The sequence below is a fragment of the Arsenicibacter rosenii genome, assembly GCF_001870735.1.
Taxonomy (GTDB): domain Bacteria; phylum Bacteroidota; class Bacteroidia; order Cytophagales; family Spirosomataceae; genus Arsenicibacter; species Arsenicibacter rosenii.
On record NZ_MORL01000012.1, the window covers coordinates 57,672 to 157,907 of the forward strand.

Annotated in this window: 76 protein-coding genes and 1 tRNA gene (1 of these 77 cut by a window edge); 42 read left to right on the forward strand and 35 right to left on the reverse strand. The window is 52.5% G+C overall.

Translation table 11 applies throughout. The features are described from left to right. Positions 1 to 1,350 carry the 3' portion of a sodium:solute symporter family protein gene (locus BLX24_RS19635; RefSeq protein ID WP_071504899.1) on the forward strand. It extends 333 nt beyond the left edge of the window, so only the last 1,350 of its 1,683 coding nucleotides appear in the window; its start codon lies beyond the left edge, outside the window; it ends in the stop codon at positions 1,348 to 1,350. Between the two features lie 52 nt (positions 1,351 to 1,402). Here the strand turns inward: BLX24_RS19635 and BLX24_RS19640 are convergent, their stop codons facing one another. Continuing rightward, positions 1,403 to 2,296 (reverse strand): DUF2911 domain-containing protein, encoded by an 894-nt coding sequence (locus BLX24_RS19640; RefSeq protein WP_071504900.1) that lies wholly within the window; start codon positions 2,294 to 2,296, stop codon positions 1,403 to 1,405. A 143-nt stretch (positions 2,297 to 2,439) separates the two neighbouring features. Here BLX24_RS19640 and BLX24_RS19645 point away from each other — a divergent pair, with 143 nt between their 5' ends. Together BLX24_RS19645 and BLX24_RS19650 are read left to right on the forward strand one after the other, a co-directional pair. Next, complete coding sequence (locus BLX24_RS19645; protein ID WP_071504901.1) at positions 2,440 to 2,976, forward strand: NUDIX hydrolase; 537 nt, start codon at positions 2,440 to 2,442, stop codon at positions 2,974 to 2,976. 82 nt (positions 2,977 to 3,058) lie between these two features. Continuing rightward, entirely contained in the window at positions 3,059 to 3,478 is a 420-nt protein-coding gene (locus BLX24_RS19650; protein WP_071504902.1) for a hypothetical protein, read from the forward strand. On the opposite strand, the gene BLX24_RS19655 is transcribed toward BLX24_RS19650, so the two are convergent. Continuing rightward, the gene (locus BLX24_RS19655; RefSeq protein ID WP_071504903.1) at positions 3,475 to 4,005 is read right to left on the reverse strand and encodes an O-acetyl-ADP-ribose deacetylase; all 531 of its coding nucleotides are present in this window, start codon (positions 4,003 to 4,005) and stop codon (positions 3,475 to 3,477) included. The two genes, BLX24_RS19650 and BLX24_RS19655, sit on opposite strands and share 4 nt — an antisense overlap. A 114-nt stretch (positions 4,006 to 4,119) precedes the next feature. On the opposite strand from BLX24_RS19655, the gene BLX24_RS19660 reads away from it, so the two are divergent. The 4 genes from BLX24_RS19660 to BLX24_RS19675 are packed head-to-tail and all read left to right on the forward strand — an operon-like array spanning position 4,120 to position 6,577. Then, a complete protein-coding gene (locus BLX24_RS19660) occupies positions 4,120 to 4,533 on the forward strand; it encodes a hypothetical protein (RefSeq protein ID WP_071504904.1) in 414 nt (137 codons plus the stop codon). Beyond that, complete coding sequence (locus BLX24_RS19665; RefSeq protein WP_071504905.1) at positions 4,530 to 4,955, forward strand: hypothetical protein; 426 nt, start codon at positions 4,530 to 4,532, stop codon at positions 4,953 to 4,955. Before BLX24_RS19660 ends, BLX24_RS19665 begins: the two co-directional genes overlap by 4 nt. Positions 4,956 to 5,015: 60 nt before the next feature. Then, entirely contained in the window at positions 5,016 to 5,993 is a 978-nt protein-coding gene (locus BLX24_RS19670; protein WP_071504906.1) for a winged helix-turn-helix domain-containing protein, read from the forward strand. A 17-nt stretch (positions 5,994 to 6,010) separates the two neighbouring features. Beyond that, positions 6,011 to 6,577, forward strand: coding sequence for a pentapeptide repeat-containing protein (locus tag BLX24_RS19675; protein WP_071504907.1), 567 nt, complete (start codon positions 6,011 to 6,013; stop codon positions 6,575 to 6,577). Between the two features lie 3 nt (positions 6,578 to 6,580). Here BLX24_RS19675 and BLX24_RS19680 read toward each other — a convergent pair whose 3' ends face one another. Together BLX24_RS19680 and BLX24_RS19685 are read right to left on the reverse strand one after the other, a co-directional pair. Then, positions 6,581 to 8,239, reverse strand: a complete 1,659-nt coding sequence (locus BLX24_RS19680) for a S8 family peptidase (RefSeq protein ID WP_071504908.1) — start codon at positions 8,237 to 8,239, stop codon at positions 6,581 to 6,583. Further along, positions 8,226 to 8,921 carry a hypothetical protein gene (locus tag BLX24_RS19685; RefSeq protein ID WP_071504909.1) on the reverse strand — a complete coding sequence of 232 codons (696 nt, stop codon included), beginning with the start codon at positions 8,919 to 8,921 and terminating at the stop codon, positions 8,226 to 8,228. The genes BLX24_RS19680 and BLX24_RS19685 overlap by 14 nt, the downstream gene beginning before the upstream one ends. 187 nt (positions 8,922 to 9,108) lie before the next feature. On the opposite strand from BLX24_RS19685, the gene BLX24_RS19690 reads away from it, so the two are divergent. Together BLX24_RS19690 and BLX24_RS19695 are read left to right on the forward strand one after the other, a co-directional pair. Then, entirely contained in the window at positions 9,109 to 9,897 is a 789-nt protein-coding gene (locus BLX24_RS19690) for a DUF3050 domain-containing protein (protein WP_071504910.1), read from the forward strand. A 112-nt stretch (positions 9,898 to 10,009) separates the two neighbouring features. After that, positions 10,010 to 10,456, forward strand: a complete 447-nt coding sequence (locus BLX24_RS19695; RefSeq protein ID WP_071504911.1) for a (4Fe-4S)-binding protein — start codon at positions 10,010 to 10,012, stop codon at positions 10,454 to 10,456. On the opposite strand, the gene BLX24_RS19700 is transcribed toward BLX24_RS19695, so the two are convergent. Beyond that, the gene (locus tag BLX24_RS19700; RefSeq protein ID WP_071504912.1) at positions 10,453 to 10,953 is read right to left on the reverse strand and encodes a peptide deformylase; all 501 of its coding nucleotides are present in this window, start codon (positions 10,951 to 10,953) and stop codon (positions 10,453 to 10,455) included. The two genes, BLX24_RS19695 and BLX24_RS19700, sit on opposite strands and share 4 nt — an antisense overlap. Before the next feature lie 137 nt (positions 10,954 to 11,090). Here BLX24_RS19700 and BLX24_RS19705 point away from each other — a divergent pair, with 137 nt between their 5' ends. Together BLX24_RS19705 and polA are read left to right on the forward strand one after the other, a co-directional pair. Then, positions 11,091 to 12,053 (forward strand): fasciclin domain-containing protein, encoded by a 963-nt coding sequence (locus BLX24_RS19705; RefSeq protein WP_071504913.1) that lies wholly within the window; start codon positions 11,091 to 11,093, stop codon positions 12,051 to 12,053. Positions 12,054 to 12,281: 228 nt separating this feature from the next. Next, positions 12,282 to 15,266: a DNA polymerase I gene (polA, locus tag BLX24_RS19710; RefSeq protein WP_071504914.1), complete on the forward strand. Its 2,985-nt coding sequence runs from the start codon at positions 12,282 to 12,284 to the stop codon at positions 15,264 to 15,266. Between the two features lie 231 nt (positions 15,267 to 15,497). Here polA and BLX24_RS19715 read toward each other — a convergent pair whose 3' ends face one another. Next, entirely contained in the window at positions 15,498 to 16,790 is a 1,293-nt protein-coding gene (locus BLX24_RS19715; RefSeq protein ID WP_071504915.1) for a DUF5690 family protein, read from the reverse strand. Positions 16,791 to 17,052: 262 nt separating this feature from the next. Between BLX24_RS19715 and BLX24_RS19720 the strand changes: the two genes are divergently transcribed. From BLX24_RS19720 to BLX24_RS19740, 5 genes are all read left to right on the forward strand, one after another. Then, a complete protein-coding gene (locus BLX24_RS19720) occupies positions 17,053 to 18,282 on the forward strand; it encodes a sulfite oxidase (protein ID WP_071504916.1) in 1,230 nt (409 codons plus the stop codon). A 5-nt stretch (positions 18,283 to 18,287) separates the two neighbouring features. Further along, positions 18,288 to 18,707 (forward strand): hypothetical protein, encoded by a 420-nt coding sequence (locus BLX24_RS19725; RefSeq protein ID WP_071504917.1) that lies wholly within the window; start codon positions 18,288 to 18,290, stop codon positions 18,705 to 18,707. A gap of 137 nt (positions 18,708 to 18,844) precedes the next feature. After that, complete coding sequence (locus BLX24_RS19730; RefSeq protein ID WP_071504918.1) at positions 18,845 to 19,582, forward strand: hypothetical protein; 738 nt, start codon at positions 18,845 to 18,847, stop codon at positions 19,580 to 19,582. A 193-nt stretch (positions 19,583 to 19,775) separates the two neighbouring features. Next, entirely contained in the window at positions 19,776 to 20,846 is a 1,071-nt protein-coding gene (locus tag BLX24_RS19735; protein ID WP_229201854.1) for a hypothetical protein, read from the forward strand. A gap of 33 nt (positions 20,847 to 20,879) precedes the next feature. Continuing rightward, positions 20,880 to 22,259 (forward strand): hypothetical protein, encoded by a 1,380-nt coding sequence (locus BLX24_RS19740; RefSeq protein ID WP_071504920.1) that lies wholly within the window; start codon positions 20,880 to 20,882, stop codon positions 22,257 to 22,259. A 93-nt stretch (positions 22,260 to 22,352) separates the two neighbouring features. Here the strand turns inward: BLX24_RS19740 and BLX24_RS19745 are convergent, their stop codons facing one another. Both BLX24_RS19745 and BLX24_RS19750 read right to left on the reverse strand, forming a co-directional pair. Continuing rightward, complete coding sequence (locus BLX24_RS19745) at positions 22,353 to 23,888, reverse strand: hypothetical protein (RefSeq protein ID WP_071504921.1); 1,536 nt, start codon at positions 23,886 to 23,888, stop codon at positions 22,353 to 22,355. Between the two features lie 133 nt (positions 23,889 to 24,021). Then, positions 24,022 to 28,275, reverse strand: coding sequence for a hybrid sensor histidine kinase/response regulator transcription factor (locus BLX24_RS19750; protein WP_071504922.1), 4,254 nt, complete (start codon positions 28,273 to 28,275; stop codon positions 24,022 to 24,024). 207 nt (positions 28,276 to 28,482) lie between these two features. Between BLX24_RS19750 and BLX24_RS19755 the strand changes: the two genes are divergently transcribed. From BLX24_RS19755 to BLX24_RS19790, 8 genes are all read left to right on the forward strand, one after another. After that, positions 28,483 to 29,115, forward strand: a complete 633-nt coding sequence (locus BLX24_RS19755) for a hypothetical protein (protein ID WP_071504923.1) — start codon at positions 28,483 to 28,485, stop codon at positions 29,113 to 29,115. Between the two features lie 267 nt (positions 29,116 to 29,382). Next, positions 29,383 to 30,642 carry an efflux RND transporter periplasmic adaptor subunit gene (locus BLX24_RS19760; RefSeq protein ID WP_071504924.1) on the forward strand — a complete coding sequence of 420 codons (1,260 nt, stop codon included), beginning with the start codon at positions 29,383 to 29,385 and terminating at the stop codon, positions 30,640 to 30,642. Further along, positions 30,639 to 32,111 carry a TolC family protein gene (locus BLX24_RS19765; RefSeq protein WP_071504925.1) on the forward strand — a complete coding sequence of 491 codons (1,473 nt, stop codon included), beginning with the start codon at positions 30,639 to 30,641 and terminating at the stop codon, positions 32,109 to 32,111. Before BLX24_RS19760 ends, BLX24_RS19765 begins: the two co-directional genes overlap by 4 nt. Before the next feature lie 2 nt (positions 32,112 to 32,113). Continuing rightward, complete coding sequence (locus BLX24_RS19770; protein WP_071504926.1) at positions 32,114 to 32,800, forward strand: ABC transporter ATP-binding protein; 687 nt, start codon at positions 32,114 to 32,116, stop codon at positions 32,798 to 32,800. After that, positions 32,794 to 34,041, forward strand: coding sequence for an ABC transporter permease (locus BLX24_RS19775; protein WP_071504927.1), 1,248 nt, complete (start codon positions 32,794 to 32,796; stop codon positions 34,039 to 34,041). Before BLX24_RS19770 ends, BLX24_RS19775 begins: the two co-directional genes overlap by 7 nt. An 88-nt stretch (positions 34,042 to 34,129) precedes the next feature. Continuing rightward, positions 34,130 to 35,281: an ABC transporter permease gene (locus BLX24_RS19780; RefSeq protein WP_071504928.1), complete on the forward strand. Its 1,152-nt coding sequence runs from the start codon at positions 34,130 to 34,132 to the stop codon at positions 35,279 to 35,281. 12 nt (positions 35,282 to 35,293) lie between these two features. After that, complete coding sequence (locus tag BLX24_RS19785) at positions 35,294 to 36,682, forward strand: sigma-54-dependent transcriptional regulator (protein ID WP_071504929.1); 1,389 nt, start codon at positions 35,294 to 35,296, stop codon at positions 36,680 to 36,682. Positions 36,683 to 36,742: 60 nt separating this feature from the next. Next, the gene (locus BLX24_RS19790; protein ID WP_071504930.1) at positions 36,743 to 38,044 is read left to right on the forward strand and encodes a sensor histidine kinase; all 1,302 of its coding nucleotides are present in this window, start codon (positions 36,743 to 36,745) and stop codon (positions 38,042 to 38,044) included. Positions 38,045 to 38,049: 5 nt separating this feature from the next. Here BLX24_RS19790 and BLX24_RS19795 read toward each other — a convergent pair whose 3' ends face one another. The 11 genes from BLX24_RS19795 to BLX24_RS19845 all read right to left on the reverse strand — a co-directional run bounded on the left by BLX24_RS19795 (position 38,050) and on the right by BLX24_RS19845 (position 54,528). Beyond that, on the reverse strand, positions 38,050 to 38,736 hold the full coding sequence (locus tag BLX24_RS19795) for a response regulator transcription factor (protein WP_310590794.1): 687 nt from the start codon (positions 38,734 to 38,736) through the stop codon (positions 38,050 to 38,052). 240 nt (positions 38,737 to 38,976) lie between these two features. Continuing rightward, the gene (locus BLX24_RS19800) at positions 38,977 to 40,458 is read right to left on the reverse strand and encodes an MFS transporter (protein ID WP_071504931.1); all 1,482 of its coding nucleotides are present in this window, start codon (positions 40,456 to 40,458) and stop codon (positions 38,977 to 38,979) included. 192 nt (positions 40,459 to 40,650) lie between these two features. After that, on the reverse strand, positions 40,651 to 42,123 hold the full coding sequence (locus tag BLX24_RS19805) for an efflux transporter outer membrane subunit (protein WP_071504932.1): 1,473 nt from the start codon (positions 42,121 to 42,123) through the stop codon (positions 40,651 to 40,653). Continuing rightward, positions 42,104 to 45,286 carry an efflux RND transporter permease subunit gene (locus tag BLX24_RS19810; protein ID WP_071504933.1) on the reverse strand — a complete coding sequence of 1,061 codons (3,183 nt, stop codon included), beginning with the start codon at positions 45,284 to 45,286 and terminating at the stop codon, positions 42,104 to 42,106. The genes BLX24_RS19805 and BLX24_RS19810 overlap by 20 nt, the downstream gene beginning before the upstream one ends. A 124-nt stretch (positions 45,287 to 45,410) precedes the next feature. After that, positions 45,411 to 46,592: an efflux RND transporter periplasmic adaptor subunit gene (locus tag BLX24_RS19815; protein ID WP_071504934.1), complete on the reverse strand. Its 1,182-nt coding sequence runs from the start codon at positions 46,590 to 46,592 to the stop codon at positions 45,411 to 45,413. Positions 46,593 to 46,863: 271 nt separating this feature from the next. After that, entirely contained in the window at positions 46,864 to 47,277 is a 414-nt protein-coding gene (locus BLX24_RS19820; RefSeq protein ID WP_143092726.1) for a hypothetical protein, read from the reverse strand. A 296-nt stretch (positions 47,278 to 47,573) separates the two neighbouring features. Further along, a complete protein-coding gene (locus BLX24_RS19825; RefSeq protein WP_071504936.1) occupies positions 47,574 to 48,065 on the reverse strand; it encodes a GtrA family protein in 492 nt (163 codons plus the stop codon). 112 nt (positions 48,066 to 48,177) lie between these two features. Next, positions 48,178 to 49,482, reverse strand: coding sequence for a sterol desaturase family protein (locus tag BLX24_RS19830; RefSeq protein WP_071504937.1), 1,305 nt, complete (start codon positions 49,480 to 49,482; stop codon positions 48,178 to 48,180). A 47-nt stretch (positions 49,483 to 49,529) separates the two neighbouring features. After that, positions 49,530 to 50,456 (reverse strand): sugar phosphate isomerase/epimerase family protein, encoded by a 927-nt coding sequence (locus BLX24_RS19835; protein ID WP_071504938.1) that lies wholly within the window; start codon positions 50,454 to 50,456, stop codon positions 49,530 to 49,532. Between the two features lie 25 nt (positions 50,457 to 50,481). Continuing rightward, positions 50,482 to 52,209: a GMC oxidoreductase gene (locus BLX24_RS19840; protein ID WP_071504939.1), complete on the reverse strand. Its 1,728-nt coding sequence runs from the start codon at positions 52,207 to 52,209 to the stop codon at positions 50,482 to 50,484. A gap of 51 nt (positions 52,210 to 52,260) precedes the next feature. Further along, entirely contained in the window at positions 52,261 to 54,528 is a 2,268-nt protein-coding gene (locus BLX24_RS19845) for a S41 family peptidase (protein WP_071504940.1), read from the reverse strand. Positions 54,529 to 54,740: 212 nt separating this feature from the next. On the opposite strand from BLX24_RS19845, the gene BLX24_RS19850 reads away from it, so the two are divergent. After that, the gene (locus BLX24_RS19850; RefSeq protein ID WP_071504941.1) at positions 54,741 to 55,427 is read left to right on the forward strand and encodes a DUF4440 domain-containing protein; all 687 of its coding nucleotides are present in this window, start codon (positions 54,741 to 54,743) and stop codon (positions 55,425 to 55,427) included. Positions 55,428 to 55,479: 52 nt separating this feature from the next. On the opposite strand, the gene BLX24_RS19855 is transcribed toward BLX24_RS19850, so the two are convergent. After that, on the reverse strand, positions 55,480 to 56,307 hold the full coding sequence (locus BLX24_RS19855; protein WP_071504942.1) for a 5'-methylthioadenosine/adenosylhomocysteine nucleosidase: 828 nt from the start codon (positions 56,305 to 56,307) through the stop codon (positions 55,480 to 55,482). A 143-nt stretch (positions 56,308 to 56,450) separates the two neighbouring features. Between BLX24_RS19855 and BLX24_RS19860 the strand changes: the two genes are divergently transcribed. Further along, positions 56,451 to 56,918: a hypothetical protein gene (locus BLX24_RS19860; RefSeq protein ID WP_071504943.1), complete on the forward strand. Its 468-nt coding sequence runs from the start codon at positions 56,451 to 56,453 to the stop codon at positions 56,916 to 56,918. Here BLX24_RS19860 and BLX24_RS19865 read toward each other — a convergent pair. From BLX24_RS19865 to BLX24_RS19875, 3 genes are all read right to left on the reverse strand, one after another. Next, positions 56,915 to 58,675 (reverse strand): ABC transporter ATP-binding protein, encoded by a 1,761-nt coding sequence (locus BLX24_RS19865; RefSeq protein ID WP_071504976.1) that lies wholly within the window; start codon positions 58,673 to 58,675, stop codon positions 56,915 to 56,917. The two genes, BLX24_RS19860 and BLX24_RS19865, sit on opposite strands and share 4 nt — an antisense overlap. Before the next feature lie 108 nt (positions 58,676 to 58,783). Continuing rightward, positions 58,784 to 59,944, reverse strand: a complete 1,161-nt coding sequence (locus BLX24_RS19870) for a flavin-containing monooxygenase (RefSeq protein WP_262482996.1) — start codon at positions 59,942 to 59,944, stop codon at positions 58,784 to 58,786. An 8-nt stretch (positions 59,945 to 59,952) separates the two neighbouring features. After that, a complete protein-coding gene (locus tag BLX24_RS19875) occupies positions 59,953 to 60,402 on the reverse strand; it encodes a DUF2147 domain-containing protein (RefSeq protein WP_071504944.1) in 450 nt (149 codons plus the stop codon). Positions 60,403 to 60,516: 114 nt separating this feature from the next. Here BLX24_RS19875 and BLX24_RS19880 point away from each other — a divergent pair, with 114 nt between their 5' ends. Then, entirely contained in the window at positions 60,517 to 61,032 is a 516-nt protein-coding gene (locus tag BLX24_RS19880) for an acyl-CoA thioesterase (protein ID WP_071504945.1), read from the forward strand. Between the two features lie 265 nt (positions 61,033 to 61,297). Here BLX24_RS19880 and BLX24_RS19885 read toward each other — a convergent pair whose 3' ends face one another. Next, positions 61,298 to 63,058, reverse strand: a complete 1,761-nt coding sequence (locus BLX24_RS19885) for an IlvD/Edd family dehydratase (protein WP_071504946.1) — start codon at positions 63,056 to 63,058, stop codon at positions 61,298 to 61,300. Positions 63,059 to 63,311: 253 nt separating this feature from the next. Further along, the gene (locus tag BLX24_RS19890; RefSeq protein ID WP_071504947.1) at positions 63,312 to 64,823 is read right to left on the reverse strand and encodes a DEAD/DEAH box helicase; all 1,512 of its coding nucleotides are present in this window, start codon (positions 64,821 to 64,823) and stop codon (positions 63,312 to 63,314) included. A 159-nt stretch (positions 64,824 to 64,982) separates the two neighbouring features. On the opposite strand from BLX24_RS19890, the gene BLX24_RS19895 reads away from it, so the two are divergent. From BLX24_RS19895 to BLX24_RS19905, 3 genes are read left to right on the forward strand one after another with little or no spacing between them, the layout of a single operon-like run. Continuing rightward, positions 64,983 to 65,798, forward strand: a complete 816-nt coding sequence (locus BLX24_RS19895) for an MlaE family ABC transporter permease (RefSeq protein ID WP_071504948.1) — start codon at positions 64,983 to 64,985, stop codon at positions 65,796 to 65,798. A gap of 5 nt (positions 65,799 to 65,803) precedes the next feature. Continuing rightward, positions 65,804 to 66,577, forward strand: a complete 774-nt coding sequence (locus BLX24_RS19900; protein WP_071504949.1) for an ABC transporter ATP-binding protein — start codon at positions 65,804 to 65,806, stop codon at positions 66,575 to 66,577. A 39-nt stretch (positions 66,578 to 66,616) separates the two neighbouring features. Continuing rightward, on the forward strand, positions 66,617 to 67,621 hold the full coding sequence (locus BLX24_RS19905) for an MlaD family protein (RefSeq protein ID WP_071504950.1): 1,005 nt from the start codon (positions 66,617 to 66,619) through the stop codon (positions 67,619 to 67,621). 117 nt (positions 67,622 to 67,738) lie between these two features. Here the strand turns inward: BLX24_RS19905 and BLX24_RS19910 are convergent, their stop codons facing one another. Beyond that, positions 67,739 to 68,512, reverse strand: coding sequence for an SDR family NAD(P)-dependent oxidoreductase (locus BLX24_RS19910; RefSeq protein WP_071504951.1), 774 nt, complete (start codon positions 68,510 to 68,512; stop codon positions 67,739 to 67,741). Positions 68,513 to 68,614: 102 nt separating this feature from the next. Continuing rightward, complete coding sequence (locus BLX24_RS19915; protein WP_071504952.1) at positions 68,615 to 70,279, reverse strand: UxaA family hydrolase; 1,665 nt, start codon at positions 70,277 to 70,279, stop codon at positions 68,615 to 68,617. 187 nt (positions 70,280 to 70,466) lie between these two features. Here BLX24_RS19915 and BLX24_RS19920 point away from each other — a divergent pair, with 187 nt between their 5' ends. The 3 genes from BLX24_RS19920 to BLX24_RS19930 all read left to right on the forward strand — a co-directional run bounded on the left by BLX24_RS19920 (position 70,467) and on the right by BLX24_RS19930 (position 74,043). Continuing rightward, positions 70,467 to 71,660 carry an acyltransferase family protein gene (locus tag BLX24_RS19920; protein ID WP_374755010.1) on the forward strand — a complete coding sequence of 398 codons (1,194 nt, stop codon included), beginning with the start codon at positions 70,467 to 70,469 and terminating at the stop codon, positions 71,658 to 71,660. A 2-nt stretch (positions 71,661 to 71,662) separates the two neighbouring features. Further along, complete coding sequence (ade, locus tag BLX24_RS19925) at positions 71,663 to 73,291, forward strand: adenine deaminase (RefSeq protein ID WP_071504953.1); 1,629 nt, start codon at positions 71,663 to 71,665, stop codon at positions 73,289 to 73,291. A gap of 167 nt (positions 73,292 to 73,458) precedes the next feature. Then, positions 73,459 to 74,043: an RNA polymerase sigma factor gene (locus BLX24_RS19930; protein WP_071504954.1), complete on the forward strand. Its 585-nt coding sequence runs from the start codon at positions 73,459 to 73,461 to the stop codon at positions 74,041 to 74,043. Between the two features lie 321 nt (positions 74,044 to 74,364). Here the strand turns inward: BLX24_RS19930 and BLX24_RS19935 are convergent, their stop codons facing one another. Continuing rightward, a complete protein-coding gene (locus BLX24_RS19935) occupies positions 74,365 to 75,627 on the reverse strand; it encodes an asparagine synthetase B (RefSeq protein WP_071504955.1) in 1,263 nt (420 codons plus the stop codon). Between the two features lie 174 nt (positions 75,628 to 75,801). On the opposite strand from BLX24_RS19935, the gene BLX24_RS19940 reads away from it, so the two are divergent. Next, complete coding sequence (locus BLX24_RS19940; RefSeq protein WP_071504956.1) at positions 75,802 to 77,040, forward strand: ABC transporter permease; 1,239 nt, start codon at positions 75,802 to 75,804, stop codon at positions 77,038 to 77,040. A 113-nt stretch (positions 77,041 to 77,153) separates the two neighbouring features. Next, positions 77,154 to 77,237, forward strand: a tRNA-Leu gene (locus BLX24_RS19945). Between the two features lie 209 nt (positions 77,238 to 77,446). On the opposite strand, the gene BLX24_RS19950 is transcribed toward BLX24_RS19945, so the two are convergent. The 6 genes from BLX24_RS19950 to BLX24_RS19975 all read right to left on the reverse strand — a co-directional run bounded on the left by BLX24_RS19950 (position 77,447) and on the right by BLX24_RS19975 (position 80,585). After that, positions 77,447 to 77,806, reverse strand: coding sequence for a DM13 domain-containing protein (locus tag BLX24_RS19950; RefSeq protein WP_177225878.1), 360 nt, complete (start codon positions 77,804 to 77,806; stop codon positions 77,447 to 77,449). Between the two features lie 125 nt (positions 77,807 to 77,931). After that, positions 77,932 to 78,396, reverse strand: coding sequence for a YHS domain-containing (seleno)protein (locus BLX24_RS19955; protein WP_071504958.1), 465 nt, complete (start codon positions 78,394 to 78,396; stop codon positions 77,932 to 77,934). 123 nt (positions 78,397 to 78,519) lie between these two features. Beyond that, the gene (locus tag BLX24_RS19960; RefSeq protein WP_071504959.1) at positions 78,520 to 79,155 is read right to left on the reverse strand and encodes a LysE family translocator; all 636 of its coding nucleotides are present in this window, start codon (positions 79,153 to 79,155) and stop codon (positions 78,520 to 78,522) included. 2 nt (positions 79,156 to 79,157) lie between these two features. After that, positions 79,158 to 79,661 carry a DinB family protein gene (locus tag BLX24_RS19965; RefSeq protein ID WP_071504960.1) on the reverse strand — a complete coding sequence of 168 codons (504 nt, stop codon included), beginning with the start codon at positions 79,659 to 79,661 and terminating at the stop codon, positions 79,158 to 79,160. A gap of 29 nt (positions 79,662 to 79,690) precedes the next feature. Beyond that, positions 79,691 to 80,101 carry a DoxX family protein gene (locus tag BLX24_RS19970; protein ID WP_071504961.1) on the reverse strand — a complete coding sequence of 137 codons (411 nt, stop codon included), beginning with the start codon at positions 80,099 to 80,101 and terminating at the stop codon, positions 79,691 to 79,693. 13 nt (positions 80,102 to 80,114) lie between these two features. After that, the gene (locus tag BLX24_RS19975) at positions 80,115 to 80,585 is read right to left on the reverse strand and encodes a YHS domain-containing (seleno)protein (protein WP_071504962.1); all 471 of its coding nucleotides are present in this window, start codon (positions 80,583 to 80,585) and stop codon (positions 80,115 to 80,117) included. Positions 80,586 to 80,868: 283 nt separating this feature from the next. Between BLX24_RS19975 and BLX24_RS19980 the strand changes: the two genes are divergently transcribed. From BLX24_RS19980 to BLX24_RS19990, 3 genes are all read left to right on the forward strand, one after another. Further along, positions 80,869 to 82,368, forward strand: a complete 1,500-nt coding sequence (locus BLX24_RS19980; RefSeq protein WP_071504963.1) for a sigma-54-dependent transcriptional regulator — start codon at positions 80,869 to 80,871, stop codon at positions 82,366 to 82,368. A gap of 157 nt (positions 82,369 to 82,525) precedes the next feature. Further along, complete coding sequence (locus BLX24_RS19985) at positions 82,526 to 83,251, forward strand: NRDE family protein (protein WP_071504964.1); 726 nt, start codon at positions 82,526 to 82,528, stop codon at positions 83,249 to 83,251. Beyond that, positions 83,238 to 84,380 carry an ATP-grasp domain-containing protein gene (locus BLX24_RS19990; RefSeq protein ID WP_083422078.1) on the forward strand — a complete coding sequence of 381 codons (1,143 nt, stop codon included), beginning with the start codon at positions 83,238 to 83,240 and terminating at the stop codon, positions 84,378 to 84,380. Before BLX24_RS19985 ends, BLX24_RS19990 begins: the two co-directional genes overlap by 14 nt. Before the next feature lie 124 nt (positions 84,381 to 84,504). Here the strand turns inward: BLX24_RS19990 and BLX24_RS19995 are convergent, their stop codons facing one another. After that, complete coding sequence (locus BLX24_RS19995; protein WP_143092727.1) at positions 84,505 to 85,251, reverse strand: hypothetical protein; 747 nt, start codon at positions 85,249 to 85,251, stop codon at positions 84,505 to 84,507. A 162-nt stretch (positions 85,252 to 85,413) separates the two neighbouring features. Here BLX24_RS19995 and BLX24_RS20000 point away from each other — a divergent pair, with 162 nt between their 5' ends. The 4 genes from BLX24_RS20000 to BLX24_RS20015 form a co-directional block, all read left to right on the forward strand. Continuing rightward, positions 85,414 to 89,436 carry a hybrid sensor histidine kinase/response regulator gene (locus tag BLX24_RS20000; protein WP_071504966.1) on the forward strand — a complete coding sequence of 1,341 codons (4,023 nt, stop codon included), beginning with the start codon at positions 85,414 to 85,416 and terminating at the stop codon, positions 89,434 to 89,436. 153 nt (positions 89,437 to 89,589) lie between these two features. Continuing rightward, positions 89,590 to 90,135: a YceI family protein gene (locus BLX24_RS20005; protein ID WP_071504967.1), complete on the forward strand. Its 546-nt coding sequence runs from the start codon at positions 89,590 to 89,592 to the stop codon at positions 90,133 to 90,135. 643 nt (positions 90,136 to 90,778) lie between these two features. Beyond that, positions 90,779 to 92,338: a CRTAC1 family protein gene (locus BLX24_RS20010; protein WP_083422079.1), complete on the forward strand. Its 1,560-nt coding sequence runs from the start codon at positions 90,779 to 90,781 to the stop codon at positions 92,336 to 92,338. A 267-nt stretch (positions 92,339 to 92,605) separates the two neighbouring features. Beyond that, positions 92,606 to 100,236, forward strand: a 7,631-nt coding sequence (locus BLX24_RS20015; RefSeq protein WP_071504969.1) for an SdrD B-like domain-containing protein, incomplete at its 3' end; no start/stop codon positions are given.

The window sequence follows — 100,236 nt, forward strand, 5'->3', positions numbered from 1 at the left end:
GACGGCCGCGTCCGGATCCTGACATCGCTGCTTTTTCTGCTTCAGCGCGGCTTGTCTACCGGACTCTCTATCTATGCGCCGGCCATTATTCTGTCAACTATCTTAGGGTGGAACATCTATTGGACGAACCTGATTATGGGGGGGCTGGTACTGATCTACACGGTGACGGGTGGCACCAAAGCCATTTCCTACACCCACATCCAGCAGATGCTGATCGTAACGCTGGCCATGGGGCTGGCGGGCTATATGACCGTACATCTGCTTCCGGAGCGTGTCGGGTTCACCGATGCCCTGAAAGTGGCAGGCAAAGCGGGACGGATGAACCTGATCGACCTTAAATTTGACCCCAACAGCCGGTACAATCTCTGGTCCGGGCTGATCGGAGGCTTTTTTCTGCAGCTGTCTTATTTCGGAACGGATCAGTCGCAGGTAGGACGTTATCTGACGGGCCATTCGGTGGGGCAAAGCCGGTTAGGCCTGTTGATGAATGGCCTGCTCAAAGTACCGATGCAGTTTCTGATTCTGATGGTCGGGGTATTGGTTTTCAGTTTTTACCAGTTCCACGAATCGCCCATTTTCTTTAACAAGCAGGAGACGGAAAAGCTGAAAAACAGCCAGTATGCTACCCGGTACCAGCTACTTGAGATCCGCCACCAGTTGCTGGCCAAAGAACGGCAGAAAAACGTGGTGATGCTGGAAACCGCGATGGACGGGGATAATGAAGAAGCCGTGGCTGAGGCCACAAAAGGTCTGAAAGAGACGGATGAGGCCATTAAAGCCGTGAAAACCAGCGTCGTTGATCTGATTAAGGAGAACAATCCGGCCGCCGATACCAGCGATGTCAACTATGTTTTCCTGCGGTTTGTGCTCGACTATCTGCCGCATGGCCTGATTGGGCTGCTGATTGCGGTCATTTTCAGTGCCTCGATGGGGTCTATTGCCGCCGCCTATAACTCGCTGGCTTCTACGTCGATTGTCGATATTTATAAGCGTCGTATGCATACCGGCGGTGATGACCGGCATTATCTCAACGCGTCTAAATGGGCCACCGTTGGCTGGGGAATTTTCTGTATCATCGTGGCCCAGTTTGCCAATCGCTTCGGCAGCATGATTGAAGCGGTGAATATTCTCGGGTCCCTGTTTTATGGGGTCATTCTGGGCATCTTTGTGGTTGCCTTCTACATGAAAAGCATCGGCGGTAAGGCAACGTTCTGGGCGGCTATTATCGGTGAAATCCTGGTTGTCTACTGCTACCTGATCGATCTGACGGCCTTTCTCTGGCTCAATGCCATTGGCTGCCTGCTGGTTATGGGCTTTGCCTGGATCCTTCAGCGGGTGTTCCGCTCCTGAATAAAAAACGCCCCGACCATTGGCCGGGGCGTTTTCGCATTATACCTATCAATTATTTTTTCTTTGTCTTGCCTTTGAGTGCCGTTGGGACAGGAATTTTAGACTGGTAGTCAGTCACGGCCTTGGCAATGGCGTCTTTAAAGAACGGGAACGCACCGTCGTTGGTGCTTTCGCCGATGCTCAGGGCTTTCTGCGCCAGTGGCAGGGCCTCCGTGAATTTTCCCATTTTCGCCAGAATCTGCGACTTGATCCACAGGTTGCGGTAGGTTTCTTTCAGCCCGATTGATTTGTCAGCCCATGCCAGTGCCTGGTCAAGGCGGGTGCCTTTCGACAGGTTATAGTTGGCTGCTGCCTGTAATACGGCCGCGTCTTCCGGTTTGTCGGCAACGGCTTTCAGTACATTCGCCGCCGCATTGGCATTCACATCCACGTACATTTTCGCGGTTGCCTTGGCCGGACCAAACATGATATTCATGTTAGCCGTGCTGTCGGTCAGATCGCTGAAACTGATGGTAAAGGTCTCGTGATTGCTGCCGGTTGTTGGCTTCACGTTGACCCGCAGTACATCTTCTTCCTGTTTGTAGCTGTCTTCTGTAACGCTCAGGTTTTTGTTGAAGATGATGGTCCATTCGCTGGCATTCGGAATCGACATGATAGAATAAGTACCGGCAGCCAGTTTCTGACCTTCAACCACGACATCCGTTGTTGTCTGGAAAGTTGTGGCGCCGTTGGCACCTGTGCGCCATACTTTACCGGCCGGAACAAATGTTCCGGTAAACGGGGTGCGGCCTTTCAGGCTCGGACGGGAATATTTTACCGTAAAATCAGTAGTACCTACGGTCTGGATGATGGTTGCGCCGGGGCTCGGTTGAGGGAGACGGATCTGAGCAGTAGCCAATTGTGCAACAAGACACAGGGCAACCGCATTCAGGATGACTTTACGCATTGGAGTTGGTTGTTTAGGGATTGTTAAATGTGAAGGCGAAATTGCGGCTTTTTAGGCAAAAAAAATATAGCCGATAGACTTTTGACCATTTCGTTTTTGTTAACGCCTTGTTAACGGAGTCTCCGGTTTCTGATTAAATACCTATGCATCGCGAACCATTACTGACGCTGCTGCGTCATTATGAGCCGTTTGACGAAAATGAACGGGCTATGTGGCAGGAGACCCTGTCATTTGTTGAACAACATCCTGATTGCTTCGAACGGTCGCTGCTGACCGGACATGTGACGGGTTCGGCCTGGATTGTGTCGCCGGACCGGAGCCAGGCGGTGTTGATCCATCACCGGAAACTGGACCGCTGGTTTCAGCCGGGCGGACACTGCGACGGTGACCCGGACGTGGCGGCCGTGGCGATGAAAGAAGCCGGCGAAGAAACCGGGCTGCGGTCAATCCGGCTGGTGTCACCGGCCATTTTCGATATTGATGTGCACCCGATTCCGGCCAAAGGGGCAGTGCCGGCACACCTGCATTATGATATCCGTTTCCTGCTCGAAGCCGATCCTGACGAAGCCTTTCAGGACTCCGACGAAACCAATGATGTTAAATGGGTTAAATTCGGGGAAATGGCTGATTTCACTGATTCAGAATCCATTTTACGCATGATTCGTAAGAAAAATAGCTAAAACTATAAACATAGTAGGTGTTTTTATGGTTAATATTGTGTAAAAGTGCTTTTGCACGCTGTACAACAAAACCATAGAAAAAATGAATCATGTTATCAACAACGCGTCGTCTGCCCGGCGGCGGGGGCTGTTGTGCGCATTGATTTTGGGACTGATCGTAGCAGGGCCGGCCTTATCTCAGGACGCAAAACTGAAGCGGGACGTTACTTACTCGACGCACAATTATAAGCACCCCAACAAGGCGCAGGTAGCCCGCAAATGGGAGCAAAGCCCGACTGTCCGGACGTCGGATTTCGACGAACGGCAGGTCGTGAACGGCGATTATAAAAAGCCGGCTACCGTTATCACCCAACAGCCAACGCCTCAGATTGCCTTTGAGGTGAAGCCAGACCGTGAGATCAACCGGAATTATAAAGCAAGCATGGCCACACAGTTTGCCGGCCGCAAAAAAAAGCGGGAAAATACGGAGAATGAGCCTGTACCGGCCGACGGCGGAAACTAAACAATGGTTTCCGGATTGATCCGGTCATTATAAAGCCGGAACGATTCTTCATCAAAACACACAAAAATTACCTCCTTCAGCGGAGTGTCATTCTGCAGAAAGCCTGTGACTGTCGAAATCGCGACATCGCAGGCTTTCTCTTTTGGGTAACCGTAGATGCCCGTACTGATACCGGGAAAAGCAATCGTCTCCAGCGCTTTTTCCGACGCAACGGCCAGGGATCGGGTATAGCAACTACCCAGTAACTTCGGCTCGTCGTGATGACCACCCCGCCACACCGGACCGACCGTATGGATAACGTATGACGCCGGTAGCCGGTACCCTTTGGTCAGTTTGGCCTCTCCGGTTTTGCAGCCATGCAGCAACCGGCATTCGTGCAGTAGTTCCGGTCCTGCCGCCCGATGAATCGCCCCGTCTACACCGCCCCCGCCGAGCAGGCTTGAATTAGCCGCATTAACGATGGCATCTGTCTGCATTTTAGTGATGTCTCCGATAATGGCGGTTAATTTTGTTTTGTTAATGAGCATATAATGAGGTGATTAGAAAGTTTTACGCGTCTGTTTACAAACTTTTACAATTGTTTTCCGCCACTCAACAGGCAGTAAGATACATTTGCTTCAGAACAAAACGTACACAATAACATGAACACAGCAACGTACTTTTTATCCCTGGTACTTTATTATCTGGCCAGTTTAACCGGTAATCCGGGCACAAGCCGGTTTCAGCATTGCGCGGCTGCCTTTCTGGGGTCGGGTATGATCGTGAATGAATACACGCCATCCGGCAAATGCTCCGTTACCATGAAGGCGACCGGTGATTTATCCGTGCAGACCGTGGACCTGGGCCGCGCTGGTGCCAAAGCTGTCGAACCGATTGCCTTCCGGATTGCGATCCGCGATAAGGATACGAAAACGCTGCTGAGCTTTTCGGGCGAGGCGATGAAAAAAATTGCGATTGAAAAAGTACTGGCCCGCTGCAAAAAAGGAGATGCCATTATCCTGCTCACAACCGACGAAACCTACGCTTTACCCCATAACGAAATCCAGGTACAATGAAAACGACTGTCTTTACCCTCGCACTTTGTCTGGCTGTATCTACCGCCACGCTGGCACAGTCTGCCAGCTTTTTCAATAACCCGATTCAACTGAACGGCTACCCGCTGGACTACAGTAATTTTACGCTGCTGTCGCGTGGCGTCATGACGCTTGTTGACCCGGGAGGAAGCTCCGAAAAGGGCAAACAGGTACCGTTCCGTGTTTATCTGCGCCGGAAAGGTGTCGTAATTACCGAAGGTGGCATGAGCGACAAAACCGAATACCGGAACGTCCCGATTCATCAGATTTTGTCGAAGGCGCTCCCGGGCGATGAGCTGGTCATCGATCCGTTGTATCGTAACGACCGCATCAACCGGCAGGTCATTACCCTGCGTATGTTTTCCTGGTTGCTGTTCCGTGGCGTACGCGGCGATGGCTGTTAAAGTCATCAATTCTTCGTACCTTCCCGAACCGGAATTCCGGTTCGGGAAGGTTTTGTTCGTATGAGTATATCCATATTCAGCACATACAGGAATACGCTGCTAATCATCGTAATCTTCATCATCGGCGGGCTGTTTGTCCAGTTTTCCGGTTCCGGGATCAGCATGCCGGTAACGGAGCAACAGGCTTTTGCCCAACAGGTGAATCTGGCTATGCGCCGGACAGCCCACCAACTGCTGACAATGGCCGGCGATAAGACCACCCGCATTGAAGCGGTAAAGCAGCTGGATAAGGAAACGTTTCAGCTGCGGATGATCCGCAATTTTAACTACGATAAGCTACCCGCCATCCTGTCTGAATCCCTGAAACAGCATAACATTACGTCAGATTACGACGTGGCCGTATTCGACTGCAAGCTGGGTGAATTACAGCTGGGCTATTCGATCCGCGATCTGGACCCGGATGCAGCGGTTCCGTGCGGAGGCCGTTCGCAGGAGGCAGGATGCTATGTTGTTCAGGTACGGTTCAGGCCTGTTGACGCTCCCGATACCCCCTCAAATAATGGGGTTCTGGTTGGATTAGCCGGTGTAGTGGTGGCATTGGTTCTGGTGGTCTATGCCCGTAAGAAGCCGGTAGAGCCCCTGACTAACACATTGCCGGAAACGGAGCCCAAAAAGAGTGCCGCGCCGGAAGAACCGCAATGGCAGTTATTCGGCGAATCGCGTTTGCACGTGCAGAATCCGATTCTGGTGGCTGGCGATAACCAATATGAGCTGACCTACCGCGAGGCCAAACTGCTGCGGCTGTTTGTTGCTCATCCGCAGCAGGTTCTCGACCGTGAACTGATTCTGAAAGCGGTCTGGCAGGATGAAGGAGTCGTTGTTGGCCGGAGCATTGATGTCTTTGTTTCACGGCTGCGTAAGCTGTTGCAGGGCGACCCGACGCTTCGGATTGCGGCGGTGCATGGCATTGGTTACCGGTTAGAAATCCGGAAACCGGAAGACTACCCTGACGGGGATTTATCTAACTTCACGGCCTGAACATCTCTTCCGGCCTTATGGAATATTACCAGCAGTTTTTTGAAAATACAGATGACCTGCCTGTCTTTCTGGCGGGGCATGACTTTGAGCAGTGCACGTTCCGCAAACTTGATCTGACCGGATGTAATCTCTCCGGGGCCAATTTCGTCAATTGCCGTTTTGACGCATGCAACCTGAATAAGGTGGAGATGAAGCAGACCAAACTGCTGGATGTGGTCTTTGTTGCATCTACCCTGAACCATGTCGATTTCGGGAAATGCAACGCATTTGGCTTTCATGTCAGCTTTGCGGAATGTCAGCTTGACTACACGGTCTTTCTGGGCCGGAACATGAAAAAAGCCCGTTTTGACGAATGCTCCCTCAAAGAGGCGCATTTCCTGCAATGCGATCTGACCGGTGCTGTTTTTAAAACCTGCAACCTCGAACTGGCAAAATTCGCGGAAAATAACCTGACGCAGGCTGACTTCTCTACATCCTATAACCTGCGTCTGGATCCCGATGATAACAAACTGAAAAAAGCCCGCTTCTCGCTTTACAATCTGCCCGGCCTGCTGGTTAAATACGATCTGGTAATCAAAGAGTAACGCTTAGGGTTTCAGCAGCCGCAACGTTTGCTTCTGATCACCGTCGAGCAGCGACAGGTAGTAGATACCGGTTGGCAGGCCCATCACCTGCTGGGGCAGGGTAAGGGTCATACGGCTGTCGGGTTTGGCCTGTGAACGCCAGACAGCGCGGCCGGCCGCATCGGTTAAGGTCAGGTCAATGGTAGCGTTTTTGGCGGGGTTGGGCCATAAAATGGTGATCGTTCCATCACTGCCTACCGGATTCGGAGCAATCGTAAACCGGTCGACCGGCAAGGCCAGCAAAGTGGCCCGGCTGAAGTTCGGGATGCCGTAGCCGAGCGAGGCATCGGGGGTGGTATACCGGGAGCCTGACTCGCGGATAAGCCGTACGACATCGGTAGCTTTGAGCGTTGGGTTGGCCTGCCAGAAACCGGCTACGAGTCCGGCAACCAGCGGGCCGGAATAGGAGGTACCTGAGCCGGCCCCGATAACGCCCGTGGGCAGGCCGATAATGGTGCCGAGCCCGAATGCAGCCACATCAGGCTTTACCCGTCCGTCAGCAGACGGGCCAAAGGAACTGAAGGCCGCCCGCACGCCATAGGCATCTACTGCCCCAATCGCCAGCACACCGGCGGCATCCGAGGGGGCGCTGATATACCGCCAGGGATCGTTCCCCTCATTACCGGCAGATACCACAATGACCATTCCGGTTTCCGACGCAATCTGTGCCGCGCGGGTCGACAGGGCTGTTTTACCGTTCAGCTGCGCATAGGTGTAGCTGGTGGAGTAATCATCAAACTGTGTATAGCCCAGCGAAGAACTCAGGACATCCGCACCGGTACTGTCGGCAAATTCGGCACCAAGCAGCCAGTTCGCTTCTTCAATTTGTGTTTCATACCGTACGTCCTCCGTTTCGATCAGGACATACGAGGCGTTGAATGCGGCTCCATACAGCAGACTGTCTGAGGTCGCGGCTAAAATAGAGAGCACGTTCAGGCCGTGGGCATCATCATCATAGACATTCAGCTCATTTTCGACAAAATCCTTCGTCGCCACCACGCGGTTATCGCTGAAGAGTTTCGTCAGAAACGGTACGCGGTTGGCATTCCGGAAACCGGCATCGAGCAGGGCAATCAGCATGCCTTCGCCCCGGTAACCCTGCGCATGCATTTTATCGATACCGATCTGAGTCAGCTGGGTTCGCGACAGGCCATAGGCCAGGGCATTACCGGCTGTGCCCATTTTCCGCTGCTGGACCGTACTCGTTACCGCCATCCGCGCATTTGGGTCGGCTGTGAGCGGTTGGGCCCCGGCCAGCGACCGGTTAAATTCAAGCCCTTTAACAAACGACAGGGAAAGCACCCTGGTCAGTACGGCATCGGTTGCCTCAACCAGGGCGGCATTCATCCAGCGGGATGTGTACCGGACTGTAGCACCTGCCTGTTTAAGCTGGGCTACATACGACGGGTTGACGGGCAGATCCCGTTCGACGACAGCGATGCCTTGCCGGGTCCGGCGATCAATGGCCCGCTGCGACAAAAATTCCTGCGGACGGCTGACGGCGTACGGACTGTTCGCTTTATCTTTTAAAAGAACGAGGTACTTACGGGAAACGGTGGTCTGGGCTGAAGCCGCCACACTGAACAGACACAAACAAAAAAGCAGTAATTTATTCTTTCCCATAATTGATAAGCTGAAAGGTTTGTCGGATACCATAATCGATTTGGTGTTGGCCTGCGCAGTCCGGTGTTTCGGCGCAAAACGACAGGTGTGTGCTTTGCCGGTAAATAAGCCCGATTCCGGGCGCGTAAACGGCCAGTTGCCGGTGCTGCCCGACCAGTGTCGAATCATCGGCTTCTACCACGGTTATCGTTTGCGGGTATGTTTTCCCTAATACGCTGAATGGCTCACGAATGTTGCGCAAAAAAGCGGTATTGTACTCAGGATACGTAACGATTGCCGGCCACCGTTGCCCCTCAAAGATAGGAAATGACAGCACACATTTGGTTACACTGCTTTCAATTCTGTACGCTTTTACCGGCGTCCGGTAAGCCGCCCGGAGTGAGTCGGGTTGCCAGACGGCCGGTGGGCTTGTCCGCCGGTAACGATGCAGCCGGTAAGCGACGTCGCCGGTTGCATTCAGAAAAGGCTGACCGGTGAGTTCCCTGAGCTGATACGTGATGCTTTGTGGGGGCTGACTGAGCGAGTACCGTTCTTCGGTAACAAGGTAATCGGTAAAGCGGCCGGTTTCCAGCGGGAAGTAGGCGGCATCGGCCGGATCGTCAGCCATTGTCTCCGGTTGACAGGCATTGAACGTCCAGACAGAAAGTAGCAGCAGGCCGGCAGCGGCCAACGGGTGGCGCATGGGTTTTATCGTCTCTGAGGTCATATTCCCGTAGAGACGACAGGTTTGATAACAAGTCATGATTTAGCCTGGTAATCGTCTTCAGGCTACGTGCAGGATGGCGAAAGAACAGAATTACTTTCCCGGGTTTAAAACTTTTTTCCTGCACAAACCGTAGATCAAGGGTGAGTAAAACCCACGTTTTTGTATGAATAATTTGAAGAAGCTAGTTGATTCGCTGGCTCCCGTACGGGAGAAACTGATACATCACCCTGTTTATTCGGCCGTACACGATCTGGACGGATTACGGGAGTTTGCCAGATACCATGCCTTTGCGGTCTGGGATTTTATGTCGCTGCTCAAGGCATTACAGGCAAAACTGACGTGCGTGTCTGTTCCATGGGTACCGGTCGGGTCGGGACAGGTACGGTATCTGATTAATGAAATTGTGGCGGGCGAGGAGAGTGATGAAGCGCCGGCATTAGCGGGCGGGGAGCCACGGCGGATGAGCCACTACGAACTATATCTGGAGGCCATGCAGCAGATGGATGCTGACACCGGGCCGATCCGGCAACTGCTGGCGGATATTCAGTCCGGCAAAACAGTGCAGGAGGCGTTGGCCTTGCAGCACTTACCGGAAGGCGTCCGCGACTTTGTGCTGTTTACCTTTGAGATCATTGCGACCGGCAAACCGCATGTTATTGCCGCCGCCTTTACGTTTGGCCGTGAAGACCTGATTCCGGCGATGTTTATTGAAATCGTGCGGCAGCTCGACGAGACGCATCAGGCTATGCTTGGTACGTTCCGTTTTTACCTCGAACGTCATATCGAACTCGACGGTGACCATCACAGCCATCTGGCCATGCAGATGGTGGAGGAACTCTGCGGCCATGACGAGATAAAATGGCAGGAAGCCGCCGAATGGACGATTAAGGCCCTGGAAAAACGGGTAACGTTGTGGGACGCCGTCGTAGAACGTGTCAGTGTGGATGCCTGAATTGCACGTTACGAAAGATTCTCTTAAGTTTACCCCACTGGCCACCAGTGGGGTATTTTTTTACAGTTTACCCGCCTGAGCCGGTGTTTACAAAGCTAACAGACGGGACGTTATGAACGAGCAGCAACCTGAGATCGTAAAGGAGTATACTAACGGGGAGATTACAGTGGTCTGGAAACCGGCAACCTGCATTCACTCAAAACACTGCTGGACGGAGCTCCGGACCGTATTTAACCCGAAAGACCGGCCGTGGGTGCACATGGATGGCAGTACCACCAACCGGATCATTGAGCAGGTAGACCGTTGTCCGTCGAAAGCCCTGACCTATTACCGCAACGAAACCGGTCAGCCCGAAGCGGCTGAACCGGAAGTCACGGTAGAAAACATCATTGAACCACTGGCCAACGGGCCGTTGCTGGTGTATGGCAATGTGCTGGTTAAAAATACCGATGGCACCGAAACCCGTTGTACGGAAGTCACGGCGTTCTGCCGGTGTGGGGGCAGCGCCAACAAGCCTTACTGCGACGGTACCCACGTAAAAATCGGCTTCAGTGCCTAAACCGGTGCGGGGGTTGGCCGCCACATAAAGGATTTTTCATCGATAGCCCGCATGGTACACAGAATACCGTCGAGGTGATCGACTTCATGTTGCAGCAGCTCCGAGAGGTCGTCGGTGAGCGTCCACGACTGCGGTTGCCAGTGTTCATCCATGTAGTTAATCGTAACGCTCCGGTGCCGCCGCACCCTGACCAGCAGGTTGGGAAAACTCATGCAGTCGTCCCAAAGCTCGAAGACGTCTGCGCTTTCGTCCGAAAAGACAGGGTTGATGAACACGACGGGTTTGTCGATGTGCATGTAAACAACCCGCTTCATGTACCCCAGCTGCGGAGCCGCAATGGCCCGTCCGGCCTTATACACGTCCCGGAACTCCATAAGTACCTGATGCAGGTCGGCCACCATTTGGGCGACTGCCGGTAATTCAGCTTCGGTAACCGGAGCGCAGACTTCATATAAGCGGGGATCACCCAATAAAACCAGATCAGATAAGTGCTTCATTCACAAAGGGTAATAAAATTTTTATAGGTATTAATGAAAAAAGTGTAAACAAAAAAAATGAACACTCCGTTGAAACGAACATTCCGGCAAGTATCCGGAGAGTGAATAAATTGTTCAACGTTTTACGGATTAATTTAATGAAAACTACAAAAAGCCTGTATCGATTCCGTGCCTTTGCATGGGCCCTACTGAGTGCTATTGCTTTTGCGACAGTAAGTTGTTCGAAAGATGACGAGCCAGCCATGACGTCGCAGTCCATCACCGACATTGTCAACACCAATTCAGATTTTACCATTCTGCGGGCCGCCGTTCAGCGCGCCGGACTGGGCACGGCGCTTCAATCGGGTAGCCTGACCGTGTTTGCGCCAACCGATGCGGCGTTTCAGGCGGCGGGTTTTGCGGATGCAGCGGCGATCAATGCCGTGGCCGATACCACGCTCCGGAATATCCTGCAATATCACGTTGTGGGATCAAAGGTAGAATCGTCGGCGATTAATTTTGGTAATAATGCAGCAGTCAACTCATTACTTACTAATAATGGTACGTTGTATGTAACAAAAGACAACTCCGGTGTGTCCGTCAACGGTGCCCGCGTAACGCAGGCCGATGTAATGGCCTCTAACGGTGTCGTTCATGTGATTGATAAAGTATTGATGCCGCCAACCGGCAATCTGGTACAGGTGATTACGAGTCAGCCGCAAAACTTCAGTCTGCTGGCGGCGGCGGCCACACGGGCCGGTACCGCTTTATTAACCGCCCTGAGCAGCTCAACCGCAGCGGTAACGGTATTCGCCCCAACCAATGCAGCTTTTCTGGCGGCGGGTCTGGATGCTGCTGCCATTCAGCAGGCAACGCCGGCCCAACTGACAACGATTCTGACCTATCATGCCGTGCCGGGCCGTGTATTCGCAACAAACCTGGCGAGTGGCACCGTTACGACCCTGCAATCAGGTACGGTAACGGTTAATGTCGGGGCCAATACCGTATCCATTCTTGGCGCAGGCAACAACGGGACAGCGGCTAATGTAACACGGGCCAACGTCATGGCAACCAACGGTGTCATTCACGTGATTGACCGGGTATTGCTACCGGCGCAGTAATTTTGCTGAGTAATAACGTTTTCTTGCGGTTGTTAGGCTATGGACCTGGCAACCGCTTGTTTTTTGCCCGGTTTTCGGTTGTTTTGCCGCTGGAATCAGGATTTTTTTAGTGTAGACAGGAGTATGGGATGAACAGGATGGAATGCAATCAGGAATCGATAAATCCTGTAATCCTGCCCAAAAAGATACCCTGCTTCTGCCAATAAAGCTGCTGCCTGTCAGATATTTATGAACCGGAAATTATTTCTCCTCGATGCGATGGCCCTCATATACCGGGCACATTTTGCATTCAATAAAAGCCCGCGTATTACCACCCGTGGCCTGAATACCAGCTGTATCTTTGGTTTTATGAACTCCCTGCTGGAAGTACTGACCAAAGAGAAGCCTACCCATATCGGCGTGGCCTTCGATACGTCGAAAAAAACGTTCCGGCATGAACAGTTTGAGCAGTACAAAGCCAACCGGCAGTCACAGCCGGAAGACATTACCGTCGCGATTCCGTATATCAAGCAGATCGTCGAAGCGATGAACATCCCGCTGTTGTGGCTGGATGGATATGAGGCCGACGATATCATCGGGACGCTCTCACAAAAAGCTTGTGCGACCGGTGAGTTTGAAACCTATATGATGACGCCCGACAAAGACTATGGGCAGCTGGTCAACGACTGTGTGTTTATCTACAAACCGGCGTTTATGGGTAAACCGGCCGAAAAGCTGGGCGTGACCGAAATTCTGGACCGCTGGCAGATCGAACGGGTCGATCAGGTGATTGATATTCTGGGGTTGATGGGCGATGCGGTCGACAACATTCCGGGAATTCCGGGCATAGGCGAAAAAACGGCGCAGAAACTGATAGCCGAGTTCGGAACGATTGAAAACCTGATTGCCGGTGCTGATAAGCTGAAAGGAAAGCAAAAGGAGAATGTCGTCAATTTTGCGCAGCAGGGCTTGCTGTCGAAACAACTGGCAACGATTCACCTCGACGTGCCGATTCCGTTTGATCCGGAAGCGCTTCAACTCAAAGAATATGACAAGCCACGTTTGTCGGCGTTAATGGACGAACTGGAGTTCCGGCAGTTAAAGGGCCGGTTGCTGGGTGCCGACTATGAGGCGGCTCCGGCGGCCAAAGCGGCAACACCGGCGAAACCGTCTGCGAAAGCGGCTCCGGCGGGGCAGATGGACCTCTTTGCACAGGTGGCCCCTACACCGTCCGGTACGCAGGACCTGCCGTTCGACTTCGGTGACAGCGATACAACTGATCAGCCGGTGCGGGTGCCGGTCGCATCGGGTGCGTCGGCTACGCCGGATCAGGTAGTAACCGAGGTGGCCAATGAGGGAGAACAGCCTGCTTTTCTGGATGTACCTTACGAAACGGAGACGCCTGAATTGTCAGACAGCCGGCAAACCATCCATACCGTCCGCCATGATTACCGGCTGGTCGATACGCCTGAACTCCGGCAGGATCTGGCCTATTACCTGAGCCTTCAGGAATCGTTCTGCTTTGATTCGGAAACCACGTCGGTCGACCCGGTCGAGGCCGATCTGGTGGGCTTGTCGTTTGCATACCGGAAGGGCGAGGCCTTCTACGTTCCGGTACCGGCCGACAAAGACGAAGCACAGGCGATTGTCGATGTATTCAAAGGTGTGTTCGAAAATCCGGCTATCCGGAAAATCGGGCAGAACCTCAAATACGACATACTGATGCTGAAAAAATACGGTGTTGAAGTACAGGGCAAACTCTTCGATACCATGCTCGCGCACTACCTGATTGAGCCGGAGCAACGCCACAACATGGACATCATGGCCATGACGTACCTGAACTACCAGCCGGTGTCGATTGAGGAACTGATTGGTAAAAAAGGACCGAAGCAGCTGACCATGCGCGATGTGGAGATGCAGAAGGTGGTGGAATACGCGGCCGAAGATGCCGATATTACGCTGCAGCTTAAGGAGACCTTTGCGCCGCTGCTCGAAAAAGACAGCCTGAACAAACTATTTGAGCAGGTCGAAATGCCGCTGGTAAATGTGCTGGCCGACATCGAGCTGGAAGGTGTCCGCGTCGATCAGAAGGCGCTGGCCGATCTGTCGGCGACACTGGATGTTGATATCCGGCAGGTGCAGCAGGAGATTTATACGATTGCAGGCAGTGAGTTCAACATCGGGTCACCGAAGCAGTTGGGCGAAATCCTGTTTGAGCGCCTGAAGCTCGACAAAAACGCCAAAAAAACGCGGACAGGCCAGTATGCGACCGGTGAAGAGATCCTCTCCAAACTGGAAGAAGAACACGAAATTGCCCGCAAGATTCTGGATTACCGCGAGCTGGTGAAACTGAAAAATACATATGTGGATGCCTTGCCGTTGCTGATCAGTAAGCGGGATGGCCGGATTCATACGTCGTTTAATCAGGCGGTGGCAGCAACGGGACGCTTAAGCTCGACCAACCCGAATTTGCAGAACATTCCGATCCGGACGCCGCGGGGTAAGGAGATCCGCAAGGCATTTGTGCCGCGTTCGGACGAATTTGTGATCATGTCGGCCGATTACTCGCAGATTGAGTTGCGGATTATGGCTGCCTTCAGTGGTGACCCGACCATGCTCGACGCGTTTAATAACGGCATTGACATTCATACGAGTACGGCCAGTAAGGTGTTTGGCGTACCGATTGCCGAGGTAACGGGCGACATGCGCCGGAAAGCCAAAACCATCAACTTCGGGATTATTTACGGCATTTCGGCCTTCGGCTTGTCGCAGCGTCTGAAAATTCCGCGGAAAGAAGCCGCCCGGATTATCGACGATTACTTCGCGCAGTTTGCCGCTGTAAAAGGGTACATGGACGAAACCATCGAAAAGGCGCGGAACTGTGGCTATGCGGAAACGATTCTGGGTCGCCGCCGGTACCTGCGCGACATCAACTCCCGCAATCAGACCGACCGGCAGTTTGCGGAGCGCAACGCCATCAACGCCCCGATTCAGGGAAGTGCGGCCGATATGCTGAAGATTGCCATGATTCAGATCCACGACTTCATGCAGGCCAACCACCTGAAATCAAAGATGATCCTGACGGTGCACGATGAATTGGTCTTTGACGCTCACCGTTCTGAACTGGATATGCTGCGCGAAAACGTCGACCATATCATGCGCAACGCTATCCCTATGGCCGTCAAAATGGAAACCGGCATCGGTACCGGCGACAACTGGCTGGAAGCGCATTAATAAACATTGATTCGAATTATGTACGGGCGACCCCGTGTGGTCGCCCTTTTTAATCAATGCAATTTATGTGCGGGCGACCCCGTGTGGTCGCCCATTTTAATCAATGCAATTTATGTGCGGTTGCCCCCGTGTGGTCGCCCATTTCCGGCAATGCAATGGGCCATTGATGCATAGTGGTGGCACGACTCAGAGTCGTGCCACCACTTTTTTAGATCGGGAGCGCGGAGCCGATCAGGCTTTTTGAAACGCCTCGTATTTGCCCCGGAAATACACATACGATCCCACCACCATAAGGGTATAAAACGCGGCCAGGACGTAGGCACCGTACAGGAAAAAGTCGTGGAAGCTGATGTTGGCCTGCCCGAAATTTTTGTACAACGATACCCCGACACTGCCTAGGTAGCCGTACCAGTCGGCCAGCGTAACCAGAAAACCCACCGTGCTGACGTAGCGGAACGTTGCCACCATCCGCTCAAAGTATAAGCCGTTGCAGGGCACATAGGCCATATATAGCCCAAGGCCCGTCAGCAGAAACCAGTTCCCCGCCGACAGATAGCCGCTCTGGTAAATCCAGGTACTGATGCCTACCAGCAGCCCACCCGCCAGGATCATGCCGTTGACCAGCGTAAATGCCTGGAAATTGTCTTTTACCCGTTGCAGACCCGCCATCAGAATCAGCACACCGACGGCGACCATCGTTTCGGTTTTGGCGAAAATCGCCGGGCTTAGCGGGCCGCCGTCACTCGTTGCGCCGGCCAGAATCTCCGGCCCGAAATTATCGCGGAAATCGCGGAAGGCGGTCAGAAAGACGTACGAAATAATGAGCATCACCAGTCCCGGCCGGAAGGTCCGGATAAAGGTCCGCCGTTCGTCACTTGTCATCGGGCGTCGTTCGGTGCGGAGGGCCTTATCTTCGTCGGTAGGTGGTGGCAACAAGGTAAGCGCATATACCGAAATCAGCATCGGCAGTACAAACAGCGAACCTGTCACGAACGGGAGCCAGAACTCGGTAACGCCCCAGCTGGTTTTGATGGTCAGCGCGACGGTTTTCACAAAGCCGGAGGCAAAGATGAACGACGCCGTCAGGCCCGCCACCAGCGCATCGGTCTGCTTGCGGCCTTCCAGAAAGCCTAATACGACACCGTAAACCATGCCGAGAGGCAGGCCGTTGAGGTACAGAAACGGAATATTGTAGGGAGCAGGCACCAGCGCAAACCCAAGCAGCGCCAGCAGGGCGATACCGACAAACAGCAACAGGTTCATGGCCCGTTTGGCCGGCGACATCTCCGATACAATTTTGATTCCCAGACCTTTTGACGAAGCATAACCGAGGATCTGGGCCGTAATCAGCCAGATTTTATAACTAACGCCTGCAAATGCCATGCCTTCGAACGTAACGGCGGTGATGCCTTTGCGGAACGCATACATGCAGGCGTAGGTGCAAAACGCTGCCACAGTGCCAAAGAGCATAAAGGCCGTCGGATTCCTCAGAAAAGCAGGAGATTGAACAGGTTGGGTTACCATGAACAGGGTTGTTTGTCGGATGAGCGGCCGTACGGCCCGTTTTCAGCCCACAATATATGGATTGGATCGCAACCCGCATGCGTTATCTTTCTGTTAACGGCGTTATCTTTGGGAATTAAAGAGCGGAAGAGAGAAAGAGCGGCCGTCGCGCGGTGAAAGAGCGGCCCGCCGCTGCGGTGAAAGAGTGAATTGTGCAAGTGGCATGCCACCACTACTAACTCAGAACCCAACAGTAACCCAATAAATAACCCTGAATAAAAAAATGAACCATCTTTTCGACCGCCGGGGCTTTTTGCAACGTTCAGCCCTGGCCACCATGACGACCCTGCTCGGTACGGACATTGTGTTTGCCGACCGGATGCCTGCCAATTACCTGCCTGTGGTGTTTGGTACGGAACCAGACCCGATGCCTGCCAAGCATAAGGACATGCTGGTGCTCAACAATAAGCCGTGGAACGTGGAGGCTGTGCCGCATTTGCTGGACGATGCCGTGACGCCGGCCGACAAAATGTTTATCCGTAACAACGGGCTGATGCCGGAAAGCGTCGATGCCGCCAACTGGACACTGACCATCAACGGCGAGTCGGTGAAGGCGCCGAAGACCTATAGTCTGGCCGATCTGAAGAAGAAATTTAAACCCTATACCTACCAGCTGGTACTCGAATGTGCCGGTAACGGACGGGCGAATTATTACCCGAAAACGGCCGGTAACCAGTGGGCCGACGGAGCAGTGAGCTGCGCTGAGTGGACGGGTGTCCGCCTAAAAGATATACTGGCGGATGTGGGCCTGAAAGACGACGCTGTTTATATCGGCTATTATGGCCGCGATCTGCACCTGAGCCTTGATCCGAAACAATCGCCGATTTCGCGCGGAGTTCCTATGCGGAAGGCCCTGGAAGACGAAACCCTGATTGCCTGGGCCATGAACGGGCAGGATATCCCGATGGCGCATGGCTATCCGCTGCGGCTCGTTATCGGCGGTTGGCCGGCCTCAGTGTCGGGCAAGTGGCTGCACACAATCTCGGTCCGGAATAAGGTGCACGATGGAACGAAAATGACGGGCAAGAGTTATAAGGTACCCATCAATCCCGTTGAGCCGGGCTACGATCCGCCGGAAAGCGAGTTCAAAATCATTGAGTCGATGCCGGTGAAGTCGCTGATTACGTTTCCGAAAACCGGGGCAACGGTGCCGGTCGGTCAGGCAATTAGTTTGCGCGGACATGCGTGGGCCGGTGACCGGGCTGTACGTGAAGTCCAGGTCTCGGTTGATTTCGGGGCAACGTGGCAGAAAACAAGCCTGAAAGCGCCGAAAAACCGGCTGGCGTGGCAACAGTGGTCGACCGAAATCCGGTTGCCGCAGAAAGGCTATTACGAAATATGGGCGCGGGCCGTTGACGATGCCGGAGTCGCTCAGCCTATGGTCATGCCGCAGTGGAACCCCGAAGGCTACTGTAACAATGCCTGTCACCGGATTGCCGTTAAACTCGTATAAATGTTATGAGAAAACTGCATGCACTTCTACTAACCCTCGGAGCTGCCATTGGGCTTGCTGCCTTTGTGCAACCGGCTGAAAAAAAACGCGTTGATACAATGGTCGTCCCGGAGATGGCCGTGGCCGATTCCGTGAAAAAAGATCCGGAAACCGGGCTGGCCATAGACGGGCAGCTGATGCTGGTAAAAGCACACTGTACGTCCTGTCATTCACCGAAACTAATTATCCAGAACCGCTTTACGCGGGATGGCTGGAAAGAAAAAATACGCTGGATGCAGCGCACCCAGAAACTCTGGGACTTAGGTGAATCCGAGCCTAAAGTGCTTGATTATCTGGTCAAATATTATGGACCGGAGCAAAAAACATTCGACGGGCGACGGATGCCGTTGAAAGACGTGAAGTGGTACGAATTGAAAAGTAAGTGATTCGTGATCGAGAGCCAATCATACCTCGTAAATCAATTAAGTAAGCAGAATTTGATTAGATTTAGCCAGAGGGCAAAAAGCTGTATTTCAATGGCTTATTTACTCAATCGCACATTCACTAATTCGCTCAGTAACTTATGTCAGTAAAGCATTTTTATCAGACACTCTATCAGGGCGATCAGCTGTTCCGGCTGGATGAGCGCATGTTTTCGGGCATAAATCCGGAATACAAAGGCGCGATTCCGGCGGCGACCGAACCGGTGGCCGGCATGGTACAACCTGAGCTGTCTGAGCCGGTAACGGTCGTTGAACCGGTGACCATTGCGGCTCCGGTTGTGATGGACGTGATTACACCTGAGCCGGTTTCTGTCCGGCCGGTTACCGTCCCTGACGCAGCACCTGAACCGGTACCGATGCCAACACCGGTTGTACGGGTGCAGCCAACGCCGGTTATTGTCAAAGCGCCGGATGCCGCGCCGGTACCCCAACCGCCGGTGGCACAACCTGCCCCCGCTGTCATCAATCAGAAAGTATTGATTCTGGCCGATGAAGAGCTGACAGCCAGCGACCTGTTGTTTCTGGAGAAAATTCTGAAAGCGGTAAACCTCAATCTGGATGGGGTAGAACTCATGAATCTGCACCGGATCGGGCATATTGATTTTGCCGATGTATTGCGGGGGAAATACATTCATCACTTCATTACGTTCGGGGTACCGTTCCGCCGGATCGGGCTTGACATTATGATGGATCGCTATCAGCCGGTTCGCTTTGAGGGTATTTCGTTTTTAATGGCCGACTCATTGCCGACGGTAGAGGCCGACCAGAACCTGAAACGGGCACTCTGGCATTCGCTGAAACGTGTTTTTAGCCTGTAGAGCGCGTTTTTTGGCCCGATATTGGCAGGATTTTTTCATATTTAAGACCAAAAAAGCAGCGCCCGCCATACTGAAAAGCCGCTTACGGGCTGGCTGTCAGGTAATTTAGCCTGCTTTTTGGCGTTATACATAAAGAGCAAATCGGATAGGTAGCCGATACGATACGATGACATTGACTGAACGATTCAGGAATTTGTTTCGACCAAAAGGTAAACAACAAACAGACATACCGGTAGCTGTTGTGGCAGAACCCGCCCCGATGGCTAACACCGTCAGGCCCGTGCCGTTGCCATTTTCAGACAATCGGGAGCCGGCGATGCTGTCTGCCGGTCTGCCGGTCGTAGCCGATACGGTGCCGGCCTGGCTTGAAGATGAGGACCTGCTGCGCGACGAGGCCGTACTATTCGGGTTATCGGAAGCCCGTGCCGACGAAAAGGTAGCGTTAATCAAGCATTATTTTGCCCACCGCACCGCTGATCTGGAACGTACGGTGGAGCGCTATAACGAGCAGATCGGGGAACTCAACCTGTTTATTGAGCAAAAAGAAAACCTGATCGGCGAACTGGAACACAAGCATGCGGGACTCGAAAACCGGCAACCTGCCGAGCATCATCTACCCCGGACGCTGGCCGGCCTCGCCCTTTCGGTGGTAATGTGTGTGGGCAACTACTTTCTGATTGCCGATACCCTGCTGCCTGCCTTTCCGCGTAACAGCGCGCTGATTTCCATCGGTGTGTTTCTGGCGGGTATGTTTAACCTGTTCAGCCGGACTTCGTTTTTACACGAGACCTCCGCACCCGTAACGCCCCGTCGTCTGCTGGAAGAGGTGGGTTTGCCGTTAGCCGCTTCGTTTTTTGTGCTCGTACAAGCCCTGCAAACCCAGCCGGTGCTGAATGCCGTGGCGTTATTCGTCTTTATTTTCTTCCTGTTTTTACTGGCCGGAAAACTACTCTTAGGCACACTGACCGTTCTGCATCGTGACCTGCGTACCTACGCGGCTAACCAGACACTGGTAAAAGACAAACTGGCAAAACTCGGGGCCTGGGAGGCAGACATCCAGCTGTTGAAACGGGAGATCGACTATATCCGGGCGCAGAAGTGGCAGATCCTGCCTGACCTGAACCGGGCCGAAGCCAGTCTCGACCGGTTGAACGCAAGGCGGGATATGCTTGTTAGTCTGTTTATCAGTGAGTTTAATCTGGCGCGGCAGTTAAGATCCCGCCTGACCGAGAAGCAGCAAAAAGAAATTCTCGACGGGCAATAGGGGCGGAGGTGCCGGGCATAATCGCATTATCAGATGGAACCAACACAAAATCAGGACTTTCAACATGGCTATACCAGTGGTGTTGAAGGGGTCGACCGGAGCAATTTTGAAGGCTATCTGTCGAGTCAGGTCAATTACGAATGGCTGACTGAGCAGACCCGCTATACCCGTGACGAACTACAGAAAGTAGAACAAACGCTGGCCGAAGCGACGGAAAACCATAAAACAACCTATAGTCAGTTGCAGGACCATCTCCTGAAACTCAGCGTGCAGTCGGCCCGCACGGAACGGCTGAACAACGACCGGAAGGCGATTGACGATGAGCGTGAACGCCTGCAGGCGCGCCGCGATAAAGCATCGCCCGACTACTCCTTACTGGGCGGATTATTGTTCCTGGTTGCCGGTATTGCCTTTGTGGCGGGTGACCTGATCATTTCGCACGAAATTGTGGCGTATGCCCTTAACATTCGTGATACCAATGAAGCCTGGGCATTTGCGGTAGGTCTGGCCATGGTGTCGATCCTGCTCAAACCGGCCTATGACCGGCTCATTGAAAAACCGTATCAGGAGGAGCCTGAAAAAAATCGCTCGAAATACGAAAAATTCAAGCTGGCGCTGGCCGTTTTCTCGATCCTGACCCTGGCCGTGCTGGGTTGGTTCCGGTACGAAGCTTACCGGACCGATCAGCTAAAGGCGGCGATTAATAAATCGGTACGGCAGCTACAGATTACGGGGGCACCGGTAGATGCCACGGGTGCCGTGCAGGAGTTGAGCCCGGCCGTGATGAGCAAAATAGAAAAGCAATTACAGGAGTCGGAAGCGCTTAATATGGTGCTGGTCAACAGCCCGTGGGCGTTGTTGTCATTTGTGCTGAGCGGGATCTTGTTCGCGCTGGCGGGGGCCGTCTGTCTGGGCATTGCCTTACCGGTCTTGTCGGCCTACTGGTTCCGCTGGTTACAGGCAGATTTGCGGTTCTGGAAGCTACGCCGGCGGATGAAGCGGCTGAACAGGGAACTGATTCCGGCTGAGCAGGAACTAGCCGCTCAGCTAACCCGCAAATCGGTGCTGGAGCATGAACTTGTACTGTTGCCATCGCTCGATGAGTTGAAAGCCAAACAGCACAGGTTACAGGCCGAACTGCGCGACCTGGTAGCCGAAACCCGCATCAGTCAGACCGATAGCCGGATTAATAGCTTCAACGACGGCTATGTGAAAGGAGAGGCCGCCCGGGGAGCTATGTCCGACGAAGAATGGCAACAGGTAAAGGCCAGCTATTTTTCGACGGCGAACCTGGCGAGCCGCGCTAAATCCGCCTCGCCTGAACGGGCTTTTACGGTGAACGGCAACGGTACCAAAAACGGCCTTCGCCCGCATCAGGCCCTGCGCAAATTTATTTCAGAAGACCTCTCGTAGAGACGCAACATCTTGCGTCTCATTTTCGACAGGCAACATCTTGCGTCTCATTCGCTCCCCGAAAGGTTAAAACGCTCGGGGAGTTTTTATGATCTACAGCCTTTTCAACAAACTAACCGCCTCGTGATGAATACGGGGAGCGGTCTCCGGCCCGACTGAGTTAACCTCTCCATAAGGCGACTTCTGAAGCCCGTACGTAAACGGTGATTCGGTATCCCACTGACTTTTCGGGACAATATAACCCAGCTCATCATTGGCCAGCCCCAGAACAAATTTATAGCGACCCTGCATCAGGTTTCGCAGCGGAGGCGTTTCTACTGGCGCGATGCCGAAATCACCTCCTTCGGGCTGTTGCACGCCGCCGTTGGCAATTTCCGGATAAAGCTCACCCGGAATGGTCAGGAAACTGGCCAGTGGCCCGGCCGCCGAATTGATCGTGAAACCAGCCATTTCTGTCCGTAGATTACCCCAACTGCTGTACCCGAATTTCAGCAGGCCGAGGGCAACGCCAAGTTTAAACATGTTGTTGTCGAGCGGCAGTTCAAACGTGTGGGCCAGTAACCGGATATTGATGGTTGAAACAGCTTTGGTGGTATCGGTTTTCAGCGCGTTCAGGGCTAGATTGGCCAACTGCCTGCCTTCTGCATCGGCTTTTTCAAAGGAAGGTTCCAGAATCTGCTTACCAGTCCGCGGGTCCTGTACGGGCTGACTGGGATGGGTCGTCATGAGCCCGCCGACACAGCCGGACGCATAGACGACGGTGCCGCCAAGGTCTTTTTCCAGGTAAGTCCGGACATAGTGCGGGAAGTCGGAGGTGATGTCGAGGTTTTTGCTCCAGAGGGTTTCGGGATGGTTGCCCCAGACAACCAGCGAGCCCAGTGTACTGTCTTTATCGGCCGCCAGCGCCTGCATCATATACAGCCCGGCATCCTTAACCACCGGCTTACGGGTATCTTTGATCAGCGTGTCGGCGCCGGTCAGGTCCTGTACAAAACGCAGCCGGGCCGGTTGCAGGCCATTGGCGGCCTCCGTAACCGCCTTCACCACCTGCTGCTCAATAAAGGCCTGATAGTCGGCATTGACCCCGGTTTTGAACATACTTTCGCCCCACATACCGAGCATGTCCGGCGCTTCGTGGTTATGCGTACTGCAAACGATGCTGTAGGTAATGCCTGCCTCTGCCGGCAGTGCTTTCCGGATGTCGACAACGTTGTTGTGGGAGAGCCCCAGTACATCCACTGCAGCAATGGCCAGCCGTGTTTGCCCGTCATCGATCACGACTGCCCGTACCCAGAGATCGTCGTGGATACCGTTGGCGGGTCGTTGGCTATGAAAACCGGCCAGCCAGAACGCGTCAAATTTACCGTTGTTGTTCCGGTCCTGATAGGTGTCGCCGTCTTCCTCCGAATATTTGGCATCATTGTTTTTATCGGTCCAGGTATCGGGCAGTACGGGTGTTATTTTCAGGGCGGCAAACCCAACTTTTACGTTTTTGGGGGCCGCCGGTTTTATATCAAGGTTAAGGCTGTAGCCCGGCTGCCGGTCACGGCTACGGTATAAAAACGTGCCACCGCAGACAAGCAGCAGCAAGACGATAATCAGCAGAAAAATCCGGAAAAAGGCGCGCATCGGAGCGAAGAGTCAAGGAGTTAGAATAGAGGTAATACGCCGGAACAGGGGTTGCAGACTATTGCGCAAAACGTATTTATCGCAGTATCGGGAAGTTCCTTGCTCAATCTGCCAGGCAATGTTCCGGCAACGCTTAGACGCCGGTAGGTTCTTTGGTCGGGCGTATTTCGCTGGGGTACACGCCAAATCGTTGCTGGAAGATGCGGGAGAAGTAAGAAACCTGCTGAAAGCCCACGGCATAGCAGGCTTCTTTGACCGTAGTTACCTTCCCGTTTTCGAGCCATTCCCTGGCCGACTGCAGGCGTATTTCCTGAATAAACTGATTAGGCGTAAAACCTGTATTGACTTTAATAAGCCGGTATAGCTGGCGTTCGCTGACGTGGATGAGCTCAGCCAGTGAGCTGTTTCTGAAGTCCGTATCCGACAGATTGGCTTGGATATGTTGTTCGAGGGTTATCAGCCAGTTTACCTCCGGTTCGGTTTTGCTTCGGGCAGGTGATTCGCGGTCGTCGGTGGCCAGTTGCCAGGCGTTTTGCTCGCGGCTACGTTCCAGCAGATTTTCTATACGTGTCAGCAACTCATGGCCGACAAACGGTTTTGTCAGAAAATCGGCTACGCCCAGTTCCAGGATTTTTAACCGCAGGGTTGTATCTGTCCGGGCAGTGAGCATCATCAGCGGGATTGTCGTCAGCGTGGGATGACTGCGGAGTTGGCCAATCAGCCCCAGACCATCAAGCTCGGGCATCATCATATCGGTGATAATGAGCTGTGGCAATTCTTCCGGACTGCAATTGGTCAGACAGTCAATTGCCAGCTGTCCGTTAGCGGCTGTTCTGGTCTGATAATGAGGCGCTAATAACGATGATATGTAAGCGGCCATATCCAGATTATCTTCCACAATCAGGATCCGGTCATTTGCAGAAACCGGGCGGATTTTGTTTCGGTGACTGTCGGCACCGGCAGGCTGTAGTGATGTTACCGGTAAGGCCTCCGGTGCAGTGGGTAGGATTGGCGCCGCTACCGGTTGTAGCGGATATGTCAGCGTAAAGGTGCTGCCAATGCCTGGTGCCGATTCAACGGTCAGCTGTCCACCCCAGAGCCGGCAGAAATCGGCAGCAATGGCCAGGCCAATGCCCGTCCCGCCCTGCAACGGAACCTCCGCACGGGTCGACTGGTAGTAGCGCTCGAAGATGAACGGCAAATCGCCGGGGTGAATACCCATGCCGGTATCCTGTACTGAAATCCGGATTGTATCCGGATCTGTGGTCAGGAAAAGCGTAATCTGTCCCCCTGATTTAGTGAATCGCAGTGCATTGGCAATGAGGTTTTTAAGGATCGTATCCACTTTTTCGGCATCCATCAGGCACCATAAGGACGCCTGGCAGATGTCGGTTTTCAACTGGATGCCGTTGTATGCTGCCTGTGCTGCAAACAGGCTAAGCTGTTGCCTGATTAGTGCGGGCACATCGGTTGGCTTCTCCATAAGCAGAATCTGGCCGGCCTCCGCTTTGGTCAGATCGAGCAGGTTGTTTACCAGGCTCAGAAGCTGGTTTGCATTGCGTTTCATGACGGTAAGCAGTTCTGCCGCCGTCGGGTCGGTAATCTGCCGGGCAAGGTAGCTGATGGGGCCCAGCAGCAGGGTCAACGGTGTTCTGAATTCGTGGGTTACGTTGGTAAAGAAGCGGGTTTTGAGTTCGGCGTTCTCCTTAAGGCGGGCCGACTGCTGCTCAATCAGGATTTTGTCGGCTTCAATATGTTTTGTCCGGCGCAGGACCTCGGCTTCCAGCTGTTCGTTTCGGGCTATCAGCTTTTGTGTACGCCAACGGATAAAAAAGGCACCCGCCAACAGAGATACAACCAGGCAAGCCAGGTAAAACCATAGCTGTTGATAGAAGGGAGCCAGGGCTACAACCGGTATAGCTAATACGCCGGTAAGCCATTGGCCACCCGCTGCCTGTACCCGCGTCTCCAGGTGGTATGTGCCGGGGGGCAGGCCGATAATAGGCAGGTCGAGACCAGATTGCACCGCCCACGTATCCTGCCAGCCACGGATCCGGTACCAAAGCCGGGCATTCTTTGTAAACCGGTAATCGGGTATGGCAAAAGACAGCACAAACGACCGGTCGGTTGGTTGGAGCTGAATCTGTTTGTTGGCCAGAAATAGGCTCAGCGTATCCACCATCAGGCCGGTTTTGGTGTCGAGGAGCTGGAAATTAGTCACCAGGAGCGGGGAAGTCTGCGGTATATCCGCACCGACCCGGTCGGGTCTGAAAGCAGTTATTCCATTAAGGCCGCCCAAAAAGAGCTGTCCGTCGCCTGCCTTCCAGCGAGCCATCAGGTTAAACTCTTCGTGGGCAATGCCGTCTTTCGGCAAATAGATCTGCACCTGATGCGGGGCGTTTTTCCGGAAACAGACTAATCCGGCGTTCGTTGGCAGCCAGAGCCGGTTTTTGGCGTCTTCGTCAATGCTGTAGATGGTATTATCCGGTAGTCCCTGCTGCTGCGTAAAAACCTGTGTCTGGCCGGTCCGTTTATCCCAGCGGATCAGCCCTTCTCCCCGCGTAGCCAGCCAGTAGACCCCCGGTTCATCGTGGTCTGCATGGATCCAGTTAATCCGGGAAGCGGGTAGCTGGTAAGGAGCAGGGCGTTGGTCACTGTACCGGGCAACAATGCCGCGGCGTGTATCGAGCAGATACAAACCCGACGAAGCGGCTATCCAGACACCACCCGCCTGTTTGTCAGGAAAAAATCCGTTGATGGCGTTATGGGCCAGTTCCGGAAACCGGTTGTATTGCCTGAAAAGCGAACTTTGCCCGGTTTTCGGGTCAAAAAGGCTCAGGCCCGATTCGGTGCCAACCCAGAGTATCTGCCGCTCGTCCTGCCAGAGGGCATATACGTAGTTAGTGGTTGGAAGCATATATTCACGGCTTGTTCGGGTTCCCGGCTCGATCCGGACAAGGCTGCGGGCTCCCGACCAGATAAAACCATCCTTTCCCTGAAGCATGGGATATAATCCCCGTACGGGGTAGTTGTCGGGATCAGATACACTCCTGAGTGGCGTATACGCGTTGGTGGTAAGGTTGACCCGCTGCGTGGTCGATGAGTTGACCCATAATTCGTTACCCAGCTGAAGAATGCCACGAACCGCGAAACTGGGAAAGGAACTGGATTGGGTGGGCGTATATAAATACCGTCTGAACTGATTTTTTTCGGCTGTGATCAGAAAGAGCCCCTCCGAAGCACCTACCCAGACCGAGCCTGTGCGGTCAATAAATAAACTGGTTAGGCCGGTGGCCGTGGCTAAGGGGGGGCCAGCCGCGCGGTCGTCAAAAATGACTCCCTGCTCCGGGTGCCAGGCAAACAGAACGGTTCTGGTCTTCACCCAGAACAGGTTGCGGGAGGCATCGAAGGTAGCCTGGATATCGGCGAAATTGTCCTGGGCAGATACCTGAAATAAACCCGCCGGTAGCGTAATAGGCAGGCTACTCAGTTCGCCCGTTGGCGATAACCGGTACAGAAGCCTGTCAAGCCGGGTCGGTTCCAGATGAGGCCAGGTAGCCGGAGATTCATAACCCAATACTTTGCGGTAGAGGTAAATTGCGCCCTTTTCATCAACGTGTATGGGCGCTAGTTGAGCCGGTAATGGCCGCTGGCGCAGGAGCTGGCCTTTGGGAGATAGTTCCAGTAAACGGATGCGGTTTGTAATCAGGTCAGACACCGTTGCCAGCAGGGTGCCGCGGCGTGTTTGATGCAAATGCCGCATGCCGGTATGAGCGGGCAGGCGGTATACGAGCCGGACGGAACCGTTGCTGCCGATCTCCCATATACCCGGGTTTTTGGTTCCTGTAACAATATACCGGAGCGTTGCGGTTGCCGGATCGGATGATTCGCGGGTAGCTGGCTGAATGGCTTCATGCTGTAATGGAAAGGCTTTTTTAAAGAGTGAATCAAACAAAACGGGTTGTGACTCTCCCGGAGGCAGTATGGTAATTTGCCGGGATGGTTCCGGGATGCTATTGAAAAACCACTGATTACCGTCTTGGTCCATTCCTGTGACATCAAATACCAGTGTCGATGGCCGCCGCACTACCGGCTTTACCGCAGGCAGAGGCATAAACCGGGTACCATCGAACCGGTAAGCATTCATCATCGTACCGGTCCAGATCAAGCCTGCCTTATCTTGTCCGATGGCCAGCACATTCCGGTTGTCGAAACCCGGCTGTTGCCCGAAGAACTGCATCCGGAAGATGTAATCAGAAGCCGGCGACGTGGCCTGGGTAACGGACTCCGCATAACCTTGTCCCAGAACCAGTGCATGGTGGGTTAGTACGACAAGCAGAAAAGCCAGGCAAGCAGCCTGCCGGCAATAATATAGGAAGTAGGCCATCGCCTGTATGTTTTAACGTTGTTGTTACGGTAACGCCTTTTCTAAGGCTACAATTAGTTACCAAAAGTAAGGAAAGTAACCATATGTTCCTGCGTAGCCGCAGAATCAGTCTACGTTTTTATGGGCTACAGTGCCGGGCGTATTTGCCGTTGGCAATACGGTTTATGTGGCCACTACCGGCGGGTGGCGGTTTGAGCATCTCAACCGATGGGGGGAAATACGTTTATCAACAGAAATACGACCAACGGACTGAATGGTAATTCGCCCAATAAGGTATTTGTAGGCAACAATATTTATGTTGGCGGGAATGGTTTATCCATGTGTGATGAACCACTTCCCTGCTCACTGACCGTGACTGCTGCTCCCGATTCACAAACAATAACCTCTGGCGGCTCAGCCACGCTGACAGCCTCGGGTGCGGATAGCTACACCTGGAGCAACGGATCAACAGATAACCCGCTGGTCTTGACCAATGTTACCTCGGCCACAACGCTCTCGGTAACGGGAGTGACGGGAACCTGTTCGGCCACGGCTTCGGCTACAATCAGTGTAACGGCTGCCTTGTCAGTAACCAGTCCGGCAATCGATCAGCCATTGCTGGTACTGAGCGCCGGCAACTGTCCCGTTACCTTTACAGGACAGGGGTGGGGCAACCGATTTGTCATCACCAGCAACAGCGGATATGTGTTCAGTACGGTTTTCCGGAATTTTAGTTTGGGCAACAACCTGACGGCACCGGGCATCAACAAGCCGGGCACGTATACGGTAACGGCCTATGGCGATCCCGGACAAACCCCGGTTAGTTATTCGTTTTTAGTGACCGGAACGGGCTGCAACTGATCGTGCTGAATCGCTTATAATGCCCCTAACCCGCATTGGTTGTCACAGACACCATAGTCTCGGGTTGGGGCATTTTGCGTTTATGATCATACCGTGGAAAAGGTAGGGTTGACAGTCATTTCCGCACAAAACTCTGTGCGAAAAATAACATGCTGTGCGGTTTCGCACAGGCAATAAGTCTCTTGGTTGGTAGAAGTGTGCTGATAATTAATGTATTATGGTTTGGCACTGCGTTGGCTAATAGATATGGCGTAACGCAACAAATCAATGGACAAAGAGTTATCACCTGAAATCACAAGCCGCTCCCGAACCCGCCGGGGGATAACGGTGGCCGTCATTGGCGTAGTGGTGGTGGCCGGTTTAATCTATTTCCGGTCATTACTGCAAACGTCGGTTGATGCCGACCGGATCCGCATCGGTACGGCCGACGTAGGGCCGGTCGAAAATACCCTTACCGCAACCGGCGAAGTCATTCCGGCCTATGAACAAATCATTACCAGCCCGATCCGGGCCAGTATCCGCCGGATCCTGCTCACACCCGGCGCACGGGTAAAGCCGGGGCAGGCCATCATCGAACTTGATAAGTCGCTGAGTCAGATTGAGCTTGAAAAGCTGAAAGACCAGCTGGCGCTGAAGCAGAACAGCATTGAGCAGCTTCGGATGAAGCTCAATAAAAACCTCTACGATGCCGATATCAGCGATCAGATTAAAGCGCTGAACATTAACAGGCTACGGGCCGAAGTCGACGATGCCAAACGCCTGCTGAAAGTCGGTGGCAGTACGCAGGAAGACGTAACCCGCGCCGAAAATACCCTCCGGATTGCCCTGCTTGAAAAAAAACAACTTGAAAATGAACTAACCTACAACCGGCAGTCGATGGGGGCCAGCCTGAAAGAAACTCAGCTCCAGGCACAGATTGAATCGACAAACCTGAAAGTACTGGATCATAAACTGAAACAGGCTGATATTCTGGCCGACCGCGCCGGGGTACTGACTTGGGTAAACGACCACGTAGGGTCGGCCGTTAATGAGGGCGACATGCTGGCAAAACTGGCCGACCTGGGTAGTTTCAAAATCGATGGCTCTGCTTCGGATGTGTATGCCGATCAGCTGAAAACGGGCTTGCCGGTCGTGGTAAAAATCAACGATACCAACCTGCGCGGAACCATTATGCAGGTAAAACCGAGTGTACAGAACAACACCGTTCAGTTTGCGATACAGCTCGACGACAACCGGCATGCCTCGCTGCGACCCAATATGAAGGTTGAGGTTTTTGTGGTGACCAACAGCAATGCACGGGCGGTCCGGGTAGCCAACGGACCGGTTTTTAAAGGTAAACGCCGGCAGTCTGTTTTTGTGCTGAGCGGTACTAATAAAGCCATCCGCCGCGAAGTAGAAATCGGACTCACAAGCTTTGATTTTGTCGAAATTAAAAGCGGGTTGCAGGCGGGTGAAAAAATCATCATCACCGACACGAGCGAATTCGAACACCTGGACGAACTGACCATTAATCCCGTTGACAAATGAGCCATGACCTGATTGCTGTCCGGAAGCTGGTTATGGTGCTGGCGGGTTGGCTGACTTGGCACATTGCCGTTGCCCAGCCTCAACTGCTGACCCTCGAAGAAACCGTATTACTGGCCAAACAACAGTCGGTGGCTGCGCAACAGGTCCGGACGCAGTTTAAAACCAATTACTGGAAATACCGCTCGTTTCTGGCCGACTATAAACCACAGCTAAGCCTGGACGGCTACCTGCCGAGTTTTACGCGTTCGTATACGCAGGTGACGCAGCCCGACGGAACGATCAATTTCGTCCCGATTTCGAATAACAACTCGTTGCTGAATCTGGCCCTGACCCAAAACATTCCGATGACAGGCGGATCGGTTTTCGTGCAGAAACAGTTGCAGCGGTTCGATGATTTTCAGCGCAATAACACGCTCTACAACGGAATTCCGTTTGCGGTGGGGATACAGCAGCCGCTGTTCCGGTTCAATACCATGAAGTGGGACCGCAAAATTGAACCGATCCGGTACCAGGAAAGCAACCAGCAGGCCATCGAGGGGCTGGAGCAGGTGTCGGTTAATGTGACATCGCTCTATTTCGACCTGCTGGTGTCGCAGGTAAACCTGCAGATCGCGGAGAAGAACCGCAGTAATAACGACACGCTGTACAAAATTGCGCAGGAGAAGATGAAGCTGGGCAAGCTCTCGCAGAATGACCTGCTGCAGCTTCAGTTAGGATTGCTGACGGCGCAGAAAGACCTCGCTTCGGCCCGGCAAACGGCGGAGGTGGCGACCCTGAAGCTGAAAACATACATCGGCTACCGCGATCAGACCAGCTCGCGCAGCCTGATTCTGGATATTCCGTCGCAGCTGACCGACTTTACGGTCGATATGGCAACGGCCTTGAAGCAGGCGTTTTCGAACCGGTCGGCGGCCATTGCCTTTCGGCGCCGCAAGCTCGAAGCCGACCGTGACCTCGATAAGGCCAAACGCGATAACGGCCTGAATGCCACGCTGAATGCGGCTTTTGGGTTGTCGAACCGTGGTCAGCGCCCGACCGACATTTACCGGCAACCGCAGGACCGGGAGTTTCTGGAGGTGCAGTTTACACTGCCAATCATGACGTGGGGGCGTGCCCAGGCCCGTACCGAAACGGCCCGTGCCAATCAGCAGTTTGCCGAGCAGGCCATTGAGCAGGATAAACTCACATTCGAACAGGAGATCTACACGCAGGTAACACTTCTGCAAATGCTCCGGCAGCAGGTGAAACTCACCGCCGAGGCCGACAAGATCGGTAGTGAGCGCTACCAGATTGCCCAGAACCGGTTTCTGCTCAGCGATCTGAGTGTGACCGACTTAGGTATTGCCACGCAGGAAAAAGACCGGGCCCGCCGCGATTATATTCTGGCCTTACGGGATTACTGGCAGGCCTACTACAGCCTGCGCCTGCTGACACTGTATGATTTTGAACGAAACGAGAAACTAAAGTAAACATGATATCACTAACGAACATCGAAAAAGTCTACCGGACCAGCACCATTGAGACGCTGGCGCTTAACAACATTAACCTGCACATCGGGCAGGGCGAGTTTGCATCGATCATGGGGCCGTCGGGCTGCGGGAAAAGTACGCTGCTCAACATTATCGGCCTGCTGGACGCACCGAGCAAAGGCAGCATCAGCGTGGGCGGGCAGCCGGTGACCAGCTACAGCGATCAGGAAATGGCGCGGCTGCGGAACCAGCGGCTGGGTTTTATTTTCCAGAGCTTTCACCTCATCAACGACCTGTCGGTGCTCGACAACGTGGAAATTCCGTTGCTGTACCGTAAGCAGATTTCAGCGGCCCAACGGCGGCAGATGGCGCAGGAAGCCCTCGAGCGCGTCGGCCTCAGCAACCGCGTCAAACACTTCCCGAAACAGCTGTCGGGCGGGCAGAAACAGCGCGTCGCCATTGCCCGTGCCATCGTCGGCCGCCCCGAAATCATCCTGGCCGATGAGCCGACGGGAAACCTTGACAGTGTGATGGGTAACGAAATCCTGTCGATTCTGCAAGGGCTGAACAACGACGGGGCCACGATTGTGATGGTGACGCATGACGAAGCGATGGCCAAAAAAACGCACCGGCTGATCCGGCTTTTTGATGGTACGATGGTAGGCGATACAACATTAACACTATGCTAGCAAACTACATAAAAATCGCCTGGAAGGTATTGCTGCGGCATCCGTTCTATACCTTCATTACCCTGTTCGGCATCAGCCTGACGCTGACTGTGCTGATGGTACTGACCTCGTTTATTGATCACCTCGTTGGTAGTCATTATCCGGAAACAAATCGTAACCGGTCGCTCTATATTGAAAAAATGGTGTTAAGGGATTCTAGCCGCTCGTCGCAAAACTCGGGCCCGATGAGTTTTAAATTCCTGACACAGTATGCCAAAACCCTGAAAACGGCCGAAAAAGTGACTATTACCAGCTTTTTCCGGACCTCTAATGCCTATGCCGGTGCGCAGAAAATCAAGCTGAATACCAAGTATACCGACGCGGCGTTCTGGGAAGTCATGAATTTTACCTTTCTCGAAGGCAAACCCTATAATGAACAGAACATCCGCAATGGGGAGCTGGTCGCCGTAATCACGGATGATTTCCGCCGCCAGTATTTCAGCGATTTGTCGGAGCCTGTGGTCGGGAAGGATATTGAAGTAGAAAGCATTCATTACAAGGTGATTGGTGTTGTGAAAGGCAGCCCGCCGACACGGATTTTCTCATACGCTGATATTTATTTCCCCTATACGGTTCCGAAAAGCAACTATGAGCAGGATGACATCATGGGGGGCTATGTGGCAGTGGTTCTGGCCAACAAGGCATCTGACCGGAAAGCGGTTCAGGAGGAATTTCAGGATAAAATCCGGCGGATTCCGCTGCCAGGCAACCGGAATGGCTTTAAGTATGATATTGCCGAAGTCGGCTGTGCGCCTTATGTCGAAAGTATGCTGAGCATTTTTATGGAGGGCGGACCGCAGGTAAAGGTAATCTTCTATAGCGTCATCGCTTTCCTGATGTTTATGCTGATGGGCTTACCGGCCATTAACCTGGTCAACGTAAATGTCAGCCGGATCATGGAGCGCTCGTCGGAAATCGGTATCCGCAAAGCCTTCGGGGCACCGATCCGGACGCTGCTCATGCAGTTTATCGTCGAAAACATCTTTATTACGTTTATCGGCGGCACTATTGCACTGGTTCTGACGCTCATTACGATCTATTTGATCAACCAAAGCGGCTGGATTGCCTATGCCGATCTGACTATCAACCTGAATGTATTTCTGGTGAGCATCGGTGTCTGTCTGTTATTCGGGTTGCTCTCCGGCGTAGCGCCTGCCTTACGCATGTCTAAACTGTCGATTGTTGAAGCACTTAAATCATAATTACTGAATGGCGATTGAGTGATTGAGTGAAGCGTTTACCGCATACTTTAACACTCAATCACTCAATCGCACAATCTCTCAATAAACCATGATCCGTCATCTTTTTCGATTAATATGGAATAAAAAGAAAACCCATGCCTTGCTGATGGTAGAAATTTGGGCGTCTTTTCTGGTCCTGTTCGGGCTGGCTTCCATGATTGTGTTTAACGTCAGCAACTATGTGGAACCACTGGGTTTTACCTATGAACGTGTCTGGGCGGTTGATTTCAATAATAACCAGGACACAACGGCCATTCCGGATAAAGTGAATACCATTTTGCAGCGGCTGAAGGCCTATCCTGAGGTAGAGTCGGTGTCGCGGATGAGTTCCAATTTTCCGTTTTCGGCTAGTACGATGAATAATGGCGTTGATTACAAGAAGCGCCATGTGATGGCTCACTTTTATACAACTGACGCCGCGTTTGCCCAAACACTGGATATGCCACTGGTGGCCGGGCGTTGGTACACAAAGGCTGATTTAGGCGGAAAGTACAAGCCGGTAGTCATTAACCGCAAAGCGCAGGAGGCCCTGTTTGTGGATGAAAACCCGCTGGGTAAGGTCTTCAGCAATTTCCGGGTAGTAGGCGTTATTGACAATTTCAAGGCTAAAGGTGAATTCATGACCAATGCGCCGGCGGTATTTGAGATGATGGACGGTAAAAATACCTGGGACAAAATTTATCTGGTAAAAACAAAGCCCGGGACCGATGCCATGTTCGAGGCCAGGCTGGTGAAAGAAATGTCGACGATGTTGGTCGGCTGGAATGTAGAGGTGAACCCATTGATTGACTCCCGGAAAAACCAGCATAACCTGACATTGGTACCGGTGATTATCTTCCTGATTGTCTGTTCGTTTTTGCTGATTAATGTGGCTCTGGGTTTGTTTGGGGTACTGAACCTGAGCATTGCTAAACGCCGTTCGGAGATCGGTCTGCGCCGGGCTATCGGGGCTACGGCGAAGAATGTGTCGTGGCAGTTTGTCGCTGAAATCTGGGTGCTGGCAACCTTCAGCCTGCTGTTCGGCCTGCTGTTTGCCGTTCAGTTTCCGCTGATGCATGTATTCGATCTGGCATCGGGTGTGTATATTGGGGCAATTGCCCTGGCGGTGGGCATCATTTACGGACTGGTAACCCTCTGTGCGCTGTTTCCGAGCCGGCAAGCCGCCACGATTCACCCGGCCGTTGCGCTGCACGAGGAGTAAGAGAAATGCCCCATGCTGCTGTTGATCGACGACGATATTGCGGTACAAACATCCCTTTCGCTGCTGTTGCGGAAGAATGGGTTTGATGTGATTACGGCCGGAACGCCGGACAAAGCCCTGGATGCCCTTGCTGCCAACGAACCCGAACTGGTGTTGCTCGATATGAACTTTTCGATCAATACGTCGGGGGAGGAAGGGTTGCGGCTCCTCGACGTGGTCCGGCGGATGCATCCGGCCGTACCGGTTATTCTCATTACGGGATGGGGTAGCATTGACCTGGCCGTGCGCGGGATGAAGGCCGGGGCACAGGACTTCATCACCAAGCCGTGGCAGAATGACCACCTTATGCAGTCGATCCGGACGCTGCTGAATCTGGCCCGTAAAGAGCCCGATACCAGCGAGCAGACGGTAACGGGCTCTCGCCGGAAAGTAGACCGGAAGCATGCCTTCGACCAGATTATCGGCAACGACAGCAAGCTGATCGCCATCCTGGAAACCATTGGGCGGGTAGCCCCGACAGACGCTTCGGTCCTGATTACCGGCGAAAGCGGAACCGGTAAGGAACTGATAGCCGAAGCCGTTCACCAGAACAGTAAACGGCGGACCAAACCGTTTGTGAAGGTCAATCTGGGTGGTGTATCGGCAACTCTGTTTGAAAGCGAGCTTTTCGGACACGTCCGCGGGGCCTTTACTGATGCCCGCACCGACCGGACCGGCCGCTTTGAACTAGCCGATAAAGGCACCATTTTTCTGGACGAAATCGGGGAGCTGGATCCGGCCAGCCAGGTAAAGTTGCTGCGGGTGTTGCAGGACCGGACGTTTGAGCCCCTGGGAAGCAGCCGCAGCAAACTGGTCGATGTGCGGGTGATCTGCGCCACCAACCGTAATCTGGAAGAGATGGTTGCCCGGGGTGAGTTTCGTGAAGACTTGTTTTACCGCATCAACCTGATTACCGTGAGGTTGCCGGCCTTGCGCGAACGCCCCGACGATATTCCGGCGCTGGTCGAGTATTTTGTCAACAACCTCAAAATGATTTACGACCGGCCAATGCTGCGGGTCAGCAACAACGCCCTGAACTGGCTGAAAACGCTGCCGTTGCCTGGTAATATTCGTCAGCTTAAAAACATTGTGGAACGGACGGTTCTGCTGGCTACGCGGAATGTGCTCGATGTCGAAGACTTTCAGGTGCATATCAGTGCGTCTGGTGGCCGGGCCAGTCAGCATCTGCCAGAAGTCGGGACCATGACCCTCGATCAGATGGAGTACGAAATGATCCGGCGGGCCATGGTACTGCACAACAACCAGGTGTCGAAAGTAGCCCGTGCGCTGGGCATTACCCGCTTTGCCTTGTATCGGCGTCTCGAAAAATTTGGCTTTCAGGATTATAAAGCGGAGGAGTAACGGGATGCTGGATGGTGCTGGATGCTGGATGGTGCTGGGGGAGGATGAATTTTTGTAACAATGAAAAAACAGGTCAGAGTATCACTGCGCGTGCAGTTTATGCTGTACATTATTGTCATTCATCTGGGGCTGATTTACCTGATCTTTCAGTGGGTGTATAAAGACAAACTGATCTTTATCGCTTCTGAGGTCATTGTGCTGCTGTCTGTTTTTGTGGCTATCTATCTCTACAATAACTTCAGAAAGCCAATTGATTTTATTGCGCAGGGGATTGAAAGTATTCGGGATAAAGATTTTACGACCAAGTTTGTGCCAACCGGTAAAAGCGAAATCGATCAGCTGATAGCGGTCTATAATCTGATGATCGATCAACTGAGGCAGGAACGTACACGCCAGATGGAACAGCAATTTTTTCTCGAAAAACTCATTGATGCCGCCCCGATTGCCATCCTGGTCTTTGATTTTGACGATCGGATTTCGACCGTAAATCCCAAAGCGGTCGAATGGCTGCAACTGCCGGCGCAAGCCCTTGTCGGAAAGACGGTACAGACGATCAGCCACCCGTTGGCCAACCCGCTGGCAAGCCTGGCCGATGCCGAAAGCCGTACCATCAAAGTCAATGGCATTGAGACGTACCGGGTGCAGAAATCGCACTTCATGGACCGGGGTTTCCGGCGGTCGTTTATCATTGTTGCCGAGATGACACAGGCCATTCTGGAAACCGAAAAGCTGGCCTACGGCAAGGTGATCCGGATGATGGCCCACGAAGTCAATAACTCGATCGGGGCGGTAAACTCGATTCTGGATGTCACAAAAAGCGTATTGCAGGAAGAAGCCCAGGAGGATGTTTCGCATGCCGTGCAGGTAGCCATTGAGCGCAACGACCGGCTTAGCTTGTTTATGCGCCGGTTTGCCGATGTGGTCCGGCTGCCGGTACCACAGCCGGTAGCCAACGACTGGGTAGAGGTCACCCGTTCGATGGTGCAGCTGATGATACCCCGCGCTGAAGCCGGGGGCATCCGGATGACGTTCGCCACCCACGTTTCCGGCCTGATCCGGTTAATCGACCGCGTTCAGATTGAGCAAACCCTGGTCAATATCATTAAGAACGCCATTGAAGCCTGTGTGGCGGGGCAGGTTGTTGAGGTAGCGGTTTATGCCGACCACGTGGTGATCCGCGACAACGGGCAGCCGATTGATCCGGTGGTAGCGGCCAATTTGTTTAATCCGTTTTACAGCACCCGGCCCGAAGGGCAAGGCATCGGCCTCACATTAACGCGGGAAATTCTGCTGAACCATAGCCTGACCTTTTCGCTCAGGACCAATGCAGAGGGCTGGACCGAGTTTGTAATTAATGTGTAAGCCCTTCAGGGAAGGGTCGGGTCTTTAAGCATGTAGCCAATGCCAATGATGGTATAGATCAGTTTGGGCGAAAAATGCTTGTCAATTTTCCGGCGGAGGTAGTTGATGTATACGTCAATCATGTTGATACTGGAGCCGACATTTAGTTTCAGAATGCGTTCATACATGTTCACACGGGAAATAATGCGGTTTTTGTTGAGCAGCAGATACTCAAGCATGGCATATTCGCGGGCCGTCAGGTCAATCGTTTGTCCGGATCGGGTCACCTGCCTGGTATGCCCGTTGAGCTCCAGATCCGCGATGCGTAGGGTTTGGTTGGTACTGACTTCCTTAAAACGGGTATAAAGTGACAGAATGCGCGTGTGCAGCTCATCAATCAGAAAGGGCTTGGTCAGGTAGTCACTGGCGCCGGTCGCATATCCGTCTTTTTTGTGCGCCAGACTCTCCAGCGCCGTTAGCATCAGAACCGGTATCTGGGGCTTATCCGTACGCAATAGCTGACAGACCTGAAAGCCGCTGAGCAGCGGCAGGTTAATGTCCAGTATCACCACGTCATAATCATATTCAAGGGCCATAGAAAGCCCGCTTTGGCCGTCGTAAGCCGTATCTACACGGTAGCCTAACTGCATCAATCCTTTTCGTACGGCTATGCTGAGTTTATCCTCATCTTCAATCAATAAGAGTTTCATCATAATGGACGAAGGCTTATTTAAAATTATTCCCTGAACAGGTCTGAATGCCAGGTCGAAAATGGTGATAATGTAGCCTGAAGGCATTAAAATGAGGTGAAATTTATGGTGGCGCCCTACAAAAGAAGCCATGGTTAGGCCCTGTATCCCGAATATTGGTTACGGGAAAGAGAGTAGTAATGCCATCACAGCAGCTGGAATGACCCGGCCCCGGGGTGGCTTTATGCTACGGTTTGTATAGTGCTACTCTATAGTCCCGTCGGATTCCGGCAGCAGAAACACGCCGATCAGCGTCGTGAGTGCGGCCATGCCAAGGGGGTACAGCAAGCCGGCAAACTGATTGCCGGTCGATGAAATCAGCGCCGTGGCAATAAACGGCGTGAGGCCCCCGAAAATGCCGTTCCCGATGTGGTAGGGCAGGGAAAGAGACGTGTAGCGGATGCGCGTCGGGAACAATTCAACGAGGTAGGCCGCAATCGGTCCGTAGGCCATTGCAACAATAAATACCTGAATAAATACCCAAACAATAAGCCGGTTACGTGAACCGCTGCTGAGGTAGATGACCGTTTTCGGCCGGGAGTCAGGCTCATCCGGAAGCTGTGTGATGACTTCTGAGGAACCATCTGCAAACATTCTGGTCTCCGTCCGGACAGCCTTACCGGCTTCAATGCGCTGGTTAACAGTAGTCTGTGTAACGGCCTTGCCCGCCGGATCAATGGCCGCAGCCATATGCCGGTAGATCGGGTAAAAGGTCAGGGCGGCCAGGGCAAGCCCCGTCATCATCAGCTTTTTCCGGCTGATCCACGCCGATGTTTTTTTGTCGGACAACGATCCGAAGAAAACGGCAAACGGAGTCGCCAGCACAATGGCAACCAGCATAATCTGGTTCGTTTGCAGGAAATCAACGTGCATGATGGTGCCGATGAAGACGCTGGGGTAGAAGTGGGCCGTGTACCAGATGCAGCCGTAGCCTGCCGTGAGCCCGAAGAGCGTCAGCAGGACCAGCCGGCGGTTCTGCGGATTGACAAACGATTCCTTCAGCGGATTTTTCGATACTGTGTTTGTTGTTTTCAACTGCCTGAACAAGGGCGATTCGTCCATATTCTGCCGGATAAAATACGAGACAATCACCAGCAGGCCCGACAGCATGAAGGGAATGCGCCAGCCCCAGTCCTGAAAATCATCGGGCGACAGCAGGGTGCGGCAGGTGAAAATAACCCCAATCGACAACACCAGACCGATGGTGGCCGTCAGCTGAATAAGGCTGGTGTAAAAACCACGCCGGGTGTCGGGCGTATGCTCGGCCACGTAGGTTGTCGCTCCTCCGTATTCACCTCCGAGAGCGAGGCCCTGCACCAGACGCAGCAGCACAAGGAGGATGGGCGCAAAAACACCGATCCGGGCATAGTTGGGCACAAAGGCTACGGCAAACGTAGACCCGCCCATGAGCAGCAGCGTTACCAGAAAGGTATATTTCCGGCCGACCGTGTCGCCGAGCTTTCCGAAAACCAGTGCCCCGAACGGGCGTACGACAAAGCCAACGGCAAAGGTCGCCAGCGCTTCGAGCGTCTGCACCAGCGGGTTGTCGCTTTTCGGGAAAAACTGCGGGCCGATGACGGTGGCGGCCAGGCTACCGAAAATAAAAAAATCGTACCACTCGATGACTGTTCCGATACCGGAGGCCAGAATGATACGACGGAGTTGCGCGCTGCTGACTTCTTTCATGGGGTTTAGTTGCTGGTTGTTCTGGTTGTGACGACAACATAGCAACTTAAGGGAAAAAAGGCTCAGAACAAAAAAGTGGTGGCACGACTACGAGTCGTGCCACCACTAAACGCTCAGAACCATCAGCAACCCCGAACCAAAACACCCCAGAACTTCCAGCATCCAGTATCCAGAACTTCCAGTATCCGGCAACTAGTTCCACCCCCCGCCCAGGGAGCGGTACAGGTCAATCAGAGCGGTAAACTGGTTGCGTTTGGTATTGATTAAGGCTAACTGCGCTTCGAGCACGTTGCGCTGGGCCGTAATGACCTCCAGATAGGCCGCATACCCGCCCCGGAACAGTTCGTTGGAGACGCTAACGGATTGTTTCAGCACGTTGACTTCCTGATTTTGCAGATTGGCCACCTTCCGGTAGTTATCCAGCCCCTTCAGGCTGGTCGACACTTCACTGAATCCGGTCAGAACCGCTTTCTGGTAATTGTAGAAGGCAGCTTTGCTTTGCGCTTCCGAAATCAGCAAATTCGATTTGAGCAGGCGGCGGTTGAACACCGGGGCCGCTAAACCACCCAGAATACCGGCCGCCAGCGAGGCCGGATTAAACAGCACCGATGCCCGGAAGGCATTGAAACCCAGATAGGGCGACAGGGTGAGTGTCGGCAAGAACTGAGCCTGGGCTACGGCTATGTCGATGTTGGCGGCTTCCATTTCCAGTTCAGCCTGCCGGATGTCGGGGCGGCGACCCAGCATCTGCGACGAAATACCGGCGCTGATCTGCGACGGTAACCGCTGGTCCTGAATGAGCTGTTTACCGCGCGGAATCGGTTGCGGGTAGCGGCCCAGCAGCAGATTGAGCTGGTTTTCAAGCCGGACGATGTCCTGTTCTACCTGATGTTCGAGGGCTCTGGTGTTGAGGAGCTGGGCCGAGAACTGCTGTACGGCCAGCTCCGTGACACGACCGGCATCCTTCTGGACGTTAACCAGCTCAACCGCACGTTCCTGCAACTGGATGTTCTCCTGAATAATGTCCAGTTCACTGTCGTTGGCCAGCAATTCGTAATACAGCCGGGCTACTTCGGCCACAAGGGCAGTCGTAATCAGGTGTTTACTTTTCTCCGTGGCCAGCAGCCGGAGCTGAGCCGACTTGCGCTGGTTTTGCAGTTTTCCCCAGATGTCGAGCTCCCACGAACTGCGGAGGCCCAGAAAATAGTCGGGTGTCGGGTTCGGAATAACCCGTGGTCCGGAAATGCGGTCTGAGAAGTTAGTATCGTAGTTTCCGACGCCGTTCAGGGTGTATTTTCCGTACCGGTCAACCCCGGCCGAAACGACGGCGTTTACCTGTGGGGCCAGCAACCCTTTGGCATACTCGACATTGGCGCGGGCCACGGTGATACGCTGAATCGCCTGCTGAATGTCAGGATTTTTGGTCAGCGCCGTATCAATCAGACTGACCAGGTTCGCATCCTGAAAGAAGGTCCGCCAGCTCAGGTCGGCCACGCTGGTTGTGTCCTGACTCTTGCTGAAGGTTTTTGGCGTTGACAAGGTCGGCGACGCCGGTGGTACAATGGCCGTCCGGCAGCCCGTGAGCAGCGATCCGGTAAGCAGCAGGCCGGTCACGATGGTTTTGGCCCGGGGTATCTCAAGTCGTTTAATGAACGGTTGTTCCATTGGCATGATGTTCTGTATAGACCGGAGCCGCGTGTGGCTCATCGTCTTTCGGTGAGTTTGATTTGAATGTACCGGCTGCTTTAGCCATGATCACGTACAATCCCGGAATCAGGATGAGTCCGAAAACGGTGCCGATCAGCATTCCTCCGGCCGCAGCCGTCCCGATGGACCGGTTTCCCATCGCACCGGCACCCGAGGCAATACACAGCGGAATGAGCCCCATGATAAACGCAAAGGACGTCATCAGGATCGGGCGCAGCCGGGCAACGGAGCCTTCAATAGCGGCCTTAACAATCGGCAGGCCTTCTTTATGGCGCTGGTTGGCAAATTCAACGATCAGGATGGCGTTTTTACCCAGCAACCCGATCAGCATAACCAGCGATACCTGAGCATAGATGTTGTTTTGCAGACCAGCCAGCTGCAGGCAGAGGAATGAACCGAAGATTCCCGCCGGCAGCGACAGAATAACGGCCAGCGGCAGGAACACACTTTCGTACTGCGCCACCAGCAGCAGGTAGACGAAGACCAGACAGATGATAAAGATGTAAATCGCCTGATCGCCCGACAGGACCTCTTCGCGCGTCATGCCCGACCAGTCGAATGTATAGCCGCGCGGCAGTTCTCCGGCCACTTCCTGAATGGCTTTGATGGCGTCACCGCTACTGTAGCCATCGGCCGATTCGCCGTTGATCATGGCCGAAGTAAACATGTTATAGCGGGTCAGCTGTTCGGGTCCGTAGACACGCTTGAGGGTAACAAAGTTTGAATACGGCACCATCTCACCTTTACTGTTTTTAACCCGCATATTCAGCACATCTTCCGGTTTTGAGCGGAAACGCGGATCGGCCTGCACCATCACCTTGTACATCTGATTGAACCGGATGAAGTTCGACGCGTAAAAACTACCCATCAGCGTTTGCAGCGTACTCATGGCATTGTCGATCGAAATGCCTTTCTGAGCAGCCTTCTCCTGGTCTACTTCCAGCAGATACTGCGGGAAACTCGGGTCAAAGCTCGTAAAGGCGTTGCTGATTTCCGGGCGGGCTTTCAGTTTAGCGATAAACTGCTCGGCTACTTCTTTGGTCTTTTGCAGATTACCGGAGCCGGTGCGGTCCATGAGCCGGATTTCAAAACCGCTGGAGTTACCGAAGCCGGGAACCGTCGGCGGCGAGAAAAACTGAATGCTGGCATCGGTAATGGTTTTGGTTTTATCGGCCAGCTGCGCAATCACATCATCAACGGTTTCTTTCCGTTCGTCCCAGTGTTTCAGGTTAATCATGCCCATCCCGTATGAGGCACCGGCCCCGTCGGTCATCAGGCTAAGCCCCGCCAGTGTGGAGATGTTTTCCACCGATTCCAGGCCCGACGCTGCTTTTTCGATCTGGTCCATGACCTTTTCGGTCCGTTCGACGGTGGCGCCAACCGGGGTAGTTACGTTCACATAAATCATCCCCTGATCTTCGGTCGGGATAAAACCGGCCGGCAGGATGGTGTTAATGCCCCATGTGCCGGCAATGAAGGCCAGTAGCACGATCCAGGTTACTACGCTGCGGTTCACAAACGGTTTCAGCCAGCCTTTGTAACGGTCCGACAAGGCATCGTACCGCCGGTTGAATCCGGCGAAGAACCGGCCCATAAGCCCTTTACTTTCTCCATGATTGGCTTTCAGCATGATCGCGCACAGGGCGGGGGTAAGCGTGACAGCGTTAATCCCGGAAATCACAATGGATATAGCCAGCGTGAGCGAAAACTGACGGTAGAAAATCCCGACCGGACCCGACAGAAACGCCACCGGAATAAATACCGCCGACATGACCAGCGTGATGGCCACAATGGCCCCGCTGATTTCACCCATGGCTGCAAAGGTGGCGGCACGCGGCGATAAATGCGCCTCTGCCATTTTCGCATGCACGGCTTCCACGACGACAATCGCGTTATCGACGACAATACCGATAGCCAGCACCAGTGCAAACAACGTCAGGAGGTTGATGGAAAAGCCAATGGCACTCATGAAGGCAAACGTCCCGACGAGCGCTACCGGCACCGCCAGAGCGCAGATCAGCGTCGACCGCCAGTCCTGAATGAATAGGAATACAACGATGAATACCAGAATAAACGCCTCAATCAGCGTCCGGAGTACCTCATGAATCGAGGCGTCGAGGAAGCGCGACACGTCGTAGGCAAAGTTATATTCCATGCCCGGCGGGAAGTTGGTTTCCTTCAGTTCCGCCATGCGCTTTTTTACGCTGTTGATTACATCCTGTGCATTGGAACCGGGCCGCTGTTTGAGCATGATCGCTGCTGAAGGGCGACCGTCGGTTTTGGATAAAATACTGTAATCCTGCGAGCCGAATTCAACATCGGCAATGTCCTTCAGGCGAAGGATCGACCCATCATCGTTAACCCGGATCACCAGGTTCCGGTATTGATCGGGTTCGTTAAATTTACCGGAATAGCGGAGTACATACTGCAGCACCTGCGGGTTACGATCGGCGCTTTCGCCCGCCTTGCCGGGAGCTGCCTCCACGTTCTGGGCACGAATGGCCTGGACAACATCATCCGGAGAAATTTCGTAGACAGTCATGCGATCTGGTTTAAGCCATACCCGCATGGAGTATTCACGGGCACCGAGGATATCGACAAAACCCACCCCGTCGATCCGCTTTAATTCCGGAAAGATGTTGATGTCGGCAAAATTGTAAATAAACTTTTCGTCAACGTTGGGATCAGTGCTGGTAATGTTTAGATACAGCAGCATACTGTTGATTTCCTTTTCGGTGGTAACCCCCGCTTTGATTACTTCTTCCGGAAGTTCATCCAGTACGGTGGTTACCCGGTTCTGCACGTTTACGGCGGCCAGGTCGGGGTCCGTACCGACTTTAAAGAAAACCTGAATCAGCGTGGTTCCGTCGTTACCGGAAATCGCTGTCATATAGGTCATGTTGGGTACCCCGTTGATGGCCCGTTCGAGGGGCATTGCCACGGCTTTGGTCGATACTTCGGCATTGGCACCGGTGTACATGGCCGTTACGGTTACCGACGGCGGAACAATATCAGGAAACTGCGTAACGGGTAAGGAAAGTAAAGCCAGTACCCCCAACAACATAATCAGAATAGAGATTACGGCCGAAAGCAGCGGGCGTTTGATGAATATATTAAACATAAAGTCTCATCTGTTTTGATACGGAAAATGTACAATTCCCCCTACCCATCCGGAGGTTGGGGCGGTGGCAGTTGTAAGGAGAGGGCAAAAGCTGCTCAGGCGGTATACCTGAGCAGTGTGTGCATCATTGTACCGTGGTCAGCTTCTCATCAGCCTGATTCCGGATGATCTCAGACGCCGACGGCGTAACCGCCATCAGACTGTCCGGGGGGAGCAGGCGGGGCGTAATCTGCATGCCGTCGCGGATGCTCTGGATACCTTCGTACACAATCCGGTCGCCGGGAGCAAGGCCTGACTGAACCAGATAATAGTGTGATAGCCGGCTTTTCGGGACAAAACTTTTCATTTTGACCTTGTTGCTCTTATCCACTACGAAGACGTAATTCTTGTCCTGGATCTCAAAAACAGCTTTCTGCGGTACCAGAATGGCATTATCCACCTCATTGGCCAGGCGGATTTTGCCGGTAGCACCGTGTTTCAGCAGTTTTTCGGGGTTATCGAAACGGGCCCGGAACGCAATCGTACCCGAATTGCCTTCGAAAATGCTCTCCATCGTTTCAATCCGTCCTTTGTGGCCGTAGCGGGAATCATCCGCCAGCACCAGCTCGACCAGCTGGCCCTCGCCATGTGGTTTATTCTTATTCTTACGGATGTATTCGAGGTATTCTTTTTCGGAGACATTGAAGTAGGCATAGACCTCGCGGATATCGGATACCGTCGTGAGCAGGGCCCCTTCTTCGATCAGACTACCCATTTTGGAGGGAATCCGGTTAATGATGCCGTCGAACGGCGCACGGATACTAGCCTGTGACAGCCGGAGCGATGCATTGGCCTTCGCCGACTGCGCTTCGTCAATGGCGGCCTTGCCCGATTCCAGTTTGGATTTGGCCAGTTCAAGTTCGGAAGGGGAGACGACTTTCTTGTCGACCAGGAGTTTAACGCGGCCCAGTTCCACTTCGGCCGCTTTGGCAGCTGCCTCCGCACTTTTTAGCGCTGCCTCGGCTTTGGCCAGCTCGGTTTTATATTCAGCAGGGTTGATCTGAAACAGAAGCTGCCCTTTGCGGACAGCCATGCCTTCGTCAACAAATATTTTATCGAGAAAGCCCGATACCCGCGCTCTGATTTCGACATTGCGCGTGGCTTCGATATTGCCGACATATTCGCGGTGTAAGGTGGTCGATTGTTCAGCTAACTGAACGACGGGCAGAACCTGTTCGGTAGTTGCCTCGTTTTTTTTCTCTTCAGACGTACAGGCAGAAAAGAAAGCTGCCAGTACCATTGAGGTTGTAACGACGTGTATTTTCATAACTCTGGTTATAGATTCTGACTAACAGATTTGGAATGGCATACCATAGGCGGTCTGGTCAGTGCATGTGCATGACCTGCCTGGTGGTGCCTTACGTCGAAGCGTCTGCGGGAAAGCATTGGACAGGGCAATGCCTACCGGCTACGTTCGCCGACGTATTGCATTTGAATGCTGATAAGACCGAAAGGTGCTGATAACCGCGTTGTTAATGGCCGTCAATCGTCCATACAACAGAATGAGCCTGACCACGAGGGCAGGTCACGTCACGGTATCATGCATTCAGGCAAAAAGGCCTGGGTGGCATCGGGATAATATCCCGCGCACGGGTCAAAACCCGGGGTGGTGGTAGTTGTACAAATCTATGCGTTGGTAACTGCCTGATTGTAGGGCAGAACACAACCCCAACGACAGGATAGAAGAAAAAGTCCTGTTCCAGCTGGGTCACATCATAATCATCTTCGGCGTCGTCGTGCTCGGGGAAGGCATCGGTAAAGCCCAGCCATTCTTCGAGTACCAGTTCGCCTAAGCTCTCTATTTCATTTACGGATAAGTCTTCCCGTAACACGCCCATTGTACCATTGGGTGTGTTATAATCCGGTGCATCGATACTGACATTAATGACATGCAAAGCCATTAACAAACAGAAAATCTGACGCAGAAGTATACTTTTTTTCCGTTTTTCCATAGGAGCATCCTAACAAATATAAGCCTATAATAATACGGAATGTAAAAAAGCGTCTATTGGGGCCCATTTTCTATAATAAATATTGTTTTCTCATAAAAGGTTTCAATTTTTTTTAATTTAAATTTAATCATCATGTGTGTCTGCACGGTCATTCAGGGGGTAATCCGGTGCAAATGTCAATAGACACAAAATAATGAAAGCCGGAATGTTTAGTCCCGGCTTTCATTATTTTGTAAAAAATCTTACGCACACGAGACGCAAAATTTTGCGCACATGAGACGCAAGATATTGCGTCTCTACAGGCCTAGTAACCGCTTCAGCCGGTCGTAGAAACCGGTGTTCCGGAAGGTAAAGGTTTTATGCAGGATATAGTTGCTGACAAAACTCATGCCCATGCCGGAGATGTGGCCGAGAAGCTTGTTGATATGAACTTCTTTAACAGAATAAGGGATGGTATAGGTGTCGACCGGTAAGATGTTGGTAAGAATCATTCGGGCGAGGGCTGAACCGTAAACGGTAATTAAACCCGACACAATCGATACCAGTGTGTATTTCACCATTTCGCGCCGGGTTTTGCTGGAGTTCTTGGCGTTAAAGGCAAATAATTTGGTCAGTACGAAGCCGATGAAGAAGGAAGAGACATAGCCGACGGCCAGAGCACGCTCATATTCGAGCTGAAACCATTCCTGTAAAAGGCTCCCGATGAGAAGTTGTAGTAAAGCGCCGATGCCGGCAACAATAAAGTAAGCAAGTATATCTTTTCGGTTAAAAACTTCCTGTGATTTCATGTAAGAATGATAACAAAAAGTCGGCAAGTTAGCCGACTCTGTCATAAATCCCGGAATTTTGCGGATGAAATTATTGAATGTTTGAGCGTAGGGTATACGCCGGAAACAGCCATTAATGGGTATTCAACGTACTATAACTCTGACTTTTAGTTGCTTGTGTAACAAAGTTGTCCGGTGTAATGCCTTTTCTGACAAACCAGGCCGTAACGAGGGTTGACAGGACAAAATAGCCCGCAATCAGGTAAAGGCCCTGCGGGAAATAGTGATTGAGGCCGAACCAGTCTCCCGTACTGAACAAGAGATAGCTGCCAAATGCATTCTTCAGGATCTCCCAGCCCAGTGCGTTCGGGTTGTGGTCCATTAATTCGGTATAAGCATAGACCGTGAGGAAGATAAACCCGCCGTACAGGAAAATTCCGGGTACTTTTATCGTACCCAGATGCCCGAAAAAGTACATCAGAAACAGCAGTGTGATGCCGAACTGAATCCATGACCAGACTTTCAGGGCGCCGGAGCTCTTCGACTCGTACTTTACATAGCCGTATAAATCATCAATTTTCTCAACCGGATAGGTATCGGCTACATCGGCCGGTCGCCAGCCGGTCGGCATAAACCAGATCCGGAACTTGTCGCGGGTGTTTTGGGTACGCCATGCGTCTTTTGCCAGCAGCCACAAGTGCTGAAAATTGATTTTAACCGGATTCCAGGTGTTCGACGGGCGGGTAATGCCATAGACCGGCGGAACGTCGCGCAATTCTTCCTGAAATGTTCCGAAGAGCTTGTCCCAGAAAATGAATATCTGCGAGTGATTCCGGTCGAGATATTCCGGATTTATCGCATGGTGCACGCGGTGATGGGACGGGGTCACGAGAATTTTTTCCAGAAAGCCCATGCGGTCGATGTGCTGCGTGTGGTACCAGAACTGCGCAAAGAGGTGTAACGGGGCTACAATGCTGATAACCTGTGCCGGAACCCCCAGCACAGCCGCCGGTAACAGGAAAAACGTAAACAGGTTAACAAAAGACGAAATACTTTGCCGGAGCGCACAAGCCAGATTAAAGTCTTCGGAGCTATGGTGGATTGCGTGCTTGTTCCAGAAAAAGTTGATCTGATGCGCAATGCGGTGCACCCAGTACCCCTGAAAGTCCAGCACAAAAAAGGCGATCAGGTAGGTCCAGATAGTTGCCTTAATGTCGAACACTGCCAGATGATCGACCATCCAGGTATAGGTCAGCAGCGAAATGCTCAGTCCCAGTACATCTTTTGTGACGTTGGTAACCCCCGAACTCATGCTCGAAATCATGTCCATGGTGCGGTAAGTATCCTTGCCGCGCCAGCGTCCATACCACATTTCGGCCAGTACGGCCACCAGAAAGATGGGCATCGCAATCAAAAGCACCTGTCCGTATAGTTCCATTTTAGTCTGTTGGTATTATTTCAGACAAAAATAGTGATTTTTCGGGGCTAGATAAAGTATTTACGGATGGCTTTGGGGTAGTCAGGTATAGCCAGTTCGGGTTCGGCAATCTCCGGATGCCACATTTTTTCCCATTCGAAACTGTAAAAACCGGTATAGCCATCGTTGCGGAGGGCTGTAATCGCCTCCTGCAAAGGTGCATCGCCCTGGCCTAACAGAACGTATTGGTGCGTGTTACCCGTTACGCGTGCGTCTTTGACATGGACGTGCCGGATGTATTTTTTGAGCGTTTTATGCACCGCTGCGGGGGCCTCTCTGCCCTCCACCCACATATTGAAAATATCCCAGATCAGCCCGACGTTAGGGTGTTCGGCCTGGCCCATAATACGGGTCAGGTAGTTGGTGGTGACCAGTTCGCCATGCGATTCGAGGAGCACCTGTACCTTGCTGCCTTTGGCGTGATTACCCAGTTCAAGCAGCCCCTGACTGATAAGGCCAAGCGTTTTCTCCCGGTCCTGATCCTTGGGCAGGCTATCCGGAAACACCCGCACAAACGGGCAGTCGAGCTGCTGAGCCATATCAATAAACCGGCGGGCTTCGTCCAGGTTTTTCTGCCGTTTGGCCGGGTCGGCGTGGTGCATCTGGGCCGACGAGCCAAGGTCGCAGACGCTCAGCTTCCGGTCTCTGAACCGGCGCAGCGTAGCCGACAATGCGGCCGGACTGCTGAATTCAGGGCGTTTGCTCAGATCGAGCTCGCCTTCCAGTCCCCGGATTTCTACGGCGTCGTAGCCACTGTCGGCCGCCGTTTTCAGGATGGTATCGAGCGACCATTTCGGGCAGCCCAGCGTCGAAAAAGCCAGCCGGGGGGTAGCCAATGGTGCAGGCCGCGCCAGCGATAGGGTAGGGCCGCTTTGCAGGGCCGCGGCTCCTGCCAGTCCCAGTGTTGTCTGGAGAAAATGTCGCCGTGAATGCATAAGGAGTTGATCGTTTTTGATCGTTTTAAAGTTTACCGGATTTCAGTTGTTTCACGGCATAATGAGCGGCCCGCGCCGTGAGGGCCATGTAGGTCAGTGACGGATTCTGCGTAGAGGTGGAGGTCATGCAGGCCCCGTCGGTGACAAACACATTCGGACAGGCATGGAGCTGGTTCCAGCGGTTCAGCATGGACGTTTTCGGATCATGCCCCATCCGGACACCACCCATTTCGTGATTTTCGTTGCCGGGCCTGCGCTGCGTATCGACCGTCCGGATGTTGGTAAAGCCGGCTTTGGTGTACATCTCCGTAAACTGCTCAAAAAAGTCGTTCAGGATTTTTTCGTCGTTATCGTCATACGCTACATGGACCCGTAGCTGTGGCATCCCGAACGGATCTGTCAAAGTACTGTCGGTGTAAACGCGGTTAGTGGCCTTCGGAATGGTTTCGGCCATCATGTTAGAGCCGATGTTCCAGCCGTTCCACGACCGTTTGTTCAGGTTTTCCTTCAACGTTTCGCCCCAGCCCGACTGATCCCGTCTGGCCGGCCGGTCGGCGGAAAACGTAGCGGCATAGCCCCGCAGAAACCCGGATGCCGGACCGCTCGTTTCCTGCTTGTGGAGATTCCGGAAGCGGGGAATGTAACAGCTGTTCGGGCGTTGCCCGTCGGTTGCCGAGTCGAGCTGCCCGTCATAGCTGGCGTAAATACGTCCGCGGTAACTGTGAAACGCCACAAAGCGGCCAAGTATGTCGTGGTCGTTGCCCAGCCCCGCCGGAAAGCGGTTCGAAGTAGAGTTCAGCAGAATCAGACTGGTATTGAGGGCCGAAGCGTTTAGGAAAATAATTTTGGCATAGTATTCCGTCATGCCGAGGGTTCGGGCGTCAATCACCCGTACGCCGACGGCTTTTTTCTTTTGTTCGTTATAAATCACCGAATGCACTACCGAATGGGGTTGCAAGGTCAGATTGCCGGTGCGTTCGGCCCAGGGTAAGGTTGAGGAGTTGGTACTGTAATAGCCGCCATAGGGACATCCGCGCTCGCACAAGGTCCGGTGCTGACACTGTCCGCGGCCTTGCTGGCTGTGAATGGCGGCGGGCTTTGTCAGGTGTGCCGCCCGCCCCATGATAACAAAGCGGTCGGTATAGTTTCTGGCCACCTGATTCCGGAAATATTTCTCGACGCACGACATTTCGTGGGGCGGCAGAAATTCGCCGTCGGGCAGATTGGGAAGGCCGTCTTTATTGCCGGTTATCCCCGCAAACCGTTCGACGTGGCTATACCAGGGTGCGAGATCGGCATAGCGGATGGGCCAGTCAACGGCATAGCCGTCGCGGGCAGGCCCTTCAAAGTCAAAGTCACTCCAGCGCTGGGTCTGCCGCCCCCAAACCAGCGACCGGCCGCCCACCTGATAGAAATGAATCCAGTCGAAGGGCGTCTCCTGTATGTAAGGGTGTGTACTGTCTTTAGCGTAGAAATGAATCGTATCTTCCCGGAAAGCGTAGTGGCGGCTGGCGATCGGGTACTCTTTTTTGATTAGCGCCGGAACTTCGGTCAGGTGCGGAAACTCCCATGGTGACTGCATGGCCGTTGGGTAATCGGTGACGTGTTGTACAGGCCGCCCGCGTTCCAGCACCAGCGTTTTCAGTCCTTTTCCGGTTAATTCTTTGGCCGCCCAGCCCCCGCTGATACCGGTGCCCACCACGATGGCATCATAGGTGCGGTCTTTAACACTATCTAGATTCAAATAAGCCATAGTCGGGTGATTGATCGTCTCTGGTAAAAGAATCCATCACCCGAAAAATAATCATGGCTTCGTACTGCCTGACTCGTTTATGATGTCAATGGCCTTCCGCATCAGCTCATCGTGGCCGCTGCGGATGCCCTCAATAGTCGGTTTAACCATCACATCCGGCACAATGCCGATACGTTGGGTTTCCCGGCCATCGGGATAATAAACGCCAATGCCCGAGATAGCCGTTGAAATAGCACCCGGCAGGTAGAACTGGGAGATATTACCGTCGGCACCGGCCGTCTGACTGCCAACAACTACTACATTGGGCGATGCCCGGAAGGCCATGGTGGTATATTCGGCGTTGCTCTGCGACAGTTCGTTCACCAGAATCACTACTTTCCCCGGAAAATGCGCTCCGCCTTTTTTACCCACATTGAGCGGAGAAGACATCATGAACAAGCCGGGGTTGGCAATGCTGCCATACGAAAACTTAACAAATGGGGTTGGTTTGTCAACGAAGTAATTGCCCAGCGTGAAAACAATAAAATCAGCCGGGTAGCACCGCATATCGACAATAATGCCTTTTGCGTTGGCCGTCGCTTTCTGGATGGCCGGAACGTGGCTGTTTTTGATTCTGGCCGGGAAAATCAGTCCGATAGACCCGGGCAACATCCGGAAGCTGGTATCGTGCGGGACGCTCATCCAGTCAAGATTCAGGTTCATCGGCAGTTCATTTCTGAGGTACCGCTTAACGGCTAATGTCATCGGCTTTCCGTCGCGGGTGATACTTACGTCGACCTCCGCTGAACTGCCGCGCAACAGGTCCTGTGCCATATTACGGAGCCGCGTCGGTTCGTTAGAGCCCTGATAATAAGGGAATTTTTGCTTTACCCAGTCAGCAATCGTCTGTTTATCAATGTGGGTAATTACATCGCCTGTCTTAAGACCGGATGCCGCTCCTTTTTCCGGATGGTAATACCCTGTTACAACCGCCTGATTGTCGACAAACCGTGCCTGTACCGGTGCGCGGTAAAGACCTTTCCATTTATCCAGCGCAGGACTATTCCCCCAGATACCGGCATGGGAGTCCTGTACGCGGGCAATGAGGGCCATGGTGGCCAGCGTATAGGCTTCGGCGGTATTGGCCATGGCAAACACGGGGATAAACTCATCCAAAACAGCAGGCCAGTCTTCTTTGATCAGGTGACGATAGGGGAAAAAATACTGAATAATATTCCAGTACCGGAACAGGCTCAGCATCCGTAGCCCGCCATCGGTCGGGTTCATGCCCGGGTACGTATCTTCATGCTGAAACTGTGGATTCTGCACCCCGGGAACGAGCGATATGTAATAATTCCGTCCGCTGTTCCGGTGTTGATAAACCTCGTTTAACCGGAGACTCAGGGTTGGTGAAAACAGTTTATTGTCGTTGAGCCAGCGAAGGTCAGGGGTTAATACGACATCATCAATACGGCTGGTATCCGTGCCCTTGTCGGCAGGGAGAGGGCCGAGTTTATCGAGCCAGACAGTCAGTAGCTTGCTGCGTTCGTCGGCCGAGGCAGCCTCCAGTACAGACGGCAAAATCCGGAACAGTTCGTTGTCCCAGTTATAATCACCGGCAGCCACGGCCGGATGGTGGTATTTGAGAAAGCCCCAGACACGGCCCAGCACGGCCAGGTTGGCAATCTGCTGTTTGGTCGGCACGCCCAGACTGATGGTGGTTCCTTTCCGGAAAGCCGTATCCTGCAACGCCTTCACCTGCCGTTCGGCGTTCAGTTTGATGGCCGACATATCCGCCCCGTCGACCTTGAGCGTCAGATTGTCGAACCAGACGGTGCCTTCGCCGGAGAGCAGGCCGCCAATGTAAATCTGCTCGCCGTCTTTGGGCAGTTTCAGCTTAATCGAATACAGTTTCCAGTCGGCGGTGCCTTTGATGTTCTGTTTCTGCATGTTATCGAACTCCAGAACACCGCGGGTGCCGTCGATCCGCATCCAGAGTCCCGCATAACCGGTAACAAAGCTGGTTTTGATATAGCCGCTCAATTCAATCTCCTTACCGCTGAAATTAGCCGGTATAACAAAGGAAAAGGCTTTAAACGACTGTGCTTTGGCATCAGGTGCCGACTGGAGCCGGAGCGAGTAGCTCCCTTCCTGACGCACTAATGAGTCAAGGTACATTTTATAGCCCTCGACCTCGCCGGAGCTCCATTCGGCGGGCAAACCGGTATTACCGGCTTTTCGTTCGAAACCAAGGTTGGTCGGAAACTGAGCAAAAGTCCGGTTACCGGAAAGACAGCAGAAACAAAAAAGCAGGAGGTAACGCAAACGTGATAAAGGCATGTGGTGCAAAACTGGTTTTGTTATATTGTGTGAAGATGCTACTTAACCCCGGAAGGGTTGTGATTGACGCTGTTAATTTAACGTTTCTTATGATTTGTCCGGGGCAGAAGCGGACAAACGGGGCTTCGGTTATTTTAATGGCTGCTGCGCTTTGCCAGGGTATTGGTAACCCATACATTTGTGGCTGTACATAACCTAACATCCTGTTACCTATGAAATCTAAGCATTTTGTCAGCCTTTCGGTGGCTGCCAGTTTTGCCGTGCTGGCTACAACCGGTTTATTAATTTATTTCGGTCAGGGCAATCACATTATCGATCATACCCATGCCTGGATGGGTATTTTGTTTTTCAGCGGCGCTGTTTTTCATATCACCAACAACTGGGCTTCTATAAAGGGGTATTCAATCAACCGGAAAGGGGGCGGGCTTAAGCGGGAGCTGATCATTCCGGTGCTGGTTGTAGCTCTGTTTACGACCGGTATTGCCGCCGACTGGCCGGTGTTCAAAGATCTGGCTAATGCCGGTAAAAAGCTGTTCGGGCCGAAGCGGAAGGAGCGGGGCCTCTCACAGGCCGCTGCCGATTCCATTGCCCGGAAAGTGACCGCTGATTTCCAGAAAGCCATGACGGCCGGAGATACCGCCTCGCTTGCCAGGCTGCTGACAGACAAAGCGCTGGTGAATACCGGCGACAGCACATTTAAAACAAAGGCCGATGTGCTGGCACTGCCTGCCGCCACCGGAACCGCGGCCGTACAGGTTGACCAGGCCACAATGGTGGACGAAAAAGTAATTGTATCAGCAGGCACCGTGAGTGCCGGGGCCGGTAAAAAGCCATTTACCGGCGTACTGAACGAAGCCGGCGGAAGCTGGAAAATTGCTGCCTGGCAGGTGTCGCAGTAGGTATAAGTGTAATTCATGGATCTGAAGCATGCCGGGCGACCGGCATGCTTTGTTATAACCCCTTCACAATCGCCATGACCAGATTCGCGGAGTTGGCTGCGGCAACGCTCAGGAAAGCGTACATATCGCGGCGGGCGTTGCTGTTGGCTTTGTCGCTCATGCTCCGGATCACCAGACACGGCACATGCAACTGATGACAGACCTGCGCCACGGCCGCTCCCTCCATTTCTGTCGCGTCGGCCTGAAAGTCGGTACGCAGCCGGTTAACCAGCTCTTCAGAAGCCACAAACTGATCACCCGTAACAACGGTCCCTGTCATTACCGACGGGGGGCGCGAAGCACCGGGAATCGGGGCAAAGGCCATCGACCGGGCTACGGCCTGCGCCCTGAGCAGCAGGATGGAGTCGGCGGGGAAATACGCCGGATTCAGTTGCCGGTTGATGGGGTTCCGTGTCCGGAAGTTGGGTTGCTGGTCGGCCGTTAAGGTGCGGTAGTCGTAATAGCCGGTCTGTCGCGAAATAACCAGATCGCCGGGCTGTAACGATGGATGGAGGCCACCCGCAATACCCGTAAATAGCACCGACGTGGGGTGGAAATAGGTTAGCAGCAGGGTGGTGGTCATAGCGGCATTCACCTTGCCGACTCCCGTTTCGGCAACCACCACCTGCTTCCCGCCCAGGTCGCCTGTTGTGAAGCGTATGCCTTCGATTTCGCGTATTACCGGTGAATGCAGGGATTCAATCACCAGTTTTACCTCCGCATCAAATGCACCCAGCAAGCCTATAACGGGGGCGGCCTTTCCGGTAGGTTGGGCCTTGCTTTCCGGAGCGCTGGTGAGCGTAACCAGAACAATACTGAGAACGGATAAGAATCGGCGCATAGCAGGTTGATAAAGTTGAATAGACATCAGAACCGGACCACTAAAATAGGATTCTTAACAAAGCCGGACAACCCGGGTTGAAGAAAGATGACGTTTCAGGAGAATCGTCGGGTTTGGCAAGAACGTATTAACAACAGAAAACCATGCATACGAACAACAGTCTGGTAAGAGAGGTCGGAACGGCCATCGGAGTCGGGGTACTGGCGGGCCTGGCCGGCACACTGGCAATGACCGTTTCGCAAATGATCGAAATGAAGCTGACCGAACGGAAGCCAAGCACAGTACCGGCCGATGCTGTCGCAAAGGTGCTTGATGTGAAACCGACCAATAAGCAACAGAAAGAAAAAGTATCTCAGGAAGTACACTATACCTACGGCACCACCTGGGGAATTCCGCGCGGACTGCTGACGCTGGCAGGCCTGAAGGGCTGGGAAGCGACACTGGCGCATTTTGTTGCTGTTTGGGGGACCGAACAGATCATGCTTCCGAACCTGAAACTGGCTCCCCCTATAAACGAAGAAGAGCCTCAGGCCATTGCGACCGACGCTCTTCATCATGCGGTATATGCCATTGCGACCGGGCTCGTCTACGATGCCATCGATCAGAGCTAGGCCATTTCCTTATATTGCATCCGGTAAAGGTTGGCATAAAATCCTTCGTGTTGCAGCAGTTCCTCGTGGGTGCCCTGCTCCATGATCCGGCCTTTGTCGACGACAATAATATTATGGGCTTTCTGAATGGTCGACAGCCGGTGAGCAATCACAATGGCTGTCCGGCCTTTCATGAGTTTACCGATTGCTTCCTGAATCAGTTCTTCCGTCTCGGTGTCAACCGATGAGGTAGCTTCGTCGAGTACGATGATTTTCGGATCCTGCACCATGGCCCGGACAAAGGAAATCAGCTGACGCTGGCCGACAGACAGAGTCGCTCCGCGTTCCATAACGTTATAGTCGTATCCACCCGGCAGGCGCTCAATGAAGTCATGTACGCCGACAAGCTTAGCGGCCTCGATCATTTTTTCACGGCTGATGCTCTTGTCGCCGAGCGTAATGTTGTTTTCAATCGTATCCGAAAACAGAAACACATCCTGTAACACCACCCCGATATTCCGGCGCAGCGATCCGAGTTCGTACTCATGCAGATCAACGCCATCGACGGTAATATGGCCCTGGTTGATGTCGTAAAAACGGCTCAGCAGGTTTATAATCGATGATTTACCGGCTCCGGTTGCGCCGACAAACGCGACCGTGTCCCCTTCGTTTACGGTAAACGAAATATCCCGCAATACATAGTTTTCATCGTTGTAGGCAAACCATACCTTGTCGAACGTGACGTTGCCCCGCAGATGGTCCGGCACATACGACCCGTTGTTGACAGTATAATCGTTGCTGTCGAGCAAGGTCAGAATACGGTCGGTACTGACAATGCCCATTTGCAGGGTATTAAAGCGGTCGGCCAGCATCCGGATCGGGCGGAAAAACAGGTTGATAAACATCACAAAGGCCGTGACGGTCCCGAACGTTACCTGCTCATTCAGGATTTCCCGCGCCCCGTACCAGACCACCAGCCCGGTACCGGCAGCCGACAGAATATCGGCGACGGGAAAGTAAATCGAGTAATACCAGATAGACCGGATATTGGCTTTACGATGCTCGTTGTTGATGGCCCGGAATTTCTCCGCTTCGATTTTTTCACTACTGAAAATCTGGACAATACTCATGCCCGTAATGTGCTCCTGTACAAAGGAGTTAAGATTAGAGACCGCCGCCCGGACTTCGTTAAACGAGTCCTTAATTTTCTCCTTGAACACGTAGGTGCTGAAGAGCATCAGCGGAACCATCGACAGACTGATAGTGGCCAGCCGCCAGTCGGTCCAGAACATAACGCCGATAATCAGCACGAGCTGCAGAATATCACCTGCCACAGCTGCCATGCCTTCGCTGAATACGTCGGCCAGGGTTTCAATGTCTGAAATAGTACGGGTTACTAACCGGCCAATGGGCGTGTTGTCAAAAAATTTAAGACGAAGGCTTAATATTTTGCGATACAGCTGAATCCGGATGTCGCGGATGATATGCTGGCCTAGCCAGCCCGACATGTACGTGCTCGAAAACTGTACAATCGCCGACAAAACCAGCACGGCCACCATGATCAGCAGCATGCGGGTAAGACCGGCATAGTCACCGGCGACTACCTCGTTATCAATCGTATAGCGAATGAGTAACGGAGTCAGCGGTGACAGACAGGCCCCCAGCAGAATCACAAAAACAAGTAAATAAAACTGGCGCTGATAAGGCCGTATAAATGCGTATAAACGTCTTAGGGTAACGAGATCAAAAATTTGACCACTCTTTTTTTCTTCGTTCACGGGCAGCAGGTAGAGGTCGATTCGGAAGGGTAACAGCAATTTTTGCGGAAAAGTTACCAATACTCCCGATAGCCGGGCTGATTTAACTGGTAATGGCCCGTCAACGGCTTACGGCCGGGGGGCTTTGGCGGATGTCATCAGGTGCTTGATGATTTTTTCTGAATCCAGCCGTACCCCGCGCAGGATGCCGGTCAGGGGAGTCGCAAAGCCCAGAAAACAGAGTCCCGCCAGCGCGGGCGTATCAAACCATAACTGACGGGCATAGCCTTTTTCGTTCAGCACCTGCGCCGATAAATCGTCGCCGAGCAGCGTTTGCAGGCCCGGGCGATAGCCGGTAGCCAGAATGATGGCGTCGAACGGGAGTTCGCTGCCGTCGGTAAAGGTAACAGACTCGCGGTTAATCTGCTGCACACCCGGTTTTACGCCGATATGGCCGGCCTTAATGGCGTCTACCGTACCAATGTCGATAACCGGAATTTTGCCCAGCTTCCGGATCTGGTAAGAAGGCGGGTAGGGCGGTTTTTGCAGCCCGTAGGCCGACAGATCGCCGACGCCGAGCCGTTGTGAAAGCCCCGATGCCAGGTCGTAGAGCCAGTCGGGGAACTGGCTCAGAAAGATCGCCGTGGGCTGGGCAGGACGCCCGTAGGTATCCCGTTTAACGATGTTCAGCGGGCTCCGGACCGAGATAACCGGACGGGCACCGTATTCGTATAAATCCAGGGCCAGTTCGGTGCCGGTATTCCCCATACCTACCACCAGCACGTTCTCGTCGCGGAACGGGGAGCCGTTGCGGTAATCGCGGCTGTGCCAGATAATGCCCCGGAAATTAGTTTGACCGGGCAGTTCCGGCTGATTAGGTACGCGGTTATATCCCGTGGCCACAATTACCTGCCGGGCCAGAAACGTATCGGTGCCGGTCTGCACCCGCCATTGTCCGTCGGCTTGTCGGCGGATCTGCTGCACCTGCTGATTAAAAAGCGGAGCAATCCCGAAATGAGCGGCATAATCTTCCAGGTAATCGACCACATCCAGCCGCGAGGGATAAGTCGGGGTATCGTCGGGAAACGGAAAATGGGGGAGGCCCGAATGCTCCTTTACCGTATGCAGGTGCAACCGGTCGTAATGTGTCCGCCACGAGAAGCCGATGTGTTCCGAGGCTTCGATGATGGTAAAAGGCTGTTTGTGATGGGCCAGCTGCCCGGCCATCGCTAATCCGGCCGGGCCTGCCCCGATAATCAGTGTGTCACAATATACTGGTTGATCAGTCAAGGTCTGACTCATTTTACCCGTGTCCAGGTTTGTGTTTTTCCAATCAGTGATATACCGACAAAGCCGCGGACATCGAGCGTATTCGCGTCTTTGAGCGTTAACTTACACGAATAGGTCTTGCCATCTTCGGGATTGTAGATTTTACCTTCATCCCATACATTTCCGCCGTCGTATTCAAAGTTAGTTAAATTTACCAGACCCAGAACCGGACGGTTGTGGTTGGCTGCATTTTCGTTTTTTACGTCTGTTTTAGGCTTGCCGGTTGCGGGATCGTTGGGCTCTTTCAGCCAGACAATCTTACCGAAATATTTGTCCCCTTGTTTATAGAGCTGGATATGCCCCTTTTTAGTACCGTTGAGCCATGTGCCGACAATGGCGTCGGGATTGCTTTGTGCGTGTGCAGAAAAGATGCCTACGAAAAATACCAGTACGACTACCCAAAAGGTTTGTTTCAGCATAGAAATTATGGTTTTTAGTTGAAAGTATTGAACTAACGCAAATATCTGGAAGCAGATTACATTGATAAATACTTTTCGCTCAATTTTGTTAAACGAATAAACAACAATAACCTCATGTTTAAACGCGATCCTTATAAAAGCTACCCCACCGAAACCGAGTCCCGTATGATCATCCGGTTTCAGGATTGTGACCCGCTTCAGCACCTGAATAATGCCAAATACTTTGATTATTACTTCAATGCACGGGAAGACCAGGTGGCCAAACTCTATGATTTTAACCCGGGACAGATGTTCCGGGAGTTTAAAACCAGCTGGGTAGTGTATCAGCATCAGATTGCCTACATCCGCCCGGCACAGGTGAGCGAATGGGTACGGGTTATGTCACGGCTTATCTTCTATGATACCGACACAACCGTAACCGAATACTATATGACCGATGATTCGAAGACGCAGCTGAAAAATGTGTTGTGGGTAACCTCAAAATACATCAGTGTGGAAACCGGCAAGCGTATTCCCCATCATCCGGCGGTGATGGAGCTTCTGGAAGTCACACAGGTCCCGCACCTGAACTTTCAGGAACTCAACTTCAATGACCGCATCCGGGATATTAAAAACCGACTATCACTGTGATTGAATGACGGACTATGATTAGCATGATTGAATGATGGACTATGATTAGTATGGTTGAATGACGGACTATGATTGAATGATGGACTATGATTAGTATGGTTGAAGGACGGACTATGATTAGTATGATTAAAGGATGAACTATGATTGCTTCGATTGAATGATTAAGCTCAAAAAAAACTCAATCACATAATTTTAAAAATCATAGTCCGTCATTTAATCATGCTAATCATAGTCAATCATAGTCAATCATAGTCAAACATAGTCTTTAGTGACTGTCCCGTTTCACCACCGAGCCTGACGAGCCTTTCAGGAAGTCGAGGTCGGCGCCTTCGTGGGCCTGGGTGACGTGGCGGATATACATACCGACATACCCACGGTTGTAGCCAAGGTCAATCGGTTTGAAGTGTACCAGACGGGCGGCCAGGTCCTGATCGGAGACGTGCAGGTGCAGCAGCCGTTGTTCTACATCCAGCGTGATCAGGTCGCCGTTTTGTACGAGGGCCAGATTGCCGCCCACCGCCGATTCAGGCGATACGTGCAGCACCACCGTACCGAAGCCTGTGCCGCTCATCCGGCCGTCCGAAATCCGTACCATGTCGTGTACGCCCTGCGCCAGAATCTTTTTCGGCAGGGTCATATTGCCTACTTCGGGCATGCCGGGATAGCCTTTCGGGCCAACGTTTTTCAGCACCAGCACACAGGTCGGGTCAACGTCCAGATCAGGGTCGTCGATGCGGGCTTTGTAGTCGTCAATATTTTCGAAAACAACCGCGCGGCCGGTGTGCTTCATGAGCGCAGGGGTGGCGGCCGACGGCTTCAATACGGCCCCGTTCGGGCAAAGATTCCCTTTCAGCACCGCAATCCCTGATTCGGGCTTAAACGGCTCATCGACTGACGCAATGACTTCGCGGTCATAGCAGGCTGCTTTTTCGCAGTTCTGGCCAATAGTTTTGCCGTTGGCTGTAATGGCTTCGTTATGCAGCACACCCCGCAGCTCGCGGATGATGGCCGGCAGGCCACCGGCATAAAACAGGTCTTCGACAAAGTGTTCGCCTGACGGCTGCAGGTTGGCCAGTAAGGGAATATTGGCCGACAGCCGGTCGAAATCATCGATGCTGAGGTCAACACCGATCCGGCCAGCGATAGCCAGCAGGTGAATGATAAAGTTGGTTGAACCGCCCAGGGCTGCGTTGACCATGATGGCGTTTTCGAACGCTTCCCGTGTCAGAATATCCGACGGTTTCAGGTCTTTGCGTACCATCTCGACAATCTGCATACCGGCCATGTGGGCCATTACTTTCCGGCGCGAGTCGGCCGCCGGAATTGTGGCGTTGTCGGGTAAGGCCAGCCCCAGGGATTCGGCCATGGCGGCCATTGTAGAAGCGGTGCCCATCACGGCGCAGTGTCCCTGACTACGGGCCATGCATGCTTCGGCTGTGACAAACTCTTCCTGCGACATGGCTCCCGTCTTAAAATCCTCGGCGAAGCGCCACAGATCACTCGTGCCAATCTTGCGCCCCTGGTAGCGGCCGGCCAGCATCGGTCCGCCCGACAGGACAATACTCGGAATATCTACGCTACAGGCACCCATGATGAGCGATGGCGTTGTTTTGTCGCAGCCACACATCAGCACAACCCCGTCGAGGGAGTTGGCCCGCAGGCTTTCTTCAACATCCATACTCGCCAGGTTCCGGAACAGCATGGCCGTTGGTTTGATCTGGCATTCGCCCAGCGACATCACCGGAAACTCCAGCGGAAAACCACCGGCCTCCCAGATCCCCCGCTTAACGGCTTCGGCCAGTTCGCGGAAGTGAGCGTTGCACGGCGTCAGTTCCGACCAGGTATTACAAATACCGATGACCGGTTTTTCACCCGTGAATAAGTGATGGGGGAAGCCCTGATTTTTCATCCAGGCGCGGTAAATAAAGCCGTCCTTGCCGGTGCGGCCGAACCATTCCTGGGAGCGGAGTTTAGGATTTTGTGAAGAAGCGTCGGTGGTTGACTCGTTTTTGTCAGTCGTATCCATTCGGTAATAAGATCAGTAAGCGCGTTCTGTATAGCTATCAAAGAACGTACCGCGTTGAACTTACCCGGCGCGGGGAGATTATTAAGCGCAATAGTATAGCTAACAGCCTTTTTATGCTGCCTCTTTTTCCTACGATAGAATAGTAGAGCTTTAGCTATAAGTCGAAAAAAAATTAATCGACACAGGTATTCCGGGTAGATTTTATCATGCACCCGGAATACCTGTAATTCACCCAAAGCGCCTTGAGTGATGATTAATTTTCTGTATTGCCAGCCCCTGCCTCCGGCTTCGGCTTGCGGCGCTTGTTGCGGCGCTTTTTACGGACGGGAGCTGTACCGTCGGCTGCGACCGGAGCGGATGCATCGGAAAGGCTTTCCGCACGTTGCGACGGGGCAGGAGCGGCTTCAGTCCGGACCGGATCCGTCGCAGACTGAGCCAGTGTATTACCTTCAGCCGCGGCGTTTCGTGGCTTGTTGTTGTTGCGCCGGTTTGATTTAGATCTTTTGTTATCCTGTCCCTGCGGCTGCATTTCGCCGGAGTCCCCCGTTTTCGGCTTACTCTTGCCGGGTTTCTTGCGGCCTTTCTGCTGCGGATCGCCCATGCGCCGGCTGTTCGGCTGGTAGGCAGGGGTGTCGCCGAACTCAGCCGGGACCTCGCCTTTCGGAATGTCTTCGCCCAGCAGTCGCTCAATGGCCGACAGCTTACGCTGCTCGGTTTCGCTGACAAAGGTGTAGGCAATCCCATCGGTTTCGGCGCGGGCCGTCCGGCCGATGCGGTGGACATAATCTTCGCCGTCGTGCGGTACATCGTAGTTGATGACCAGGTTGATATTGTCGATATCGATACCCCGCGAAACGATGTCGGTTGCCACCAGAATGGGCAGTTGCCGGTGCTTAAACCGGCTGAGCACCTGCTCCCGTTCGCCCTGCTCAAGGTCTGAGTGAATGGCATCGGCGGCGAATTTGGCCTGCTTCAGTTCAAAAACCAGCTGTTTGACATTCTCTTTCCGCGAACAGAAAATCAGTACCGACGGGAAGTTGTGCTGCCGCAGCAGATAAGCAATCAGCGGATTCTTCTGCCGTTGATAGATGATGAAAGCGGCCTGCTTGATCCGTGTCGGCGGCTTCGAAATCGAGAGCATGATTTCCAGCGGCTCATGCAGGATACGCCGTGCCAGTTCCTTGATTTTCGGCGGCATGGTCGCCGTTAAAAATAAGTTCTGGCGTTTGGGCGGTAAGTATGACAATATTTTGAGTATATCGCCATGGAAACCCATGTCGAGCATACGGTCGGCTTCATCCAGAACCAGAAACTGCAGGTGTTTGATACTGACATACCCCATATTGAGGTGGCTGATGAGCCGGCCGGGCGTACAGACAACAATGTCGGCTCCTGTAGTCAGCGCGCGCTGTTCCTTACTGAACGCGTTGCCGTCGGCCCCGCCGTAAATGGCAATCGAACTGACAGGGGTAAAGTAGGAGAAACCCTCCAGATTTTGTACGATCTGAATAGCCAGCTCCCGCGTCGGAACGATGACCAGTGCTTTAACTGATCCGTCGTCGCCGGAAGCGATGCTGAGTTTATGAAGAATCGGTAACAGATAAGAGGCTGTCTTGCCCGTTCCGGTCTGTGCCGAAACAAGGATATCCTGGCCCGCCAGTACTGCCGGAATAACCTGTTCCTGAACAGGAGTTGCCGTTTGATAGTTCATGGCGTCGATGCCTTCCATTAGCTGGTCATCGAAGCCAAATTCTGAAAATTTCAAGATAAACGTGCGAGAATGGTTTACGTTGCAGTAAAGTAATAGTTTTTTATGGAAAGTCCTATTCCTAACAAAATCAAACCAGTTTAGAACAATACCGTTATAATCCTACATTTGGTCAGATGCTACACACATCAGACACCCAACCACTACACAAGTTTTATGTCGAAACCTAACACTAAACCAGATGAGGCAGAAGCAGAAAAGCCGGTAATCACCAGACGGTTAGATCAGGTTTTTCTGGATCTGAATGACGTGGCCCAGTTTGTGGCACGGTTCTTCCGGGAGGTGTTTGTACCTCCTTACGAAGGCAAGGAAATCATCCGGCAGTGCTATGCTGTCGGGTATAAATCGCTCGGATTAATTTCGTTAACGGGGTTTATTACCGGGATCGTTTTTACGAATCAGTCGCGTCCGTCGCTGGCGGAGTTCGGAGCGACCTCGTGGTTACCGTCGCTGATCGCCATTGCTCTGGTACGGGCCCTGGCTCCGCTCGTAACAGCCCTGATCGCTTCCGGGAAGGTAGGGTCAAACATTGGTGCCGAACTGGGATCCATGCGGGTAACCGAACAAATTGACGCCATGGAAGTTTCGGCTACCAACCCCTATAAGTTCCTTGTCGTAACGAGGGTGCTGGCTACGACGCTGACCATTCCGGTACTGACGCTCTACACCATGTTTGTCGGGTTGATGGGCGCATTTGTCAATGTTACGGCTAACGAACAGACCAGCTTTCCGTCGTTTATCCAGGAGGTGTTCGGGGCCATCACCTACCTTGACTTGTTTTCGTCTGTGATAAAGTCATTCTTTTTCGGGTTTACAATCGGCATGGTCGGGAGCTATAAGGGGTATAACTCCTCGAAAGGTACCGAAGGCGTCGGCAAAGCCGCGAATGCATCGGTGGTTACCTCGATGTTTCTGGTCTTTATTGAAGAATTACTCGCACTTCAAATCGTTTCCGCGCTACGTGGCGGCTGATCACTATGGAAGAAAAACATAAGGAAATCGACCGTGGCAATGCCGTCATTCAGATTAAAGGGCTTAAAAAGTCGTTCGGAGACCTGCATGTCCTGCGTGGTGTCGATCTGGATATTTTCAAGGGCGAAAACCTGGTTGTACTGGGGCGGTCGGGTACCGGTAAGTCGGTACTGATCAAAATCATTGCGGGATTGTTGAAACCCGATGCCGGCTCGGTCAATGTATTGGGCGACGATGTAGCCAGTCTGAAACCTAAAGAACTGGACCAGCTGCGGCTTAAAATCGGGTTCTCGTTTCAGAACAGTGCGCTCTACGATAGTATGACCGTGCGCGAAAATCTGGAGTTCCCGCTGGTGCGTAATGTGCGGGACCTGAGTCGGGCCGATATTGACGCCGCCGTCGAAGAGGTACTCGAAAACGTCGGTCTCTCACAAACCATCAACCAGATGCCGTCGGAACTATCGGGCGGGCAGCGTAAACGGATCGGCATTGCACGGACGCTGATTCTGAAACCGGAAATTATGCTCTATGATGAGCCAACCGCCGGTCTTGACCCGATTACGTCTATCGATATCAACAACCTGATCAATGAAGTGCAGGAACGCAATCATACCTCGTCGATCATTATTACCCATGACCTGACCTGTGCCAAAATGACCGGCGACCGGGTGGCGATGCTGCTCGACGGCCGTTTTGAGCGCCAGGGAACGTTTGATGAGGTATTTAATACAGACGATGAGCGGGTGAAGGCGTTTTACGATTACAATTTTATTCAGTAACACTTCACACACTCATTCACTCAATCACTCATTAGTACTATGAAAGGCGATAATAAACGGGGCATAATTGTGGGCATTTTCGTGGCCCTTGGCTTGCTGATTTTGGTGGCAGGCATTCTGATCCTGGGTGGCCAGCAGAAGCGGTTTACCAGCTCAATCCGGGTTAATGCAATTTTCGACGATGTGGGCGGGTTAAAGGCCGGAAACAACGTCTGGTTTTCGGGCGTAAAAATCGGAACGGTCCGGCGGGTGTTTTTTTACGGCACTTCGCAGGTGGAAGTCGAGATGAATATCGAAGAAAAATCACAGCAATACATCCGGAAGGATGCAAAAGCGACGATCAGTTCGGATGGCTTGATCGGTAATAAAATTGTGTTGATCATCGGCGGGACCCCTAAAGTGGAGCCGGTGGAAGACGGTGACATTCTGAAAACACAGGCTGCCCTGAGCTCCGATCAGATCATGGAAACCTTGCAGGAAAACAACCAGAACCTGTTGCAGGTAACCAAGGATTTTAAGGAGATGGTTGGGAAGATCAAGCGCGGCAAAGGCACCGTAGGCGCCGTACTGACGGATACGATGCTGGCTGAAAACTTCCGGAATACGATCAAAAATATGGAGGCCGCCTCGAAGAGTGCCGCACGGGTTTCCGGCTCTCTTTCGCAGTTTGCCGCAAAAATGAATACGAAAGGAGCGCTGGCCAACGAACTGGTGACCGATACGACGGTCTTCCGGAGTCTGCGGGCGTCGGCACAGAAGCTCCGGCAGGCATCTGATAATGCCGTTGGCGTAACGAATCAGGCAGCGGTCATCACCCGTAATCTGGAGCAAACGACCAACAAACTGAACTCGCCGAACTCACCACTCGGGGTGCTGATGCAGGACGAAGAAACGGCGAAAAACCTGAAAAATACCCTTCAGAACCTGAACAGGGGCAGTGTGCTGCTAAACGAAGACCTCGAAGCGGCTCAGCATAATTTTCTGCTGAAAGGCTATTTCAAAAAGAAAGAAAAGGAAAAGCAGAAAGAGGTGGAAAAGCAGTAAAACATACTTTTGTCAAAACCTGACGTCGGGATGACAAAAGTAGTATATATTGGTGGCACGACCGGGCGTCTCCGACCGGCAGGCGTTCTGTCTAAGTCGTGCCACCACTTTTTAAGGCTAGTTATTCAGCCGGACGAAACCACCGTCGATTGGGTAGTCGCAGCCGGTAATAAAGCCGGCTTCGTCGGAACACAGGTAGAGCGCCAGCGCACCCACTTCTTCCGGTTTCGCCATCCGGCCAATCGGTTGGGTAGCAGCTAGTTTGGCAAACATCTCTGCCTCCTGACCCGGGTAGGTCCGTGCCAGAAAACCGTCGACAAACGGCGTATGGACGCGGGCCGGTGAAATGCAGTTACACCGGATGTTATGCTTCAGGTAATCTTTCGCAATGGACAGGGTCATGCTCACTACCGCTCCTTTACTCATCGAATAGGCAAACCGGTCCGGGAGTCCGACTGTAGCCGCAATTGACGCCATATTCAGTATCACGCCGCCGCCGTTGGCTTTCAGGTGCGGAATCACCGCATGGACGCAGTTATACACCCCTTTGATATTCACATTGAAAATGCGCTCAAAGTCGGCTTCAGACGTTGTCTCTGCCGTACCGATATGGGCGATACCGGCGTTATTGACCAGGATATGAACCGGTTCGTGCGCCCCAATGCCATTGATTACCTCGTCGACATTGGCCTGCTTCGATACATCTACGGCATGGGCAAACACCTTACCACCCTGTGCCGTCAGGTCGTTGGCTACCTGCTGTGCCTGGTCAATATTTAACTCAAGAATATGAACAGTGGCACCGGCCTTCGCAAACGTCTGCGAAATCGCGAGCCCGATTCCGCTGGCCCCACCGGTAATTAGTGCCGTTTTATTAACTAATGAAAACATGATTTAAAGAGCGAAAGAGGGAAAGAGTGAAAGAGCGGACTGCATAGCTACGAACGAGGATACAAAATCACTCATTCGCTCATTCACTCTTTCACTCATTAATTATAGTGAAACGCCGCGTTTCCACGGGATAAAATCATCCTGACCCAGACGTTCGGCCTGGGTAATTTCGTCGCCCGATGCTAAGCGGATGATGTATTCCAGCAGGGCCTCCGCATTGTCTTCGATGCTTTGCTCACCGTCGATGATCGGGCCGCTATCGAAATCGATCACGTCCGGCATGCGCGCTTTGAGCTTTTTATTGGTCGAGATTTTAACCACCGGACAAACGGGGTTACCCGTTGGCGTACCCAGCCCCGTGGTAAACAGGATGACGTTGGCACCCGAACCGGCCATACCGGTTGTTGCCTCTACATCGTTGCCCGGCGTACAAAGCAGGTTGAGGCCCGGCGTCACGACCGGTTCGGCATAATCCAGCACATCGGCAACCGGTGCCAGACCGCCTTTTTTCGCCGCTCCGGCCGACTTGATGGCGTCGGTGATCAGCCCGTCCTTGATGTTGCCCGGCGACGGGTTCATGTCAAACCCCGAACCAACCGCTTCGGCCTGAGCGGAGTAGGCCTGCATCAGGTCGATAAATTTCTGCGCCTTGGCGGTATCGGCAGTCCGGTTAATGAGTTCCTGTTCAACGCCGCACAGCTCCGGAAACTCGGCCAATACGGTTTTGCCGCCCAGGCTAACCACCATATCCGACAAGTGTCCGATGGCCGGATTGGCGGAAATGCCCGAAAAACCGTCGGACCCGCCACACTTCAGACCAACGGTCAGCTGGCTCAGCGGGGCAGGTTTACGTTCGTTTTTGTTGGCGTCTACCAGGGCCAGAAATGTTTCTTTTATCGCCTGTGCCATCAGGGCTGTTTCGGTACCGGCCTGCTGTTCAAACAAGAGCAACGGCTTGTTAAATTTCGGATTCTGGCGGCGTACTTCCTTTTCCAGCATCTCGGTTTGCAGGTGCTGGCAGCCCAGACTCATAACGGTAGCACCGGCCACGTTCGGGTTATTGATAAAGCCGGCCAGCAATGAACACAACACGGCTGAATCCTGGCGGGTACCGCCGCAGCCCATCTCGTGGGTCAGAAACTTAATGCCGTCGATATTCTTAAACGGCCGGTTAGCCCTTGCCTGTGTCCGGATCTGTGCCGGATCAACGAACGGCTGCATTTTATGAATGACCTCGTGCTGTCCGGCCTGATAGAGGTGAAGCAGTTCGCGGACGTGTTCGCGGTAAATATCCGGTTGGGCATAACCAAGCTCCCGCTCAAAGGCATCCTTCAGAATCATCACATTCCGGTTTTCGCAGAAAACCAGCGGGATAATCAGCCAGTAATTACGCGTACCTACGCGGCCGTCGGCGCGGTAAAAGCCGTTAAACGTACGATTCTGCCACTCCGAAACACTGAGCTTTTCCCAACTGTATGGCTTTTTCTGTTCCAGACCATACGGATCGGCATCGTGTTTCAGGTTAAAGGTGGTAATGGGTTCACCACGCCTGATCGGCTTAGTGGCTTTTCCGACCAGCACACCATACATCGTTACATGATCGCCAACCTGCAGATCATGAGTAACAAATTTGTGCTTGGCGCTTACGGAATAGGGGAGTTCATAACGTTCACCCTCAAATTCGATAACATCACCCGCCGGTAAGTCGCGTAAGGCAACAATGACGTTATCCGCCGGATGGACTTTGAGAACCTGAGCAAGACTCATGTTTACGTCGATTTTACGAAAAGTTAAGCGGGCGCAGAAATGGCCCTTCGTCCGTTGCCGGACGTATGATGATTGAATACTAATAAGAGGCTTTCCGGCACCGGATCTAATCCCGGATCGGAAAACTTCTATGTAAATTACCGACGAAACCTAAAAATTACCTACTCTCAACCCGCTCTTTATTTCCATGTCTGAAAAACAAACGGAGTTTATGGCCGGCCGCCTGATCTCCATGGATGCGTATCGGGGCTTTGTTATGTTCCTGATGACCGCCGAGTTACTGAGCTTCCACCGGCTGCACGAAGCCTTTCCCGACAGCTCTTTCTGGGCTTTTCTGGCCCATCATCAGGACCACGTCGAATGGGCGGGCTGCTCACTCCATGACCTGATTCAACCGTCGTTTTCGTTTCTGGTAGGGGTGGCGCTGCCCTACTCCATTGCGAGCCGTCAGCTGAAAGGACAATCGTTTAACGTACAGTTCGGTCATGCGCTGCGCCGGTCACTGATCCTTATTCTGCTGGGAATTTTTCTGCGCTCGACGCACCGGGAGCAAACCAATTTCACCTTCGAAGACACCCTGACCCAGATCGGCCTTGGGTATCCTTTCCTGTTTCTGCTGGGGCATGCCCGCCCGAAAATCCAGTGGGGGGCCTTTGCCGCTATTCTGGCCGGCTACTGGCTTATGTTTATTTTGTATCCGGCGCCCGGGGCTGATTTTGTCTATTCCGCCGTTGGGGTTCCGGCCGACTGGCAGGAGCATTATACCGGCCTCATGGCGCATTTTAACAAGAACAGTAACCTGGCCTGGGCGTTTGATACGTGGTTCCTGAACCTGTTCCCGCGTCCGAAACCGTTTCTGTACAATGGCGGAGGGTATGCTACGCTGAGTTTTATCCCGACACTGGGCACGATGCTGCTGGGCTTACAGGCCGGCAACTGGCTGCGCGGCGGCTTCGATAACCAGGCCCTGCTGAAACGCTTCGTACTGGCCGGTGTGGCCGGGCTGGTGCTCGGCACCCTGTGCCATCTGCTCGGGATTTGTCCGGTTGTGAAACGGATCTGGACACCGGCGTGGGTGTTGTTCAGCGGAGGCTGGTGTTTCCTGCTGCTGGCGTTTTTTTATTGGGTCATTGATGTCCGGAAAAAGCGGCGGTGGGCCTTTCCGCTGGTCGTGATCGGCATGAATTCAATCGCAATTTACTGTCTGGTGCACCTGATTGATGGGTTTATCATGAATTCGTTTTACATTCACTTCGGACATGCACCCTTCCGGATTTTCGGCGAGGCGTACGAACAGCTCCTTGTCGGGTCGCTGACACTGGCTGTTTTCTGGGTTCTCCTGTGGTGGATGTACCGACGAAAACTATTTATCAGGATTTAATCATGTTTACCGCCAATATTCTTGATCTGTTCGGTGAAACCATTTTTTATGGCGCCATCACCATTGACCAGCAACGCATTACCCACATTGAACGCCTGGGCGACGAACGCCCCGGCGAACCCTATATCCTGCCCGGCTTTGTTGATGCACATGTGCATGTTGAAAGCTCATTGCTGACGCCGGCGCAGTTTGCCCGGCTGGCGGTGGTGCATGGTACGGTGGCTACCGTGTCGGATCCGCACGAAATCGGCAATGTGGTGGGCATTGAGGGCGTACGCTACATGATCATGGATGGCAAGCGGGTTCCGTTTAAATTTAATTTCGGGGCACCTTCCTGCGTACCGGCCACAACCTTTGAAACCGCAGGGGCCACCATCAGCGTTGACGATGTCCGTGAGTTGCTGGCAATGCCCGAAATCGGATACCTGGCCGAAATGATGAACTTCCCGGGCGTGCTGCATCAGGAACCCGATGTAATGGCCAAAATCGCGCTGGCGAAGGCCGTCGATAAGCCGGTCGATGGTCATGCGCCGGGTTTACGGGGCGAGGCCGCGCAACAATATATCGATGCCGGCATTACCACCGACCATGAGTGCTTTACGTATGATGAAGGCCGCGACAAAGCCGAACGCGGTATGCTGATTCTGATCCGGGAGGGGAGTGCTGCCCGGAATTTCGGGGCGCTGATTCCGTTATTGCCCGAATTCCCGAACCAGATCATGTTCTGTTCCGACGATAAACATCCGGACACACTGGCGGCCGGGCATATCAACCAGTTAGTTGCCCGGGCAATCGGTGAGGGATATGACCGCTGGGAAGTACTGCGGGCGGCCTGTGTCAATCCGGTCCGGCACTACCACATGCCGGTCGGCCAGCTACGCATAGGCGATCCGGCCGATTTTATCCAGGTAAGCGACCTGACCACCTTTAGCGTCGAACAAACAGTGATCAACGGCGAGGTGGTGGCCCGTGGTGGTCAGTCGCTGATTCCGGACCTTCGTAGTGAGCACCTGAATCAGTTTAGCTGCTCACGGATAGACGCCGGGCAGCTGGCTGTTGCGGCAACGGGTGAGACCATCCGTGTAATTGAGGCAATGGACGGTCAGCTGATCACCAATGAACTGCACCTGCCGGCACTGGTGGCAGATGGTCAGGTGGTATCTGATGTGCAAAACGATGTGCTGAAGCTGGTCGTAGTCAACCGCTATCAGGATGCCCCGCCGGCGGTGGCGTTTATCCGGAACGTTGGCTTAATAAAAGGAGCACTGGCCTCGTCGGTCGGCCACGATTCGCATAACATTACCGCGGTAGGGTGCGACGATGAGAGCATTGCCCGGGCCATTAACCTGATCATTGATGCCAAAGGCGGTCTGTCGGCGGTAGGCGGGCAGGAGGAGTATGTTTTGCCGCTGCCGGTTGCCGGTTTGATGACAGATACCGACGGATATGTGGTTGCCGGTCAGTATACCCAACTGGATCAGTTTGCAAAACAAACCCTTGGCAGCACACTGGCGGCGCCGTTTATGACGCTTTCGTTCATGGCTTTACTGGTTATCCCATCCCTGAAACTTAGTGATAAAGGCCTATTTGATGGGGCTAAATTCCAATTTTCACCCCTTATTCTTTCGTAAAAACGCTAAGTCACACAATTCAGCATTTAGTTTATAGCTTATTTTGATGTATTTGTGCTGTATTTTAATTTTTTGGAAATTTTTGTACAATTACTATTTAAAATTCAATTTTTTGTGGGTAAGTTTACAGCGTTGCCTAACCTTTTACAACCTCTACCTACCCAGTTATGCCTCGTCATCGTACACCGTCTGGCATAGATGAAGAAGCCCTGTGGAACAAGTTCCGCAGCGGGGACGAAGTCGCTTTCGCCCAGTTGTATCGCGAATATGTGCAGGTATTATATCATTACTGCACACACTTTGCTCAGGATAAAGCGTTGATCAAAGATTGTATCCACGATTTATTCGTTGAGCTATGGAAACACCGCCAGAATATTGGTCCGACTACCTCGGTCCGGTATTATCTGATGGCTTCCATCAAGCGCAAATTGGTTCGGCATTTAACGGCTGAGCAGAAAATCAGCAGCCAGGACGATGTACAGACCGACCTGCTGCCTGGTTGCGATCCTTCGTATGAAACGTCGCTGATCGCATTTGAAGAAGATTCGCACATCAACGAATGTCTTCAGAATGCTATTGATAAATTGCCTCGCCGTCAGCGCGAAGCCGTTTATCTCCGGTTCTACCAGAACATGACAAACGAAGAAATTTCGTCGCTCATGCAGATTAACATCCAATCGGTGTACAATCTGATTTTTGGTGCCCTGAGTAATCTTAAAAAGTACGTGACGCTGGACCGTGTTGTTCTGTAATTTGAAACCTTCGTTTATATGATTTAAACGACTACTCCTAAACCCTTAAAAAAAACGGGGACCCTCTTTCTGAGCGGTCCCCGGCTTTTTTTATTTCGGGTCTTTCCTGTATTTAATATTGAAAAAATAGCGGGTCAGCCCATCTAAAGGCAACGTTGCCCGTTACCAGGAGGATGAGGAATCTGAAAACAGAGAAGGAAGCGATTCGTGCTGGCATGTAGTCAATAGTGTTCAGAGGCAGAAGTCACGGCGCCACTAAAACTACTAGCCCCCGCTCCGGCAGATGCTGAAACGGGGGCTAGTGGCTCGTCGTAAAACCAATCAGGTTTTTTGTTTCTTCTTTTTGGCCGCCGGGAACAGGATGTTGTTCAGAATAAGCCGGTAACCTGCCGAGTTGGGATGAAGGTTCAGGTCGGTTGGTTCTTCACCGATTTCGTGGCGGTAATCTTCCGGATCGTGACCGCCATAGAAAGTAAAGAATCCGCGTCCGTACGGGCTATGAATATACCGTGCCTCGCCGGCAGAACGGTTTTCAGCCATGATGACGACTTCGGGTTTGATAAACTGCTTTTTAAAGGCGGTTGTCTGTCCCATAAATCCTTTGATCACATTGGCATGGTTCTGGGTCAGCATAGTCGGGATCGGATCCCATTTGGCCGAGAACTGGAACAACGTAAAGTAATCATTGTGTTCGCCGAGGCCGCGTTCTTCCGGTTGGTTATCGATGGTTGAAAACTCGATCATGTACGGATTCGTATAGACCTGGAAGTTACGGAAGGCCATTGTCTGACTGAAATCAAGTTTGGCATTGGCATTCGGGTCGGCAGGATCACCGTCGTAGAAAGCATCAACCATATCCGTTTTCTGCGCTGCCAGTGCGATATCGTAGGTATCGGTAGCGTTGCACATGGCAAACAGATAGCCACCTCCCAGCACGAAGTCGCGGATTTTCTGCACAACGCCGAGTTTCATTTGCGGCACTTTGCTGAAACCGTATTTATGGGCAATGGATTCGGCCTCCTGTTTCTGGGCGATGTACCAGGGCTGGTCTTTATACGGGAAAAATTTGCCGAACTGTCCTGTAAAATCTTCATGGTGCAGGTGGAGCCAGTCGTATTCCGGTAGTTTGGTTTCCAGTACTTCCTGATCGAAAACAACATCGTAAGGAATTTCGGCATAGGTCATCACCATCGTTACGGCATCATCCCATGGCTGCTTACTTTTCGGCGAATACACGGCAACACGCGGTGCTTTCTGTAGTTTCACCGCATCCATATTCGCGCTTGGCGATGAAACCTCGGCCAGAATCTGGGTTGCCTGGGCGTCTGAGATGACCTCATAGCTAACGCCGCGGATGACCATTTCGTTGATGAACTGCTGATTGTGCTGCATCATGAAACTGCCGCCCCGGTAGTTGAGCAGCCAGTCAATTTCCATGTCATAACTTTTCAAGACCCAATAGGCGATCCCATAGGCCTTGAGGTGATTCTTCTGGGTATCATCCATCGGAATCATGATTTTAGTCGCCCATGCCTGGTTAGTAAGTACCAGAAAAAGGATGAGCGGTAGCAGCAGCCGTTTCATTGGTTTGTTGTATAATTAATGAACAGAGTAGCTTTGTATGGCTATATTTCAACGAATATAAGCAAAAATTATGCGAAACTGTTTCGCGTTGTAAAGGATGATTGAATGAATGAGTGATTGAATAGTTCGAGTCACTCAATCACTCATTCATTCAATCACTCATTCATTCTGTATATGAACCTGATCGAAAACATACGGGAAGGCTTGCGGTCGATTGCAGGCAACCAGCTGCGGACCATTCTGACAGCCCTGATCATTGCCATCGGGATTACGTCACTGGTTGGTATCCTGACCGCTATCGACGGCCTGCAAAGTTCGCTGAGCAGCAGTTTTGAAGGCCTGGGGGCAAATACGTTCAGCATTGTAGTGCCGCAGGATTTCGGGCGTTTTGGCGGACGGGTACAGCGGAAAAACAGACCGATTGTGTATCGGGAGGCCATTCTGTTCAAACGCCGGTTTCCGTACGGGGCGATGATTTCGGTGTCGGCAGGCATTACCGGTGCGGCGCAGGTGAAGTATGAATCGAAGAAAACCAACCCGAATGTGCAGGTAGTGGGCGTTGACGAAAACTACGTGAATGTCAAAAACTATAAGGTAGAGCTGGGTCGTAATTTTAATACAAACGACATTGCCAACTCCATGAATGTCGCCGTGATCGGCCGGGAACTGGCCACGAACCTGTTCGAAAGCAAAATCAATCCCCTCAACAAGTTTATCCGCGTACTCGGGACACCGTATAAAGTGATCGGTGTACTGGAGAAGAAAGGGAGTTTCGGCGGCTCGGGCGAAGACCGGGTAATGCTGATTCCGCTCGATAACGGCCGGGCGCTGGCCGGTTCGCGTACGCTGAGCTTCGACATCACGGCATCGGTGCCGAACATGTCGGATCAGGAAACGGCCATGGGAGAGGCGCAGGGCGTCATGCGGATTATCCGCGGAGATGCGTTAGGTAAACCGGATTCGTTTGATATTCAGCGGGCCGATGAACTGGCCCAGGACCTGGAAAATAACAGCCAGATGCTGCGGATCGGCGGGTTTGGGGTCGGGTTTATCACCCTGCTCGGGGCGGCGATTGCCTTGATGAACATCATGCTGGTATCCGTTACGGAGCGGACCCGCGAAATTGGTATCCGGAAGTCACTTGGAGCAACGCCTTCGCGAATCCGTCAGCAGTTTCTGATTGAAGCCATTGTGATCTGTATCCTTGGCGGGGTTGGCGGCGTGCTGCTCGGACTGGGTATCGGCAACCTGATATCACAAGTTGTCAGTCAGGGGAAAGGCGGTTTTGTGGTCCCTTGGTTCTGGATGTTCTTAGGGTTAGTGATTTGTGTGGTAGTTGGCTTATTTTCCGGCATTTACCCTGCCATCCGGGCCTCGAAACTTGACCCCATTGACGCGCTTCGTTACGAATAAAAGGCGCTTTTCATGCTGTAAACGCAGATTTTTTACAAAAAAAGTAGGTGAAAGTTTTATAATGTGAAAGGATTGTCTACTTTTGCAATCCCATCGCGCAAGCGACTGGTGAAGCCGGGATGGCGGAATCGGTAGACGCGTTGGTCTCAAACACCAATGTCTGCAAGGGCATGCCGGTTCGAGTCCGGCTCCCGGTACAATGTGGCCCAAATCGCTGATTTGGGCTTTTTTTTGTTTTGCCACAAATTCTTCTGCCTTTTTGGCTATCTCTGTTTAGAATCAGAAAGGAAACGTTGCAATTGACATAGCATGAGGCGCCTTTCCATACTTTCAGGTTTAGTACTGCATGTTAAAAAGCAGATGCCTTATAGCAAGGCATCTGCCCGTTGATTGTTATCTGAACGGCTTAAGGCTTTAGTTCTGCATTGCCGAAATGAACAGCGAATTGTTTACACCAAATCAGAACAAACCGCTGCTGCTCTAAACGAACAGGTGCTGCTAATTCGACATAGAAATTGCCGGTTGCTGTAAGCCGTTTTACCTCCGTAAAATTACCGGCTTTGGTATCGGCTGCCAGGTAGATGCGTAAGTCAGGCCCTGCTTCACTGGTAAAGTTTGAAAAAACCAGGGTTTGGTTTCCGCTTTTCTCGTATAGCTTTACGGTCCCGCTAACCGTATGAACCCCGTTGCGAAAGGTACCGGATGCAATCACTTGCTGGCCGGTTGAGTCGAATGTCTGCGACGGATTTGCCGTATTGACAGGCATACCGGCAGTGCCCAATGTCGTAAGATCTTCAGGAGCAGCGCAGCTGCAGTAAATCAGAACCAGTAAAAAGTATATAAAAGCTTGTTTTAGCGTACACATGTCTGTATCGTTCGTTTATGATTGCCTTATTTTGCCGTTTTTACCGTCAACCAGTTTTGATCCGCTTTATCAATGTAGGCTTTCGGGGCTTTATTCCATGATTCACGCACCTTCTTATTGTAATTAAAGTAGAGTTTACCATCCACAATGGTCCATGCATCAGCTTCGGTAGGGGCTTTATAGCCTCTGGACATGCCAAAGGCACAGTAGCCGCCATACTGCGGCATATAGGTGGCCGGATTGGTCAGGAACGTTTCTTTGTTACCTACGGAAGCAAAATGCCAGGTAACACCCTCGTGTGTAATACTGATTCCGGAATCGCCGCGGGCCGGTTTTTCTTCTGTGAAATACGAAACCGGATCGTATCCGTGCAGGGCAATTCCGCCCGGACTGAAAATGGCCGGCAAGAGGGCTTCTTTCTGTTGGGCAAAAACGCCTGTTGTGGCTAACAGGGTAATGATAAGTGCATATGCAAATCGGATTGGTTTCATTATGGAGAAATTGTGGTTTATGAGGATTCCTTAATAAGAACACTATAGCTTACTTACTGACCGGTTGACCATACACCGGATTAGCTTTGTCCGGGTGACCCTGGCCAGGGTGCGGCGGCTGTCTTATCCGTTCCATAAAACAACACATTGCCATGCGGCCATGCCCAGAAAAGTAAAGCCGGTCAACCGGTTAAGCCGATGTATTTTATCTGGCTGTAACACCTGGCAGCGCAGTCGATCCGTGAGCCATGCGACGACAGCCAGTAAAAAAAAAGCGCCGCAGCCCGTTGCGATAAAGAAAATAACTTTAGCCTGTTCTGCCTGTTCCGGTATCAACGGCTTTGGTCCGACTGTGTTCTGAGAGAGGTACAGCCAGATTGCCGACCAGAACGGAATCAACTGCGGATTAGTCCCTCCCAGCATAATACCTTGCCAGAATGGGTTCGTTTGCCGGACAGTGGTCGGCGTTGTGTGTACCCGTTCCGGCGATCTGAGTGCGCTTATACCAGCCAGCAGCAGTACCGGCACTGGCAAATACCGTAACAGAATGTCCAGATTGCGGCTGTTGGGTAACCAGCTGAGGCCATTGATAGCCAGTGCACTATAAGGGATTTCCGGCAAGCTTCCGCCCAGCGCAAGCCATAAACCGGCATTACGGTTTTGTGTAAGCGTGGCGTTGGCAACGGCCAGATTAACCGGACCGGGATGTATCGATCCCAGAAAGCTTATCGTTGCTACTACAAAAAATAAGGCGATCATTATCAATGACTGTGTTGGTGGTGAACGGTCGAATAAGCAACGCCGAAATGCGGAGGTAATACGATATGGTAAAAGCTGTCCTTAACCGCTACCTGAATAAGGGCCATGTGGTGGATGGCGTGTTCGATATTGTAGAGCAACTCACGGGCAAACGTAGACGGAATCTGTATCTGGTTGCCGCCGTCAGCCGAAAGGTCTCCTTCAAGCGTTAACGGGTGGTAGAGGTTCATACGGTGAATGCTCCGGTCGAGCAGATACATTCGTTCCAGCGCCTCGGCAATGTCTGTCTCCAGACGCATATCACGCTGCCGCGTATCGTAATTTATGGCTCCGGTCTGTGCCCCAACGACCAGTATGTCAAAAAACTCAAGAATGTGGCGAACGTGTTTACCGATGGTGTTGCCTGATAAAACGACTAGTGGCTGCGCATATTCTGAGTTTGACAATTGATGAAGCAGGCCTGTTAATTGCCGGAAGATATCGGAACTTGACGATTTGATTGACATTACGATCAGAACTATACGTTTAGCAGTTGTTAACGATTGGTTGCGCGTGTGTTAATCATGACCAGGGGCGACCATTGGGCTTGAGTCAGTAGTATAATCAGGGCACAGCTCAGGAGTACAACCAGTGCCAGAAAAAACAAATACCCGCCGTCGTTCAGTACATCAATACCCAATACGGTAAGGTGAGCCCCGATTGCTCCCAGCATAATCGCCATCCCCGCAAAAGCACCCAGCCAGCTGGTACGGGGAATTAAGAGGAGTATACTCGTTATCAATTCAGCCGCGCCGGCGCCGATCCGGCCCCATGGTTCAATACCCAGCCGGGTAAAAATGTAGACGGATTCAGGAGCGGCCCCGAATTTGAAGTACAGGGTCTGCAGTAAAATAAGGGCTGCAATCAGACGGGCGGCCCATAAAATATACAATCGGCTCTTGTTCATTAGCGTAGGCCGGTTACAGGGCACCGGCAATTTTTGTCCAGTTCATATCTGCTTTGCGGTGGAGGGAGGTTTCGTCCTTGTTCCACTTCGTCAGGGTGTTGTTGAAAAAAGTATGGTAAAACAGATACAGCTTACCATCAATGATCTTAAACGTTTCAGGGTCAATCTCAACTTTGTCGCCGGAATCGCCCATTGCGTATGCACACCAGCCGCCGTATTCGGGCTCGTAGCGCTCGGGGGTTGTTTTAAATGCTTTCAGCGTTGCCGGTGAAGAGAAATGATAAAGCACATTTTTAAACGAAAAACTGTAGGCCGGAGAGCCTTTGACTGCTCTACGCTGCGTAAAGTAAGCAACCGGATCGTAGCCCTGAATGGCCAGACCGTCTTTCCTCAGGTTGAACTGCTCTTTCCGTTTTACCGGATCCTGTGCAAAAACTGTAGCTGAACATATAAGTACTATGAACCCTAAAAAGATTGCTTTCATATACGTTTGTTAATTAAGGTAACAGGGTTGTTTATTCTGCCTGCAAATACATAATTTCAATTTCTGTTCCATGTGTGCCGGATTCTTGATTTATTGAGTAATATCCTGATTTTTAATAGATTGGCTTTTTGTTGTGCGTAAGTCATTGCTCTGACATATATAGTGGGTTCCTGATATTTCGGGAGCCTTACTAAATGACGGAACGGTTGTTGCCCATCTCTTTATGATTTACGCCTGTTTTTTAATTCCCGATTATTTCCAATACCCGTAAAGGATTCAGACTATGCTCTCTTTTTTTGATGATAATGACGGTGAGTCAGCGGTTCAGCCGGTAGTGTTAATTGTTGACGATATGCCAAATAATATCAGCCTGTTATTTGAGGCACTTTCACGGCTTAATGTGAAAGTATTGGCTGCCAGAGACGGAAAAAGTGCTGTTGACCAGGCAAGAATTGCCAGACCGGATCTGATACTGCTGGATGTGATGATGCCGGGGATGGATGGTTTTGAAACATGCCGCCGGCTTAAACAGGATGAACTGACGGCAGCCATACCCGTTATTTTTATGACGGCATTAACGGAAACCATCGACAAGGTAAACGGATTCAACATCGGCGCCGTTGACTACATAACCAAGCCTTTTCAATTGGGAGAAGTCGTTGTCCGGATTGAAAATCAGCTGAAAATAAGGAACTTACAACGAGACCTGGAGCACCTGAATGCTGAACTTGAAGCCCGGGTTGCTGAGCGGACGGCTTCGCTGACACAAGCACTGGCTGAAGTTGAACAGTTGAAAAATCAGCTGCAACATGAAAATACCTATCTGCGGGATGAAATTCACCTGACCAATAATTTTGAAGAAATCGTTAGTCGCAGCAAGCCATTCAGTCACGTTTTGCGACAGATCGAGCAGGTCGCTCCAACGCACTTTACCGTAATGATTCTCGGGGAATCAGGAACCGGGAAAGAACTGCTCGCCAGGGCGGTGCATAACCTGTCGCCCCGTAAAAAAAAGGCACTTATTAAAGTGAATTGTGCCGCTCTGCCAACCAATCTGATTGAAAGTGAGCTATTTGGCCACGAAAAAGGAGCTTTTACCGGTGCCGCTAACCAGAAAACCGGGCGGTTTGAACTGGCTGACGGAGGGACCATTTTTCTGGACGAAATCGGAGAGATGCCGGTTGACCTGCAGCCAAAATTACTGCGTGTTTTGCAGGAAGGGGAGTTTGAACGGATCGGTGGCCACAAGACAATCAAAGTTAATGTCCGGGTCATTGCCGCTACCAACCGCGACTTAGAGAAAGAGGTGCAGGCGGGCAGGTTCAGGGAAGACTTATACTATCGCTTGTGTGTATTTCCGGTTAAAAGTCTTCCCTTGCGCGACCGGAGTGAGGATATTCCGCTGCTGGTCAGCCATTTTTGTAAAAAGCACGGCCCTGGTATCGGAAAAACAATCGATACGATTCCGGAAGATGTACTAACCACGCTGGCCGGGTATCACTGGCCGGGTAATATCCGTGAGTTAGAAAATGTCATACAGCGGGCATTGATTCTTTCGCCCGGAAAAACGCTGACATTGGGAGATTGGACCTGGCGCCGGCCGCTGTTGTCAAACCCGGAGGGGTTTGTTACCCTGGAAGCCCATGAACGGGCCTATATCACACAGGTCCTTGAGCATACACGCTGGAAGGTAAGCGGCAAAAACGGAGCCGCTGAAATTCTGGATATCATCCCGACAACCCTTGATTCAAGAATGAAAAAACTCGGTATCAAACGGCCCTGACCAGTTCCGAAAAAACGTAATCTTTCCGATATATCGTAAGCCATCTCCCTCCGGTTAATAAAAAAATCAGCAATAAGCCTTCATGTCAAGGACTTATCGCTGATTTTTTTTAGGTACGTCAATTGCCTGGCTTTATCGTGAACAGATAAACGTCACGATGTGTACAGCAACCTATCTTCCTTTCCGGTCTGACGGATTTATACTAACCCATAGCCGTGATGAACATACTACACGGCAACCGGCTGTCCTGCCTCGGATACATGACCAGGGTGGTCAGCCGCTTTTATATCCCGAAGACCCATACAGTGGCGGGACCTGGATCGTAGGAGGCCTTCAGGCATCGGTATGTTTGCTGAACGGAGCATTTACGGCTCATGTTTCGACGCCGCCCTATAAGCATAGCCGGGGGCTGGTGCCGCTGCATGTGTTTGACTACCGCTCTGTGAGGGATTTTTGCCGACGCTATAATCCGGCAGGAATTGAACCCTTTACACTCATTCTGGCTGAAGCAGAGGCTCTGACTGAATTCCGCTGGGATGGCCAGTCAAAACATGTAACGTTTTTAAATCCGCACAGACCGTATATCTGGTCTTCGGCTACACTATACTCGCCACAGAACATGCGTCGGCGTGAACAGTGGTTCCGGAACTGGCTAAGCAATATCGGTGAGACCAGGGTTGAGGCTATCCGGCATTTTCACCTGAACGCCGGAAAAGGAGATCCCGAAAATGCCCTGCTGATGAACCGTAACAACAAACTGATGACACTGAGCCTGACCAGCCTTGTACGGCTACCCGGAAATCACCGCATGCTATACACGGATCTGTTACAGGATCAGTCTGTTTCTCTTGTGTTTAATCAACACCACTATGCCATTCAGTAACGTAGGTAAATCACGGCAAACCGGCTGGGAACGGGATAAATCGTCGTTGCAACAGCAGGTTCAGCATCGGAAAAGGGGCCTGTTCAACCGTTTCCGGACGACTCCGTTCCTGATCCGGTTGACGGCCTGGGAGTACTGGCCGTTCAGCATTGTATACATACCGGTGTTTATCTACTGGCTTTGGCTTTCACTCCGGGCCCGTTCGTTCTTTTTTTTCTCGGCGTCTAATCCCTCCATTGAAACCGGCGGTCTGATGGGGGAATCCAAGTGGGACATTCTAAAGAACATAAATCCTGCCTTTCTTCCGCAGACCTTGTTTGTCAGTGTAGCAGACACGTCAGCTGAGACGCTGGAGTTTATGGTGCGAAGCCGGTTCCGGTTTCCGGTAATTGCCAAGCCGGATGTGGGCGAACGGGGCTGGCGGGTTGAAAAAATTAACACGGCAGACGAGTTAAAGGACTATTTCCTGTCTGCGCCGGGAGATTTTCTGATTCAGGATTATGTCGATGAACCTCTTGAGTTCGGGGTATTCTACTATCGTTTTCCCGGGAAGACGCAGGGTGTTGTTTCATCAATTGTGCAGAAAGAGTTTCTGAGCATCCGGGGAGATGGCCAAACCAGTATTGGTGACCTGATTCTGCAAAACAGCCGCGCGGTTTTGCAGCGTAAGGCGTTAGCAGAAAAATTCGGGACGAAACTGCATGAGGTGTTAGGCAACGGGCAGGAACTTCAGCTGGTGGCTATCGGCAATCATAGCAGAGGGACTAAGTTCCTGAATGCCGGTAGCCTGATTTCACCACATGTCACACGGCTGTTTGACAGTATCAGCCGTGATGTTGACGGTTTTTATTTTGGTCGTTATGACATCCGTTGCCGGTCAATCAACGATTTGTCGACCGGCGAACACCTGCGTATTCTGGAGTTAAACGGCGCCGGGGCCGAACCTGCCCATATTTATCATCCTGGTTTTCCGCTCTGGCGTGCCTGGCAGGTCTTGCTGTTCCACTGGAAAATACTCTTCCAGATCAGTCAGGAAAACCATCGGCGCGGCCACGCGTACATGACATTGAGCGAGGCCCGCGTATTCTGGAAAAAAAGCAGATCAAAAAACAAACACAAGCCGTTATAAAACAGGGGCATTCCTTACCGGAGTGCCCCTGACTTTATTAACCTGTTCTGAAATAGTTAGTTAAGTAGTATAGTATATGGTCTTGTGCCAACGGAAACGTCTGTTGCCAGACAACCGGATGTACTTAAAAATGATAGGCGATGGCCAGCATCGGCATCAGATTTTTGGTCCGGTAACGATCATTATCAAAAATAAGCTTCTTTCTTGTCTGGTATTCATTGAACTGAAAATTCAGACCCGCCCGCAAGCTGAGTTTCGGCGCAACCTGGTAGCGGACATAGGCCTCTGAGTTCAGGCTGCCTATATCGCTGTCGCTGATTAGTAACAGGTTAAAGGCGGTCGGACGCGCTTGCTGGGTTGAACCGGTCAATGCTGATCGGCCGGTACCTTTAGACGTAAACGTGCTGCTCCGGTCACTACCGAAACTAAACCCAATACCGTCAATATTAAAACCCGCAGCTACTTTTCGTGTCAGCGCATATTCGAGGTGAATACTGATATTAAATGAATTAATTTGTGTTACCGGAAATTTCAGCGTATCAATATTCTGAACCAGATCTTCACTGAAAAGGGCAAAAATACTGTGTTTCCCTGACGTCAGACGGGCGGGAGCGGTGCGATAAGTTGTGTTTTTACCAAAGGCCGACGTAAACCGCAGGCCATAGCCGATCCGGAAACGCTTATGCCGGCCTACGCCGTGCAACCGGCTGACTGACAGTGCTGTGGTTGTGAAGTTCCCCTTTGTAGCGAAACTAAGGTCAACGCTTTGGGTAACGTTTGCCGGTAAGGCGGCCGGAGGGGTAGATTGCTGAGCCATCGTTAAAAACGGGAAGGCACATAGTCCCCAGGTAATATAAAATAGTCTGCTCATACACTTTAAGTTTTTGAATGACGTCAATGACAGCCAATCGTTTCCAAACACTATGCCGTATATGTTAGCCCGGTAAGTAGTTGTTTAGCAGTAAATTGGGTTGTTTTTTGCTAAATGGCAGCCGGGCATGACCGGCGACATTTCTGATATTTCAGAAAAAACATGAAATATCAGAAACCCGATGCCGCGGCAACGGTGGCCGGGCGTGTATACACCCGGAAAGGGATAGATAACGAATGGTCCGAAAGTTGTAAACCCACTGATATGAGAGTATATGCGTTAATCGTTTATGTATTGCTGACAGGCTTCGGACCTGCTTCTGCCCAACCGAAGGGCCTGCCCTTCATTCAGCATTACGCTCCCAAAAACTATGGAGCCCATCCTGAAAACCGGGCAATCTGTCAGGATTCGCGGGGTGTTTTGTACATCGGGAATCAACATGGCGTTCTGGAGTATGACGGAAGTACCTGGAATGTGATACCCGTACAAGGGCAGGTGGTCAGGGCAGTTGCCGCAGATACATCCGGCAGGGTCTATGTCGGCACAGATACCGACATCGGTTTCCTGGAACACACGTTGTCTGGCCGGACGGACTATAAATCACTGAAAAAACACGTGCCGGCATCATCTGTGCCACCCAAAAAAGTAACCCGTGTCTTTGCCACGCGGTATGGTGCATTTTATTGTACGGAAAAAGGGGTATACCAATGGAATCCGGCAGCAAACAGTCAACAGCCGGTCAGGACCTGGCTACCGGCCGGAGAAACCGGCATCCGCAGAGCGCACGTTACCGGCGACTTTCTGATGATTCAGGGCAGGAGTGGTCGTTTATACTGGACTGATCTGCGCGGCAAAGGACTTTTACAGCCAATGGATGGTACCGGGCAACTGGTGCCGGAGTTAGTGGAGGCCATTTTGCCGTATCCGCCCGGTAACCGGTTTTTGTTGGTAACATGCCACCACGGGCTTTATGTGTACACACCTGGTACGGCCACATCGGCCGCTGTCTTAGACAGATTGCCGACAACCGCCGAAGACTGGTTAACATCCGCGCGGGTATTCAGAGCGTTGTGTATCCTGAATCCTAAAACAAACAACTACACGTATGTCATCGGGACAGCAAGGGGGGGCGTACGGATCTTTGATGCGCATGGCCGTCAGCTGCAACAAATTGATGAAGGCAATGGTCTGCGCCGGAATGCCGTACTGAGTTTATTTTATGACCGGGAAAAGTCGCTCTGGATCGGAACCGGTAGCGGTCTTGACCGGGTTGAGTTCAGCTTGCCGGTTACCCGTTTCGATCATACGTTTAATGTCCGTTCAACGGTATGGGCCATCTGCCGGCATAAGGGAATTTTGTATATAGGCACTAGTCTGGGGCTCTTTGCCTGGAGTGATACCGGCCAGCGGTTTGACCCGATACCCGGCGCGGATGCCAGTTGCCGCACCATACTGGTTGCCGGTGAAGATCTCTGGGTGGGTGCCACCGGCTTTATCTGGCGGGTGCGTAACCGGAAAATCCTTTCGTCAATCTCAACCGAAGGCCAGACCGTAAACAGCCTGCTGGTGATTGCGCCGGACAGGCTGCTGGCGGCCCAGAGCGACGGACTAAGATGGTATGACACCGGAAGCGGGGCCGGCCATCGGGTTGGCGGTCTTCTGGAGCAGACAGAATGTGTTTCCCTGGCACCCGATGCCCCGCATGTGCATTGGGTTGGTACTGCTTATAAGGGGTTTTACCGATTGGCAGCCGGCCCTTCCGGTACGTATGATGCCCGGCCAATTGCCCTGCCAACCACAACCGATACTAGTGCGCCGGGAAACTATGTGTATAAAACGAGCTACGGATTACTGTTTGTCTCAGGCGGGCGGGCCTATTACCCGGATCCCCTACGGCAAACGCTTACTCTGCAAACGCTCCCCGGAATCGAAAAAATAGGGGCATTAACCAGCAGAGGCGGACTGGATATACCAGGTATTGCTGAAGATAATTCGGGCAAACTTTGGTTTGCCAAACCTGCGATTGCCTTATACCCGCAACGAAAGGAGGGAAAGCCGATAACCTGGCAAGTTGACAGCCTGAGTCTGAAACCCATCCGGCGGGGTGGGTATGCCGTGTATCCCGAAGCGAATGGGTTGGTTTGGGTAGGTACGGATGAGGGGCTGTTCCGGTATGATGGTGCACAAATGACGATGCCTCCGGATTTTCCGGCGCTGATCCGTTCGGTAAGGGTTCTGGGGAATGATTCCGTTATATACGGAGGCGCCGGTATCGGTCCTGCGCTCCGCATCCCGTATCGGTTCCGGGATTTGTCCTTTCAATGTGCGGCGACCAGCTTTGTGGGCGATGATGCCAATGAATTTCAGTTCCGGCTTGTGGGAAATACCCTGACACCGGAAGATTCGGTCTGGACGAAGTGGAGCCGCGAAACTACCAAGGAGTACACCAATCTGTCGGTGGGTAAGTACACATTTGCTGTTCGTGCCCGCGATGCTTACGGGCAGCTGAGCCGCGAAAGCAGGCTTTCCTTTACCATTGAGCGCCCGTGGTATATGACTGTCTGGGCGTACCTTTTTTACTTTTTTATTTTCTGCGTCTTGATCTTCGGACTCATCCGTATTTATACCCGCCGGTTGACCCTTGAAAAAATCAGGCTGGAAACCGTCGTTCAGGAACGTACGGCAGAGGTAGTCCGTCAGAAAGAAGAGCTTTCCGGCCAGGCAAAACGGCTGCAGGTAGCCAAAGATCAGGCAGAAAGTGCAAACCGGGCCAAAAGTGAATTTCTGGCCACCATGAGCCATGAGCTGAGAACGCCGCTGAACGGCATTCTGGGGTTTGCTCAGTTGCTGCAACGTGATACGGGTTTATCGGATCAGCAGCAACGGGGGGTGGGCGTAATCCGGAACAGTGGCGAACATTTACTGAGGCTGATCAATGAGGTGTTAGACATTGCAAAAATTGAGGCACGGCGGTTTGAGTTTGAACAGGCTACGGTGAATCTGTCTCTGCTACTCGACAACCTGGCTGCTGAATTTACGATCCGTGCACGTCAGAAAGGGCTGGTATTTGCGTATGCAAGCACGTCAGAAATGCCGCCATGGGTAATTACAGACGAAAAACGCTTAATCCAGATCTTAAATAACCTGCTTGGCAATGCGATTAAATTTACCGCACAGGGAACCGTAGCGCTTACTGTTTCAGCCTATAGCCTGCGTCCTGATCAATGCCGGTTGACGGTTCAGGTCAGTGATACCGGCACAGGGATTCCCCCCGAACGGCTCAGCGAAATTTTTCAGCCCTTTTTTCAGGTCCGCGACGGCCGGTTGTTTACGGAAGGAACGGGACTTGGGCTGGCCATTTCTGATCAGTTAGTGCGTCTGATGGGGGGGCGGCTTACCGTAGCGAGCTCGCCGGGCAAAGGGAGTACGTTTACCGTAACGATTCCATTAGCCGTGCCTGAGGCCGGCTTTCCGGACAACCTGTACGGCCTCCGAACGACTTTGCCGCCGGTAGGCTATTCGGGGCCTAAGCGCCGCATACTGATCGTAGATGATCATCCTGATAACCGGTTGATGCTGCTGACCTTGCTGGAACGACTGGGCTTTCAGGTTGACGAGGCCGCTGACGGGCAAATGGCCGTTGACGCAATCATCGCTTCTTTCGGCACCGGAGGGAACCCGATCGATCTGGCTGTCATGGATCTGATCATGCCCTCCCTGAATGGATTTGACGCCTTGCAGCTGATCAGGGCAAATCCTCTGACGGCGCAACTGAAAGTAATTGCCTTTTCGGCCAATGTGTTCGAACAGAATCAGCAACGGACGATGGCGGAGGGGTTTGATGATTTTATCGCTAAACCTGTCGACATCGCACACTTGCTGCAAAAACTGGAGTCACATCTGGGACTGGAGTGGATCTATATGAAAGAGCCGGAGCCCGACGTTATGCCGGAGCCGGAGACCCGACATGGGCTACTGCCGGACGAGGAAACGATAGCTAACTTACTGCATGTGGCCCGGCAGGGCGATATCGGAGGCTTGCTACAGTTGCTGAACAGACCGGAGCTTAATGAGCCGCAGTACAAGGCATTTGTAAAACCGTTGCAGGCCTGGGCGGCCGAGTTTGATACCCAACAAATCCGGGTGTACCTGGAATCCGTTGAACAGAAGCAGCAGTCTCAATAAATCATGACATATCGGAGAAGTTCTGAAATGCCGTAGGATGAACTTGTATCGTTTGCCTGAAAATGCCCTTTTCCGGGCGGATCAGCGGTTTTTCATGCCTTACCGTGTTGGAACGGTTTTGGTAAAAGCACGGGCAAACAAAACAAAATGTGTATGAAAACCTCCTTATTAACACTGCTTGGTATAGTTGCCGGGTTCGTAGCTACGGCGCAGACGCAATGGAAGCCGACGACTGCGAGCGTTTCATTCCGGATTAAAAATGCGGGTCTGGCGGTAAACGGTACGTTCGGCGGGTTTCAGGGACAACTGCTTTTTGACCCGGCCAATCCGGAGAAAAGTGTATTGATTGCGTCCGTCGATGCCAAAGCCGTTGACACCGGGATTGGCCTGAGAAATGACCATCTCCGGAAAAAAGAGTATCTGGATGTAGCATCCTTCCCGAGGGTTACCCTGAAATCAACGCGGATTACGGCCAAAGGAAACGGCATGTATACGGGCGCATTTGAGCTGAGTCTGAAAGGAGTGACGCGGCCGGTCTCTTTTCCGTTTACGTTCACAAACGGCACCTTTGACGGAGGATTCATAATTGACCGGCGCGATTTCGGGGTTGGCAAAAACAGCTTGATAATGGGTGATGAGGTGACGATCACTATTCACGTCCAGTCGGTACCGGTCCCTGCTGTAGCAGAGGCAAAATAGTGCGGCCGGAAGCTGACGTAGTCAGGTTCCGGCCAGAGTTGCCACACCGCCGGAAGTTAATACCGGCTTATAATCCAGCCATTGCGTAGCCTCCTGCCAAATGGCAGCACCAACCACCTACACACCTTCGCTAAATGTCCGTCAGCTGCTTGCTTCAACGGCAGACTATGGTCCGGTCTTAACTTCGGGTACGTAGCCCCTTACAACCGCCACGCTTGATAGCCAATAAGCCAGCCGCATAACGGTAGTAGCTGCCGGCACACCTCTTCTCGTCTTGTCGGCGCACCTTGTCTTGCCGTTTATGCGGGTTAGGCAAGGAGATTGAACACAGTTGTCCCCAAACCACAATAACCACCAGCAATTCTTCTGCTTTCCATCACTTACCTGTCCCTGCTCCTTATCCTGCCTTGCCAAATGGCGGGAAAGTACTTTATCTGCCTGCAAAAAATGTAGAAAGGCGCCTTGTGTACAAAAAAGGGCGCCTTATCACCAGGTACTCTTCAGGTGCTTAGTTTGTCAATCTTTTTGCTTGTTAAACATATATAGACATGATATTACTAAAATGTACGCATTGGTTTACGTAACGGCAAGTATTGGTACTATATGTGGCTTAATAAATCGCACGGTCTGGGGCAAAAAAACAATGAGAAAGATAACAGTATATAGGCGTTATGTATTTCCGGGACTGTGTGTCTTGTTATCGAACATCGTATTTGGGCAGATTTCGTTTGACAATTACAGCCATGTATTGCCACAGCGTCCTTTTGTCGGTTTTTTGTCAAAAGCCGTTGCGGATCTAAACGGAGATGGGCTGGACGACATTGTGCGGATCCGAGCAAACACAAAGGAACTCTCGGTTTTGTACCAGCTGCCAGACGGATCGTTCCGTAACAGCCATATCCGTACCCTTAACGCTGAACCCATTGCCACCCTTGTCGGCGACATTAACAACGATCATAGAAATGATATTCTGACAGGAGGTGCGTTTGACGGGATCACTGTTTTAAAAAATAATGCAGACACCTTTACACAGGATATCGTCACTGATCCTGCCGTCTGGATGCAGGGTGCCAACCTGGTCGATATCAACAACGATGGCTGGCTGGACGTTTTTGCCTGCAACGATGCAGGGCTTAATCAGATATGGAAAAATAACGGGGCTGGCCGGTTTAGTGCCGTAACCAACTGGATTGATATGCGGACGGTTCCGGCCTCCGACAATTCGGGTAATTACGGTTCGGTCTGGGCGGATATCGATAACGATGGTGACCTGGACCTGTATCTGGCCAAATGCTCGATGTATGCCATGGGTCCGCAAAACGCCGGCGACCCGCGCCGGATCAATCAGCTCTTTCTGAATCATACCTACGACCGGCTGCATGGTCAACCGGTTAAAAATACCACCAATTTCACCCTTGATCCCTCCAACTGGTTCAGCGAAGCCGCGGCCGGGGCAAACGTAAAGATCAGCGGGCAGTCATGGACCGCCGATTTTGCCGACATCGACAACGATGGGGATCAGGACTTACTGGTTACCAATCACGAAAGCCCGACCATGCTGCTGGAAAACGACGGTACCGGGCATTTCACCGACATCACTACCCAAAGTGGCATTTCGGGAGTAGTCGAGCCCTTGCAGGGCCTGATGCGGGACTTCGATAACGACGGCTACATGGATGTGCTGCTGGCGGGCGATATGGCCGCTCAGCTCTGGCGCAATAATGGCGACAAGACTTTTACGCTCCAGGCAGGTGCGCTGGGAAACACGCCGACCACCTCCTTTGCCGTCGGGGATTTGAACCATGATGGCTTTCCGGACATTTATGTCAGCCATTATGCGCGGGCCGATGCCGAAGATGAGCTTTGGATAAACCAACCCAACGGGAATCACTTTGTGGGCGTGACACTCCGCGGAATTCAATCAAATACCAATGGCGTGGGGGCTAAAATTCTGGTGTACCGCACCGATGGTGTACAACTGGTACGGGAGGTGCGGGCCGGTGAAAGTTACGGGATAACCAACTCCTACACACAACTCATAGGGTTAGGCCCTTCGGCAGGTATTCTCCGGATTGAGGTTCACTGGCCGTCGGGCCAACGGAGCCGGATACAGCAACCGGCTTCGGACCAGTTTCTGGTAATTGGCGAGCCTGTTGGTCCGCCATGCCGTTGCCTCTCTCTGGAGGCTGTCCAGATCCGATAAATAAACGGAACATACAACATCCATCAGGAATATGCCGCCATATTCTGTCAGTCACCCTATTGGCTGGCCAATAAAACAGAAGCGGTGATAAAACACGGCAGTCGCCGGATAAAGACCTTTTCCACTAACAGACGTATAACTATGCAAAATTTGTACATGCGCGTTGATCGCCGGAGGCCCTGGCAGGGGATAGTGACCTGCCTTTGGCTGTATTTATTGACCGCCGGCAGTGTATTAGCCCAAATACCTACCTGTGGCCCTAACCAAATGACATCGGGCTATGCGGTAGGAGCAACGACGGTGGTCTCAACCACCGGTACGGTAACGAGTGCGACTGCGGCGTTGGGTACCGGAGATGGTAGTACGGCCATACTGGGTGCCAATTCGGCCCTTAAACTTGACATGGGAGTGATGTTACCAGCGGGTAGCCGTCTGACAGTAAGTTATGTTGCTACAGACGCAAAAGCTCCGCTTCAGGTACTGGTATCCAGTACGGCAGCAGGGCCTTTTACCAATATAGCCCAACTGGCGGGGGCAACAAATGCAGTAACCTTACCCATGGCTGTGCGCTATGTACAACTGATTACCACCGGAACGTCGTATTTCATTAATGCAGTAACGTATCCGGTTTATACGTGTGTAACCAACCCGGTTCCAACCTGTGCGGCCGGACAAACGCTGATGACCTATCCGGCAGGTACCCAAGGTGTGAACGCCATAACCGGGACGGTTTCCAATAGCGCCAACGCAGCCGGTCCGCCTGACAGGGTTGCCGCCACCGTTGCTGCAAATGGGTCCATCACGCTGGATTTTGGACGTGTTGTTGCCGGAGGAAACGTATTATCACTGGTCTATTCGTCGCAATATAATGAAACGTATGCGCCTCCCTTGCAGATGCTGGTAAGTACGACCGGTGCACCAGGGTCATTTACCTCCATAGGCTCTTTTCAGCCAACGACCAACACATCCCTAATCAACGGAAGCCTGACACTACCCATAGATGCCCGCTATGTACAGCTGTTAACGCCGCCGGGGACCTATTCTTCGTATTACATTGATGCCCTGACCTATGCTGTTTACAGTTGTGTGTCTCCGCCTGATATAACTTGTGGAGCGGGGCAGATTTCGGTCACCAGCCTGAGCGGGGCTCAGGCAACGGGCACTACGGGTGGAGTTGTTACCAGTACAACAAATGTACTGGGTATTTCCGATGGTAAGCTGGCTACATTGGGCACTAACTCATCCGTCAGTGTCGACATGGGCAGTGTACTGGCAGCCGGCATTACACTCACGTTTAGCTATTCGTCAACGGATAACACATCTCCCTTACAAATCTGGGTAGCCAATAATGCGGGAGATCCTTATACCTATATCGGGAGTGTTCCGGCAAGTATCGCTACAACAACCCGACAGCTGACCTTACCGTTGGCCGCGCAGTACATTAAGCTGGTTGCCACGGGTACCGGCTATGCGGTCGATGCCGTCACCCGGCAGGTTTTTAGTTGTATAACTGATCCGGCAGCCTGTGCGGCCGGACAGCAGTCTGTTGTCTATCCGGGAGGGGGAGCCACCAGCGTCTACAGCACATCAGGTACGCTGACCAATCAGGCCAGCGCAACGGGTTTGGTGGATGGTTCCTATGCCACCCTGAGTCCTGATGCAACGATTACACTGGATTTGGGTAGTACCATTGCTGCTGGTAATGTATTGGTAATGCGAGCGTATTCGCAGTATAGCGCCACCTATGCTCAATCCATGCAGGTGCTGGCTGCCACGAATGCAGCGGGGCCTTATACGAGCCTTGGGGATATACAACCGAATACCTCGGTTAATACAATAAGTTTCCCCTTGCAGACCAATGTCCGGTTTATCCGGTTTACTACGACCTCAAATATCTATTCGACCTATTATGTGGATGCGGTGATGTACCAGGCCTATGCCTGTGCGACACCGGTTAGCACAAGTTGTTCGGCAGGGGAGCAGTCATTTAGTTACGAAGCCGGAGTACAAGGGGCAGGATCAACAACTGGAGCCGTAACCAGCGCTACCAATATCGTAGGTGTTCCGGATGGTACAGCAGTCTCAATAGGCGTTAATTCCGCTATTACGGTTGATATGGGGAGTGCTTTGCCGGCCGGGATGGTGTTGAAACTGTATTATTCGTCAGCTAACACTACGGCTCCAATGCAGGTATTTGCTGCCGCCAGTACCGGCGGGCCGTTTACGTTTATCGGTTACGTCACCGGCTCAACCGGTAGTACCAGTCAGACCCTGACTTTACCTCTGACGGCTCAGTATATTCAGTTGAAAACAGCCGGTACGGCCTACTCTCCGGATGCGGTTACCTATCCGGTCTATACCTGTGCTGTTCCGCCGGTGACCACCTGCCCGGCAGGACAGAAATTAGTTGGCTATAGCCAGGGAGCCACAGCCATCAATGGTGCTACAGGTACTGTCTCGGCCACGGCCAACGCCTTGGGAAGTCCGGATGGCAATACGGCCGGTTTGAATGCGAACGCGTCAATCACCCTGGATATGGGCAGTACGATTGCCGCAGGGAACAGCCTGATGGTGACCTACCTGTCGGCTAATACAGCCGCGCCCATGCAGGTATTGGTCTCGGGTAATGCCGGCGGCCCATTCACGAACATTGCCCGTTTGCCGGGTAGTGCGAGCCGGACAACCCAATCCGTTCAGCTACCGGTAACGGCCCGCTATGTACAATTGCTCACCTCCGCATCGTCCTATTCCGTCGATGCCGTGGCTTATCCCGTGTATGCCTGTGTGTCTTCTCCGTCGGCCAGCTGTGCAAACGGGGAGTTACTGTTCACGGATGCCACCGGAGCACAGGGCGTTGGGGCTACCACCGGAACGGTGACGTCTGCTACCTATGCCATAGGAAAACCCGATGGGAGTCCGGCGGCTTTAGGGGCCAATTCGTCATTAATCCTGAATATGGGAAGTGTAGTAACGGCGGGGAATACGCTGAACATTACCTATCAGTCAGGCAATACGACGGCACCTGTGCAGGTACTGGTATCAACAAATGCCGGTGGCCCATACACCAATATTGCTCAGCTGGACGGAACAACAACGAGTAGCACAAAAAGTCTGATTCTGCCGTTGGACGCACAGTATGTGCAACTACAAACCACAGCAACCAGCTACTGGGTCGATGCCGTCACCAGGACAGTTTATAACTGCATCAGCCGACCGGTTGTATCCTGTCCCGCCGGGCAGGTATCCGCCAGCTATCAGACAGGTTTGCCGGCCGGTAGTGGAAATACGGTTAATATGGCTGGAGTGCCTGACGGAAATACAGAATATATTGCCGCTAATTCAACCAGGAACGCTGACGCGGGCAGTGATTTACCCGCAGGAACGACACTGTTTTTTACCTATTCATCGGCCGACAACACGGCACCTATGCAGGTGCTGGTATCAACAAATGCCGGTGGCCCATACACCAATATTGCACAACTGACAGCCCGGACTTCAATGGGGACAATGCCGGTAACGCTACCCGTATCAGCCCGCTACATCCGGTTACAGACCACAGCGACTGCCTATAGTCTGGACGCGGTTACCTATCCGGTATACACCTGCGTGACACCGGTTTCCGGCACTTGTAGTGCAGGTCAGCAACTGGTGAGCTATCAGTCAGGAGCGCAGAGCGTAAGCACGACAAACGGTAGTATCCAGAATAGCACTAACCTGTTGGGCAGGCCTGATGGGTTTAATGTATCTATACCGGGCAGTGCCTCACTGGTTATGGATATGGGAAAGGTGATAACAGGGGGTAACAGCCTGCAAATTAGCTATACCCCTACTGATGGAAACAGTCCTCTACAGGTGCTGGTTGCCACCAGCTCAGGTGGCCCGTATACCAGCATTGCCCAGTTACCCAATAATTATTATATTACCCAGGTAACCAGGACCGTAGAGATTAACTTGCTCATCGATGCACGTTATGTGAAACTACAGACAACGAGTACGGCCTATAATGTTGATGCCGTCACTTACACCGTGTATAACTGTGTGAATACGCCAATGTCGGGCTGTCTGGTCGGTCAGCAGGCAATCAGTTCAAATGTAGGGGCCGTAAGCATCGTTAGTTCTGGCAATGTGACCAATCCCGGCTCAGCAACGGGTATGCCTGATGGGTCAGTTGCCGCAACGCCCGGCAATACCAGCGCGACACTCATACTCGATTTAGGTACGGTCGTAGCCGGAGGTAATAACCTCAATATACGATACTCCACGAATGGTATAACTGCTCAAATGCAGGTGTTAGTCGCTACGAACATAACCGGCCCGTATACCAATATCGGGCAGTTGCCTGCTTCAGCGGGAACCACAGCAAGCCTCACGTTGCCGGTGGATGTGCGGTATGTTCAGTTACAATCGGCTAATTCCGTGTACAATATAGATGCCGTAATGTATTCCGTCTATACCTGTATCAGCTCATCGCTAACCAGCGGGGTTGTCTATCTGGACGCGAACGTGGATGGGGTGCGAAACAGTACAGAACCGGGAATAGGCGGGGTCACGGTGAGAGCGTATGACGCAGGCGGTAATCTGGCAGGCACCACAATTACTGCCGATGCCAATCCGGCACTGGGTATTGCGGGGGGAGATTATGGGTTTACGAACCTGACAGCGGGCCAGCCTTACCGGTTAGCGTTTTCCAATTGGCCTGCTCAATATAGCTCGTCTGGCTATGGAGCCGATAACGGAACCGATGTGCAATTTATACAAGGGGTAACGACGCACAATGATTTCGGCCTGTACATACCGGGTTCTGTCTGTAGCCTTTCTCCAAACAGTAAAATGGTATTTGGATCGGCCTTATTCTCGGTTGGGGATAAAATGACGGTTGGCTCCTGGGATTATCTTGACAGAACTACCGGTCAGGCACCGCTGGTATCGACACAGGATATATCCTACTTAACGGTAGGTGTTCCAATCGGGATCGCTTCTCCACGGCCAACGAACTGGGTATACATGTCTGCCATGTCAACCGACTTTACGAGCGTGTTTCCGCCTGCCCCTGACGGGTCTTCCGCAATTTATATTGCAAATTACAATGCACCGGACGGCTCGCAGTCGTACCAGGGAACCAGGCTCTTAGTAAAACTATCGGATTTGGGGATCGATGTCGGTCCGGCCACGAAAACGGTAGGCGCTGGCACCTTCGGTGTACAGGGCCTGGGTGGGCTGGATTTTACGCCATCCGGCGATACGATGTTTGTCGTCAATATGTATCACGGGAGCCTCGTGGGGGTCAACGTCAGCAAGGTCGATTATGCGACACTGCCCGTCAGTAAACCCACCGCAGCCTTTGAAATCTACCCGCCAGCTTCCTTAGCCGGTTGTAGCGGGGGCGTCTACCGGCCAACGGCACTAAAACAGTATGGGGGTAAGCTGTATGTGGGGGGCGTGTGCGATGCTGAAATCAGTACGAAGGTTGCTGACCTGCAAGGTGTTGTATTAGCGTATGAGCCAGCTACAGGCACCTGGAGTAAAACCTTTAGCTTCCCGATCAATTTTACAGGTGGGGGTACTTATGGAGAAACCGGACACGGTGCTGTTGATTGGAGCAGCTCATCGAGCACAGAAATGGCTCCTGTCCTGCTTGATTTAGCCTTTGCCGACAATGGCCTGATGGTGATGGGAATAACGGATCGATTTGTTTATACCTACAGTTCCGGTAACCAGGTAGGCTATGTGATCGGAGCCTGGAAAAACACCGACGGTTCCTATACGCTGGAGAATGCCGGGAAATTAGGCCCCTATACCTCTACAGCTGATAATAAAGTCAATGACGGCACGGGTAATTATGTGAATACCGGTGGTGGGCCAGGTGGTAAATTTTTCTTTCAGCAAAAGAATTTTGATGGAAGACCATATGGATTTTCTGGTGGCTTGTATATTAAGTCAGGTACAAGCTATGTGCTGGCCGGTTATTTAGATGCCATGAACGGCTATAGCAATGGGGTAGTTTATTTAGATTTATCAACGGGAGTACCCGCCTATGGAGCTACGTTGACCGGAGCAGGTCCGAAAATAGCACGGATCTCAGGATTAGATCAGGTTTGTGACGCCCTGCCGCCTATTGAAATTGGTAACCGCGTTTGGAAAGATACCAACAATAACGGGATTCAGGATGCCGGCGAACCGCCATTGGCCGGTGTAACGGTGGAGTTGCGGGATGCCGGCGGTAACCTGATCGTTACGGCCATTACCGACGCCGGGGGGAATTATAGCTTCTCTAACCTGCCGAACCGGAGCAATACATCCGCTCAGAAGTATAACCTACCCCTTACCCCATTGACCAGCTATGCCCTGCGGATCAGTTCTTTAGGGTCAGATACGTCCACAAGCGGGCTAACCCTGACGGGTATTTCACCCGCCCCCGGCGAAACGGCCGGAGGGATCAATACCGGATCATCAACCATCAATAACGATGCCTTTCTGGTCGGTGGATTACCCGTTATTAGTCTGAGAACAGGGGTCGATGGGTCGACTGCTCATACGTATGATTTTGGTTTCGTCGATGTGCCTTGTTCGCTGAGCCTGATTGCTACTCCCGGCAATTGTGACCCTGCGACCAACCAGTATACCCTAACAGGAACTCTGAGTCTGACCGGCAACAGTACCGGCGGAACGGCCACCATTACCGATGGATCCAGATCGGCGACCATAACAGTGGCTGCTAATGCCACCTCGGTAGCTTACTCGCTGACAGGTCTACCCTCCGATGGGGTCAGCCATACGGTAGCCGTGACGCTGGCGGGTTGCAGCGGGGCTGCGACGTCTTATACTGCACCGGCTTCGTGTACGGTAGCGGCATCCATTGTGGTTGCCTCCGCCACGGTCTGTTACGGCAGCAGTGCCACCCTGACCGCCTCGGGTTGCACGGGCACGGTGACGTGGTTGGACAACACGACGGGTACCAGCCTGACCACGCCAAACCTGACGGCAACGACAAATTATACGGCGACCTGTACGACCTCGACGGGTTCAGCGACTACGGCGGTGGGCACGGTGACGGTAATGCCGCAGCCGGTGCTGAGTCTGCAAGCTTCGTTAACCAACGTGACAGTCGGCACACCGGTAAGCCTGTCGGCGCTGGGCTGTGTGGGCACAGTAAGCTGGTCGACAGGTGGCAACGGCGCAGTGATCAGCGTAACGCCGTCGCAGCCGAGCCAGACTTACAGCGCCACGTGCGTGACGGGTCCGGGCTGTCAGACGACGGCCTCGGTGACGGTCAATACCCAACCGGCGGCGAGTTTAATAGTGTTATCGGCGACGGTCTGTTACGGCAGCAGTGCCACCCTGATAGCCTCGGGTTGCACGGGCACGGTGACGTGGTCAACCAGCACGACGGGCACCAGCCTGATCACGCCGAATCTGACGCAAACGACGAATTATACGGCGACCTGTACGACCTCGACGGGTTCAGCGACTACAGCGGTGGGCACGGTGACGGTAATGCCGCAGCCGGTGCTGAGCCTGCAAGCTTCGTCAACCAACGTGACGGTTGGCACGCCGGTGAGCCTGTCGGCCATCGGCTGTGTGGGTACGGTAAGCTGGTCGACGGGCGGCAATGGCGTAGTGATCAGCGTAACGCCATCACAGCCAACGCAGACCTACAGCGCCACGTGCGTGACGGGTCCGGGCTGTCAGACGACGGCGTCTTTGACGGTCAATACCCAACCGGCGGCGAGTCTGGTGGTGCTGTCGGCCACAGTCTGTTACGGCAGCAGTGCGACCCTGATAGCCTCGGGTTGCACGGGCACGGTGACGTGGTCAACCAGCACGACGGGCAATACGCTGCTAACGCCTGCCCTGACGCAGACAACGGCATATACGGCGACCTGTACGACCTCGACGGG

Excerpts from the sequence above, each read along its gene's own strand:
- BLX24_RS19835 (WP_071504938.1), bottom strand. The coding sequence starts at position 50,456 with ATGCATTCACGGCGACATTTTCTCCAGACAACACTGGGACTGGCAGGA.
- BLX24_RS19675 (WP_071504907.1), top strand. The coding sequence starts at position 6,011 with ATGGAATATTACCAGCAGTTTTTTGAAAATACAGATGACCTGCCTGTC.
- BLX24_RS19845 (WP_071504940.1), bottom strand. The coding sequence starts at position 54,528 with ATGCCTTTATCACGTTTGCGTTACCTCCTGCTTTTTTGTTTCTGCTGT.
- BLX24_RS19670 (WP_071504906.1), top strand. The coding sequence starts at position 5,016 with ATGAGTATATCCATATTCAGCACATACAGGAATACGCTGCTAATCATC.
- BLX24_RS19880 (WP_071504945.1), top strand. The coding sequence starts at position 60,517 with ATGTTTAAACGCGATCCTTATAAAAGCTACCCCACCGAAACCGAGTCC.
- BLX24_RS19900 (WP_071504949.1), top strand. The coding sequence starts at position 65,804 with ATGGAAGAAAAACATAAGGAAATCGACCGTGGCAATGCCGTCATTCAG.
- BLX24_RS19795 (WP_310590794.1), bottom strand. The coding sequence starts at position 38,736 with ATGATGAAACTCTTATTGATTGAAGATGAGGATAAACTCAGCATAGCC.
- ade (WP_071504953.1), top strand. The coding sequence starts at position 71,663 with ATGTTTACCGCCAATATTCTTGATCTGTTCGGTGAAACCATTTTTTAT.
- BLX24_RS19860 (WP_071504943.1), top strand. The coding sequence starts at position 56,451 with ATGCATACGAACAACAGTCTGGTAAGAGAGGTCGGAACGGCCATCGGA.
- BLX24_RS19825 (WP_071504936.1), bottom strand. The coding sequence starts at position 48,065 with ATGAAATCACAGGAAGTTTTTAACCGAAAAGATATACTTGCTTACTTT.
- BLX24_RS19850 (WP_071504941.1), top strand. The coding sequence starts at position 54,741 with ATGAAATCTAAGCATTTTGTCAGCCTTTCGGTGGCTGCCAGTTTTGCC.
- BLX24_RS19750 (WP_071504922.1), bottom strand. The coding sequence starts at position 28,275 with ATGGCCTACTTCCTATATTATTGCCGGCAGGCTGCTTGCCTGGCTTTT.
- BLX24_RS19780 (WP_071504928.1), top strand. The coding sequence starts at position 34,130 with ATGATCCGTCATCTTTTTCGATTAATATGGAATAAAAAGAAAACCCAT.
- BLX24_RS19790 (WP_071504930.1), top strand. The coding sequence starts at position 36,743 with ATGAAAAAACAGGTCAGAGTATCACTGCGCGTGCAGTTTATGCTGTAC.
- BLX24_RS19855 (WP_071504942.1), bottom strand. The coding sequence starts at position 56,307 with ATGCGCCGATTCTTATCCGTTCTCAGTATTGTTCTGGTTACGCTCACC.
- BLX24_RS19830 (WP_071504937.1), bottom strand. The coding sequence starts at position 49,482 with ATGGAACTATACGGACAGGTGCTTTTGATTGCGATGCCCATCTTTCTG.
- BLX24_RS19820 (WP_143092726.1), bottom strand. The coding sequence starts at position 47,277 with ATGGAAAAACGGAAAAAAAGTATACTTCTGCGTCAGATTTTCTGTTTG.
- BLX24_RS19700 (WP_071504912.1), bottom strand. The coding sequence starts at position 10,953 with ATGAAGCACTTATCTGATCTGGTTTTATTGGGTGATCCCCGCTTATAT.
- BLX24_RS19760 (WP_071504924.1), top strand. The coding sequence starts at position 29,383 with ATGGACAAAGAGTTATCACCTGAAATCACAAGCCGCTCCCGAACCCGC.
- BLX24_RS19705 (WP_071504913.1), top strand. The coding sequence starts at position 11,091 with ATGAAAACTACAAAAAGCCTGTATCGATTCCGTGCCTTTGCATGGGCC.
- BLX24_RS19930 (WP_071504954.1), top strand. The coding sequence starts at position 73,459 with ATGCCTCGTCATCGTACACCGTCTGGCATAGATGAAGAAGCCCTGTGG.
- BLX24_RS19695 (WP_071504911.1), top strand. The coding sequence starts at position 10,010 with ATGAACGAGCAGCAACCTGAGATCGTAAAGGAGTATACTAACGGGGAG.
- BLX24_RS19690 (WP_071504910.1), top strand. The coding sequence starts at position 9,109 with ATGAATAATTTGAAGAAGCTAGTTGATTCGCTGGCTCCCGTACGGGAG.
- BLX24_RS19785 (WP_071504929.1), top strand. The coding sequence starts at position 35,294 with ATGCTGCTGTTGATCGACGACGATATTGCGGTACAAACATCCCTTTCG.
- BLX24_RS19775 (WP_071504927.1), top strand. The coding sequence starts at position 32,794 with ATGCTAGCAAACTACATAAAAATCGCCTGGAAGGTATTGCTGCGGCAT.
- BLX24_RS19765 (WP_071504925.1), top strand. The coding sequence starts at position 30,639 with ATGAGCCATGACCTGATTGCTGTCCGGAAGCTGGTTATGGTGCTGGCG.
- BLX24_RS19720 (WP_071504916.1), top strand. The coding sequence starts at position 17,053 with ATGAACCATCTTTTCGACCGCCGGGGCTTTTTGCAACGTTCAGCCCTG.
- BLX24_RS19970 (WP_071504961.1), bottom strand. The coding sequence starts at position 80,101 with ATGAACAAGAGCCGATTGTATATTTTATGGGCCGCCCGTCTGATTGCA.
- BLX24_RS19810 (WP_071504933.1), bottom strand. The coding sequence starts at position 45,286 with ATGTTTAATATATTCATCAAACGCCCGCTGCTTTCGGCCGTAATCTCT.
- BLX24_RS19680 (WP_071504908.1), bottom strand. The coding sequence starts at position 8,239 with ATGGGAAAGAATAAATTACTGCTTTTTTGTTTGTGTCTGTTCAGTGTG.
- BLX24_RS19935 (WP_071504955.1), bottom strand. The coding sequence starts at position 75,627 with ATGAAACGGCTGCTGCTACCGCTCATCCTTTTTCTGGTACTTACTAAC.
- BLX24_RS19920 (WP_374755010.1), top strand. The coding sequence starts at position 70,467 with ATGTCTGAAAAACAAACGGAGTTTATGGCCGGCCGCCTGATCTCCATG.
- BLX24_RS19745 (WP_071504921.1), bottom strand. The coding sequence starts at position 23,888 with ATGCGCGCCTTTTTCCGGATTTTTCTGCTGATTATCGTCTTGCTGCTG.
- BLX24_RS19645 (WP_071504901.1), top strand. The coding sequence starts at position 2,440 with ATGCATCGCGAACCATTACTGACGCTGCTGCGTCATTATGAGCCGTTT.
- BLX24_RS20010 (WP_083422079.1), top strand. The coding sequence starts at position 90,779 with ATGAGAAAGATAACAGTATATAGGCGTTATGTATTTCCGGGACTGTGT.
- BLX24_RS19950 (WP_177225878.1), bottom strand. The coding sequence starts at position 77,806 with ATGCCTGTCAATACGGCAAATCCGTCGCAGACATTCGACTCAACCGGC.
- BLX24_RS19910 (WP_071504951.1), bottom strand. The coding sequence starts at position 68,512 with ATGTTTTCATTAGTTAATAAAACGGCACTAATTACCGGTGGGGCCAGC.
- BLX24_RS19885 (WP_071504946.1), bottom strand. The coding sequence starts at position 63,058 with ATGGATACGACTGACAAAAACGAGTCAACCACCGACGCTTCTTCACAA.
- BLX24_RS19905 (WP_071504950.1), top strand. The coding sequence starts at position 66,617 with ATGAAAGGCGATAATAAACGGGGCATAATTGTGGGCATTTTCGTGGCC.
- BLX24_RS19995 (WP_143092727.1), bottom strand. The coding sequence starts at position 85,251 with ATGAGCAGACTATTTTATATTACCTGGGGACTATGTGCCTTCCCGTTT.
- BLX24_RS19800 (WP_071504931.1), bottom strand. The coding sequence starts at position 40,458 with ATGAAAGAAGTCAGCAGCGCGCAACTCCGTCGTATCATTCTGGCCTCC.
- BLX24_RS19915 (WP_071504952.1), bottom strand. The coding sequence starts at position 70,279 with ATGAGTCTTGCTCAGGTTCTCAAAGTCCATCCGGCGGATAACGTCATT.
- BLX24_RS19685 (WP_071504909.1), bottom strand. The coding sequence starts at position 8,921 with ATGCGCCACCCGTTGGCCGCTGCCGGCCTGCTGCTACTTTCTGTCTGG.
- BLX24_RS19770 (WP_071504926.1), top strand. The coding sequence starts at position 32,114 with ATGATATCACTAACGAACATCGAAAAAGTCTACCGGACCAGCACCATT.
- BLX24_RS19940 (WP_071504956.1), top strand. The coding sequence starts at position 75,802 with ATGAACCTGATCGAAAACATACGGGAAGGCTTGCGGTCGATTGCAGGC.
- BLX24_RS19960 (WP_071504959.1), bottom strand. The coding sequence starts at position 79,155 with ATGATCGCCTTATTTTTTGTAGTAGCAACGATAAGCTTTCTGGGATCG.
- BLX24_RS19730 (WP_071504918.1), top strand. The coding sequence starts at position 18,845 with ATGTCAGTAAAGCATTTTTATCAGACACTCTATCAGGGCGATCAGCTG.
- BLX24_RS19840 (WP_071504939.1), bottom strand. The coding sequence starts at position 52,209 with ATGGCTTATTTGAATCTAGATAGTGTTAAAGACCGCACCTATGATGCC.
- BLX24_RS20005 (WP_071504967.1), top strand. The coding sequence starts at position 89,590 with ATGAAAACCTCCTTATTAACACTGCTTGGTATAGTTGCCGGGTTCGTA.
- polA (WP_071504914.1), top strand. The coding sequence starts at position 12,282 with ATGAACCGGAAATTATTTCTCCTCGATGCGATGGCCCTCATATACCGG.
- BLX24_RS19985 (WP_071504964.1), top strand. The coding sequence starts at position 82,526 with ATGTGTACAGCAACCTATCTTCCTTTCCGGTCTGACGGATTTATACTA.
- BLX24_RS19805 (WP_071504932.1), bottom strand. The coding sequence starts at position 42,123 with ATGGAACAACCGTTCATTAAACGACTTGAGATACCCCGGGCCAAAACC.
- BLX24_RS19640 (WP_071504900.1), bottom strand. The coding sequence starts at position 2,296 with ATGCGTAAAGTCATCCTGAATGCGGTTGCCCTGTGTCTTGTTGCACAA.
- BLX24_RS19650 (WP_071504902.1), top strand. The coding sequence starts at position 3,059 with ATGAATCATGTTATCAACAACGCGTCGTCTGCCCGGCGGCGGGGGCTG.
- BLX24_RS19715 (WP_071504915.1), bottom strand. The coding sequence starts at position 16,790 with ATGGTAACCCAACCTGTTCAATCTCCTGCTTTTCTGAGGAATCCGACG.
- BLX24_RS19980 (WP_071504963.1), top strand. The coding sequence starts at position 80,869 with ATGCTCTCTTTTTTTGATGATAATGACGGTGAGTCAGCGGTTCAGCCG.
- BLX24_RS19660 (WP_071504904.1), top strand. The coding sequence starts at position 4,120 with ATGAACACAGCAACGTACTTTTTATCCCTGGTACTTTATTATCTGGCC.
- BLX24_RS19895 (WP_071504948.1), top strand. The coding sequence starts at position 64,983 with ATGTCGAAACCTAACACTAAACCAGATGAGGCAGAAGCAGAAAAGCCG.
- BLX24_RS19725 (WP_071504917.1), top strand. The coding sequence starts at position 18,288 with ATGAGAAAACTGCATGCACTTCTACTAACCCTCGGAGCTGCCATTGGG.
- BLX24_RS19665 (WP_071504905.1), top strand. The coding sequence starts at position 4,530 with ATGAAAACGACTGTCTTTACCCTCGCACTTTGTCTGGCTGTATCTACC.
- BLX24_RS19955 (WP_071504958.1), bottom strand. The coding sequence starts at position 78,396 with ATGAAACCAATCCGATTTGCATATGCACTTATCATTACCCTGTTAGCC.
- BLX24_RS19815 (WP_071504934.1), bottom strand. The coding sequence starts at position 46,592 with ATGAAAATACACGTCGTTACAACCTCAATGGTACTGGCAGCTTTCTTT.
- BLX24_RS19655 (WP_071504903.1), bottom strand. The coding sequence starts at position 4,005 with ATGCTCATTAACAAAACAAAATTAACCGCCATTATCGGAGACATCACT.
- BLX24_RS20000 (WP_071504966.1), top strand. The coding sequence starts at position 85,414 with ATGAAATATCAGAAACCCGATGCCGCGGCAACGGTGGCCGGGCGTGTA.
- BLX24_RS19990 (WP_083422078.1), top strand. The coding sequence starts at position 83,238 with ATGCCATTCAGTAACGTAGGTAAATCACGGCAAACCGGCTGGGAACGG.
- BLX24_RS19755 (WP_071504923.1), top strand. The coding sequence starts at position 28,483 with ATGGGGGGAAATACGTTTATCAACAGAAATACGACCAACGGACTGAAT.
- BLX24_RS19875 (WP_071504944.1), bottom strand. The coding sequence starts at position 60,402 with ATGCTGAAACAAACCTTTTGGGTAGTCGTACTGGTATTTTTCGTAGGC.
- BLX24_RS19975 (WP_071504962.1), bottom strand. The coding sequence starts at position 80,585 with ATGAAAGCAATCTTTTTAGGGTTCATAGTACTTATATGTTCAGCTACA.
- BLX24_RS19740 (WP_071504920.1), top strand. The coding sequence starts at position 20,880 with ATGGAACCAACACAAAATCAGGACTTTCAACATGGCTATACCAGTGGT.
- BLX24_RS19965 (WP_071504960.1), bottom strand. The coding sequence starts at position 79,661 with ATGTCAATCAAATCGTCAAGTTCCGATATCTTCCGGCAATTAACAGGC.